The sequence below is a fragment of the Bacillus sp. E214 genome, from assembly GCF_008087365.1.
GTDB lineage: Bacteria > Bacillota > Bacilli > Bacillales > Pradoshiaceae > Pradoshia.
In genome coordinates, this window is the sequence record NZ_VENN01000001.1 from 1 (window position 1) to 115,343 (window position 115,343).

Annotated in this window: 109 protein-coding genes, 1 tRNA gene and 2 pseudogenes (1 of these 112 running past the window's edge); 77 read left to right on the forward strand and 35 right to left on the reverse strand. The window is 36.1% G+C overall.

Going from position 1 to position 115,343, the window contains the following annotated elements; genetic code table 11:
• Together FHY47_RS00020 and FHY47_RS00025 are read left to right on the forward strand one after the other, a co-directional pair.
• The coding region (locus tag FHY47_RS00020; RefSeq protein WP_148629473.1) for a SpaA isopeptide-forming pilin-related protein at positions 1 to 2,294 on the forward strand (2,294 nt) is incomplete at its 5' end.
• A gap of 10 nt (positions 2,295 to 2,304) precedes the next feature.
• Positions 2,305 to 2,895 (forward strand): class D sortase, encoded by a 591-nt coding sequence (locus tag FHY47_RS00025; protein ID WP_148629474.1) that lies wholly within the window; start codon positions 2,305 to 2,307, stop codon positions 2,893 to 2,895.
• Between the two features lie 194 nt (positions 2,896 to 3,089).
• Here the strand turns inward: FHY47_RS00025 and FHY47_RS00030 are convergent, their stop codons facing one another.
• Together FHY47_RS00030 and FHY47_RS00035 are read right to left on the reverse strand one after the other, a co-directional pair.
• A complete protein-coding gene (locus tag FHY47_RS00030; RefSeq protein WP_148629475.1) occupies positions 3,090 to 4,712 on the reverse strand; it encodes an SH3 domain-containing protein in 1,623 nt (540 codons plus the stop codon).
• A 441-nt stretch (positions 4,713 to 5,153) separates the two neighbouring features.
• Complete coding sequence (locus FHY47_RS00035; RefSeq protein ID WP_066101320.1) at positions 5,154 to 6,353, reverse strand: dicarboxylate/amino acid:cation symporter; 1,200 nt, start codon at positions 6,351 to 6,353, stop codon at positions 5,154 to 5,156.
• A 320-nt stretch (positions 6,354 to 6,673) separates the two neighbouring features.
• Between FHY47_RS00035 and FHY47_RS00040 the strand changes: the two genes are divergently transcribed.
• From FHY47_RS00040 to FHY47_RS00065, 6 genes are all read left to right on the forward strand, one after another.
• Positions 6,674 to 7,150 (forward strand): hypothetical protein, encoded by a 477-nt coding sequence (locus FHY47_RS00040; protein ID WP_148629476.1) that lies wholly within the window; start codon positions 6,674 to 6,676, stop codon positions 7,148 to 7,150.
• 755 nt (positions 7,151 to 7,905) lie between these two features.
• Positions 7,906 to 9,378 (forward strand): aminotransferase class I/II-fold pyridoxal phosphate-dependent enzyme, encoded by a 1,473-nt coding sequence (locus FHY47_RS00045; RefSeq protein ID WP_148629477.1) that lies wholly within the window; start codon positions 7,906 to 7,908, stop codon positions 9,376 to 9,378.
• A gap of 4 nt (positions 9,379 to 9,382) precedes the next feature.
• Positions 9,383 to 10,243, forward strand: coding sequence for a polyamine aminopropyltransferase (gene speE, locus FHY47_RS00050; protein WP_139891409.1), 861 nt, complete (start codon positions 9,383 to 9,385; stop codon positions 10,241 to 10,243).
• 73 nt (positions 10,244 to 10,316) lie between these two features.
• Positions 10,317 to 11,516 (forward strand): saccharopine dehydrogenase family protein, encoded by a 1,200-nt coding sequence (locus tag FHY47_RS00055; RefSeq protein WP_139891408.1) that lies wholly within the window; start codon positions 10,317 to 10,319, stop codon positions 11,514 to 11,516.
• Position 11,517: 1 nt separating this feature from the next.
• Positions 11,518 to 12,645 carry a carboxynorspermidine decarboxylase gene (gene nspC, locus FHY47_RS00060; protein WP_066101306.1) on the forward strand — a complete coding sequence of 376 codons (1,128 nt, stop codon included), beginning with the start codon at positions 11,518 to 11,520 and terminating at the stop codon, positions 12,643 to 12,645.
• Positions 12,646 to 12,838: 193 nt separating this feature from the next.
• Positions 12,839 to 13,231, forward strand: a complete 393-nt coding sequence (locus tag FHY47_RS00065) for a hypothetical protein (protein ID WP_066101303.1) — start codon at positions 12,839 to 12,841, stop codon at positions 13,229 to 13,231.
• 42 nt (positions 13,232 to 13,273) lie between these two features.
• Here FHY47_RS00065 and FHY47_RS00070 read toward each other — a convergent pair whose 3' ends face one another.
• A complete protein-coding gene (locus tag FHY47_RS00070; RefSeq protein ID WP_066101300.1) occupies positions 13,274 to 13,627 on the reverse strand; it encodes a hypothetical protein in 354 nt (117 codons plus the stop codon).
• Positions 13,628 to 13,992: 365 nt separating this feature from the next.
• Between FHY47_RS00070 and FHY47_RS00075 the strand changes: the two are divergent.
• Positions 13,993 to 14,578: pseudogene (locus FHY47_RS00075) on the forward strand (YdhK family protein).
• A gap of 100 nt (positions 14,579 to 14,678) precedes the next feature.
• Here FHY47_RS00075 and FHY47_RS00080 read toward each other — a convergent pair.
• Both FHY47_RS00080 and FHY47_RS00085 read right to left on the reverse strand, forming a co-directional pair.
• A complete protein-coding gene (locus FHY47_RS00080; protein WP_066101297.1) occupies positions 14,679 to 16,040 on the reverse strand; it encodes a HAMP domain-containing histidine kinase in 1,362 nt (453 codons plus the stop codon).
• Complete coding sequence (locus FHY47_RS00085; protein WP_066101294.1) at positions 16,037 to 16,711, reverse strand: response regulator transcription factor; 675 nt, start codon at positions 16,709 to 16,711, stop codon at positions 16,037 to 16,039. The genes FHY47_RS00080 and FHY47_RS00085 overlap by 4 nt, the downstream gene beginning before the upstream one ends.
• A gap of 319 nt (positions 16,712 to 17,030) precedes the next feature.
• Between FHY47_RS00085 and FHY47_RS00090 the strand changes: the two genes are divergently transcribed.
• Positions 17,031 to 17,420 (forward strand): PepSY domain-containing protein, encoded by a 390-nt coding sequence (locus FHY47_RS00090; RefSeq protein WP_225983665.1) that lies wholly within the window; start codon positions 17,031 to 17,033, stop codon positions 17,418 to 17,420.
• Between the two features lie 191 nt (positions 17,421 to 17,611).
• The gene (locus FHY47_RS00095) at positions 17,612 to 18,067 is read left to right on the forward strand and encodes a GNAT family N-acetyltransferase (protein ID WP_148629478.1); all 456 of its coding nucleotides are present in this window, start codon (positions 17,612 to 17,614) and stop codon (positions 18,065 to 18,067) included.
• 101 nt (positions 18,068 to 18,168) lie between these two features.
• Here the strand turns inward: FHY47_RS00095 and FHY47_RS00100 are convergent, their stop codons facing one another.
• The gene (locus FHY47_RS00100) at positions 18,169 to 19,560 is read right to left on the reverse strand and encodes a DHA2 family efflux MFS transporter permease subunit (RefSeq protein WP_139891403.1); all 1,392 of its coding nucleotides are present in this window, start codon (positions 19,558 to 19,560) and stop codon (positions 18,169 to 18,171) included.
• Between the two features lie 1,151 nt (positions 19,561 to 20,711).
• On the opposite strand from FHY47_RS00100, the gene FHY47_RS00105 reads away from it, so the two are divergent.
• From FHY47_RS00105 to sdaAA, 6 genes are all read left to right on the forward strand, one after another.
• The gene (locus FHY47_RS00105; protein WP_139891402.1) at positions 20,712 to 20,945 is read left to right on the forward strand and encodes a DUF3953 domain-containing protein; all 234 of its coding nucleotides are present in this window, start codon (positions 20,712 to 20,714) and stop codon (positions 20,943 to 20,945) included.
• A gap of 268 nt (positions 20,946 to 21,213) precedes the next feature.
• Positions 21,214 to 21,741 (forward strand): YceI family protein, encoded by a 528-nt coding sequence (locus tag FHY47_RS00110; RefSeq protein WP_066101287.1) that lies wholly within the window; start codon positions 21,214 to 21,216, stop codon positions 21,739 to 21,741.
• 135 nt (positions 21,742 to 21,876) lie between these two features.
• Positions 21,877 to 22,860, forward strand: a complete 984-nt coding sequence (locus FHY47_RS00115; RefSeq protein WP_140461655.1) for a ring-cleaving dioxygenase — start codon at positions 21,877 to 21,879, stop codon at positions 22,858 to 22,860.
• A 307-nt stretch (positions 22,861 to 23,167) separates the two neighbouring features.
• Positions 23,168 to 23,839, forward strand: coding sequence for a helix-turn-helix transcriptional regulator (locus tag FHY47_RS00120; protein ID WP_066101283.1), 672 nt, complete (start codon positions 23,168 to 23,170; stop codon positions 23,837 to 23,839).
• 143 nt (positions 23,840 to 23,982) lie between these two features.
• Positions 23,983 to 24,642, forward strand: a complete 660-nt coding sequence (sdaAB, locus tag FHY47_RS00125) for an L-serine ammonia-lyase, iron-sulfur-dependent subunit beta (protein WP_066101280.1) — start codon at positions 23,983 to 23,985, stop codon at positions 24,640 to 24,642.
• Positions 24,643 to 24,675: 33 nt separating this feature from the next.
• Entirely contained in the window at positions 24,676 to 25,581 is a 906-nt protein-coding gene (gene sdaAA / locus FHY47_RS00130) for an L-serine ammonia-lyase, iron-sulfur-dependent, subunit alpha (protein ID WP_066101277.1), read from the forward strand.
• 93 nt (positions 25,582 to 25,674) lie between these two features.
• Here the strand turns inward: sdaAA and FHY47_RS00135 are convergent, their stop codons facing one another.
• Positions 25,675 to 27,216: a multicopper oxidase family protein gene (locus tag FHY47_RS00135; protein ID WP_139891400.1), complete on the reverse strand. Its 1,542-nt coding sequence runs from the start codon at positions 27,214 to 27,216 to the stop codon at positions 25,675 to 25,677.
• Between FHY47_RS00135 and FHY47_RS00140 the strand changes: the two genes are divergently transcribed.
• The 3 genes from FHY47_RS00140 to FHY47_RS00150 all read left to right on the forward strand — a co-directional run bounded on the left by FHY47_RS00140 (position 27,207) and on the right by FHY47_RS00150 (position 30,289).
• Complete coding sequence (locus FHY47_RS00140; protein WP_148629479.1) at positions 27,207 to 27,500, forward strand: hypothetical protein; 294 nt, start codon at positions 27,207 to 27,209, stop codon at positions 27,498 to 27,500. The genes FHY47_RS00135 and FHY47_RS00140 overlap by 10 nt on opposite strands.
• Positions 27,501 to 27,541: 41 nt before the next feature.
• Positions 27,542 to 28,081, forward strand: coding sequence for a PadR family transcriptional regulator (locus FHY47_RS00145; RefSeq protein ID WP_066101271.1), 540 nt, complete (start codon positions 27,542 to 27,544; stop codon positions 28,079 to 28,081).
• 558 nt (positions 28,082 to 28,639) lie between these two features.
• Positions 28,640 to 30,289, forward strand: coding sequence for a catalase (locus tag FHY47_RS00150; protein ID WP_066101268.1), 1,650 nt, complete (start codon positions 28,640 to 28,642; stop codon positions 30,287 to 30,289).
• Positions 30,290 to 30,430: 141 nt separating this feature from the next.
• Here FHY47_RS00150 and FHY47_RS00155 read toward each other — a convergent pair whose 3' ends face one another.
• Positions 30,431 to 31,006, reverse strand: a complete 576-nt coding sequence (locus FHY47_RS00155) for a hypothetical protein (protein WP_139891399.1) — start codon at positions 31,004 to 31,006, stop codon at positions 30,431 to 30,433.
• 552 nt (positions 31,007 to 31,558) lie between these two features.
• On the opposite strand from FHY47_RS00155, the gene FHY47_RS00160 reads away from it, so the two are divergent.
• Positions 31,559 to 32,074, forward strand: coding sequence for a CueP family metal-binding protein (locus FHY47_RS00160; RefSeq protein WP_148629480.1), 516 nt, complete (start codon positions 31,559 to 31,561; stop codon positions 32,072 to 32,074).
• A gap of 220 nt (positions 32,075 to 32,294) precedes the next feature.
• On the opposite strand, the gene FHY47_RS00165 is transcribed toward FHY47_RS00160, so the two are convergent.
• On the reverse strand, positions 32,295 to 33,563 hold the full coding sequence (locus FHY47_RS00165) for a hypothetical protein (protein WP_066101257.1): 1,269 nt from the start codon (positions 33,561 to 33,563) through the stop codon (positions 32,295 to 32,297).
• A gap of 240 nt (positions 33,564 to 33,803) precedes the next feature.
• Here FHY47_RS00165 and FHY47_RS00170 point away from each other — a divergent pair, with 240 nt between their 5' ends.
• The 5 genes from FHY47_RS00170 to FHY47_RS00190 are packed head-to-tail and all read left to right on the forward strand — an operon-like array spanning position 33,804 to position 38,371.
• Entirely contained in the window at positions 33,804 to 34,982 is a 1,179-nt protein-coding gene (locus FHY47_RS00170; RefSeq protein WP_140461176.1) for a M20 metallopeptidase family protein, read from the forward strand.
• An 11-nt stretch (positions 34,983 to 34,993) separates the two neighbouring features.
• Positions 34,994 to 35,803: a VOC family protein gene (locus FHY47_RS00175; RefSeq protein ID WP_066101251.1), complete on the forward strand. Its 810-nt coding sequence runs from the start codon at positions 34,994 to 34,996 to the stop codon at positions 35,801 to 35,803.
• Between the two features lie 22 nt (positions 35,804 to 35,825).
• A complete protein-coding gene (locus tag FHY47_RS00180; protein WP_148629481.1) occupies positions 35,826 to 36,800 on the forward strand; it encodes an aliphatic sulfonate ABC transporter substrate-binding protein in 975 nt (324 codons plus the stop codon).
• 15 nt (positions 36,801 to 36,815) lie between these two features.
• A complete protein-coding gene (locus FHY47_RS00185) occupies positions 36,816 to 37,583 on the forward strand; it encodes an ABC transporter permease subunit (RefSeq protein ID WP_066101245.1) in 768 nt (255 codons plus the stop codon).
• A gap of 17 nt (positions 37,584 to 37,600) precedes the next feature.
• A complete protein-coding gene (locus tag FHY47_RS00190) occupies positions 37,601 to 38,371 on the forward strand; it encodes an ATP-binding cassette domain-containing protein (RefSeq protein WP_225983666.1) in 771 nt (256 codons plus the stop codon).
• A 379-nt stretch (positions 38,372 to 38,750) separates the two neighbouring features.
• Here FHY47_RS00190 and FHY47_RS00195 read toward each other — a convergent pair whose 3' ends face one another.
• A complete protein-coding gene (locus tag FHY47_RS00195; protein WP_139891394.1) occupies positions 38,751 to 39,329 on the reverse strand; it encodes a hypothetical protein in 579 nt (192 codons plus the stop codon).
• Positions 39,330 to 39,541: 212 nt separating this feature from the next.
• On the opposite strand from FHY47_RS00195, the gene FHY47_RS00200 reads away from it, so the two are divergent.
• Positions 39,542 to 40,168 carry a TetR/AcrR family transcriptional regulator gene (locus FHY47_RS00200; protein ID WP_066101237.1) on the forward strand — a complete coding sequence of 209 codons (627 nt, stop codon included), beginning with the start codon at positions 39,542 to 39,544 and terminating at the stop codon, positions 40,166 to 40,168.
• Between the two features lie 189 nt (positions 40,169 to 40,357).
• Here FHY47_RS00200 and FHY47_RS00205 read toward each other — a convergent pair whose 3' ends face one another.
• Positions 40,358 to 40,813 (reverse strand): SRPBCC family protein, encoded by a 456-nt coding sequence (locus tag FHY47_RS00205; RefSeq protein WP_066101234.1) that lies wholly within the window; start codon positions 40,811 to 40,813, stop codon positions 40,358 to 40,360.
• Between the two features lie 87 nt (positions 40,814 to 40,900).
• Positions 40,901 to 42,529 carry an FAD-binding protein gene (locus FHY47_RS00210; protein ID WP_175354222.1) on the reverse strand — a complete coding sequence of 543 codons (1,629 nt, stop codon included), beginning with the start codon at positions 42,527 to 42,529 and terminating at the stop codon, positions 40,901 to 40,903.
• Between the two features lie 804 nt (positions 42,530 to 43,333).
• On the opposite strand from FHY47_RS00210, the gene FHY47_RS00215 reads away from it, so the two are divergent.
• The 4 genes from FHY47_RS00215 to FHY47_RS00230 all read left to right on the forward strand — a co-directional run bounded on the left by FHY47_RS00215 (position 43,334) and on the right by FHY47_RS00230 (position 46,060).
• Positions 43,334 to 43,768 (forward strand): nucleoside 2-deoxyribosyltransferase, encoded by a 435-nt coding sequence (locus FHY47_RS00215; RefSeq protein WP_066101231.1) that lies wholly within the window; start codon positions 43,334 to 43,336, stop codon positions 43,766 to 43,768.
• Between the two features lie 300 nt (positions 43,769 to 44,068).
• Complete coding sequence (locus FHY47_RS00220; RefSeq protein ID WP_181161978.1) at positions 44,069 to 44,518, forward strand: PTS sugar transporter subunit IIA; 450 nt, start codon at positions 44,069 to 44,071, stop codon at positions 44,516 to 44,518.
• Positions 44,519 to 44,529: 11 nt separating this feature from the next.
• Positions 44,530 to 44,802 (forward strand): PTS sugar transporter subunit IIB, encoded by a 273-nt coding sequence (locus FHY47_RS00225; protein ID WP_066101225.1) that lies wholly within the window; start codon positions 44,530 to 44,532, stop codon positions 44,800 to 44,802.
• Position 44,803: 1 nt separating this feature from the next.
• Positions 44,804 to 46,060, forward strand: a complete 1,257-nt coding sequence (locus tag FHY47_RS00230; RefSeq protein ID WP_066101224.1) for a PTS ascorbate transporter subunit IIC — start codon at positions 44,804 to 44,806, stop codon at positions 46,058 to 46,060.
• A gap of 104 nt (positions 46,061 to 46,164) precedes the next feature.
• Here FHY47_RS00230 and FHY47_RS00235 read toward each other — a convergent pair whose 3' ends face one another.
• Positions 46,165 to 46,770 (reverse strand): hypothetical protein, encoded by a 606-nt coding sequence (locus FHY47_RS00235; RefSeq protein ID WP_066101221.1) that lies wholly within the window; start codon positions 46,768 to 46,770, stop codon positions 46,165 to 46,167.
• 296 nt (positions 46,771 to 47,066) lie between these two features.
• Between FHY47_RS00235 and FHY47_RS19090 the strand changes: the two genes are divergently transcribed.
• Positions 47,067 to 47,354 (forward strand): hypothetical protein, encoded by a 288-nt coding sequence (locus FHY47_RS19090; protein ID WP_254654680.1) that lies wholly within the window; start codon positions 47,067 to 47,069, stop codon positions 47,352 to 47,354.
• A complete protein-coding gene (locus FHY47_RS19095; RefSeq protein WP_262365950.1) occupies positions 47,329 to 47,523 on the forward strand; it encodes a hypothetical protein in 195 nt (64 codons plus the stop codon). The genes FHY47_RS19090 and FHY47_RS19095 overlap by 26 nt, the downstream gene beginning before the upstream one ends.
• Before the next feature lie 470 nt (positions 47,524 to 47,993).
• On the opposite strand, the gene FHY47_RS00245 is transcribed toward FHY47_RS19095, so the two are convergent.
• On the reverse strand, positions 47,994 to 48,782 hold the full coding sequence (locus FHY47_RS00245; RefSeq protein ID WP_148629482.1) for a hypothetical protein: 789 nt from the start codon (positions 48,780 to 48,782) through the stop codon (positions 47,994 to 47,996).
• Between the two features lie 705 nt (positions 48,783 to 49,487).
• On the opposite strand from FHY47_RS00245, the gene FHY47_RS00250 reads away from it, so the two are divergent.
• The 3 genes from FHY47_RS00250 (at position 49,488) to FHY47_RS00270 (ending at position 53,068) form a co-directional block, all read left to right on the forward strand.
• The gene (locus tag FHY47_RS00250; RefSeq protein WP_148629483.1) at positions 49,488 to 50,204 is read left to right on the forward strand and encodes a CBS domain-containing protein; all 717 of its coding nucleotides are present in this window, start codon (positions 49,488 to 49,490) and stop codon (positions 50,202 to 50,204) included.
• 322 nt (positions 50,205 to 50,526) lie between these two features.
• Positions 50,527 to 52,122, forward strand: coding sequence for an EVE domain-containing protein (locus FHY47_RS18745; RefSeq protein ID WP_187393402.1), 1,596 nt, complete (start codon positions 50,527 to 50,529; stop codon positions 52,120 to 52,122).
• Between the two features lie 424 nt (positions 52,123 to 52,546).
• Positions 52,547 to 53,068, forward strand: coding sequence for a zinc ribbon domain-containing protein (locus FHY47_RS00270; protein WP_148629484.1), 522 nt, complete (start codon positions 52,547 to 52,549; stop codon positions 53,066 to 53,068).
• 342 nt (positions 53,069 to 53,410) lie between these two features.
• On the opposite strand, the gene FHY47_RS00275 is transcribed toward FHY47_RS00270, so the two are convergent.
• Entirely contained in the window at positions 53,411 to 54,334 is a 924-nt protein-coding gene (locus tag FHY47_RS00275; protein WP_148629485.1) for a DUF5655 domain-containing protein, read from the reverse strand.
• A 389-nt stretch (positions 54,335 to 54,723) separates the two neighbouring features.
• On the opposite strand from FHY47_RS00275, the gene FHY47_RS00280 reads away from it, so the two are divergent.
• The 6 genes from FHY47_RS00280 (at position 54,724) to FHY47_RS00305 (ending at position 63,640) form a co-directional block, all read left to right on the forward strand.
• Positions 54,724 to 55,521 carry an SMODS domain-containing nucleotidyltransferase gene (locus tag FHY47_RS00280; protein ID WP_148629486.1) on the forward strand — a complete coding sequence of 266 codons (798 nt, stop codon included), beginning with the start codon at positions 54,724 to 54,726 and terminating at the stop codon, positions 55,519 to 55,521.
• Positions 55,522 to 55,530: 9 nt separating this feature from the next.
• Positions 55,531 to 56,316, forward strand: a complete 786-nt coding sequence (locus FHY47_RS00285) for a hypothetical protein (protein ID WP_187393403.1) — start codon at positions 55,531 to 55,533, stop codon at positions 56,314 to 56,316.
• A 70-nt stretch (positions 56,317 to 56,386) separates the two neighbouring features.
• Positions 56,387 to 57,202, forward strand: a complete 816-nt coding sequence (locus tag FHY47_RS00290; protein ID WP_148629488.1) for a hypothetical protein — start codon at positions 56,387 to 56,389, stop codon at positions 57,200 to 57,202.
• A gap of 209 nt (positions 57,203 to 57,411) precedes the next feature.
• On the forward strand, positions 57,412 to 60,618 hold the full coding sequence (hsdR, locus tag FHY47_RS00295; RefSeq protein ID WP_148629489.1) for a type I restriction-modification system endonuclease: 3,207 nt from the start codon (positions 57,412 to 57,414) through the stop codon (positions 60,616 to 60,618).
• A gap of 104 nt (positions 60,619 to 60,722) precedes the next feature.
• Entirely contained in the window at positions 60,723 to 62,153 is a 1,431-nt protein-coding gene (locus tag FHY47_RS00300; protein WP_148629490.1) for a class I SAM-dependent DNA methyltransferase, read from the forward strand.
• Entirely contained in the window at positions 62,150 to 63,640 is a 1,491-nt protein-coding gene (locus FHY47_RS00305; RefSeq protein WP_148629491.1) for a restriction endonuclease subunit S, read from the forward strand. Before FHY47_RS00300 ends, FHY47_RS00305 begins: the two co-directional genes overlap by 4 nt.
• Positions 63,641 to 64,086: 446 nt before the next feature.
• Here the strand turns inward: FHY47_RS00305 and FHY47_RS18750 are convergent, their stop codons facing one another.
• The 3 genes from FHY47_RS18750 to FHY47_RS18755 form a co-directional block, all read right to left on the reverse strand.
• Positions 64,087 to 64,224: a hypothetical protein gene (locus FHY47_RS18750; protein WP_187393404.1), complete on the reverse strand. Its 138-nt coding sequence runs from the start codon at positions 64,222 to 64,224 to the stop codon at positions 64,087 to 64,089.
• A gap of 453 nt (positions 64,225 to 64,677) precedes the next feature.
• Positions 64,678 to 64,806 carry a hypothetical protein gene (locus FHY47_RS19100; RefSeq protein ID WP_262365951.1) on the reverse strand — a complete coding sequence of 43 codons (129 nt, stop codon included), beginning with the start codon at positions 64,804 to 64,806 and terminating at the stop codon, positions 64,678 to 64,680.
• Positions 64,799 to 64,939: a hypothetical protein gene (locus FHY47_RS18755; protein ID WP_187393405.1), complete on the reverse strand. Its 141-nt coding sequence runs from the start codon at positions 64,937 to 64,939 to the stop codon at positions 64,799 to 64,801. The genes FHY47_RS19100 and FHY47_RS18755 overlap by 8 nt, the downstream gene beginning before the upstream one ends.
• Before the next feature lie 419 nt (positions 64,940 to 65,358).
• Between FHY47_RS18755 and FHY47_RS00310 the strand changes: the two genes are divergently transcribed.
• The 4 genes from FHY47_RS00310 to FHY47_RS00325 all read left to right on the forward strand — a co-directional run bounded on the left by FHY47_RS00310 (position 65,359) and on the right by FHY47_RS00325 (position 68,299).
• A complete protein-coding gene (locus FHY47_RS00310; protein WP_148629492.1) occupies positions 65,359 to 65,550 on the forward strand; it encodes a helix-turn-helix domain-containing protein in 192 nt (63 codons plus the stop codon).
• Positions 65,544 to 65,729, forward strand: coding sequence for a helix-turn-helix domain-containing protein (locus FHY47_RS00315; RefSeq protein WP_148629493.1), 186 nt, complete (start codon positions 65,544 to 65,546; stop codon positions 65,727 to 65,729). Before FHY47_RS00310 ends, FHY47_RS00315 begins: the two co-directional genes overlap by 7 nt.
• Before the next feature lie 64 nt (positions 65,730 to 65,793).
• On the forward strand, positions 65,794 to 66,897 hold the full coding sequence (locus tag FHY47_RS00320; protein ID WP_187393406.1) for a tyrosine-type recombinase/integrase: 1,104 nt from the start codon (positions 65,794 to 65,796) through the stop codon (positions 66,895 to 66,897).
• 214 nt (positions 66,898 to 67,111) lie between these two features.
• The gene (locus FHY47_RS00325; protein ID WP_148629495.1) at positions 67,112 to 68,299 is read left to right on the forward strand and encodes a hypothetical protein; all 1,188 of its coding nucleotides are present in this window, start codon (positions 67,112 to 67,114) and stop codon (positions 68,297 to 68,299) included.
• A gap of 186 nt (positions 68,300 to 68,485) precedes the next feature.
• On the opposite strand, the gene FHY47_RS00330 is transcribed toward FHY47_RS00325, so the two are convergent.
• A tRNA-Val gene (locus FHY47_RS00330) sits at positions 68,486 to 68,558 on the reverse strand.
• Between the two features lie 798 nt (positions 68,559 to 69,356).
• Between FHY47_RS00330 and FHY47_RS19475 the strand changes: the two are divergent.
• The 3 genes and pseudogenes from FHY47_RS19475 (at position 69,357) to FHY47_RS00345 (ending at position 70,598) form a co-directional block, all read left to right on the forward strand.
• Positions 69,357 to 69,594: pseudogene (locus FHY47_RS19475) on the forward strand (lasso peptide biosynthesis PqqD family chaperone).
• 31 nt (positions 69,595 to 69,625) lie between these two features.
• Entirely contained in the window at positions 69,626 to 70,096 is a 471-nt protein-coding gene (locus FHY47_RS00340) for a lasso peptide biosynthesis B2 protein (protein ID WP_148629496.1), read from the forward strand.
• A gap of 163 nt (positions 70,097 to 70,259) precedes the next feature.
• Entirely contained in the window at positions 70,260 to 70,598 is a 339-nt protein-coding gene (locus FHY47_RS00345) for a helix-turn-helix domain-containing protein (RefSeq protein WP_066101217.1), read from the forward strand.
• A 369-nt stretch (positions 70,599 to 70,967) separates the two neighbouring features.
• Here the strand turns inward: FHY47_RS00345 and FHY47_RS00350 are convergent, their stop codons facing one another.
• Complete coding sequence (locus FHY47_RS00350; protein ID WP_066101215.1) at positions 70,968 to 71,738, reverse strand: DUF4931 domain-containing protein; 771 nt, start codon at positions 71,736 to 71,738, stop codon at positions 70,968 to 70,970.
• A gap of 190 nt (positions 71,739 to 71,928) precedes the next feature.
• On the opposite strand from FHY47_RS00350, the gene FHY47_RS00355 reads away from it, so the two are divergent.
• Both FHY47_RS00355 and FHY47_RS00360 read left to right on the forward strand, forming a co-directional pair.
• Positions 71,929 to 72,204 carry a DUF2187 family protein gene (locus FHY47_RS00355; RefSeq protein WP_066101210.1) on the forward strand — a complete coding sequence of 92 codons (276 nt, stop codon included), beginning with the start codon at positions 71,929 to 71,931 and terminating at the stop codon, positions 72,202 to 72,204.
• A 106-nt stretch (positions 72,205 to 72,310) separates the two neighbouring features.
• Entirely contained in the window at positions 72,311 to 72,646 is a 336-nt protein-coding gene (locus tag FHY47_RS00360) for a hypothetical protein (protein ID WP_066101207.1), read from the forward strand.
• 241 nt (positions 72,647 to 72,887) lie between these two features.
• On the opposite strand, the gene FHY47_RS00365 is transcribed toward FHY47_RS00360, so the two are convergent.
• Entirely contained in the window at positions 72,888 to 74,144 is a 1,257-nt protein-coding gene (locus FHY47_RS00365; RefSeq protein WP_140461185.1) for an MDR family MFS transporter, read from the reverse strand.
• A gap of 169 nt (positions 74,145 to 74,313) precedes the next feature.
• Here FHY47_RS00365 and FHY47_RS00370 point away from each other — a divergent pair, with 169 nt between their 5' ends.
• The 6 genes from FHY47_RS00370 to FHY47_RS00395 all read left to right on the forward strand — a co-directional run bounded on the left by FHY47_RS00370 (position 74,314) and on the right by FHY47_RS00395 (position 80,792).
• Positions 74,314 to 75,216: an AEC family transporter gene (locus FHY47_RS00370; RefSeq protein ID WP_140461186.1), complete on the forward strand. Its 903-nt coding sequence runs from the start codon at positions 74,314 to 74,316 to the stop codon at positions 75,214 to 75,216.
• Between the two features lie 517 nt (positions 75,217 to 75,733).
• Positions 75,734 to 76,252: a sigma-70 family RNA polymerase sigma factor gene (locus FHY47_RS00375; RefSeq protein WP_148629497.1), complete on the forward strand. Its 519-nt coding sequence runs from the start codon at positions 75,734 to 75,736 to the stop codon at positions 76,250 to 76,252.
• Positions 76,245 to 77,519, forward strand: a complete 1,275-nt coding sequence (locus tag FHY47_RS00380) for a DUF4179 domain-containing protein (protein ID WP_148629498.1) — start codon at positions 76,245 to 76,247, stop codon at positions 77,517 to 77,519. The genes FHY47_RS00375 and FHY47_RS00380 overlap by 8 nt, the downstream gene beginning before the upstream one ends.
• Before the next feature lie 98 nt (positions 77,520 to 77,617).
• On the forward strand, positions 77,618 to 78,124 hold the full coding sequence (locus FHY47_RS00385; RefSeq protein ID WP_066101187.1) for a DUF1643 domain-containing protein: 507 nt from the start codon (positions 77,618 to 77,620) through the stop codon (positions 78,122 to 78,124).
• Between the two features lie 476 nt (positions 78,125 to 78,600).
• Positions 78,601 to 79,098, forward strand: a complete 498-nt coding sequence (locus FHY47_RS00390) for a response regulator transcription factor (RefSeq protein WP_148629499.1) — start codon at positions 78,601 to 78,603, stop codon at positions 79,096 to 79,098.
• A gap of 383 nt (positions 79,099 to 79,481) precedes the next feature.
• Entirely contained in the window at positions 79,482 to 80,792 is a 1,311-nt protein-coding gene (locus FHY47_RS00395) for a C40 family peptidase (RefSeq protein ID WP_262365952.1), read from the forward strand.
• A gap of 249 nt (positions 80,793 to 81,041) precedes the next feature.
• Here FHY47_RS00395 and FHY47_RS00400 read toward each other — a convergent pair whose 3' ends face one another.
• From FHY47_RS00400 to FHY47_RS00415, 4 genes are all read right to left on the reverse strand, one after another.
• On the reverse strand, positions 81,042 to 82,265 hold the full coding sequence (locus FHY47_RS00400) for a NupC/NupG family nucleoside CNT transporter (RefSeq protein ID WP_148629500.1): 1,224 nt from the start codon (positions 82,263 to 82,265) through the stop codon (positions 81,042 to 81,044).
• A 310-nt stretch (positions 82,266 to 82,575) separates the two neighbouring features.
• Positions 82,576 to 82,959: a DinB family protein gene (locus FHY47_RS00405; RefSeq protein ID WP_148629501.1), complete on the reverse strand. Its 384-nt coding sequence runs from the start codon at positions 82,957 to 82,959 to the stop codon at positions 82,576 to 82,578.
• 242 nt (positions 82,960 to 83,201) lie between these two features.
• Entirely contained in the window at positions 83,202 to 87,947 is a 4,746-nt protein-coding gene (locus tag FHY47_RS00410) for an Ig-like domain-containing protein (protein WP_148629502.1), read from the reverse strand.
• A 365-nt stretch (positions 87,948 to 88,312) separates the two neighbouring features.
• Complete coding sequence (locus FHY47_RS00415) at positions 88,313 to 88,726, reverse strand: GNAT family N-acetyltransferase (RefSeq protein ID WP_066101168.1); 414 nt, start codon at positions 88,724 to 88,726, stop codon at positions 88,313 to 88,315.
• A gap of 493 nt (positions 88,727 to 89,219) precedes the next feature.
• Here FHY47_RS00415 and FHY47_RS00420 point away from each other — a divergent pair, with 493 nt between their 5' ends.
• The 5 genes from FHY47_RS00420 (at position 89,220) to FHY47_RS00440 (ending at position 92,739) form a co-directional block, all read left to right on the forward strand.
• Positions 89,220 to 89,567, forward strand: coding sequence for a lmo0954 family membrane protein (locus FHY47_RS00420; RefSeq protein ID WP_148629503.1), 348 nt, complete (start codon positions 89,220 to 89,222; stop codon positions 89,565 to 89,567).
• Positions 89,568 to 89,583: 16 nt separating this feature from the next.
• Positions 89,584 to 90,231, forward strand: a complete 648-nt coding sequence (locus FHY47_RS00425; protein ID WP_148629504.1) for a PspA/IM30 family protein — start codon at positions 89,584 to 89,586, stop codon at positions 90,229 to 90,231.
• Between the two features lie 107 nt (positions 90,232 to 90,338).
• The gene (gene liaF / locus FHY47_RS00430; protein ID WP_140461193.1) at positions 90,339 to 91,076 is read left to right on the forward strand and encodes a cell wall-active antibiotics response protein LiaF; all 738 of its coding nucleotides are present in this window, start codon (positions 90,339 to 90,341) and stop codon (positions 91,074 to 91,076) included.
• Positions 91,073 to 92,110, forward strand: coding sequence for a sensor histidine kinase (locus tag FHY47_RS00435; RefSeq protein ID WP_139891359.1), 1,038 nt, complete (start codon positions 91,073 to 91,075; stop codon positions 92,108 to 92,110). The genes liaF and FHY47_RS00435 overlap by 4 nt, the downstream gene beginning before the upstream one ends.
• Positions 92,107 to 92,739 carry a response regulator transcription factor gene (locus FHY47_RS00440; protein ID WP_140461195.1) on the forward strand — a complete coding sequence of 211 codons (633 nt, stop codon included), beginning with the start codon at positions 92,107 to 92,109 and terminating at the stop codon, positions 92,737 to 92,739. The genes FHY47_RS00435 and FHY47_RS00440 overlap by 4 nt, the downstream gene beginning before the upstream one ends.
• Positions 92,740 to 92,942: 203 nt before the next feature.
• On the opposite strand, the gene FHY47_RS00445 is transcribed toward FHY47_RS00440, so the two are convergent.
• On the reverse strand, positions 92,943 to 93,245 hold the full coding sequence (locus FHY47_RS00445; RefSeq protein WP_148629505.1) for a DUF3139 domain-containing protein: 303 nt from the start codon (positions 93,243 to 93,245) through the stop codon (positions 92,943 to 92,945).
• A 374-nt stretch (positions 93,246 to 93,619) separates the two neighbouring features.
• Between FHY47_RS00445 and FHY47_RS00450 the strand changes: the two genes are divergently transcribed.
• On the forward strand, positions 93,620 to 94,813 hold the full coding sequence (locus tag FHY47_RS00450; RefSeq protein WP_148629506.1) for an MFS transporter: 1,194 nt from the start codon (positions 93,620 to 93,622) through the stop codon (positions 94,811 to 94,813).
• Between the two features lie 141 nt (positions 94,814 to 94,954).
• On the opposite strand, the gene FHY47_RS00455 is transcribed toward FHY47_RS00450, so the two are convergent.
• Positions 94,955 to 95,587 carry a response regulator gene (locus FHY47_RS00455; protein ID WP_139891357.1) on the reverse strand — a complete coding sequence of 211 codons (633 nt, stop codon included), beginning with the start codon at positions 95,585 to 95,587 and terminating at the stop codon, positions 94,955 to 94,957.
• 12 nt (positions 95,588 to 95,599) lie between these two features.
• The gene (locus tag FHY47_RS00460; RefSeq protein WP_066101145.1) at positions 95,600 to 96,718 is read right to left on the reverse strand and encodes a GAF domain-containing sensor histidine kinase; all 1,119 of its coding nucleotides are present in this window, start codon (positions 96,716 to 96,718) and stop codon (positions 95,600 to 95,602) included.
• 154 nt (positions 96,719 to 96,872) lie between these two features.
• Here FHY47_RS00460 and FHY47_RS00465 point away from each other — a divergent pair, with 154 nt between their 5' ends.
• The 4 genes from FHY47_RS00465 to FHY47_RS00480 all read left to right on the forward strand — a co-directional run bounded on the left by FHY47_RS00465 (position 96,873) and on the right by FHY47_RS00480 (position 99,793).
• Positions 96,873 to 97,595 carry an SDR family NAD(P)-dependent oxidoreductase gene (locus FHY47_RS00465; RefSeq protein WP_139891355.1) on the forward strand — a complete coding sequence of 241 codons (723 nt, stop codon included), beginning with the start codon at positions 96,873 to 96,875 and terminating at the stop codon, positions 97,593 to 97,595.
• On the forward strand, positions 97,595 to 98,629 hold the full coding sequence (locus FHY47_RS00470; protein WP_148629507.1) for an S-adenosylmethionine:tRNA ribosyltransferase-isomerase: 1,035 nt from the start codon (positions 97,595 to 97,597) through the stop codon (positions 98,627 to 98,629). The genes FHY47_RS00465 and FHY47_RS00470 overlap by 1 nt, the downstream gene beginning before the upstream one ends.
• Positions 98,630 to 98,634: 5 nt before the next feature.
• A complete protein-coding gene (locus FHY47_RS00475; RefSeq protein WP_187393407.1) occupies positions 98,635 to 98,979 on the forward strand; it encodes a VOC family protein in 345 nt (114 codons plus the stop codon).
• Between the two features lie 250 nt (positions 98,980 to 99,229).
• Entirely contained in the window at positions 99,230 to 99,793 is a 564-nt protein-coding gene (locus tag FHY47_RS00480) for an NAD(P)/FAD-dependent oxidoreductase (protein WP_148629509.1), read from the forward strand.
• 200 nt (positions 99,794 to 99,993) lie between these two features.
• Here FHY47_RS00480 and FHY47_RS00485 read toward each other — a convergent pair whose 3' ends face one another.
• Both FHY47_RS00485 and FHY47_RS00490 read right to left on the reverse strand, forming a co-directional pair.
• A complete protein-coding gene (locus FHY47_RS00485; RefSeq protein ID WP_140461203.1) occupies positions 99,994 to 100,329 on the reverse strand; it encodes a L,D-transpeptidase in 336 nt (111 codons plus the stop codon).
• Positions 100,330 to 100,520: 191 nt separating this feature from the next.
• Entirely contained in the window at positions 100,521 to 101,249 is a 729-nt protein-coding gene (locus FHY47_RS00490) for an NAD-dependent protein deacylase (RefSeq protein WP_066101123.1), read from the reverse strand.
• A 209-nt stretch (positions 101,250 to 101,458) separates the two neighbouring features.
• Between FHY47_RS00490 and FHY47_RS00495 the strand changes: the two genes are divergently transcribed.
• The 4 genes from FHY47_RS00495 to pnuC all read left to right on the forward strand — a co-directional run bounded on the left by FHY47_RS00495 (position 101,459) and on the right by pnuC (position 104,848).
• Positions 101,459 to 101,995: an RNA 2'-phosphotransferase gene (locus tag FHY47_RS00495; protein ID WP_140461204.1), complete on the forward strand. Its 537-nt coding sequence runs from the start codon at positions 101,459 to 101,461 to the stop codon at positions 101,993 to 101,995.
• A gap of 210 nt (positions 101,996 to 102,205) precedes the next feature.
• On the forward strand, positions 102,206 to 102,736 hold the full coding sequence (locus FHY47_RS00500; protein ID WP_139891349.1) for a tetratricopeptide repeat protein: 531 nt from the start codon (positions 102,206 to 102,208) through the stop codon (positions 102,734 to 102,736).
• 317 nt (positions 102,737 to 103,053) lie between these two features.
• Positions 103,054 to 104,175, forward strand: a complete 1,122-nt coding sequence (locus tag FHY47_RS00505; RefSeq protein ID WP_148629510.1) for an AAA family ATPase — start codon at positions 103,054 to 103,056, stop codon at positions 104,173 to 104,175.
• Positions 104,162 to 104,848 (forward strand): nicotinamide riboside transporter PnuC, encoded by a 687-nt coding sequence (pnuC, locus tag FHY47_RS00510; protein WP_066101108.1) that lies wholly within the window; start codon positions 104,162 to 104,164, stop codon positions 104,846 to 104,848. The genes FHY47_RS00505 and pnuC overlap by 14 nt, the downstream gene beginning before the upstream one ends.
• A gap of 97 nt (positions 104,849 to 104,945) precedes the next feature.
• On the opposite strand, the gene FHY47_RS18760 is transcribed toward pnuC, so the two are convergent.
• The gene (locus FHY47_RS18760; protein WP_175354221.1) at positions 104,946 to 105,122 is read right to left on the reverse strand and encodes a hypothetical protein; all 177 of its coding nucleotides are present in this window, start codon (positions 105,120 to 105,122) and stop codon (positions 104,946 to 104,948) included.
• Positions 105,123 to 105,467: 345 nt separating this feature from the next.
• Here FHY47_RS18760 and FHY47_RS00515 point away from each other — a divergent pair, with 345 nt between their 5' ends.
• The 5 genes from FHY47_RS00515 to FHY47_RS00535 all read left to right on the forward strand — a co-directional run bounded on the left by FHY47_RS00515 (position 105,468) and on the right by FHY47_RS00535 (position 111,399).
• The gene (locus FHY47_RS00515; protein WP_148629511.1) at positions 105,468 to 106,829 is read left to right on the forward strand and encodes an aspartate kinase; all 1,362 of its coding nucleotides are present in this window, start codon (positions 105,468 to 105,470) and stop codon (positions 106,827 to 106,829) included.
• A gap of 118 nt (positions 106,830 to 106,947) precedes the next feature.
• Positions 106,948 to 107,730 carry an HAD family hydrolase gene (locus FHY47_RS00520; RefSeq protein ID WP_148629512.1) on the forward strand — a complete coding sequence of 261 codons (783 nt, stop codon included), beginning with the start codon at positions 106,948 to 106,950 and terminating at the stop codon, positions 107,728 to 107,730.
• Positions 107,731 to 108,056: 326 nt separating this feature from the next.
• Positions 108,057 to 109,745, forward strand: coding sequence for a DUF6044 family protein (locus FHY47_RS00525; protein ID WP_148629513.1), 1,689 nt, complete (start codon positions 108,057 to 108,059; stop codon positions 109,743 to 109,745).
• 14 nt (positions 109,746 to 109,759) lie between these two features.
• Complete coding sequence (locus FHY47_RS00530) at positions 109,760 to 110,758, forward strand: glycosyltransferase family 2 protein (protein WP_148629514.1); 999 nt, start codon at positions 109,760 to 109,762, stop codon at positions 110,756 to 110,758.
• A 44-nt stretch (positions 110,759 to 110,802) separates the two neighbouring features.
• Positions 110,803 to 111,399, forward strand: coding sequence for a DedA family protein (locus FHY47_RS00535; RefSeq protein ID WP_148629515.1), 597 nt, complete (start codon positions 110,803 to 110,805; stop codon positions 111,397 to 111,399).
• An 88-nt stretch (positions 111,400 to 111,487) separates the two neighbouring features.
• Here FHY47_RS00535 and FHY47_RS00540 read toward each other — a convergent pair whose 3' ends face one another.
• From FHY47_RS00540 to FHY47_RS00555, 4 genes are read right to left on the reverse strand one after another with little or no spacing between them, the layout of a single operon-like run.
• The gene (locus FHY47_RS00540; protein WP_148629516.1) at positions 111,488 to 112,258 is read right to left on the reverse strand and encodes an ABC transporter permease subunit; all 771 of its coding nucleotides are present in this window, start codon (positions 112,256 to 112,258) and stop codon (positions 111,488 to 111,490) included.
• Entirely contained in the window at positions 112,255 to 113,157 is a 903-nt protein-coding gene (locus tag FHY47_RS00545; RefSeq protein ID WP_148629517.1) for an ABC transporter ATP-binding protein, read from the reverse strand. The genes FHY47_RS00540 and FHY47_RS00545 overlap by 4 nt, the downstream gene beginning before the upstream one ends.
• Positions 113,157 to 113,360 carry a PLDc N-terminal domain-containing protein gene (locus FHY47_RS00550; RefSeq protein ID WP_148629518.1) on the reverse strand — a complete coding sequence of 68 codons (204 nt, stop codon included), beginning with the start codon at positions 113,358 to 113,360 and terminating at the stop codon, positions 113,157 to 113,159. The genes FHY47_RS00545 and FHY47_RS00550 overlap by 1 nt, the downstream gene beginning before the upstream one ends.
• Positions 113,353 to 114,483 carry a helix-turn-helix domain-containing protein gene (locus tag FHY47_RS00555; protein WP_148629519.1) on the reverse strand — a complete coding sequence of 377 codons (1,131 nt, stop codon included), beginning with the start codon at positions 114,481 to 114,483 and terminating at the stop codon, positions 113,353 to 113,355. Before FHY47_RS00555 ends, FHY47_RS00550 begins: the two co-directional genes overlap by 8 nt.
• Before the next feature lie 600 nt (positions 114,484 to 115,083).
• On the opposite strand from FHY47_RS00555, the gene FHY47_RS00560 reads away from it, so the two are divergent.
• Positions 115,084 to 115,343: the 5' portion of a S66 peptidase family protein gene (locus FHY47_RS00560; RefSeq protein ID WP_139891343.1), read on the forward strand. The gene runs 679 nt beyond the window's last position; only the first 260 of its 939 coding nucleotides appear in the window; the start codon lies at positions 115,084 to 115,086; its stop codon lies off the right edge, out of view.

Sequence of the window (115,343 nt, forward strand, 5' to 3'; positions counted from 1 at the left end):
ATCCAGATGTAGAACTTACCCTTGAAAACATACGGAAAGAGGAACCTAAAGGATCCATCCAAATCACCAAGGTTGAAACAGGAACAGATAAGAAACTAAAAGGAGCCGTCCTGCGCCTGTACGATAATCCAGAAGGTACAGGTCAATCGGTAGGTGAACAAACATCTGATGAAAATGGGTTAGTGAAATTTGAGAACCTCTCCTTTGGTACGTACTATCTGAAGGAAATCCAAGCACCAGAGGGATACGAGCTATTAACAGGTATGAAAGAAATAGTTGTCAATGAGGAACATCCAGATGTAGAACTTACCCTTGAAAACATACGGAAAGAGGAACCTAAAGGATCCATCCAAATCACCAAGGTTGAAACAGGAACAGATAAGAAACTAAAAGGAGCCGTCCTGCGCCTGTACGATAATCCAGAAGGTACAGGTCAATCGGTAGGTGAACAAACATCTGATGAAAATGGGTTAGTGAAATTTGAGAACCTCTCCTTTGGTACGTACTATCTGAAGGAAATCCAAGCACCAGAGGGATACGAGCTATTAACAGGTATGAAAGAAATAATAGTCAATGAGGAAAATCCAGATGCAGAGATTACTCTGGAAAACGTACGGAAAGAGGAACCAAAAGGATCTATCGAATTCACCAAAGTGGATAAAGAGAAAGGTCATGGGTTGGAAGGAGCGGTCTTTGGTCTTTTCGATAACAAAAATTGCGAGGGAGAGCCGAAGGCTAAAGCGACATCTGATACAGAAGGGGTAGTAAAATTCGAGCAACTCACATATGGCACATATTATGTGAAGGAACTCACAGCACCGGAAGACTATCAGCTATCTGGGGAAATCAGAGCTGTTACAGTAGATAAAGAACTTGTAACTACAGGTAAGTTTACCAATGAACGAATCAAGGAATTGGTAGGAACTATTGAGTTTACCAAAGTGGATAAAGAGAAAGGTCATGGGTTGGAAGGAGCGGTCTTTGGTCTTTTCGATAACAAAAATTGCGAGGGAGAGCCGAAGGCTAAAGTGACATCTGATACAGAAGGGGTAGTAAAATTCGAGCAACTCACATATGGCACATATTATGTGAAGGAACTCACAGCACCGGAAGACTATCAGCTATCTGGGGAAATCAGAGCCGTTACAGTAGATAAAGAACTTGTAACTACAGGTAAGTTTACCAATGAACGAATCAAGGAATTGGTAGGAACGATCCAGTTCACCAAAGTGGATAAAGAAACAGGTAAAGGCTTAGAAGGAGCGGTCTTTGCTCTCTACGATAATGCGGAATGTAAGGGAGAGGCAAAGTATAAAGCAACATCTAACAACGATGGGTTGGTAAGATTTGCAGGTGTTCGATATGGAAAATATTATTTAAAGGAAATTAAAGCACCAGAAGGCTATCAAGCTTCCGTTAAAATTTTGCCAATTGAAGTGAATAGCAGCCACCTAAATTTAGATAAAATTGAAGACGAAGCACTAACTGGAACAATCGAATTCACCAAAGTGGATAAAGAAACAGGTAAAGGCTTAGAAGGAGCGGTCTTTGCTCTCTACGATAATGAAGAATGCCAGGGAGAGGCAAAGTATAAAGCAACATCTAACAACGATGGGCTGGTAAGATTTACAGATGTCCGATATGGAACATATTATTTTAAGGAAATTAAAGCGCCAGAAGGCTATCAGTTATCTGATAAAATCACAAAAATTGAAGTGAATAAAAGCCTTCTAAATTTAGGTAAAATCCAAGATGAAGCAATCAAGGATCCAACAGGATCTATCGAACTCAAAAAAATCGATTCCAAAGATAAAAAAGTTCTTGAAGGAGCAGAGTTTGAACTCTATCTAGATGGAAAAGTTATTAAGACAGGAAAAACAGATAAAAATGGTAGTTTGAACTTTGAGAACTTATCATATGGAACCTACGAGATTAAAGAAACGAAAGCGCCAAAAGGATACCAGCTTTCAGATGAAGTGAAAAAAGTTGAAATTAACAGCAGTAAGAAAGTAGTAATTGAATTTGAAAATACTCTCATCAATCAATCTATAATGCCTGGATCACCAAGTGATAGTGATTCATCTAATCAACTAGTTGATTCTGATTCAGATTCCAATGCAATTTCTTCTGATGAAGTTATGACTGGGTCTGACAGTAAACAGCAGACAGGTGAGGGCATGTTCCTTAATGGGCTACCGCAAACAGGTGATGCTCTTACTAGGGCTTTAATTGTACTTGGTCTTATTTTCGTATTCGCGGGAGTTATATTTTTGACTAAACGCGCGAAGAACTGATTGAGTCGATATGAAAAAAATTGGTGGTTTGTTATTACTGATTGGTATTGGTTGCTTGCTGTATTCTTTTTACATTGAAGAAAAGCAAAAAGAAGACATTAATCAATTACAATCTGCATTAGAAACAATCAAAAATACGGATAATTTGGCTGATTCAGAGTTAATCAAAGAAGAAGTGAGCTCATCTTTAAATATCAATGAAGCAGATCTTTCAGATGTTCTCACGCTTACAATCCCATCCATTAATTTGGAGGCACCTGTGTTACCTGAAACAACACAGGAAAGCTTGGATGTTGCCTTAACCCAGATTAAAACGAACCAGGTACCTGGACAAGCAAATTTCACTATTGCTGGCCATAATAGTGCGGTATATGGCAGACATTTTAATCGTTTAGGTGAAGTGGAGAAGGGTGATGTTATCTACTTGATAGATGAAAAGAATGAATTTGTTTATCAAGTTGAATCAAAAATTATTATAGATCCCCAAGAAGTAGAAGTATTAAATGATACCCCGGGAAAAAGGGAGATAACGTTAATTACTTGTACATTAAGTGGAACTAAACGAATTGCGGTAAAAGGCCAATTAATTTCAAGCAAATAAACATAAAATAAAGACTTCTATCTGTCTAAGAGATAGAAGTCTTTGTTTGTATATATTCTTTTAATATCCTTTATAATAAACGGGATATAACGGAGTACGCAGCATGAATCCTCGAAAATTTATCATATCTTATATGGTGAAAATAAACTCCCAATTTTTCAATTAGGAGTTTATTTTATAATTGTATATTCTATTTACTTTGTAATAAAGAGAGCACTGCCAATTTTTCTGGGGCTTTCGCCTAATTTATTAATTAAATTACCATTGATATATAGGGTGCTGGATCCTCCGCCATCTAAATTTACAGCTTCAACTGCCCCTAATTTCATCATAACATCAGCGCTTTGGCTTGCTGTTAAACCACTACTCCCATTAATTCGGCCATCTGTAACTGCCATGATAAACCGTCCATCTTTAGTCTGACCAAACAATGTTCGAGGGTTCCTGCTTTTACTGTGTGAGAAATACTCACTATGCGCTAAATTTATTTTGCCGTTCTGTACTAAAGAATATGAAGTACCAACAGCAAAATAATTATTTTCCTTCATATCTTCTAATTCTTGAAGATTTATTAATGGTGTTGCGATACTACGAATATCTATTTTCCCTGTCTTTTTATATTCCATAATTACGTATTTAGGATTATGGTTACTGGTTACTTGTCCATTTACCATAAATAAACCACCATGTTCCATTTTTGAGTTAAAAAAGCCTAAGTTTATCTTTGCTAGTTCATTTGGTAGCTTAATAGATGACAATGGTTCAAGAACATTAGGTTTTCCTTTGGAAACTGTTAAATTAGCATTAGGATTACTTGTATAGATATGAATATTCGTATTATAATATCTTACATTTTTATAATTAGGTACTGTCTCTTTGATGACAGACTTCTTCATGTATGTCGAGTTGACAAAGCCTGTCTTATTAGCATATTTAACTTTAAACCAACTTCCGGATTTGGAGAGATAGGTCACATTTTTCCCTTTCGGAATGGTTAGGATTACTTTATGTTTATTAGAAGCACCAGTCCTTAAATTGACATTAGCCGTTGTTTGATATGTAACGGTAGCCTGTGAATTAGTCTGGGAATTAGCTGTTGGTTTCTTTAAATAAGAAGAGCTCACAAAGCCTGTCTTATTAGCATATTTAACCTTAAACCAACTTCCAGATTTGGAGAGATAAGTCACATTTTTTCCTTTCGGAATGGTTAGGATTACTTTATGCTTATTAGAAGCACCAGTCCTTAAATTGACATTAGCCGTTGTTTGATATGTAACGGTAGCCTGGGTACTAGCCTGTGAATTAGCAGTTGGTTTCTTTAAATAAGAAGAGCTCACAAAGCCTGTCTTATTAGCATATTTAACCTTAAACCAACTTCCGGATTTGGAGAGATAGGTCACATTTTTCCCTTTCGGAATGGTTAGGATTACTTTATGCTTATTAGAAGCACCAGTCCTTAAATTGACATTAGCCGTTGTTTGATATGTAACGGTAGCCTGGGTACTAGCCTGTGAATTAGCAGTTGGTTTCTTTAAATAAGAAGAGCTCACAAAGCCTGTCTTATTAGCATATTTAACCTTAAACCAACTTCCGGATTTGGAGAGATAGGTCACATTTTTCCCTTTCGGAATGGTTAGGATTACTTTATGCTTATTGGACGAACCGGCTCTTAAATTGACATTAGCTGTCGTTTGATAGAGTGTGGAAGAAGAAACGGTTGCTGCGTCTACTTTTGTGTATAAATCAGTTGTTCCAAATAAAACCAAACCAAATGTAATAAAAATTAATACGATTTTTTGTGTCAATGAGTTTCTCATGCAAGACTTTCTCCTAATATTTGTGATAAATAATTTGTTGTGATAGTTATAATAATATAAAAATATTAATATATTTACTTATAGAAATAAACAAAAAATTAGCTATTTTATTATTTTTATATAATTAATAAGGAATAAATAAAGGATTCTTAATAAGGACAGAAGTAAATTATAAATGAGGATGTATTTGTGTTTTTTAGATAAGGTGAGTTGTTTATTAAAATCATTGAACTAAAGTGAAAAAAGTATGAGGTTTGCAGATATTTTTCTGTGAAAATAACAAGATATGGACTGACACATAGGTCCTTGTTGAACTGGTTATATTTAATCAAAAAAGGGAGATATGTTGAGTTAACAACATGTCTCCCTTTTTGATTTATTGTCTTTTGACTGAAATCTCTATACGGACACCATTTTTGTATATCTATCTTATTTTTGTATTTAAATTAAATTTTCTATTTGTTTATTTTGAATTATTTCTTTGCTGGTTTTAGGAACAAATCGCTCCGTAAGTGCTGAGATAGCGCCATCGCCTGTTACATTGCATGCTGTTCCGAAGCTATCCTGAGCTAGGTATAATGCGATCATGAGGGAAAGCATGTTATCAGAGAAACCGAGCATGGATTCTAATAAACCAAGTGCAGCCATAACAGCTCCTCCTGGAACTCCTGGTGCGGCGATCATTGTGACACCAAGCATTAAAATAAATGGTAGCATTTGTGTGATGCTAGCATCCGTACCCTGTAACAGCATAACTGCCATCGCACAGCTGACGAGGGTAATTGTACTTCCAGATAAATGGATAGTTGCTAATAGTGGAACAGTGAAGTTTGCTACTTTATCTTTCACACCCATTTTTTTAGTCCGATCCACAGTAACAGGAATCGTTGATGCGGAAGACTGAGTGCCTAAAGCTGTAAAATACGCTGGTAACATAGTCTTAAGCATTTTAAATGGATTTTTCTTAGAAGCTGCACCCGCAACTGTATACTGTATGACTAACATAAACAAATGTAAAGCAATGATCATCACAAATACTTTAGCAAATACACTTAAGATAGACGCAATTTGACCGCCCTGAGTCATGTTTGCGAATATACCAAAGATATGAAATGGTAAAAGAGGGATAATAATCGTATTAATTACTTTCACGACAATCTCTTTGAATTCTTCCATTACATTAAGAAGTGCTTCTCCTTTGATAGACGCCATCCCTACACCAATTGTGAAGGCTACAAGCAAAGCCGTCATAACACCCATTACAGCAGGCATCTCAATTGTAAAATATGGAGAGAGTAAAGCTTCCTCAGGATTTGCAAAGCTTTGAGCAGTCTGGTTTTTTAATATAACAGGATACAATGCTTTGGCCACGAAAAAAGCAATCAAGCCAGCTATTATTGTAGAAGCATAGGCTAATCCAGTTGTGATACCGAGCATTTTGCCGGCACCTTTCCCCATCATTCCAATTCCTGAAGCAATAAAACCAATGATAATAAAGGGAATAATAAATTCTAAAAAGCTGCTAAAAAGCCCGTTGAAAGTAGTGAAAATACGAAGCATCCAGGCTGGAGCAATCATTCCTATACCAATACCGAGAAAAATAGCTAATATAATCTTGGGTAATATACCGAATCGTTTCATGGTGTCCTCCTTATAAATACAGTTGTACTCTATATGTGGATTATACAGAAAAATGAATTAAAAAGTAACCTTTATGCTTAAAAAGAATAAAATAATGTTTTTTGATTGGTGATTGGAGTTAAATCTCTTAAATTTGGGATATCCATATTGGTTAAATAATATAAATGAAAAAGCTATAGGGGAGCAGAGAAAACGTTTTAAATTCAATATATTTCCATATAATGATATAATTGATTGGAGATATATAATCATTCTCTATTTATTCTTCTGTTTACTGACTTTAAATAATGAGTGATTGTGTGTATGAATGGAGGAGATATATGCTAGGAATTCTGGAGTTTCAGTTAAGCAAGATTATAGTTAATATCTTCATTATTATTGGGATTTTTTGTTTTGTGGTCCTTTTTACAAAGCAAGCCGAGTATGTTGAAAGCCTAAAAGGAAATGCGATTACCTCTGAAGATATGAAAATTTCTCTTATTAAGAGAATGGCTTATGGCGCAGTTTTAGCTATCATTACTATTTTAATTGAGTATATCTTGGTTTATTATCTGTCGGGTTATTTTAAAGTAGAGATTAACGAATTTAGTTTTATATTCAGTATCTTTGTTTTGTGTTTTTTCTTAATGATAGGAGTGGGCCCAAAGGAATATACTGAACCAACCACTAATAATTATTGGGTTAGACAAGAGTTATACTGGACACTCGACAATAAAGAATTTGATATATTGGGAAAACCATATTTAATAGGGGCTGTAACTTTTTTTCTCATCCATTTAGTTTACTTCATCGTCTAGATCCTCAACAGTTTGATCTAATCATGATATTCCATCCCTCACGATCTCCTCTTATTAAATGATAAATGGTCGTTTTTTGTGTAAAATCATTCCAATGACCCATAGAGAATCATGAATATTTTTGATAAAAATAAATAATTATACATAGATAGAATGGTTTATTTAGGTTTTAAAGGTATAAAAAGTAAATGTATCTATTGCTAATTTTTCCATAAACTGATAATATTAGGACGTTGTTATTTTGGAAAGCAAATATTCAAATAGTTAGAGTCTTTCCAAGCAGATAAAAATTGACCACTTGCCCACGGGAAGTTAAGGCCATACGGACAGCCGGGTCAAATGCCGACAGGCAACATTAGTTGCCCTATTGATTGAGTTAGAAGCTCAAATTTTATAAGTTGGTTACTTTATAACCAGTACGACATAAATCGTGCAAAACTTGTGAAACGGTCAATAAGAGTGGTAAAAGTATTTATTTGCTATATAGACTCTGATCTCCTTTTTAGGTATGTTGAATATTAAAAAGCTTTTCAGACATAAAATTCATTATGCGTGGCAATATGTCTGTATTTGTATATGCTTTTTAATAGGATAATAATATCTACAAGCAAGTGATGTGCAATGAAATGCGCGTACACTTGCTTTTTTGTTGTCTTTTAACTTTATCAATTAATAAAAATCACCCCATAAATTCTTACGATTTAAACCAGATGGAAAGGGAAGTGGGAGAATTTTCAGCGAGAGGAAGTTTTGTGATGAATGAACGAGAAAGATTATTTCGTCTTTCGCAGGGGCGGGCACCTATTTATGAAGCTTTGGAAGAGTTCAAGAAAAAGCGAATTGTTCCTTTTGATGTACCCGGTCATAAACGCGGGAGAGGTAATCCCGAATTGACAGCTTTTTTGGGGGAGCAAGCGGTTAGCGTGGATGTTAACTCGATGAAGCCGCTTGATAATCTCTGTCACCCGGTATCCGTCATTAAAGAAGCAGAAGAATTAGCAGCTGAGGCATTTGGTGCTGCACATGCATTTTTTATGGTGAATGGAACGACATCTGCCGTACAGGGGATGGTCCTAACAGCTTGTAAAGCGGGAGATAAGATTATTCTTCCCCGAAATGTTCATCGCAGTGTCATTAACGCGCTTGTTCTATGTGGTGCCGTGCCGGTATATGTAAATCCGGAAATGGATAAAAATCTAGGAATTGCGCTTGGTATGTCTCTCAACCAGGTGGAAAAAGCGATTAAAGAAAACCCAGAGGCTAAAGCCATTTTGGTCAATAATCCAACCTATTATGGAATCTGCTCGGATTTACGAGGGATTGTGAGGCTTGCTCATCAGCATAACATGCTTGTTCTTGCAGATGAAGCACATGGAGCACATTTATACTTTGGAAAAAACCTTCCCGTGACTGCCATGGCTGCTGGTGCAGATATGGCTTCAGTCAGCATGCATAAATCCGGGGGAAGTTTGACGCAAAGCTCATTTATGTTAATGGGACCCTCTGTGAATGTTGGTTATGCAAGGCAAATTGTTAATCTAACACAAACAACAAGCGGATCATATTTGCTGCTTTCAAGCTTGGATCTTTCACGAAGAAATCTAGCGTTAAATGGAGAACGGATTTTCGATGATGTTATTAATCTTGCAGAATATGTTCGGAACGAAATCAATCAAATTGGTAACTATTATGCCTTTTCAAGAGAATTGGTGAATGGAGACAGCATATTTGATTTTGATGTAACTAAGCTCTCGGTACATACATTAGATATTGGACTAGCGGGAATTGAGGTATATGACTTATTGCGAGATGAGTATGATATCCAAATTGAATTTGGAGATATAGGCAATATTTTGGCCTATGTATCTGTTGGTGATCGGAAAAGAGATGTCGAACGTCTGATTAGTGCCCTATCAGAAATACGTCGCCGTTATTCGACTGATAAATCAGGTCTGATTACACAAGAATATATTGACCCGGAGGTTGTGATTACACCGCAGGAGGCATTCTATGCAGATAAAGAATCATTGAGTCTGCGAGATACAGAGGGTCGGGTGTGCAGTGAGTTTGTGATGTGCTATCCTCCTGGAATTCCAATCCTCGCACCAGGTGAAAGAATTACGAAAGAAATCATTGAGTATATTGACTATGCAAAAGCAAAAGGCTGTTCCATGACAGGACCGGAAGACCTTGCTATTGAACGTCTGAATGTACTAAAGGGAGTGTGACAGCATGGAGTTGTGGTTTCATGAACGTAGCACGGCAGAAGTAAAGCTTTCCATCAAGGTGGACAAGCATTTATACAGTGAACAGAGTGAATTTCAGAGGATTGATATCTTTGATTCGAACGAATTTGGGAGATTTTTGACCCTGGATGGCTATATGATGATGACTGAAAAAGATGAGTTTATTTATCATGAGATGATTACCCATGTACCTATGGCTGTTCATCCAAATCCACGGAAGGTTTTGGTTATTGGTGCAGGGGATGGCGGTGTTGTACGTGAGCTAACCCGTTATCAACAGATTGAACATATTGACATGGTGGAAATTGACGAAAAGGTAGTTGAAGCCTGTAAAAATTATTTGCCTTTAACAGCTTCTAAGCTTGATGACGAACGGGTTCATATTCATTATGAGGATGGGCTGAAATTTGTTCGATCCTGTGAAAATCAATATGATTTAATCATCGTGGATTCAACCGACCCATTCGGACCGGGTGAAGGCTTGTTTACGAAAGAATTTTACGGTAATTGCTACAAGGCCTTACATGAAGATGGAATTATGGTAAATCAGCATGAGAGTCCGTTTTATGCAGAAGACAGGGCAGCGATGCAGAGGGCGCACCAACGGATTATCGACTGTTTCCCAATTAGCAGGGTATATCAGGCACATATTCCATCCTACCCGTCCGGCCACTGGTTGTTTGGATTTGCATCCAAAAAATATCAACCTCTTGCAGATTTAAATCAAGAGGCTTGGAAACAGTTAGGTATTAAAACACGCTATTACAATCCTAATTTACACCGTGGTTCCTTTGCTTTGCCAACGTATGTGGAGGAGCTGCTGAGGGACGTGGAAGATATTCCATGAAAATCTTCTAGTGTTTAAAACAAGCAGAAAGAAGTTTGTTAGATAAATAAATAATGGATTGGAGATATGAAAAATGGGAAAAGCACTGATTATTGGTTGTGGCGGAGTAGCCTCTGTGGCAATAAACAAATGTGTACAAAACAGTGAGGTATTTGAAGAGATTTGTATTGCAAGTCGTACTAAGTCCAAATGTGATGATTTAAAAGCTAAGCTTGACGGCGGTAAGACAAAAATTACAACGGCTCAGGTGGATGCAAACAATGTGGATGAGCTAATTGCTTTAATAGAAGAAGTGAATCCGGATATAGTAATGAACCTTGCCTTACCATATCAGGATTTAACGATTATGGATGCCTGTCTTGCAACTAAAACTCATTATATGGATACAGCTAATTATGAGCCTGAAGATACAGCGAAGTTTGAATATAAATGGCAATGGGATTACCGTGAGCGCTTTGAAGAAGTGGGTATTACTGCATTATTAGGAAGCGGATTTGATCCTGGCGTTACAGGAGTATTCTCAGCCCATGCCTTAAAACATCATTTTGATGAAATTGAATACATTGATATTTTAGACTGTAATGCAGGTGACCATGGTTATCCTTTTGCAACAAACTTTAATCCTGAAATAAATATCCGTGAAGTAACAGCAAATGGCTCCTATTGGGAAAATGGCCAATGGGTAGAAACAGAGCCAATGGAAATTAAACGTACGTACAATTTCCCTGAGATCGGTGACAAAGATATGTATCTATTACATCATGAAGAAATTGAATCACTTGCTTTGAATATTCCTGGCATTAAGCGGATTCGTTTCTTTATGACATTTGGGCAAAGTTATCTCACTCATTTAAAATGTCTAGAAAATGTTGGGATGACATCTATTGAGCCAATCGAATTTGAAGGGAAAGAAATCATACCTCTTCAATTTTTAAAAGCAGTACTTCCAGACCCTTCTTCACTTGGTCCGCGTACAAAAGGAAAAACGAATATTGGCTGTATTTTCCGCGGTAAAAAAGATGGAAAAGATAAAACTTATTATGTATACAATGTTTGTGATCATGAAGCGTGTTACAAAGAAGTGGGATCACAGGCGGTTGCTTATACAACAGGGGTTCCTGCAATGATTGGTGCGATGATGGTTATGAACGGAAATTGGAACAAGCCTGGTGTTTACAATATTGAGGAATTTGATCCAGATCCGTTCATGGAAGCATTGAATAAATGGGGACTTCCTTGGAAAGAAAGCTTTGATCCGGAGTTAGTAGACTAAGATGCGCTTTGATCAATTACCAACACCATCTTATGTGGTAGATGAAGGTCTACTCGAGAAAAACCTAAAAATTTTAAAGGGTGTAATGGGTCGAACCGGATGTAAAATTATCCTGGCACAAAAAGCATTTTCTATGCATGCAATGTATCCGTTAATCGGTCAGTATTTGAGTGGGACTGCTGCGAGCGGATTGTATGAAGCTAAGCTTGGCTATGAGGAGATGGGAAAGGAAAATCATGTGTTTTCCCCAGCCTACCGCGAAGATGAGATAGATGAAATTATCTCTATTTGTGATCATATTATCTTCAATTCTTTTTCACAGCTTGAGAGATTTGGGGATAAAGTACTCCAGGCAGGTAAAAGCATAGGCCTCCGTATTAATCCAGAATGTTCGACTCAAGAGGGCCATGAAATCTATGATCCATGCACTAGAGGATCCAGATTTGGTATAACGGCTGATGAATTTCGTCCAGATTTGCTGGAAGGTGTATCGGGATTACATTTCCATACGCTTTGTGAACAGGATTCGGATGCCTTGGCACAAACCCTCAATGCTGTCGAAGAGAAATTTGGAAAATGGCTGCCGCAAATGAAATGGATTAATTTTGGCGGTGGCCACCATATTACAAGAGATGGGTATAATATAGGCCTGCTGGAGGACTGTATTACCCGTATTCAGAAGACATATGATTTGGAGGTTTATCTTGAGCCGGGTGAAGCAATTGCTCTTAATGCCGGATTTCTTGTGACAACGGTTCTTGATACATTAAAGAATGATGTGGAAATTGCTATCCTCGATACTTCGGCTTCCTGTCATATGCCGGATGTGTTGGAAATGCCATATCGCCCTCCGCTTCTTGGTAGTGGTGAACCCGGTGAAAAGGCCCATACGTACAGATTAGGCGGTCCAACCTGCTTAACAGGGGATATTATTGGAGATTATTCATTCGATCAGCCGTTAAAAAGTAATGACCGATTGGTTTTTGGGGATATGGCGATTTATTCGATGGTTAAAAACAATACATTTAACGGAATGGCCCTGCCGACAATTGCTGTACAGGACAAGAATGGTGAATGCCGCATTTTGCATAAATTTAATTATATGGATTTTAAAAATAGACTATCTTAATGAAAAAGCCAGATTCCAATGTGAATCTGGCTTTCTTCTATAGATAGGTATTATATATAGAAGAAACTCGTATATTAAGTTTTCTACGATTTGATTAAAGACGGATATCTCTGATTGTTAAAGGTGTTTTTAATACTTTTGTAGAATTACTTTGAATGAAGAACAACTGAAAACTAGTAAGGGGTGAGACGAAATGGAAAAAAATGAGGTTATCATGATTGAGGAACGAAGTAATAGTAAAATGAATTTTCCATTTATATTAAAGATTGTTGTGATTATTGCACTATTATTTACCGTTATTACTTTAGGTGCAGGGTTGTATAAATTATATGTGTATGAAAGTCCCTATAGTAAAGAGGAAATGATAGACCAAGGATATGAAGAAATATTCAATGAGGAGAAGGCTGTTAATGCATATAATTTATATGATGTGCAGAATTTATCGGTGAATGCCGGAATGGCTACAGCGTATTTTACATTAGCAATTTTGTTTAGCATCCTTGGAATAGGAGCTTTTGTAATGGCTGAAATACTGAAACGGAATGAGCAAAGGAGCATGTTGAGTATAGACAATCTAAAAGAATGAAAAGCTCAAACCCAGTCAGGAGTTTGAGCAAGGTTGAATAAGTTATATAGTCTCTATTGTCCGACCGCTTAACTTCGCAAAAATGTTACTAATAGATAAGAAAACGGTAAAGAATGCATTCAGCACTATATTAATCAAGCCACTGAATATACTAAGAATGAAGTAGACGATTGCTGATATTAAAATACCTTCCATTAACATTTCAATAGAAAATGAACGTTCATAAATTGCACCAATAATAGTAATGAGCCATATTAATACAATATATATCATGGGGAAATAGGCAATGAATTGACAGATCCATGAAAGGATACGTGTAATTCCTGCAGCAATCCAATAAAACGGGGAAAAAAGAATAAGTCGAAAGATCAGGAAGTAATGTTGTATGGTATTCATGCTGGCTCAACTCCTCCGTATTAGTCTAAGGTGCTTCATTATTTAAATTCCCGTAATAATCTCCTTTAAAAATGAAAAAATTGTGAATGATATAGGGGATGTGACAACCATTATAGTTGGTTAACGTTTTATATAAAAATTCAATTAAGATACGAGAAAAAATAGAGGGTTAATTTGTTTATTTTTAAACAGTCTTCTAAATGTATGAGCAGATTTATGAATCTATTAGTCATTTAAACCATAAAAATTAGCAGATAATATGATAGAAGAGGTAAAGGTAAATATAAAAATATGGTAGACCATATAACAAAAGGGTAATGCAATAAAGAACACAATTGCTGTTTATCATAAAAGGAGGACAAGATATGTTAAAAAGACTTTCTCTCTTATCTCTGCTAACGGTATGTATTCTTGTGCTGGGTGCTTGCTCTCAAACAACTGAGGAAGACCAAACTGAGGATACTAATAATAAAGAATTGCAACATGATACACAATCTCATGATATGAAGGGAATGAATCATTCAGGTTCTGGTGAGGTTCCGGAAGATTTAAAAGTGGCTGAAAATCCCTACTTTTAAAGTTGGAAGCCATGCAATCCTTAAAGATGGACATATGGAAGGTATGAAAAGTGCTGAAGCCACCATCATTGGAGCTTATGACACAACCGCATACCGCATTTCTTACAATCCAGCTACAGGTGGGGAAAGGGTGAAAAATCATAAGTGGATTATTCATGAAGAGATAAAAGATAGTGGAGAGGAATCTTTGCAGCCTGGTGCAGAAGCCATTACGACTGCCTCTCATATGGATGGAATGAAGGGTACCACTGTAAAAATTGAATCAGCACAAGAAACGACTGTTTATATGATTGATTACAAACCAACAACAGGTGGGGAAGAAGTAACTAATCACAAATGGGTGACAGATGACGAATTGATGCCTGTTGAATAATTACTCGCATTGCCGAGCCAATCGTTTTGTTTGTTAAACCTTAAAAGGCACCTATCATACTGGTGTAGGTGCCTAGAATAATATCCTCTAATTAAGCTCTTTAATAGCCTATAGGTAAACGAAACTTAAAGGTACTTCCTTTATCTAATTCACTTGATACATCAATGGTGCCGCCGTGCAGACTGACAATCCATTTTACGATCGACAAGCCAAGACCTGTATTGCCGTTAGCAGTTGAGGTACGAGAAGGATCGACGCGATAAAAACGATCCCATATTTTATTTATATGTTCTGCACTAATGCCAATTCCATTATCCGAAATCTCACCTATCACATGATTACCCTGCTGATATAATTTAATCTTTACATATCCGCCAGGCCTTCCATAGGCAACCGCATTCGTAATCAGGTTCATAAGTAATCTCATGATTAACGTTTGATCTGCTTTTATAAAAAGATTATCCTCTAGGTCTGTAATTATCTCAATATCAGCTTTATAAGCCATATAGGTTAATTCTTCTGCTACCATTTCTGTTAACTCACTAATATTAAGCCTTTCAAATAGAAAATGGTCCATATTCTGCTGATCAACTCTGGCCAGTAAAAGTAATTGCGAAATGAGAGAGGACATTTTTTGGGATTGTTTTAGAATGACCTCAAGGGATTCCTTTACTTCTTTTGAATCATCAATTTGAGATAAGGCGTATTCAGATTGAGAGATGATGACAGAAGTAGGTGTCCTTAATTCATGAGAGGCATCAGAAGTAAATTGTTTTTCATTCTCAAATGAAGATTGTAATCTATCGAACATTCGGTCAAAGGTCTGTGCCAAAGCATGAATTTCATCATTTGATCCCTTAAGGTCAATACGTTTTGATAAATCTTGTCCGTCGTTAATTTCACTGACTGTATCAATCATTTTTTGTACGGGACGAAACGCTCTTTTTGTAATAGAATATCCGCCGGTAGCTGCTACAATAATAAGGAATGGAAAAGCAATTAGCGTCACAAGTAAAATGGTGTTCATGGCTGACGATAATTGATTTAATTGATAAACGCCTCGAATCCATATCTCATCATTAAATTTTTTATATGGATGATCATATAATAGCCATTCCTGTCCATTCTGTTCAATGGTTTGAAGTCCATCCTTATTCATTGGTATGTCCCCGTTAAATCCAGATGGAACATTGCCTTCCAGTAAAGCACCATTTTTATCGTAAATTAAAAGAGTGACCCCATCATCATAATACTCAAAATCATTATCTACCTCTAAATGTCCGTTTTCATAATCTATATCTCTAAAACCTTCTTTTACTGATTCCTCGAGTTGGTCCTGGATATTTAACAGAAGAATTTTATCGGAAGAGGCCAAAATAATACTTAATACCATAGCCATAATAATCACAATTAGGCCCGTATACCAGAGAGTGATCTTCATTTTAATAGATAATTTTTTCATGACTCTATCCTCAATACGTAGCCAGACCCTCTAATAGTATGGATAAGCTTGATCTCAAAATCATTATCTATTTTTTTTCTTAGATAACGAATATAAACATCAATGATATTTGAGCCGCCTTCATAATCATAATTCCAAACATGTTGTTCAATATTATCTCGAGACAATACAATATCTTTATTGCGAATCATATATTCCAAAATTGCAAACTCCTTGCTGGAAAGGTCAATATTTTTACCCTGTCGCGTTACCTTATGGGTATTACAGTCCACTACTAAATCTCCCATTTCATAAACGTTGGATGTGTTACCTGATTGCCGGCGCATTAACACCCGTATCCTGGCCAGTAGTTCATCGAAGGCAAATGGTTTGATTAAATAATCATCTGCGCCTAAATCCAGTCCTTTGACCCGATCTTCAATCGTATCTTTTGCGGTTAACAATAAAACCGGAGTACGATTACCTTCTTCTCTTATATGCTGCAAAACTTCCAGTCCATTTACTTCTGGAATCATTATATCTAACACGATCAAATCATAAGAAGCCATGGAAATATAATCGAGTGCATCAGACCCATTTCCACATGCGTCCACACTGTAATTTTCCACTTTTAAACGGTTTGCAAGAACGTTTTGTAAATCTTGTTCATCTTCGACTATGAGAATCCGCATGTTTAGTCTCCTTTTCTTCTTATTTAATATATTTTACTATAATTCACGTTTATTAAAAAAAGATGAGAAAATCATTTTTATTCATTAATGTTCCTTTAATGTTTACCCATTATGATGAAGTCAAGATCAAGGAAAAGAATAAAAGACAGGAGGAGAGGCGTCAAAATTAATGGAATGATAATTGGTTCCTGTTCTGGTCAAATGGTCTTATGTTCTTCGTAAATTAAAAATTCTAATCAATTTTATTGACCAATTAGACCAGTTTGAAGATTAACTAGAAAAGGAAATTGTATATAAACGATAAAAAGGAGAGATAGCTATGTTAACAAAATACAAAAACATGGTAGTAGAAAATAAAAAGAAAATAATCGGTGGCTTTATTGCCATAATTGTTCTTGGTATCGCCATTGTAGGCGGTTATGTTGGAATGGGTTATTACTATGCAAATAAGAATGACAACTATACAGAAGCACAAATTAAAGAAATAGCTTTGAAGCAAATTGATGGAGAAGTTATCAGTGTTCAAAAAGAATTCAATTTGGAAGATGACCGTATTTCCCGTTCTGAATACGAATACGATGTTGAAATTAAAACTTCAGAAAATCTTTTGAAAACAATCACTGTAAAAGGTAGAACAGGTACTATAGAAATAGATGATGATTTTGACGATGATCATATTTCCCGTTCCGAATTTGATGATAAAAATTAAATTCATGAAAATTTCTTAAGTACAACCAACATAAGAGGAAGAACATGTCTAATTGAATTAAATGGATTTAATAATCAGGAGACTCCGCCAAAAGATTTATCTCTTTTTGGGAGTCTCTTTTTTATGGATATGGATAAGTTAAATTCTGGTATTATGATATAAAAGATATCTGGATACAAGGAGGAGACGATATGTACCAATATTTTAACGGCTTAGTCATCCGGGAAGGGACAGAAGGAGTTCCAGCTGAAAGTGTAGAATCTCTTTTTACAGATGCAGGATGGGCGAGAAACACAACAGATTGGCAGAAAGAAAAGTTTTCATTAATATTTGAAAACTCCACCTGGGCTTATACTGTATGGGATTCTAGCCGAATGATTGGAATGGTTCGGGTTATTTCAGACAAAATAATGGCCGCTACTATAATGGATTTAGTCGTTTTAACCGAATATCGAGGAAAGGGGATCGGTAAAAAATTAGTTGAACTATGTGTACAAAAGCTTCCTCATGGAGATTGGTTCGCGCATACGTCCGCTGTTAATTTCAGTTTCTATGAAAAGTGCGGATTTGAAGTCAAAGACTTGTCCCAAAATGGAACGTGCGTCTATTATGGATATATACAAGCCCGTAAAGAGGGGCATAGATAAATAAAAACAAAGCTAACACCAACTAGAATCGCAGAGGATTTAGGGTGTTAGCTTTATTTATTTCACTCTATTTGGTTTCGTTTTCTCTCAATCTTCCCAGTTTACTGTGTTTTTTTCAAGAAGAATGAAAGAACGACATTTATGATAGCTAAAATTAAACTGATCTTAAATACAAATGCTGAACCAGTAGCTGCAGCTGCAGTTAAATCATTGGCTGCACCGGATAAGTAATCAGCTTGTTTCATAGAGAATAGAGATACCATTACCGCAATACCTATAGCTCCGGCTACTTGCTGAGACGTTTGTGTAATTGCAATACCATCTGGATAATATTGTCTAGGTAATGCATTCAGTGTATTTGTTTGTACGGATGCTAAGACCATACCAACACCTAACATCATCACGATATGTGTCAATACCATAATCCAAAGAGCGGTATCTGTTCCGTATGATGCATAAAGTCCATATCCAATGACAACAAGAATTGTACCTGGAGTAATCACGGCACGTGGTCCATATTTGTCAAATAATTTACCAATTATCGGCGCAAGTACACAGTTGATTAAACTCCCCGGAAGCATCATTAATCCTGTTACAAATGCTGAAACGATAAGGGCCATTTGCATATACATTGGTAAAACAACAAGCATGGAAAGCATGTTGAGGAAGGTAATAATATTCATAGCAAGACCTAAAACGAACATTGGGTATCTAAATGCTTTTAAGTTTAACATTGGGTGTTCCATCTTATTTTGACGGATACAGAAGAATAGTAATGCGATTAAGCCGATAATAATTGTTCCTAATACGGTTGCATTTGTCCAGCCAAGCTCTCCACCGACACTTACACCGTATACAACACCACCAAAACCAATTGTAGATAATACTACAGATAAAATATCAATTGAGACATTACGGATTTCATTAACATTCGGTATATAGATATAGCCAATGATTAGTGAAATTAATAAGAATGGAATGGTGAACCAGAAAATCCAATGCCAAGATAATGTATCTAAAATCATGCCTGCTAATGTTGGTCCAAAAGCTGGTCCAGCTAAAATAACTAATCCCATTGTTCCCATTGCAGCTCCACGTTTATTTGGCGGGAAAATCGTGAAAATAACACTTTGTGTTAAAGGTAAAATGATAGCCAACCCAGCTGCTTGAATAATACGTGCTGTTAAAAGTACGCTAAATGTGGGTGCTAAAGCAGCTAAAACTGTCCCTATAAGAGAGAAAAATAAAGCTGCCATGAACATTTGGCGTGTCGTGAATTTTTGCATTAAAATACCTGTAACTGGTACTAAAATACCAAGTGTTAAAAAGTAGCCTGTTGCCAACCACTGAATGGTTGTTGCATCCACACTAAAAATTTGGCTTAATTGTCCTAATGCTATATTTAAAGCTGTTTCACTAAAAAGCCCGACAAATCCTGCTACCAAGAGGGCAGCCATTATCGGTCCCGTTTTGATTTGTATTTGTTTATTCACTTGTTATAACTCCTCTAAAAATAAATTATTTGTAAATTCGAGATTGCTCTCAGGGAGAAACGCATTTGTAGAGCAAAAATCCATCTTCATTGGAAGTCTAATCACTAAAGAAATAGAAGAATACAGAATCTTCTGAAAAAAGATTCGATAAAACCTTTGATTATAAAATTTTCTCAATTAAAATCAGACTCTTGTAAACATACATACTAAAACTACATTAGGGCGAATTTTCACTCACCTATATTTGCTAACTGTAAAGCAAGTCATTGTCTCTATGTTTTTTTAGTCATTGATTCGTTTTTAATCATTCCACTTGGGCATTAATTATTGATAATTTGAGATAAATCCAGTATTCGCAAGTAGAATCATACTTCTTTCAAATGGTGAGAGAACGAAACTTTGCTATTTTTATGCTTGTTTCGTAGGATCCAACACCTGTATATCCTTTTGGCGGGATAGTCCATTGCATTCGTAAATAATCAGCAATTTTGTATCCCTCCTGTTAGTACACCTCCACCATACTAACCAGTCAGTCTGTTTTTCACTATAACAAAATATTTCTTCTTGTGTAAGTAATTTGTTTTTTTTGTGACAATATTTTTATAATTGATCTTTTTATGTATTAGGAGTTTTATGCATGGGGGTAAAAATGAAACCTTGCTATATCAAGGATGAATCAGTATATAAATCTATTAAAAATGTATCCCCTTACATTTGTAGCAGGGTAAACATGCACTAAATTGGGAAGTGGATTGTATTTTTTAAGTAATTCATATACCGAATTTTATTATTTCAAAATAATATAAAGCGGTGGTTAGATTAACTGGTTATTAGTGATGGTTTCATACAGCGGGGTAGTTTATTCTATCTAAATTCGACTATTGATAAATATTCATTGATAGGTAGTTCCCGATTTATTATCCTCTGAATACCTATTTCACTACTGGCCACCAAGAAAATAGTAAATAAAATCATCCTGTGATACATAATTATTTAAGATGTGAAATATTTGAAAATGAAAAGGTTCTGCTTTCTGATTAAATAAAGTTTTACATCTTTAAGAACTGTATAGAATAAAAAAGGATTAACGGCATTAGGAGTCGAAAAGCTATAGTAATAGGTTGTTACTAGGATATAAGGAGTATGGAATCATGCTGAAAATTTTACGCTATGTTTTTTCAACGGTAGTTTTAATATTTGTATTATACGGATTTATTACTAGAAGCTTTGCGTACCAACCATTTATGATTTTTTTCTTAGGGTTAATGATGTTAATCATTGGATTAGAAGAATATCAAAAAGGACGAAAACTGATTAGTTGGGTGAGTCTAGGTGGATTTTTGTTTGCCATGTATGTAGCAATTGAAGGTTTTATACTGAATTAACAATCTGCAGTAGGATCTTTTTGGCGCTTTCAGATTTATGATCAATATGTGATCACATCTTACATTTCAGATTACATTGTGAGTAATCATATTGTTTAGAGATCTGGCATAAACTGATCCATATCCACATTGGTAAAAAATCCTGAATAAATTGACAAGAAAATGTACTCGTGTTAAATTTATCCTTAATTAAAGAATTTTGAATTCGAGGTATATTGCATTTTACATAAAGTCTCGAATTCGAAATAAAAGTATTGGAGGAATAACAATGGCAAAATGGATAGTTGACCAGTCTCATTCAACAATTGGCTTTGCAGTGAAACATATGATGGTATCAAAGGTAAAAGGAAAATTTGATACGTATACAGCAGATATTGAAGCCGCGGATTTAACAGATTTGACAACAGCTCAAATTGCATTTCAATTTGATCCAGCAAGTATTAACACTTTTTCAGAAGATCGTGATACACACTTGAAATCTGCTGAATTTTTTGATGTGGAAGCATATCCTACAATCGAATTTAAATCTACAAGCATTACAAGATCTGGGGATGACTATAAAGTAACTGGTGATCTGACTATTAAGGATGTAACAAAGTCAGTTACATTCGATGTCGAATTTGGCGGAAAAGGCAAAAATCCTTGGGGAGTTGAAGTATACGGTTTTGAAGGGGACGCGAAGATTAACCGAGAAGATTTTGGTCTTACTTATAATGCAGCACTTGAAACGGGCGGCGTTTTAATTGGTAAAGATATTAAAATAGAAATAGAATTAGAGATTAACCCGGCAGCATAAGTTTAATCGTTCTTCTAAGGGGAAATAAAGAAGGATAATGTCTTCTAAAGAGGGTAATTTATGAGTGATTCCGCTCTTTTTTTATCCAATATCTCGAATTCGAGATAAATAGTTAACGGGGGTATAGATATGATATTGAATGAATTAAAAGGATTGCACCATGTGACTGCGATTACGAGCAGTGCAGAAAAAATTTATGAATTCTTTACAGGGGTTCTTGGTATACGCTTAGTGAAGAAAACCGTCAACCAGGATGATATTAAAACGTATCATTTATTTTTTTCAGATGATGTCGGCTCCCCGGGTACAGATATGACTTTCTTTGATTTCCCTAGTATTTCAAAGGGAATTCACGGGAACAATGAAATTTCGAAAACATCTTTCCGAGTTCCAAGTGACGCAGCTCTAGACTATTGGATTAAACGGTTTGATAAATACGAAGTTAAACATACAGGAATTCAAGAATGGTTCGGCAAAAAAACAGTGTCCTTTACTGATTTTGATGATCAGTCATATCAACTAATTTCTGATCAGAGTAATGAGGGAGTAGCTTCCGGAACGCCTTGGCAAAAGGGGCCTGTCCCATTGGAATATGCTATTACAGGATTGGGTCCAATATTTATTCGTACCTCTAATTTCGATTATTTAAAAAAACTTATGGAAGAGGTTTTGTTGTTTAGAGTGTTAGACAGCCATGAATCTTATCATTTGTTTGAAATGGGCGAAGGAGGCAATGGAGCACAGGTTATTGTAGAACACAATACAACTCTTCCACAGGCACAGCAAGGCTTTGGTACAGTTCACCATGTGGCATTTCGCGTGAATGACCGCTCAGAGCTGAAGGATTGGCAAAAACGTTTGCAGGCATTTAATATACCCAATTCAGGTTATGTAGAACGTTATTATTTTGGTTCACTCTATGCAAGATTGGCACCGCATATTTTATTTGAATTTGCAACGGACGGTCCTGGATTTATGGAGGATGAACCATACGAAACTCTTGGAGAAAAATTATCCTTGCCGCCATTTTTAGAAGAAAAACGAGAACAAATTGAAAGTATAGTTCGATCCATTAATACGGTTCGCAGTACCTTAACGTTTGAAAAAGAATACTTGTAAAGAGTAAGAACAACATAATCGGCAATTCATTATAAGCAACTAAGATGAGATTGAAAACTAAGATACTATTTCAGGGCTAATCGTAAATTTCGATTAGCCCTTTTATCTTTAATAGTGAATCTAGTTTTCTATATAAGGAAGATAGATTATTTGAAAATTGTTACAATATTTTTGTAACTATTACAATTTTATTTAAATTATACCAAATTCATGTTATGATATCTGAGTTAACAAATAAAGCCATTTTTGATTAAATTTTATTTATTTTAGAATGATTTGAAACCGTTTGCGTTTAGGGAGTGAGAGTATGGCGATAGATCCGAATGCACCGATTTTTAATATGGCGATACGCACAGCAGATATGATTGTTAAAATGTTTGGGCCGCGCTGTGAAGTGGCGGTACATGATTTTGCAGATTTAAAAAAATCTCTTGTCTATTTAGCCGGCAATGTTACAGGAAGAGAAATAGGTAGTCCATGTACGGATTTAGTATTAAACGAATTGACTAAACCTGTATCTGACATAGAGGATATTCCAAACTATAAAACCAGATTGATAAATGGAATCACAATGAAATCATCGACCATTTTTCTGCGGGATGTGGAAAATCATGTTATTGGGGCTATTTGCATTAATTATGATATTTCAATGATGATTCAATACGAGGCAGAAATTCAGGATTTCATTTCTTTTACTGAAACAGAAGAGAAGTCTGAAAACTTTTATTCGACCGTACAGGAAGTCATTCAAGATATGGTTGATCAAGTTTTATCCGGTTTTAAGAAACCGCCATCCATGTTGAGTCTAGAAGAGAAAATAGAATGTGTAAGATTATTACAGGAAAAAGGTGCTTTCCTAATTAAAGGTTCAACAGACTATTTAGCATCCGTTTTAGGAGTATCGAAGTTTACAATCTATAATTATTTGCAAAAAATACGCACACAAATAGATTACCAATTAGAATATCAGGTGAAATAAAGGAATCTATTACTTGTCGATTAAGGATTTTTGCACTATTTAGCTAAGCTTCTAATAGAATGAAAGCGATGGGGCTTTGGCTGGAAGTATCTGAAGAAAAGTAAGCTATCTAAAAAGCAGATTGAAAAAAGGAGAAAAACATAATGAAGTATCGATCAGCATTTGATATAATTGGTCCGGTTATGATTGGCCCATCCAGTTCACATACAGCAGGAGCTGCCAAAATAGGAAGAGCAGCCAGAACTATATTTAGCAAACAACCAAAGCGAGCAATCATTTCGTTATACGGTTCTTTTGCAAAAACCTATAAAGGTCATGGAACAGACTTAGCCTTAATTGCTGGTTTACTGGATTTTGATACCTTTGATGAGCGTATTCCAGATGCATATAAATTCGCTGAACAGGCAGGAATGGAAGTTCAATTTCTGGTTGAAGAGGCTGTAGTTGAACATCCTAATACGGTTAAAATAAATTTGTTTGATGATGGAGATAAAAAGTTAGAATTAGTCGGCATTTCCATTGGTGGTGGAACGATTGAGATAACTGAAATAAATTCGTTTAAATTAAAGCTGTCAGGTGGGCAGCCAGCTATATTGGTTATTCACAGGGATCAATTTGGGCTGATATCATCCGTTACAAGTGTATTAGCTAAAAATGAGATTAATATCAGCCATATGGAGGTTTCGCGTAAAGAACGGGGAGACATCGCAATTATGGTAATTGAAATGGATCAAAAGCTCGGAGAAGAAATCATAGAAGAGCTTAGTTCATTGCCAAACGTAAACCATGTAATCCGTATGTAAAATTAAATACTGACAGCAAGAGGAGGAAAGAATATGTTTCGAAATGTGGCCGAGCTTGTAGAGCTGGCACAATCCAATAATGTTAAAATTTCCGAAATTATGATTAGGCAGGAAATGGAAGTGTCCGAGCGATCAAGAGAAGATATTATTGCTCAAATGGATGAGAACCTCGCAGTTATGGAACGGGCGGTAGAGAGAGGTCTTAATGGTGTTAAATCTCATTCGGGATTAACCGGAGGAGATGCGGTGTTATTACAAAACTATATTAATTCAGGTAAATCTCTATCTGGTAAACTTTTATTAGATGCTGTCAGCAAAGCAGTGGCAACCAATGAAGTAAATGCAGCAATGGGAGTTATTTGTGCCACACCAACAGCAGGTTCAGCCGGCGTTGTTCCTGGTACATTATTTGCCGTTAAAGAACAGTTGAATCCGACTAGAATGGAAATGATTGAATTCTTATTTACGACAGCAGCGTTCGGTTTTGTAGTAGCAAATAATGCATCCATCTCTGGTGCAGCTGGGGGTTGCCAGGCAGAAGTTGGATCAGCTAGTGCCATGGCGGCAGCTGCCATAGTGGAGATGGCTGGTGGAACACCGCAGCAATCCGCAGAAGCTTTTGCAATTACTATGAAAAATATGCTTGGGCTTGTATGTGACCCAGTCGCCGGGCTTGTGGAAGTTCCGTGTGTTAAACGAAATGCGATGGGAGCTTCAAATGCAATAACAGCAGCTGACATGGCGTTGGCAGGGGTAACAAGCCGTATCCCATGTGATGAAGTAATCAGTGCGATGTATGAAATCGGAAAGTCCATGCCATCTGCATTACGGGAAACAGCAGAAGGCGGACTTGCAGCCACTCCAACAGGCCGCAGATTGGAAGAAGAAATCTTCGGAAAACCAAAAGCTAAATTAGTAGATTACTTGTTGGCAAAATAATAAGAAGCGTCTGTCCGCATCAAGTTAAGATGCAGGCAGGCGCTTTTTAAATGGTTGTGAGTGTGGTCCTGAAATTAAATGGGAAGGAATCCATTAATCTTCTTTATGTGGATCTATAATCATGTAAGGCCTCATCATGTCATAATCTTCATGTTCCAGAACGTGACAATGCCAAACATACGAGCCGCTATATGGAGAGAAGCGCATGATCAAGCGGGTAATCTCTCCAGGAGGGACAGCAACTGTGTCTTTCCAACCGTATTCATTTGGCTTTGGAGGCTGTGCAGGTCCAGTAAAGATAATGGTTCGATCCTCGTTATAACGATCCAAATCAAATGGCCGGCGATCGAGTATTTGGAATTGGATTAAATGGATATGAATTGGATGAGTAACGTTTGTAAGATTCATTAAGCTCCAAATCTCAGTCGTATCTAATCGTGGTTTTTCTGTCACTGGATCCATCCACATTTTATTATCGAGTAAAAGCAGAGTACGGCTGTATTGGTCGGTTGTACTTACTAATTTGAGGTTGCGAATGGCCGATATATTGTTGTGTTTTAAAGAGGGTACATAGGATAATCTGTTGGGAATATGGCTATTGTCCTGGCTGGAAAGTGGCTGATTTACCCTGAATTGAAGGATATCACCTGTTTGATCAGCTGGGTCTGTATTAGGTCCAAGATTATTTTTTAGCGTGATGGTTTTGCCTTCATATTGGCTAAAATCGACGATGACATCCATTCTTTCTGCAGGTTCAATTAGAATGCTGTCCATCATTACTGTTTTTGGCAATAAACCGCCATCAGATCCAATTTGATAAAAAGATTGTCCGGAATCAAGTTCCATTTGGTAACCGCGTGTATTCGAACCATTCAAAATACGAAAACGATATTTGCGTGGCTCCACTTCTAAAAACGGCCATACCTTCCCATTTACAAGAATAGTATCTCCAAGAAAGAACGGTCTGATGGAAGGGTTTGGTAAACCTTCTGCGGGATTATCCGGCTGGCTTGGATAAAATAAAGAGCCGTCATCGTTGAATGTCCGGTCCTGTATCAATAGGGGAATTTCAAAAGAACCGCTTGGCAGTTTCAGCGATTTTTCCTGTTCATCCCGAATAATATACATTCCGGCAAGACCAGCATATACATTCAGTCTGGTAATGCCCATGGCGTGATCATGATACCAGAGGGTAGCTCCACGCTGATTGTTTGGATATTCATATACTTTTCTTGTGAAAGCTTCGCCAACTTCCTTGAAATTATTTGTAAACCAGGCATCCGGGTATCCATCACTATCGGGACGGGTTTCGCTGCCATGTAAATGTGTAACTGTTCGAACCTCCGGCATATGTTCTAGATGATGGAATGTTTTATCGACAGGGAGAAAATGCTTGTCAGGAAGATTATTCTTCCATTTAACCTTTACAACCTCCCCCTGCTTGGCTTCTATAGTAGGCCCGGGATATTGGCTGTTATAACCCCATAAGCGAGTTGGCGGTAAATCTCGGTGTAGCTTTTGTTGAAACTCCTGCATTCTTACTTCATAATATGTTCCGCCTCGACCATTCTCCTTGGGATTCAGGGTTTTCATAATTTGGAGTGGATCCACGAACTTTTCCAGTTTTGGACTCATGTTGTCGGTCTCCTTTTTCACAATATACATTAGACTATGATGAACAGGATGGTTTGAAGTGGTCATTTGGACTAGTAAAGAGAGATAAATTAGTGAGAATAGCGGAGCGGCGATTGTTTAAAGAAAATGCATTAAAATTTTTAGCAATAAAAAAGGGAACAACAGACTGGCTGAAGTTCCCTGAATCTATTTATTTGAGTACCTTCCACAAATCAGTTCCAGTTGAGAATGATGAAGCAATAAATGAAACCGAAAATGAGAAGACTGCTGAAATGCCTGCTTAATTTTGCTAAAATAAAGATAATTATGCTGAAGGAGCTTAGAAATGGCTATCCAAATCTTTATATTAAGCAAACTAATGGAGGATAATAATTATCCTTATAAATTAAAAAAGCAGCTTTCAGAGCCAATTCCATTGGATCAATTAGGTGGATTAACAGAAAGCAAACTGTACTATCACTTTGAATCGTTGGCTAAACAGGGATTGGTTGAACAAGTTGAAGTTATAAAAGAGGAACATCGTCCAGATAAACAAGTTTTTGCGATTACGGATAAGGGACGTGAAGAGCTTCCTAAGAAAATATACAAACTGTTGGAAAATGCCGAGGATATCAGTGATATGGTAGTAGGTATTGCTAATATCAGGTATGTCGATCGTGATCGGGTTCTAACTATTCTTAACAAGAAATCAGAGCATATCCGTGCTCAATGGATGCATATTAAAGATTTTGAAAAAAAGGTTGAAGTAGACGAGGAAAACAAGAACCTTGTAGAGTTTATAGGGGAGTATGTGACTGCTAGAGTAGATCATACTATTTACTGGTTGGAAGAGTTAATCAAACAGATCAAACAGAGGAAAATATAAATTAACAGGAACTATATTTTTTTGAAAAATTACAAAAGATTTGGAGATTTTAAGGCACCACAAATGTTAGAGTCTACTAACAATTGTGGTGCCTTTTATATGCTGCCTAATAAAGTGTTGGCGATACCTATCTAGAAGGAGAGGTGTTCTATAAAAATGAAATATAGATTGGTCAGCTTCTCACCAATAAACTCCTATATTTTATTTCTACTAGAATTGGACACAAAGATTTTCTCATTTATAAAGGTACATATATTTATGGTTCTTTTATCTACTTCACAGAATTATCATTCACCATACAACATTAGATAACTGCTGTTATTAAAAATTCTGGTAGAAATATAGGATAAATTTCATGTATTTTTTTTGAAAAAAGAGGTTTAAAACTTAGAAATACCATATCATTTGCAATCTTTTTAACCTGTAATTTATAGTAATAATAGAAGTTGTTTATAATTATTATAGATTGAAATTAATTCCAAAGATGGTACTCCTTAATACTGTATATTCATCATACAGGGGTTATAAGGAGAGCTATTAAAAGAGGAGGTTTTCAGTATGGCAGAGAACAAAGATCATAATGGTTCAAAGAAAGAAGAAATGAAACGCGAGACTTTGACAACTCGTCAGGGCCATCCAGTAACGGATAACCAAAATATCCGCACAGTCGGAAATCGTGGACCTGCAACACTTGAGAACTATCACTTTATTGAAAAGATTTCCCACTTTGACCGTGAGGAAGTACCTGAGCGTGTCGTTCATGCTCGTGGTGCAGGAGCATTTGGATATTTCGAAACATATGGAAAAGTTGGCGATGAGCCAGTAGAAAAATATACTCGTGCAAAAGTATTTTCCGGTGCTGGAAAACGTACCCCATTAATGGTTCGTTTCTCTACAGTGGCAGGTGCAAAAGATTCATCTGAAACAGCACGTGATCCACGTGGATTTGCTGTTAAAATGTATACAGAAGACGGTAACTGGGATTTGGTTGGGAACAACCTTAAAATTTTCTTTATCCGTGATGCAATGAAATTCCCTGATATGATTCATGCATTTAAAGTGGATCCAGCTTCAAACGTGGCAGATCCTAGAAGGATGTTTGATTTTGTTTCCCGCACACCTGAAGCAACACATATGATTACATTCCTATTCTCTCCATGGGGTATTCCAGCAACATACCGCCACATGCAGGGATCTGGTGTAAATACGTATAAATGGGTAAATGATAAAGGCGAAGCAGTGTTGGTTAAATATCACTGGGAGCCAAAACAAGGAATTCGTAACTTGACACAAGAAGATGCAGATTCTATCCAGGCTAAAACAACTGCCCATGCAACACAGGATTTATATGAAGCGATTGAACGTGGAGAATACCCTGAATGGGAGTTATATGTACAAATTATGGAGGATGATTATCATCCTGAACTTGATTTTGATCCTCTTGATGATACTAAACTATGGCCAGAGGACAAATTCCCATGGTTGCCAGTTGGTAAAATGGTATTAGATCGTAATCCGGTCGATTATCATGCTGAAATTGAACAAGCTGCCTTCGGTACTGGAGTTCTTGTTGATGGTATGGATTTCTCAGACGATAAAATGCTGCAAGGACGTACATTCTCCTACTCTGATACACAACGTTATCGTGTAGGACCGAACTATCTTAAATTGCCAGTGAATGCACCAAAAGTGCCAGTTCGCACTAATCAGCATCGCGGCCAAATGGATGTTCGCGATCCAAAAGAATCCGGAGATAATCCGCATATTAACTATGAGCCATCTATGGTTGGCGGATTCCAGGAAGCAAGTAAAGAAGAACGTCCGCAACACCGTCCAACATACAATGCTGCAGTCATGAGTGAACCAATTGACCGTCCTAACAACTTTGGTCAAGCAGGTGAAACATATCGCAGCTTTGAGGATTGGGAACGTGATGAGTTAATTAACAACCTATCCAATGCTCTTGCAATTTGTGATAAACGTATTCAAGATGCCATGGTGGAATACTTCACTCAAGCAGATGAAGAATATGGACGCCGTGTAAGAGAAGGCATCGAAATGAAAATGAAAGAATTAGCAGAAATGAAGGAAGAATCTGCAGTACCAGGCCGTGAAGCAGGTAAATCCAGATTCGGTCAAGGTACGGCAGCAGCAATGGAAGCAACAAAAGATGCTGTGAAGAAAAGCCATGAGGCTGATCCATATTAATAGATGGACTAAAAGAAACTGCCAGTCAATTTGACTGGCAGTTTTTTAATGACGATTTGTTATTGAAGCAATAGAAGTAGTTAGAGATAAATGATAGAAAGAGAGGATTCCCTTTATTAAATCGCCTTCCCAATATGATAATTAGGAACTTTGGTTTTCAGAATCTTCATACATGATTTCGTTCATATCTTCAATCAATTGCTTCAAGTCTTCCTGATGTCTCAATGCAGCAAAACGCAAAGAAGATACAAATAGAGGATAAATATAAGTGAGGCTGATAAATTCTAGATAATCATTGAGATTACTGGCCTCTTCGGGATCTATAGCCACCCCTGTTGAAATCATATAATCATAATCTTCTTCTGCAGCATAAGCGATTTCAAACATTTGGTGACCAGCATCATTATTAGCTTGTTCTGCCACTTTTTCCATTTCCTCCATTAAATAATCAATATTGACGCTTAAATAGAGGGCAGCTTGCGGAAGGAAATTATAATCAGCATAGAGTACTAAACAACCGTCTCCTTCACCTTCTTCCCAGATTGGATACAGGGTAGGTGATAATCCTGGAAAGGGAAAATCGGGTACTTCCTCAAAATGAAAATATGTTTGCTTAGCTCTTTTCCCATAGCTTACTAGATCTTCATAACTGATCTCTTCAGCCAGTTTTCCACTAACAGAATTTCCTTGCCCAGTTTTAATCATCGCTCTTTTCATTAGCCTTCCACTCCTTTGTAATTTGTTCGTTTATCCCTTTTTCCAGCGTGCTAATCATAGAAAATATTGAACATGTGTTTGGCAACAAATTAAAACTACTGAGGTGTTTATCTCTAGCTCATCTTTAAAAAGCTAAAAACTAACCTAAATAAACGTCATTTCATGGGATAGGAAGGAATGACTTTTTTAGTGATGTAGTATGTATTTTAAATTGATTGGCAAACTTATGTAAGATCCTCAAGGAGTACAGTCTAGCAGAGCAAGATTGCTAAGATTTGTATTCTTATTTGTTAATATATGTAATATTGTGACATCTGAGAAATCAAAGATAAAGAGAATCTACGAAAATCAATCAATATTTTGGAAAATATTTAACTAAAATAGATAGCATTATAAAATTGTAAAAGAATTGTTGGTATACGCTGGCTTGCAAAACCTTGTGAGGGCTCTTTCATTTTTTAAATGACTATAAATGTTAACAATTACAGAAATATAAATCTATTAGTATGTTAAAATATTCCTGTATAGAATTAGTGTACAGGAGTTGAAAAGATGAAAAAAGCTTTATTTATCATGATCAGTTTATGGTCCATTTTTTTGTTGATGGGATGTAATTCGGAAGAGGAAAGTAAAGAAGAAGGACAGGATATAAGGGAAATGGTTCAAGATTATAGTACGGGGAGTTTTGATAATGTCTCTGCGTCCATTACATCACATAAGTTAATTGTGAAGGATGATAAGGAGAAGTCTTATGATCTTCCTGCGGAAGAGTTTTTTGTTTCCATTGCACCCTATGTTAAAGAGACTCATCCATGTGAAATCCACAGTTTAACAGGCTGCCAGGGGGAACTGGTTAATAAGGATTTCAATGTATATATTCAAGATGAAGATGGCAAGGTCATTGTTGATGAAACCATGACTTCCTTGGAAAATGGGTTTATAGATATATGGTTACCACGGGAGAAAACATATCAGGTAAGAATTAACTATGGAGAAAAAACATCTGAAACGACGATTTCTACCTTTAAGGACGACAATACCTGCATTACTACAATGCAATTAATATAGGTGTCTATTCAGAAATATGTTTGAGATTAACTATCCGCTGATTTTTTTATCTATACAAATATAAAAGTAGAGAGTGAACTAAAGGAAATAAATTGGGAATTACAACAAAAATTCAAAAAAAATCTACAAAGATTCCACCCCATAAGCAAAAGTAAAATCCGCCAATTTAAACGATGGGCGGATTTTTTATATCAATGATTTATCTATTTGGTTACTGTGCTTACAAATCATTTAACGAGATAATATCCCCGCTCGAGGCGCGTACTCCATAATGACAATCTAATAGTCCGCATAATATATATTTATTTTGCTGAGAATCAAAGACATAACGAGGTGTCAGCTCAAAATGATCTTTAATTTTTTGATAAGCTTCGTTTTTATTGACCAAAACTTCTTCTGAGCAAGAAAAATGACCAAATTGATCAATAAAAGGCTGATTATCCATGTAATTAATAGCTTGCAAACTCTTCGCATCAAAAATAATCATAAGCTTTCTATGAAAAACACATTTAGTGTCTTCTTGATTTAATCGTAATATTGCGTGGATGTATCCTTGATCACGGTGTAGAGTTTTCAGTGTCCAATTTCCTGTTTCATTTGAGTATACCTGGCGCAAAAATTCAGTGACCCCTACTATACATTTTTCTTCCTCAGCTTTACTAATTGGGAATGAATCCGGGCTCTGCTCATTGGATATTGCTTGCTCGATTGTTACATCCCAACTCAATTTAAGTTCCTGTCTTTCAAATGGTTTAAGGTTGGGTTCATCCCAATATATAGGTTTATTTATTTCTAAGGGTCTCATATCTTTGTTGAAATCTAATGGGATTACAGATTTCTGTTCATTTGTAACATAAATTTCCTCCACGCCATAAACGGGGATGAGTTGTTCCGATTCAAAGGATGGAAAATTGAGTAACTTTAATTGTTTCCATGCAAGGTGTTCTATTGATTCAAGAGATAGTGTGTATACTTCTTTCTTTATCATTTCATTGGGTGGAAATAGACCATGTTTAGAGTAGAGGGTGAGGTTACCATTATGATCTACAATCACTTTAATATGACCCGAGGGAGAAAAATATATATCTTCAAAGCATGCTTCAAAGTTAAATTCCCCATTTTCTTCTTTATGCAATTTAAAGTGCTTCCCATATGACAAACCAGTTTCTTGTTCAATCCAGTTTACAACGGTGTCTCTATTAACTTCAGTAAATCTAAAGCCGTTTGCATAAGAAATGTCGCCTACAAAAATTACTCTCTCATATCTTAGGCTATTAATATCTAATTCAATAACTGCTGTGCCCTCAGGGTTAAGTTCTTCTTCCTCTTGTTCCTCCACATGATTAGGAAACCACTCCATTTCAAGAAAATATACCGTCTCATTTAAGATATTTAACTTGCGAGATAATGAATGTCGTTTCAAATAATAATTATCCAAACCAAATTTAGCTCTGGTAGAATCAATTAATTCGTTTATTTTTATATTCATATTTTGCACCTACCCCTTTATAATCAGAACGCATATTACCTTAATTATACAGAAGAGTGAGCTTTAGGTTATAAATTATTAATTCTTCGATTATTAGTAATAACAATAATCCATACAAAACATAGCTAATTAGTTGGAATTAACTATTGACGTGATGTTTGGATAAATTGTAAGATTATTCTTAATCATTAATTTGATAGCTCGGATTTAAAAAAATTAAGCAGTATTTGAGGTGTTCAAATGACAGAACGATTTTATGACCAATTAAGTAAAGATTTTGAGGAAATGGTTTCCTGGAGGAGATATTTACATCAAAATCCGGAATTGTCATTTCAAGAGTCAAACACTGCTAAATTCATTGCAGATAAGCTGCGAAGCTTTGGAATCAACGTGAAGGAGCAGGTTGGAGGAAATGGAGTGATCGGTGTTATTGAGGGCAATCATCCGGGAAAAACCATTGCTTTCCGAGCTGATTTTGATGCTTTACCAATCCATGATGAAAAGAACGTTAAGTATAAATCAAGTGTTGACGGAGTCATGCACGCTTGCGGTCACGATGGACATACATCGGCTTTACTTGCGGTAGCGAAAGTATTAAACAATCATCGCAATCAATTAAAGGGGAAAGTAGTTTTATTATTTCAACATGCGGAGGAGAAGCCACCAGGCGGTGCAAAATTTATGATAGAAGAGGGTGCTTTGGACGGTGTGGATTTCATCTTTGGTGGGCATCTTGCGACTGATTTGCCTGTGGGGAAGATTGCAACAAGACCGGGTCCTGTCATGGCATCTGTTGACGCATTTAAAATCACCTTGCAGGGGATAGGAGGACATGGTGCAAGACCGCATCAAACCATTGATACTGTAGCAATTGGGAGCAGGTTGGTTACTCATCTGCAGGAGATAGTCAGCCGCCGTGTTGATCCAGTTGAACCGGCTGTTGTAACGGTTGGAAGCTTCCATGCCGGAAACGCCTTTAATATTATTGCAGATTCGGCCATTTTGGAAGGAACTGTTCGCGCTATGAACTCGAATGTTCGCCAACAAATCGAGTCCGAAATTCGTGCTATTCTGGATGGGATGAAGGTTGCTGATAGAATTGAGTATTCATTAGAGTATATCCACGGATATCCAGTCCTGGTCAATCATAAAGAGGAAGCCTTATTAATTGAAAAATTAGTAAAAGAAACGATTTCTTTGGATGCCTTTGTTGAAAAAGACATCGTCCTTGGAGCTGAGGATTTTGCTTATTATCTGGAAGAGAGACCAGGGGCATACTTCCATGTTGGAGCACATAATGAACAGGCAGAAACACAGTTCCCTCACCATCATCCGCGATTTGATTTTGATGAAAAGGCATTGCTGCAGTTAAGCCGTATTTTTCTACAATTAGCTAATCATTATTTAGTAACAGACTAGGGGGAAGATTTATGTTTCAATTTGACCATCTTGTTCACTTTGTTAATAGCCCAGTAGAGGCAATAGAGCAGTTTCGCGATGTTGGCTTACACGCTGTTGAAGGCGGTAAGCATGAGAGTTTAGGTACATATAATTCTCTTAGTTATTTTGATTTAAGTTACATAGAATTGATCGGTGTTTATGACAAAGAGGCAGTAGTGTCCTCCTCTGGTATGAAATATAGCTTAAGGGAAACATTGAAGAACGATCAATTCGTAGAAGGATTATCAAGGATCGCGCTGCGTTCCAATGATTTAGAAAGTGTTGCGGAGAGGTTTCGTCAACATGGATTGGATGTATATGGGCCGCACCCGATGAGTCGAAAAAGACCCGATGGAAGTGTGGTCAGCTGGAAGCTATTATACGCAGGGAAACAGGGAGCAAAACTAGATTTACCATTCTTTATTGAATGGGATCAAAAAGACGAAGAACGCAAACAGGATTTAAAAGATCGATCTGTCATCGCAAAGCATGAAAAAGGTGACATTCATTTATCATACGTAGGATTTGCTGTTCAAAAGCATGATGAAACAGCGAAAAAATGGGCTGAATATTTAGATTTGCAGGAAGGAGAAACCTTTATCGATTCTTCATTGAATGCTACTGGAAAAAGGCTGCATGTAATGGGTGGAGATATTGTTTTATTTAGCCCGAATGGAGAAGGCCGTGTATCCGACATTTTAAATAAAAGAGGAGAAAAGCCATTTTTAGTCCAATTTAGCGGTGCCGGACAGGATGAAGAGGTCCAAATTTCAAAAGCAATCTATAGATTTTCAAAATAAATGAAGATAAGGGTGGGGACCTATGAAAAAGCGTACATCAAACTACTTAATCGGAATTCTATTACTGGTTGGTGTATTATTCATCACTGGATGCGGAAAAGAAAGTTCAAGTAACGCTTCAAAAAATGGAGATAAAGAGATTACGATTGGCTATCAAAAAGGGAATACACTACATATTTTAAAAGAATCTGGCTATCTGGAAGATACCTTGAAAGAAAAAGGGTACAAAGTGAAATGGGAAATGTTTACACATGGCGGAACATTGTTAGAAGGATTATATGCCGGTGCCATTGACTATGGACACGCTGCTGACGGATCCGGAATCTTTGCTCAAGCCTCCGGTAAACCACTTGTATATGTAGGGGCAGATACACCAAATCCTGAAGGTGTTGGATTGATGGTTTTAAAGGAATCAGGGATTACTTCGATTGAACAGTTAAAAGGAAAAAAGATAGGGGTTTTAAAAGGTGGTAATCATCATTATTTAGCGGTACTGGCAATTGAAAAGGCCGGTCTGTCGGTTGATGATGTGGAGTGGGTATATCCGGAGGATGCTGCGCAGGGAAGATCCATTTTTGAAACGAAAAAAGTGGATGCTTTGGCATCCTATGACCCATTCTTTGCTGCTGCTGAAGTTGAATTAGATACGATCACATTTACAGAAAACGTGGATTATCAATATCCCAATCGTACGTTCTACTATGCAACGCCAGACTTTGCGAAAGAGCATTCAGATTTAGTTGATCTTATTTTAGAAACTACGGATAAATCAGACCAATGGGCAAATGAAAATAAAGATGAAGTAGTCAAGATTATGTCCAAGGCATTGGGGATTGACGAAAAGATCGTGAAAAAGCAGTTGGATCGTCGAACATTCGGAGCAACGAAATTAACTCAGGAGATTGTGGATACACAGCAAAAACAAGCTGATAAATATTTTGAAATTGGTTTGATACCGAAAGAACTCGATGTTTCTAAAGATATGCCAATCAACTAAAAAGGAATGAAGACAATGAATCATAAAATAGTTAGGAATATTGAGCCCTGGATTATTCCAGTTATCATCCTGATTGTCTGGGAAGTCGTCGCCAGATTAGAAATTGTTAATGCTTCCCTTTTTCCTGCCCCTATCAGTGTATTAATTAGTGGTTGGGAGTTACTCGCGAGCGGTGAATTGGTCACTCATATTGGGGCAAGCTTAGGGCGCGCTGTTGTTGGGATGGTGATTGGCGGACTAATCGGTTTTGCACTTGGTATATTTAATGGCCTTTCAGATCGCTCCTATCGTTTAACAGATACGAGCATTCAAATGCTACGCAATATACCGCACTTAGCATTATTGCCGCTCGTCATTGTTTGGTTGGGAATTGACGAAGGTGCAAAAATATTTCTGGTTGTATTAGGTGTGTTGTTCCCTGTCTATGTTAATACATTCCACGGCATTCGTAATGTGGATCCAGGACTAGTTGAAATGGGGAAAATGTATAAATTAAAGGGATGGAGATTATTTAAGGAAATTCTTCTGCCTGGTGCACTTCCTTCCATCTTCGTTGGTTTACGATATGCTCTCGGTGTAATGTGGTTAACCTTAATCGTTGCTGAAACAATTCCAACACAAGTAGGAATTGGCTATTTAGCAACGAATGCAAGGGAATTTATGCAAACGGATATCATTATATTAAGTATTGTAATCTATGCGTTACTGGGTAAACTGGCAGATATCATTGCCCAATTAGGTGAGAAAAAAGCGCTGAAGTGGAACGTAAGCTACAACAAATGAAGGAGGAGGTGGTAAGAGTGAGTAAGCTGGCAGCTGTAAAGTGGGAGAGTCAGAAAGAAATAGTTAATGATCAGGCGATTCAGATTGAAATCAATGATGTTAGCAAGCAATTCGGTGACAAAGAGGTATTAAAAAATATACAGCTAACCATTGAAAAAGGAGAGTTTGTAGCCATCATTGGGAAAAGTGGAAGTGGGAAAAGTACGCTTTTAAGACTTGTCGCAGGACTAGAGACTTTAACAAGCGGAGAACTGCTATTTAATGGAGTAGCATCCAATCAATCAACTGCCAATGTGACGATGATGTACCAGGATTCAAGATTGTTGCCATGGAAAAACGTTGTTGATAATGTAGGGCTCGGTCTTGATGGGAATTGGCAAGCAAAAGCAGAGGAAGTGTTGGACGCAGTTGGCTTATTATCGTTCAAGGATCAATGGCCGTCTACATTATCAGGAGGACAAAAACAACGTGTCGCTTTAGCGCGTGCGCTCATTCATGAACCATCTTTGCTCATGCTGGATGAACCATTAAGCGCTCTTGATGCATTTACAAGGATGGAAATGCAAAATTTAATCGAAACCCTCTGGCAACGAACTGGATTTAATGCTTTACTCGTCACTCATGACGTAAGAGAAGCAATTCGTCTGGCAGACCGGATAATCCTTATACAGGATGGTTATGTATCAATGAATGTAAAAGTCGATGCACCTAGACCGCGACAATTTACAGACAATAAGTTAACGTTATTGGAGGATAAGGTCCTGCAGCGAATTATGCAGGGGGAGTAGAAATAAAGCACGTCATTATTTTGGGGAATAAACTTGAAGAGATAAACGGTATAATCAAACAACTAAAATGTAGAACAATAAAGAATTTATAAAAATGAAATTATATTGCTATTTGATGGATCTCCCCAAAAGTTAAAGTTGGATTCTAACTTTTGGGGGTCATTTTTTTGGAGAGGTCTTCTTCTACTATCTTGTATCATCATGTAAGATCTGTGAAGTAACTTAAACCAGAAGTTATATGTTGCGGTTACTCACGGTAATTCAGTATAAAACGTGGAATATCAGAAAAACAGGTTCTTAACTGGTGTGTATATTCGGTATATCTTCAAGCACTGTATACCAATTACTATGCAGTAATCTGTTGCTATGTCCTAAAGAGTTAAAGGGCTTTATCCTGACTCTTTACATCCTCATTAAGTGCATCGTATTTGATGACTCCGTTCTCTGCCATTAGAATATAATTATCTGGATTTGCAGGGTTGAGCAGGAACACAAGGTATTCTGGTCCCAGTTCACCACTAAGTTTAGCTATTGAGTCAGCCAGATAGTTCCAGTCGTCCTTCGACATTTTACCGGTTAAAATCATTTCCATTTCCACAATAAAGTTCGGATCGGTCGGCAGAATCAGGAAGGCTTTTAATTCTGCGTTGTACTCCACCTTGGCAATTCCTTGGTATGCGTCTTGAAGGATTGACAGAGCGACTTGAGGGTCAATGGACCCCTTTTGTACTGGGGGAGGGGCTTCCTCTTTAGGCTCCACGGCTGGGGGAGCTTCTTCTTTAGGTTCCTCAATTGCAGGTGCCTCTTCTTTAGGCTCTTCTACTGAGGGAGCTTCCTCTTTAGGTTCCACTGCTGCAGGAACTTCTTCTTTAGGTTCTCCCTTCGGCTTAACTACCTCTTCTTCACCACAAGCAACCAACAGACCAACAAGACCAGCAAAAAGAATCAGTTTTTTCAAGCTATATTCCTCCTTCTGAAAATACGTTATTCAGTTAGGGGATGTTTTGCTCATCACTTTCGACTATTTCTGAACTGCTTGTTTCAACATTTAATTAAACATTTCAAGCTAGTTGTTATTACACTTTATGGCATAGTGTTATGGAGTGTATATAACCTACTAACGGCCTTCTTTTAATAAAAGTAGTATAATATTGTTTGGTGGGTGATGAAATGGATAAAAAATTGGAGAGACGCAAGAGGATGGTTAAAGCTGCTAAAGAATTATTTGCAGAGCATGGTTTTGAAAAAACAACCATGCAGAAAATTGCAGATGAATCTGGTGTAGGTGTGGCAACTCTATTTCGTTATTTTCCGAAAAAAGAGCATTTAATTATTGAAGTTATAAAAGAAGTCATAGAACAACAGGTACCAATTTTTGAGAAAATTATAGAATCTAACAAAACGGGTATAGAAAAAATGGATGACGTGCTAACTGCTTATATTATGTATATAAACGAAGAAAATAGCATATCATCAAAACTTTTGGAAGCTTTCGAAGTTTATATTGCATTTATCCAAATTGAAGTTGGATTGCTAGAAGAAATACATAAGGCCTACGGGAAAATTAGCGGCATCATTTTAAAAATTATTAATGAAGGTAAGAAGGATGGAAGCATACAGCTTTCACAAACCAATGAAGTGATTATAAGTACGATCATGAATATGTTCGGAACTGCTGTAAAGAAATATTCATTATATTCTTTAATACCAGAGGATGTTTTTATCTCTGCTCCTAAAAAGGAAAATTTAATTATAGTAAAGGATATAATTCTATCATACTTACAAAAAGGGAAGTAATAAGGGTTCCGTTATTTGAGATGTATGATTTATTAGTTTTTCTTATAAAATACTGCACAATAAATATTGTCATCATGGTTTCAAACTATGAAAGAAGAAAAAAAGACGCGTAATTTACACGTCTTTTTTTCTATCTTTTTATGATAAACAATCCTAAATAGAACTTTATATATGGGTAGATCGCTTCTATTATTTTTTTACTGTATTAATTTCAAGTAATTTATCTACAATTGCATCTGTTAGTTCCTGTGCTGTCTGTGGAACAAATTTGGTTAGTATTTGATTGACCATTGCACCCATCATACCGCCAGCAGTGATATCAAGATGTCCTGACATTTTAGTTGTCTTTTCGTCAATGACTTCGGCACGGAAATAGCCTCCGCCATTAAAGTTATCAGACAAACCTTTTAGATCAAAAATTACTTCGGATGGTTCATTCCATTCTTTAATATCGATTTGGAGCTTAACTGTCTTTTTCATAAACCCTAAGTCACCCTTGAATGCCCAAGTAGATTGGCGTTCACTTAAAATTTCATGGTCGATATATCCTGGAACAAGTGGAGCCCATTTGTTCATGTCATGAACAAATTCCCAAATTGTTTGAATATCTAATGGTACTTCAACTGTATGTGTTCCTTGTGGCATGATCTGCACCTTCCCGTTTCTGTATGGTTGTTTTATATGGTTATTGACGCAAATGAGTCATTATCTAAGAAAGTCTTTGTTTTTTTATTATGAATTGGCTGCGTGCTGTCCAGCTAAGAAGCCAAATACCATAGCAGGCCCGATTGTTCCGCCGGCACTTGGATAAATTGGGCCAAGTGGATTTCCTGAAGCATTTCCGGCAGCGTATAAACCTTTAATTGGTTCACCATTAAAGTTAACAACTTGTCCATTTTCATTGATTTTTGGTCCGCCATTCGTACCGAGTGCACCTAAATAGATAGGTAATGCGTAAAATGGACCTTTTTCAATTTTGCCTAGGTTTTTCTCAGGACTTCCGCCGCCATTTGTTAAGGCTTCAAACTGTATCGTACCGCGGTGGAAATCAGGGTCTTCACCTTGCTCACAATATTCGTTCCATTTTTGAATCTCCATTTCCAAACCGTCTGGATCAACACCAATTTTTTCAGCTAGCTCGCGAATAGTATCAGCTTGATCTACCCATTCAGGTGCAGGATCACCAGGTGCCATAGTAATAATGAGTTCGCTATCTTTTAGCTGTTGGTCAAAAATCATCCAGTTTGGTCCTTTGTTTGGAAACTCTACTTTTACTGGATCATAATTAAAGAAGGCTCTTGGCATATCGTTATAGGTTGTTCCTTCATGGACGAATCGGCGTCCGTATTTATTCACGATGATAGAGTTTGGACCATTACGGCCACCACCTAGCTGCGCCATTACATTATCTTCATATTCAAATGTTGGATCCACCATTGCTGGATACCACCATGCTTCACTCATATTTTCAAGTGCAGCGCCAGCCTTCATAGCCATTAAGAGTGCGTCTCCTTCATTACCAGGAGGGGTAACTGGATGAGTGAACTCAGCTTTTAAGAAGGCTTTGACTAATTGTTTATTCCATTCAAATCCGCCTGATGCTAGAATTACTCCTTTGCGTGCAGCGAAACGTAAAATTTCTCCATCTTTTGTTTCAGCGACAATTCCGACTACTTGTCCATCCTCGTCCATAATTAGCTCTTTACCAGCTGTTTCGATTAAGGTTTCGACGCCGCGATCCAAGCATGCTTTAAATAAAGAAGCGACTAATGAGCGACCCATAGTAACAATATTATTTTGCATACGCTCAGCCACTAACTGGAAGTCAATTCCTCCAACGGCTCCGCCTTCTTCTAATGTCAGAGGAGGGAAAATTGGGTTTTGACGGACTAATGAACCCCATTCTCCAATTTCATTTAAATCAAATGGAGCAGGGTCTAATGAACGTGTCCCATGTTTTAATGCCTCATCCATACGTGCATAATATTCTGGATAAGATTTTGGAGAAACAAATTTGACAGGAGTATGATCATCTAAAAACTTAATGATTTCATGTCCTTTATCTACAAAAGTTTCAATCATAGAATCTTCTGCTCGGCCAAGTGCTAAGCGTTTTATGAAATTAATAGCATCTTCACGATTATCTTCATACCCTTTTTCTTTCATATAATGATTAAGTGGAATCCAAGGAACTCCACCTGAAAAAGCAGTTGTTCCACCGATTTGATGGGTCTTTTCTAACACAAGAACCTTGGAACCGCTTTCAGAAGCGGCCACAGCAGCTGTCAAAGCGGCGCCACCAGTCCCTAAAACGATTACATCTACTTCTTTGTCCCAATTAGTAGGTATTTTACTAGACAAAAAATCATCCCCTTTGCCATTTTTGATAGTGACACTATCAATAAATTGATTATCACCGATAATTCTAATTATTTCAAGTTATTTGTCTAATTTGTGAAAAAAATAATTTATTATGTTTCTAGAATGCAAAACTCCAACCTTATCAATAGTGGGATAAGAACAATAGAACCATCGGAATATGTCTTTTGGACTATGTGGTAGAGAGAATATTACAAGGGTAAGTGGTATAAACATGAACTAAGTTGTTTAAATGGTGAATAGGGGAGTTTTAAATTGAAGGAGAGGGGTAGCTTTTTTATCACATTATTACATATTTTGATATGCTTAATGGTGGTAGGACTCTTAAATTTTACTGTTTCAACCGGATAGAGTGATGTTGGATTGCCAGGAGAAGGATTATTAAAAACTTATATCTCTATAACATTTTGTGCACAGCTGATGATTCAAGTTCTTTTCTATCTTATCTCTCGTTCAGTTAAAAGGAGAGGACATTCAACTTTTATAAATATTTGTTCTATATTCTTAATTACAATTAGTTTTTTATTTTATATTTACTATATTATAGCGAGTTTTATTTACTATTAATAAATAAAAACTCATTGAACAACGGTAATTATTACTCAATTAGCTGATCATATCTTCGACCAAGCCAGTGCCGATTAGAAGTTTTTTCAGGACAATCTATGAATAGTAGAGTGATTTTTCCAATATATATATATGAATTAGTAGTTGATCAATGCTTGTCATTTGATTCATATTCAACTATAATTCCTCTGTTAAAAAATAAGTTTTGCGGAGGACAACATGAATTTAAAAGGCAAGAAGATTTATTTAGCAAGTGGTTGGTTTAACGATAATCAGGCACAGCGACTTTCCAAAGCAGAAGAAGTTCTGCGAAATATGGGCTTTGACGTATTTAGTCCAAGAGAGCATCAATTTAAGGAATATGTGTATAATACACAGCCTTGGCGAGATGTAGTTTTTAAGAATGATGTAGACCATGTAAAAGATGCAGATCTCATTTTCGCGATATATGATGAAACAGATTCTGGGACAATGTTTGAGATTGGGTTAGCTTATTCAATTGGTAAACCCATCTTTGTCTTCCACGAGAAAGAAGAATATTGCAACTTAATGATCACAGAATCATTGCAAGCTTATTTTAAAACGTGGGAAGAAGTGCAGAACTATGATTGGACTACTTGCCCATTGATTCGTTTTGAAGGAGAAGTAGAATAAGCATTTTTGCTAAGTAGTAAACTATTAATAATATGAATATCATTAAATTAAAAGCCGGTCTAAGACTGGCTTTTTTTATTTATGAAGCAAAAATATCATTCTCTATTTTTCCAAGACATTTGAAAGAAAAAGATGAAACTTATGTCTGCATTATCGTTAATTTTCAGGTAGTAGATGATTATATGGAGTATTAACATGATGTCCTAAAAATAAATTTCAAAAAGATAGAGGGAATAAATCTACAAGTAGATTTATATGAATGAATTATAAATGAAGGAAAGTTTAGAGAGAGGGTGGGTCTTGTTAGATCAGATTTTAAATACACAGCTAATCCAGTTCAAGGATCAATTGAATACATGGGAAGAAGCTATTCAATTAGCGGCTGCTCCCTTGATAGAAAATGATTCTATTGAACAGACTTATGTAGATAAAATAATCAGTAATACGAAGGAACTAGGTCCTTATTATGTACTTGGCCCAAACATTGCTTTGCCTCATGCAAGACCGGAATTTGGTGTAAAACAGATGGGATTAAGCTTTCTAGTTATGAAAGAACCTGTATGGTTTTCGGATAAGGACCACCATAAGGTTCAGCTGATTATTGTACTGGCAGCGGTGGATAATCAATCACATCTAGAAGCACTATCTGAATTGGCAGCTGTCTTAGGTGAAGAATTGAATGTGAAACAACTAATCCATTCCAAATCCAAAGATGATTTTTTAGAGCAATTATTTTCATTTATACAATAGGAGGCAGCAAGATGAAAATATTAGTTGTATGTGGGAACGGTTTAGGAAGTAGTTTTATTGCAGAAATGAATGTAAAGAAAGCTTTGCGTGAAATGAATCGGGAGGCAGAAGTAGGGCATACCGATTTAACATCCGCCAAAGCGGAGACAGTAGATTACTATATTGGTTCACCTGAAATCATGGAGCAGTTAGAGGGAGATGGAAGGAAAGTCATTCCGCTCATTAATTTATTCAATGTCGAAGAAATCAAAACTGTTTTAGAAAAACATCTGGAGGATATATAACATGGATTTGATAGTAGACATATTAAGTACTCCGGCGATTTTGGTTGGTTTATTCGCTCTGATTGGTTTATTGCTGCAGAAAAGAGCAGCTACTGAGGTTGTATCTGGAACATTAAAGACAATTATGGGCTTCCTGATTATTGGTGCTGGTGCAACTGTCATTACGGGTTCACTCTATTTCTTTGGAAAAATGTTAGAGAAGGGCTTCGATATAGATGGTGTTATCCCGAACAACGAAGCGATCGTTGCGATGGCTCAAAATGCTTTTGGTACTGAAACAGCTTTAATCATGTTGTTAGGTATGATTATTAATATCCTCTTAGCTCGCTTCACTCCATTTAAATATATATTCTTAACAGGACACCATATTATGTTTATGGCTTGTTTGTTAGCAGTCGTATTATCGACAGGCGGACTAGATGGAGCAGCTTTAATTATAATTGGGTCTATTATTCTAGGATTATTAATGGTTTTAAGTCCAGCCCTGCTACAGCCCTTTGTTAGAAGGATTACAGGTAATGATGACATTGCGATCGGTCACTTTGGTTCATTCGGATATTGGGTTGCTGGATTAGTAGGTAAAGGAGCAGGGAATAGAGCTAAGTCAACAGAAGATATTCGAGTGCCAAGAAGTTTAGGATTCCTTAGAGATACATCCGTAGCAATCTCCTTAACTATGTTAGTTATGTTCTTTATCGTTTCGATTGCTGCTGGTCCAGCTTACATTGAAAATGAGTTGAGCGGCGGTCAAAACTTTATTGTATTTTGCCTTATCCAAGCAATCACGTTCGCTGCAGGTGTTTATATCGTTTTAGCGGGTGTTCGATTATTATTAGCAGAAATCATTCCTGCCTTCAAAGGGGTAGCGGACAAAGTTGTTCCTCATGCTAAACCGGCATTGGATGTACCAGTGGTGTTCCCTTTCGCCCCAAATGCAGTCATTATTGGTTTTATTTTTAGCTTTCTCGGAGGTATTATAAGTATGTTTTTACTTCCGTTATTTGGCTTGAAAGTAATTGTTCCTGGTCTAGTACCACACTTCTTTTGCGGAGCAACAGCTGGTGTATTCGGAAACGCTACCGGCGGCAGAAGAGGAGCTATGTTAGGTGCATTTGTTAACGGTATTCTGATCAGCTTCTTGCCAGCATTATTACTACCGGTCTTAGGAGACTTAGGTTTTGAAGGTACAACATTTGGCGATACCGATTTCGCGATCGTGGGTATTTTCTTAGGATATTTAATGAAACTATTTATGTAGATGCTAGAAAAGCATCGAACAACAGAAGAAGTGATAAATATTTTAGTTTTAAATGAGTTTTAACGCAAAAAAAGCAACTACATCATAATTTGTAGTTGCTTTCTTTAATGTTTTGAATAAAATTTTCTGCGTAGACCCAGGTATTCTGTTGCCGTGATCATCATTTGAGCTTTCTTTGCTTGTTGATGTGCCATTACAATGTTTGAGCATTTCATATAAGCTTGATCTAGTACATTCTTGACCTCTTGCCGTTTATCTTCTGCGATTTCATCTGGGAACCAATCATTTGCGAACCCTGTAATCATATATAATGAAATTACTTTTTCGGGGAATGATGTTGTATCACGATTGTCCAGTTCTTCTATTATCCTTGCTAAATTAGTGTTTGATTTGAGCAGGTTATAATAGCTTGCTGTTGCCTCGTATAAAGCGTCCAGCTCTTGTTTGTGATGTAATGCTTGGAGTGTTGTCACCGCTTCTTCAATCGTATCAAACCAATCATTTATTCCGGAGATTAAAAGGCTGGTTTGCGGGTCTGCTAACCCATATCCATTCATCACTTCGCAATCTGGGTAATGCTTTAACAATTCACTTTTTGTCGTGAAGATATCCCCGTGATAGGTCTCTCCTAAAGTATCATATACTTTATTGGCATAGAGACGAATCAGGTTTCCCTCTTTCATTTCCACTATCACTTCAAGCTTCTCCATCTTGCATTCCTTCTTTCATGTAGGTTTTGGATAGGATAGCAGCTATATTGTAAATTTGTTTTATAAGTATGTATCAAAAAAGAAAGGTTATATATTTACTTTACCTTCTGCTTAATCGTTTTGTATAGAGACAAAATATTACTAATAAACTGATTCTTTGAGAGAATCACCAGTGTATAACAACTAGTTAAGTATCATAGAGAAGTAGTGAAATTTAATGTAAATATGTGTTTAAATAAATGGAAGAAGGGGTTAGGTATATTCTTCTTTTCAAAAAATAGTGAGGGGTAATATCTATGTTCAAAATTACAAAGAATCCGTCTGGAAATACATACCGTGAGCTTATTGAATTGGCCTTTGATATATGTGATGAGTTTCATTTAGTTCTTAGAAAGGATATGGGAGACTTAACTAAGTTTGCCCCCATTCTACGAAAGTTTGATCCATCATTTAAGCTTATGAAAGAGCAATCTGAATGGGCAAGTAACATTTTAAAAGATAATCAAACTGCAAAAGTATACTATTTTTCCACAGATGAACATGCTAAAAACAACAGTTTTGGAACTATCCAATTCTCTATTTAGTTGGGTTTTCCCTAACTTACCTGGAGATTTATCATTTATTAAAGAAGGAGAGGACTGGCTGGCAACTAACTCTCATGAATCAGAGTGCTATATAATGACATCTGATAAAAATGAAATAGCCAAAATCAATGCAATTAAAGGTTTAACTTATGAAATAGAAGAAGATTGATGGCAATGGAAAAATACTCTCTCCTTTAGCAGAGCCTAACAAAGGTACTTGGCTATTTACAAGAGGATGAGACTTCAACTAAAAAACAGAAAAAAGGCTCAAACCCTTGATACATCTAGGTTTAAGCCTTCTTAAAAAGTATGATCCCGACTGGGTTCGAACCAGCGACCCCCACCCTGTCAATTCTATCTTTTATTTTACCTCTAGTGATTGATAATACTTAAAAGTACTGATATATAAGGGTTTATAAAGTTTTCTGGTAATAAATTTTTCCCCTTGTACTTTAGAATTATGAACAGTCCGCCACTATTTCGCCACTAAAATGAACTGGAAAATATTTTAAAAAGATGCACTCTCTAAATATTCGGGAACTTTAATAAAATAACTTATTACAGCTATATAATTGTAATGCCATTTCTGGTGCAAGTGAAAACTTGTTCTTTTAAGAATGAACTGCTTGCCAGTCCTTTTTAAAAAAATTCCTTTGGTTCTATCGGTGTTTCTTTTGCTAGCCGCTCTTGCCTTTTAGTCAACTCATAATCTATTAACTCTTGTATTTTACCCCTATGATGATACTTTAAGTTATTTATTACCAAAGTTTCGAATATATCATCAAACGGGATTCTGTTATGTTCTTGGCGGCTGAATTTTTCTTTTGAAAGGTTTCTGAGTGTTTTTTTGAAATTTATATAATATGCTGAATCCATGGCTTGAAAAACATATGGTGCTACTAAAGGACCATAGCGTAAAAATACTATATAGTAGAGTTCAATAAAGTTCAGTATATTCTTTGTTGTATTTCCACGTATTTTCCCTTTAAATTTTATCTTCTTAGCCATCTTTTTATATTCTTTAAAAAAGTTTTTAGCAAAATCAGTGTTATTACTAATGTCACGATTTATTTGAATGAAATTGTGTGACAATTCTAACGTTTTTGCTTGTTTATTATCTGCTATAAGCTTCGTTATGTTACCCCATAATTCATTAAGTTCTTTTTCAACCTTTTCTACTTCTTTATTTTCTTTTTTTATTTTTGCTTCTGGTTTTTTGCCGTATACAGTCAAATATTTATATACTTCAATACTTAATGGAGAATAAAGTTTTGAAAATGCTTCTTCACGAGATTTTTCTATTTCTCTCTTTTTAGTAAAATAATGTGATAATACTTGTGCAGAAATACCCGCAATAAAAGTAACCGACCCAGTAAGAGTTGCTGCGGCTAGTGCAGGATTACTGCTCATCCAACTGTTCAAATCCATATAAATCAACTCCAAAGATAGTAAATCTTTATATACAATACCATAATTGTATGATAAAGGTAATTAAGTTTTTTTTTCAATATGGTAATTTGTATTTATTTCTGAGGTCACTTTTGAATGGTTATTCTACTTTTTTATAACGAATTAATAAAGAGGAGGATTGATGTACTAAATAAAAGGAGGCTCCATGAATATCTAGGAGCCTCCTCTTATTACTTTTTTTCAATAAAAAAACAACTTCTTTTTTTTAATTTCCTAATCAAATTCAATGCTTCTTGATTATCGCGCCTTCTCTTCAAATCATATGGTAAAGGTTTCATTTCTGGGAGAATAACTCTTGATTTGAAAGTTTTACTCTTTGGCATAGTAAACCATCCATTCAAATGTAAATTTATAAAGTATTATATAAAGAAAAAATAATCATTTAGAAAAGCAATTTTAAATCTATAATGCCCTTTTAAAGACATGTTATTCATGTGGAAGATAATTTTGCCACTTTGCATTCAAAGCTATATTATTTTGCTTGTTGGTCATTTTGATAATATTTCCTGTTTTTAAGTAAATAAAATATTTTGATATTAAATTTTCATAGAAATATGTTACATTTACTTTAATTGTAGTTATTTAACTTTGCTTTATAATAAGTCTTTTCAAATGAAAAATTTCTATTTAAATAATCGCTTTTTATAAGGAGAGATAGTGCTTATGGATAGTAAAGAGAAATCAGAGAGGTTTGAAATTGCTTATAATATTATTGATAAAAAATTAAGAGAACTAAAAGAAGTCAGTTACTCTAGAAGACGCGAGCCATTTACATCTTTGTTAAATAGTATTGATATACCCATTATAAATAATTATAAAGAAGAGTTAATTAGCTTTGCCCAATTAAGGAACACCATTATACATAATAAGTTGGAAAAAGATTATTATATTGCTGAACCTCATAATGAGACTGTAGAAAGAATAGAATTTATTGCGAAACAGATACTTGTACCAAAAAAAGCAATTGAAATAGCTGCGCGTAAACCGGTAACTTTTAATAAAGACGATAATATCGATGAATTACTAGATATGATGAAAACCAATGATTATTCATGTTTTCCAATATACGATTCAAAAGGATTTGTTGGATTAGTTACTTCTAATGGTTTAAGCAGGTGGTTAGCGGACAATGTAGTTAAAGAAGGTATTATATTTAGTGATTATAAAATTCAACACTTGCTGGAATATGAATATGAAAATAATGTCATATTTCTATCAGAAAGAGATGATGTTTTTCAAGTTAAAGAGATGTTTGAAACCCAGCTATCAAAAGTACAGCCACGATTAGAGGCAATTTTAATATCAAATAGTAAGAAAAAACATAAAGATGCTTTATTAGGGATAATAACGCCTTGGGATTTAATTAAAATAGAAAAATAATATTATTAATTAGGACTATCAAATAAAGTTTATTTGTTAGGGCATATACAAGGTGAATGAGCAATGTTAAATCAATCCTCAAGCATATTAGTATATAAGCTTGGAGAGGATTTATTGAAGGATACCATATCATACTAGTATCGGGGCTTAAAGAAAATGAGGTTATTAATTTTCATGTTATATTATTATCCTGTTCTAATTGCCGTAGAATGTTGCATAAGAAACGTCCATACTTAAGTAAAGAAAAGTTAAGGGACATTATAACTCAGTATAATACTTGAGCAAATCTGTCTGTAAAGCATTTATATTAGGAGAGAGTTTCATGAAAAATGACATTAAACAATTAGAACTACAATTTCACAAGGATATGTTGAGTATTTATGAAAATGCAAAAAAAATAGGGTACAATGCTTCGAGGTTTAAACAAATGGTTGCTAGTCAAGGAGGATTAAATGTAGCAAAGAAGTTTATTAATAATAATGTACCTTCTGAAGGATTTACAAGTTTATGGGAACTAGGTAGGTTAGATTTAACTGTAGAAGCATTAATATTAAATCAAAAATATCATGATTTATTTACTAAAGAAGAAAGACAAATTGTTAGAACTAGATTAGAAGAGTATGGGGATGAGATTAAAGATGAATATAGAAAAAATAATGATGAACAGATAGATGAACAAGAGCATACCAATACTTGGATTTTCCAAGGAAATCCTAAAGTATTTGATGTAGATAATTATGTTCAGAATAATAAGTATATCTGGTGGTCATTAAGACAAAAACATTTTAAAGATAATATTAAATTAAATGATATTGTTTTCATATGGAGGTCAGATGGCTACATAAAAGAAAGCGGAGGTATACTAGCTAAAACAAAAGTAGTAGCTTTACCTACAGAAGAAACAGATGATGAGGGAGCCAAAGAGTATTGGCATACTGAAGACTGGAAGAATCCATACCTTTTAGTCAAATTAGAAGTTATTGAATTCCGCTTAGAAAAGGATAAGGGATTTATTAATAGATTATCTCTAAAAGATAATCCCATTCTTAGTGAGTTGTTAATATTAAGACTCCGTCAGCAAACAAATTATTTATTATCAGAGGAACAAGCAGCTGAATTGAATAATTTATGGAATTCTAATAAAGATAAAGCTATACATAGTTTTTCGTGGAAAATCACTCCAACTAATATTGCTATTAAACATCTTGATAAGTCAGCGTTTCTCCATAAAGGTACGGGCATGCCTAAAGAAATAAGAGGCTTTTTTAAGGTGGGTTCCTTAGAAGTCGGTAAAAAGATGGAAATCATTTTAATGTATAAAGAAATGCCTTTTGATGCTCATATAGAAATGGATTCCCACAATAGAACAAGATTGATGTGGAATGCAGATTTTTCAAAAATAATAAGAGGGATGTATAAAGAAGTTTATAACAAGTTTAAACATAATGAAGAAGTACTAGAAGATGAACGGCCTCAATTGTATTTCGAAAAGAGTATAGATAATCAATATAAGCTAACCTTTGTAGAACCCCTGTCTTTAAAACAAGTTCAAGAAGACGTAGAGGCAGATATTCTTGAAGAAGGAAACGATGACAAGTTCCTTAAAGAAGGAAAAGTTATAGAGTACTATGGAAAGAGATATGAGAGAAATCCACAGAACCGCAAAAGAGCTATTGAAATACACGGTTTAAACTGTATTGTATGCGGATTTAATTTTGAAAAAGTCTATGGAGAACGAGGTAAAGATTTTATTGAAGTCCACCATGTTAATCCTATAAGTACTATTAAAAAAGAAATAGAGATAAATCCAGAAACTGATTTAGTTCCGGTATGTTCTAACTGTCATAGAATGATACATAGAAAAAAGAATGAAATACTTTCGATAGAAGAATTGAAAGGTATACTACATCACATTTAAAAGTGATTACATTAATTAGTGAAAAATGTATATGAAGAATGAAGGATATGAGCCAATTATTTATAGTGAATAATGGCTCATTACTTTTTAGTGGATAAGGTTTTTTGTTATCTGTACGATTTAGCAGATAATCAACACTGACTCCATGGAAATCTGTAATTATACACAAACCTAAAAGAGGAATTTCATGTTCTTCTGTTTCATAGGGACTATATGTTCTTTGATTGACAGATAATAATTTCCATATATGTTTGATTTATATCTTCATCTTCTTGCAATGCTCTAATTCGTGAATATTGCATGTTTACACTCCTTCGGATTTATTGTTTTAGTATACGCTAGGCTTTTAATGCCTAGTGTATTTTTAGACAGAAAGAGTCTGAAAATATTATAATAATATAATAATAACTAGGAGGAGTGTATTATGGCTTTAATAAGATGTCCAGAATGTGGTAAGGAGATATCAGATACATCTGAAGTTTGTATTAATTGTGGATATAAGCTACTAAAAAAAGACTCACCACTTGGAATTTTAAAAAAGTTCAATAAAAAAATATTACTTTCCGGTGCAGCAATATTGGTAATAGTCGTATGGATTTTAACCTTCTTTTTTCAAAGCAGTGCTAAAGGAGAGTGGTGGACTGAAGGTAACTCAATTTCGGCAAGCCTTACCTTAAATTCAGATGGTACAGCAGATATATTATATTTACGAGGCGAGGATGAAGATGATGGCATTTCCAAAGGGATTGTGCTTGCAGAATCAGCTACTTGGGAGCAAGATGGCGAAAAGGTGACAATTACATATAAACCTACTTGGGAAAAGGATTATGATAATTTTAATGTTCATCTCATATATGGGAAAGATGCCGATGGTGATGAGTGTCTTATTAGTGGTGAAACAGGGGATAGATATTATCGTACATTTGCTTTAGCTGATACTAAATAAAAACAAAAAAATATTAATAATAAACAGTCTTTTAAGATGACATTGATTCATGTATAATTTCTGTTCAAACGAAAGATTTTTAAACGTGAATAGTTATATCGCATATACCAATTCATTAAAAAGAGAAACAAAATTATAAATGTAAATGTGCCCTTATAAAGCCTTATGCCGTAACTGGCAGTTCAGGAGTGTAATATAGATTTTTAGAATCCCCGCAAGCAGATTGGGGATTTTTTTATTTTTATCGGTATAAAGAGCTGAGAAAATCATAAGAGGACTGAAATTCAAATCTGATTTTCAGTCCTCTCTAAATTACCTTTTCATCGCATATATGTCTATACATCAACTAACATCATAAGCCATTTCAATGAGTCGTTTAGATTTTTCGAAATCTTCTTCTTTAAATATGGAGACCTCTAAATCACCTGTACCATAGTGTCCTATATTTCGAACATCTCGGGTAAAACCTTGCTCCAAGGTAATACTCTCAGGATTTACTTTGAGATAGAGTAATATTTTTTCGGTTTGCGGGTGTATTTCCACACATGCAAAGTTTTTGATTCGCTTAAAAGCAATGTAATGTTTAAGGACTTTCATCTGTACATCGTCACCAAGAGCCATCATAAGAGCTTTTAGTTTTTCAAATCTATCGGTTAGTTCTGTATTAGCTTGTTCTAAATAGTCGGATACGGTTTTACCTTTAGTATTACGATTATATGGAGAAGGTATTGCAGCATGGTCGCTAATTTGTATTGTTTGAGCGGTCGTAGAATTAACTAAATCCAACAATAAAAAACCGTCTGGATAATGTTTATATTGATAAAGCTCTATGTTCCGATTGATTTGTTGAACAGCGTGTTTATCATATTTAGTAAATCCTCCAGCGATACACAGTAAACGAGGGCTACTCCAATCAATAGAGTCTGAATAATCGCTTCCGTATTTGCGCATAACCATTAACTCAAATTCAGCTTTATGGTCAAGTAACCAATCTAAATAAAACAAACCTTGGTTAATAACATTTTCATTAATAGACCGTTTATATTCTATTATAACGGGTGAGTTGTTTTCGTCGATTCCTAATGTATCAATACGTCCTGCATGTCGTTTTCCTGTACTATGCTCTGAAGCTAAAAAACGGACTCCCAGAAAGGTTTCTAAATGTTTTTCAAGTATATGTTGTAATGATTTTTCGATTGTAACGGATTGTCCTTGTAGCTCATCTACTGAATTCTCGCTTAACCTAAATAACTTTATATCCCCCATATTTTTTCACACTCCTTACGATGATTATTATACCATTTTCTAATTTTGAAAATTCATGATGACTAAACTTAATGGATGAAAATATACTTTTTGCTATATACGCTTAAGTGCAAATACTTGAAAGTTATTACACTGACTTGGTGACCTTCTATTATTGGTTTCGTAAGGTGCATTTACTTAATGTAATAAATAATGAAATGTCAGGAATAAAAAGATGGGATGGTTGGCTTTCTAGAAGATAGAGAAAATCCAATGTAACTGAGGGAGATTTTAAGTGAATCGGTAATTAGATTAGAACTTTTAGTCTATAACAAAATAAATACAATTATTCCAAAAAAATACATATTGTTGTATGATTATATGAGAAATGAATTTTAGGGGGGAAAGCATTGTCGGTCAATAATTATTTTTCAACTTTATCGAGTCATCTAGTTCTATCGTCTATGGAGAATGCCAACATTAGAACTTCTATTGCTAATTTGGCTAAAAATCTAAATTACTACTTTAATCAGGGGCAACTACTTAATCATTTCCAATTTGGTTCAAGTACAAGAGGAACAATATTACCTCGCATAGTAGATTTAGATTCTGATATAGATTATATGGTAGTGTTTAAGAACCCAAGAGGATATACCCCAGAAACCTTATTAAAGTATTTAAAAAATTTTATGCACACCTACTACGGTCATTCGGAAATATATAAAGATAACCCAACAATGGTATTGGAATTAAATCATATTAAGTTTGAATTAGTCCCTGCAATTCAAGATGATTGGGGGAATTACTCAATACCTTCAAAACAAAACATTCTTTCAAGATGGATTCCAACCGACCCTATGGGATTTAATGAAAAGATTACTAGAGTTAACGTATATAACAATTCAAGAATTAAGCCGCTGGTTAGACTGATGAAATATTGGAATACAAACAAATTAGAAGGATATTATTATTCCTTTGAGTTAGAAAATACGATTGTTCAAAAATATGAATACAATAGCAAAGGCTCATTGAAAGAGTATGTTTATGACATATTTGAAAGTATGAATCCTAGATACGATGACTCACAAAGATTTAAAGAACGTTTAGCAAGGGCGAAAGACATTATAAATGATGTTAAATGGCATGAACAAAGAGGGAAAGATTTACAAGCAAGAGAAATAATCAAAAATATTTTTCCGGAAGTATAAGTGATATGTATGAGTGACCGTTTTGATTCGTTAGATAGACACTATAAGATTATAGAAAAGCTTAACATGACGAACTCTATATTATTTTGGGTTAATGCTGCTTTATCAATTGCAGTTTTTTTCGTAGATGAATACGAAACTGCTAAAAACATATTGTTATTTATATTTACAATTACCACTTTGGTTTACTTTGTAATTGATAACTATTTAAGCATTCTCAAAATCCCAAAAGTAGAGGATAAAAGAAGGGTTCATTTATTAACGAACTCATTTAATGTTCCTTTAGATAACGAGAGAACTAATAAGTATTACAACAATGATTTGGAACCTTCTTTGTTAAAGTTGGGGGCAAATATTTTCGAAAATTCCTTGTTTGCTGAAAGGATTACTCATGAGATGGCAAAGAGGGAGAGAATAAAGGTTGGAATATTCATTGTGGTATTTGTTATAGCAATAATGTTACGAACTACTGAAATGGAGTTGATTTCGATACTTGCACAAACGTTGTTTGCTAGTACATTAATTCCTGCGTATTTAAGACTTGAAGTTTTACATTATAAGAACAAAGTGATTTTTCATTCCCTATATGACATTTTCTTATTACATAATCAAAGGACAAATGATGGTAACGAAAGGTTATCTGCAAAACTGCTTGATTGTTTTGTTAAGTATGAATCTGCAAAAGCATATTCTGGAGTTAAACAGAACTCGAAGATATTCCATGAAATTAATCCACAAGTTACGCAAGAGTGGGAGGATATTAAACGTCAATTGAATATAGGTCAGAGTGCATGAGGGAATTTGGAGGTCGTGTTTATATAGTTAATGGCTTCCTTTCTATTTGAAATTAGGAGGGAAAGAGTATATGAAAGATTTTCCTAATAAGAGAGATTTTTTCTACATAGTTGGGTTTCTTATAATAGCGATTATTTTTATTATTTCTGAGAATTTTTCTGATAATAAAAATATAGTAGATTATGTGGGATTTTCAGGAACTATTATATCCATTCTTTTAGCAGTAATAGCGATTATTTATTCATTTTATCAAAATAGTACTTATATAAATTCAACGCAAAAGTTGGATATAACAGCGGAGAAGATAGAAGAAATAACAAGGAAGTTATCAGAGGTAGCAGAAGTTAGTGGGAATATCACTTACCTAAAAGACATGGTAGATAAAATAAATAGTATTGTTACAAATATTGAAACTAATTTATATGAAGAAATAGATAAGAAACCATTACCTGGTCGTGTAGATAATGGTGCTAACTTAACTGTAAAAATGGATACTGATGGCACTTTTAAATATGATAAGGTTTATTTTGAAAATGTGGTCGGTAACTTAACGGTTTTATCTGCCATTGTAGTTGTATGGATTCAAAAGTGTCATAAATTGAATTTGAATTTTAACATTAGGCATTGTGCGAGGTTTTTTGTCGAAGACATAATGATGGAAAAAGATAATGCCCGTTTATTAGGAATAGAAAATGCTATTAATGGTATACTTATTGCGTATGAACATTTATATTTCTTTGATATAAAAAAGGTAAGTGAAATCGAGTTTAAAGTTAATATGTATGATGCTAATCTCTCATTAGTGATTGACGAAGGAAAGACTAATATAGGTATACTGAAAGAACATTTTGAAAAGATTGAAAAACTACTGCTTAACAAGATGTAGATAAGTCTCTTTTAGTTACTGAAATAATACTTTAAGACCAGGTCTAGGGAGCAAATTAAAATACTCTCTGTACCTGGTCTTTTATACGATATTCTTAATAAAATATAAATTTTAATAACGTATATAGTTACGTAATGTACTGATAAAACCCATTATTTACTTATTTATAGTATAATGTATACATAAAATATACGAAAACGGTGATAACCATGAGAAGCAACTTTTCTTTCTTTCGAGGCAAATGGGATGTCCTGGCTAATTTAGGAGAAACAGCGGAGAAGAATGTATTTCATGACCCACATACAACTATTATGAAATTAAGGTTGTTTGCGGAGACAGTGGCGAGATATGTGTTAGCATCTGAAAATATTAGAGAACTAAATGGAACTACCCAAGTAGACCGTATTAATACTTTACGTAGGGAAGGTCTTGTAGAACCAGAGTTAATTGAAATCTTCGATACCTTAAGGCGTAAAGGAAATTACGCAATGCATGAAGGTGATTATGGAAAGACGGAAGATGCTAAAACATTACTACAACTAACCTTTCGATTATCCATTTGGTTTATGGAGGTATATGGTGACTGGGAATTTGAATCACCAGAATATATAGACCCTATAGAGCAAACGAATGTTGATACAGAAAGTTTGCAGAGGGAATATGATGAAAAGGTTCAGAGATTAGAGCAACAAATTGAATCTATTCGAGCTAAAGCAGAAGTAGAAAAAGTAGATGCAAAGGACCAACGTAAAAAGAAATCTAAACAGTTTGTACGTAAAAATAAATTAACTGAGGCTGAAACTCGTTTAATTATTGATGAGAAGTTAAGAAAAGCGGGATGGGAAGCTGATAGTACAACTATTAATAATCAAAAACATGGAACTATGCCAGAGAAGAATCGGAATATGGCTATTGCTGAATGGAAAGTTAAAGGTGGTAGAGCCGATTATGCTTTATTTATCGGAATGAAATTAGTCGGTATTATCGAAGCTAAGGCCAAGCATAGAACCATTCCTGGGGCGTTAGAAAGTCAAACAAAGACATATGCAAAGAACATTATTAAATTGGGAGAAGAAAGTTTCTTACCACCAAATAATGAATATAAAGTACCGTTTTTATATGCGACAAATGGGCGCCCTTATTTAAAGCAGCTGCAAGAAGAGTCAGGTATTTGGTTCTGGGATTCACGCAAGCCTACTGAGTATGCACGCCCATTGGAAGGGTGGCACTCCCCTGCAGATTTAGAGCTTTTATTAAGTCAAGATGACCAAGATGCTAATAAAAAGCTAAAAGAAGAAGATATAACAAAGTTTGGCCTTAGACCCTATCAACAGGAAGCTGTTCTTTCGGCAGAAAAGGGTTTAATGGACGGACAAAGAAGAATGCTTATTGCGATGGCTACTGGTACAGGTAAAACGCGAACAGCAATTGCCTTAATGTACCGCTTAATTAAAACAAAAAAATGTAGACGTATTTTGTTTCTCGTAGATAGGAATTCATTAGGAAAACAAACACAGGATGCACTAATAGATACTAAGATTGAAGGACTATCATTTGCAGATATATATGATGTCAAGTCATTGGATGATATTGAACCAGAAGTAGCTACCAAAGTTCATATTGCTACAGTACAAGGAATGGCCCGGAGACTTTTTTATAATAAAGATGATAAAATGCCTACTGTTGGTCAGTATGACTTTATTATTGTAGATGAAGCACATCGTGGGTATACGAGTGACCGAGAGATGACAGAGGAAGAATTGCTATTTAGAGACCAGAATGAATATATTAGCCAGTATCGTCGGGTCATTGACTATTTTGATGCAGCCTGTTTAGGTTTAACTGCTACACCTGCACTTCATACAACTGAAATTTTTGGCATGCCAATTTTTAAATACTCCTATAGTGAGGCAGTGTTAGAGGGATTCTTAGTAGACCATGAGCCTCCTTATTTATTTAAAACCGAACTATCTCAAATAGGTATTACATTTGAAAAGGATGAAGAGGTAGAGGTATATGACGAAGATGAAGGAGAAGTTGTCCTAGAAAAAATGGAGGATACTGTTCATTTTGAAGTCGAGCAATTTAACAAACGAGTAATAACAGAATCTTTTAATCGAGTTGTACTCAATAAATTAGTTGATTATATTGACCCTTCAAGTAAAGAGAAAACGTTAATTTTTGCTGCTACAGATGTACATGCTGATTTGGTTGTTCGCTTACTGAAAGAGGCTTATAAAGAGCGCGGTGATGATATAGAAGACGACGCAATTATGAAAATCACAGGATATATTTATAAGCCTAATGATGCTATTAAACGCTTTAAAAATGAACGATTACCAAATATTGTTGTAACTGTTGATTTATTAACAACAGGGATAGATGTCCCATCTATAACCAATATCGTATTTCTACGACGTGTTCAATCTCGTATTTTATATGACCAAATGCTTGGTCGTGCAACTCGTCTTTGCCCAGATATAGGGAAAACTCATTTTAATATTTATGATGCTGTTGGTATCTATGATAAATTACAAACATATACGGAGATGAAACCTGTTGTAAAGAATCAAAATACTACAATTGGTGAATTGTATGATTCCCTTGTACATGCTAACTCGGAAGAAGAAATAAAATATTATCGTGAACAGTTAGTAGCCAAAATTCAACGAAAGAAACAGAGATTAAATGATGAGGGGAAACAAAAATTCGAGGAGCTATCTAAAGGAAGAACGGTTGATGAATGGGTAAAAGAAGTACAATCCTATACACCTGATAAAGCTAAACAAAGTGATATCCTGTTTGATTATTTTGATGCTTATAGAGTTAAGGGTGGGAAACTTTATATTTCTAACCAAGAAGACACCATTAAGGATGTTATTCGTGGTTACGGGGAAGGGAATAAACGACCAGAAGACTATTTAGATGGGTTCATTCAGTTTATTAAGGAAAATATTAATGAAATTCCTTCGCTCCATATTGTATGCACAAGACCAAGGGATTTAACAAAAAAAGATTTAAGAGAGCTTATAGCGATTTTGGAGACAAAAGGATTTAAACAATCTCATTTACAGTCTGCTTGGAAACAAACAAAAAATGAAGAAATTGCTGCGGATATTATAAGTTTTATTCGGCAGGCAGCTTTAGGAGAAGCATTAGTAGACCATGAAACAAGAATTAAACATGCGATGCAAAAGGTTTACTCCCTTCACGATTGGACACCGAGGCAGAAAAAATGGCTAGAACGTATTGAAAAGCAGCTTATAAAAATACCTGTTTTAGCCCCAACTCCACAAGATGCTTTTGCCGAAGAACCTTTCCGTAGTCAAGGTGGATATAAAGTGTTAAAACGGGAATTTGGTGAAGAGATTGATAAAATCGTAAAAACAATAAACGACAACTTATACATCAGTTAAAATAATGGCCTCTTATTGAGGCTTTTTTGAGTTATAATATAAAGCGTGACTTTAGCTTTTAAGGATGTATTGATAAATAATATTTTACTATTTGGAGGAAGAAAATGAACAACCAAGAAATTGTACAAAGGCTTTGGAACTTGTGTAATGTTCTGCGTGATGACGGGATTACGTATCAACAATATGTTACAGAATTAACTTATATATTATTTCTTAAAATGATGAAAGAACAGGAAACTGAGAGTGTCATTCCTGAGGGATATCGTTGGGATGACCTTACGGTAAAAGAAGGGATAGAATTAAAGAACTTCTACCAACGGCTATTATTAGAATTGGGGAATAGTGAAAATGAGCAACTCCGCTTAATTTATCATGATGCAGCAACCAGTATTGATGAACCTAAGAACTTAGAAAAAATTATAAAATCTATTGATGCCCTTGATTGGTATAATGCAAAAGAAGAGGGATTAGGAAATCTTTATGAAGGTTTACTCGAAAAAAATGCGAGTGAAACAAAATCTGGAGCGGGTCAATACTTCACACCTCGTGTACTAATTGATGTTATGGTTCAACTCATTGACCCTCAAGTTGGAGAACGCTGCAATGACCCAGCAGCAGGAACATTTGGTTTTATGATTGCTGCTGACCAATATTTGAAAAATAAAACTGATGACTACTTTAATATTGACCCACAGGAAGCTGAGTTTCAAAAGAAACAAGCATTTAGCGGAATGGAGCTCGTAAAAGGAACGCATCGTTTAGCTTTAATGAATGCACTTCTTCATGATATAGAAGGCAGAATAGAAAATGGTGATTCTTTATCGGGAAATGGTAAATGGATGAAGAATTTTGATGTGATATTGACAAATCCCCCTTTTGGTACAAAGAAAGGTGGAGAAAGAGTTTCTCGTGACGATTTAACATTTGATACTTCTAATAAACAACTAAATTTTTTACAACTTATCTATAATGCTTTAAAAGATGATGATAAAGCGAGAGCTGCTGTTGTCATTCCTGATAATGTTTTATTTGAAGGTGGAGTAGGAGCGCAAATTCGTCGTGACTTAATGGATAAGTGTAATTTACACACGATTCTTCGTTTGCCTACAGGTATTTTCTATGCACAAGGTGTTAAAACTAATGTTTTATTCTTTACGAAGGGGAAAACAGACCAAGGCAATACAAAAGATGTATGGGTATATGATTTGCGCACCAATATGCCTTCTTTTGGTAAGAGAAGCAGATTAACGATGGCTCATTTTGAAGACTTCATGAAAGCTTATATTGCTGAAGACCGTTCTAAGATAGAGGACGAAAGATGGAATAAATTCACGAGGGAAGAAATTGCTAAGAAGAATGATAGTCTTGATATTGGTCTGATTGCTGATGAATCATTATCGAGCTATGACAACCTTCCTAACCCAATAGATTCTGCAGAAGAGGCTATTATGAAACTTCAACAAGCAATGGATTTGTTAAGTGAGGTAGTTAAAGAGTTACGCGCCTCTGAAGATGATAAGGTGGTCGTAAAATGAGTAAGAAAAAAAAGACTATAGAGGAATTAGTGGAAGAAGTGATACTGCCAGAAGATGAGCAGAGATTTGATATTCCTGAAAATTGGTTATGGACACGAATTGGCGCTCTCACAGATGTGATAGGTGGTGGAACTCCAAAATCCACAAAAGAAGAATATTATGAAAATGGGACTATATCATGGATAACTCCAGCAGACTTATCAGGATATCAAGATATGTATATTCATAAGGGAAAACGTAATATAACAGAACTTGGCCTTAAAGAAAGTTCTGCAAAAGTTTTACCTGCACACACTGTGTTACTATCCTCCAGAGCACCTATAGGTTATGTTGCTATAGCATCCAAAGAATTATGTACTAACCAAGGTTTTAAAAGTTTTGTACCAAGTAATGCTTTTTATCCTAAATATTTATATTGGTATTTGAAATTTTCCAAAGCCTATCTTGAATCAATAGCTAGTGGAAGTACATTTAAGGAACTTTCAGCAGCTAAGTGCAAAGAGATTGTATTGCCTTTACCACCTAAAAATGAACAAAAGCGGATTGCTGATAAAGTGGAGCGGCTTTTAAGTAAAATCGACGAAGCTAAGCAATTGATTGAAGAAGCGCAACAGTCATTTGAACTTCGGCGAGCAGCTATATTGGATAAAGCTTTTCATGGTGAGTTATCGAAAGAGTGGAGAGAAACTAATGGTACTTCAGATAATGTAGAAGTAGAAAAGTATTTAGATAAGTTAAGAACTGATAAAATATCTAGCATAGTCAAATCTAATACTTTAAAAGTCAAAAGTGTGAACAAAGAAGATGAGCCATTTATTCTACCTAAAGGGTGGAAGTGGGCTAGATTAGGAGAGTTATCATATTATGTAACAAGTGGTTCAAGAGATTGGTCAAAGTATTATTCTAATGAAGGCTCGTATTTCATTAGAACGCAAGATATTAATAAAAATAAGTTGAATCTAGAACAAGTTGCCTATGTATCACTTCCAGAAAAGATAGAAGGAAAACGAAGTTTAGTAGAACAATTAGATTTACTAACAACTATTACAGGAGCAAATGTTGGGAAATGTGCGTTAGTTGAGGAACAGATTTCCGAAGCTTACGTTAGTCAGTCTGTTGCACTTACAAAATTAATAGATAAGAGCATGGCTAAATATGTACATTTAAGCTTGCTATCACCGAGCGGAGGTGGGGCAGAATTAGAAAATAGAGCCTACGGTATTGGTAGACCCGTCTTAAGCCTAGAAGATATAAAAAATATTAAACTGCCGATTGCTCCATATAAAGAAAGACAATTTATTGTTAATTTAGTTGAGAAATTGCTAAACATAGAAGAAGAAACAAAAGGAATTCTTGCTCTGAAGGAAAAGTTAAATCAATTAAAACAATCAATTTTATCTAAAGCGTTCAAAGGTGAACTAGGCACTAATGACCCGTCAGAAGAAAATGCTATTGAACTTTTAAAAGAAATCTTACAGAGCAAGTGAAATAATTTTAAATAGGCACTCTAAAATATTGGGTGCCTATTTTGTCGTCTAAAAAGTATCTATCGTGTTTTTATTGCTTTCCTAACTATCACTACTTATACTAAAGGTAGTAAATCGGCCTAAGTTCGAAAAGTTACTGTTATACATGAACGTGAATAAATAGCGATATATAAGGTAGCTCAGCTGGATAGAGCAACGGCCTTCTAAGCCATCGGTCGGGAGTTCGTATTATCTATCCTGATATGTACCAAGCAAACAGCCTAAATCCTTACGTATTAAGTTTAGGCTGTTTTAATTTTTTATGGACAGGACAAACTATTTTATATTGGAAATACTCAGTTCATATCACACTAATCATCCCCATCCTGCATACATATTCAACAGAAAAGAAGCGTTTACCATACTTTTTACCTTTATATTTATAATTAAAACCACGTTTCAATATTTTATGTAGATTTAATGCCTCTTTTGTTTAATTCATCAGCTACTTTTGAAACACTACCTAAATAAGCATATTCTTTTAAGATTAGCTTTTCGATTGTATCAGCCTGGTAATTCTCAACCAAATCAATATAATTCGTCAACTATTGGATTACTTCTTGGGCTATTTCTACTGTGATTAATGTGCGCATTGTCACTTCTCCTTGATATTAAGGTTCGACAAAATCTGACGATATTGTGTATTTTTAAAGGTTCCTTATACAAAGTGAGGGGGATAAAGATAATTTAGGATTACTAAAATCAGCGATATTTACCGAAACAAAAGGTTATCATACAATACAGAAAAGAGACTCCTGTAAGTAAAGAAAACATAACTGATTAAATGCAATCTTCTTCTAAGCTGTCACTCAGGAGTTCATATCATTACTGACGTATAATTAAAAAGCATTAAAAATATGTTGAGAAAATAGATAGCAAAATGATGAATAATCCTCCAATCACTGAGGAGTTTTTATTTGTTATTAGTGTATAGAAGTTCGATTTTACGTCCAAACTGATATTAAAAGTTCGATAAAATATCCAATATACTATACTTTTTATGTTTCAATCTCAAAATTAAACTCAAGCTGTTCGTTAAATTCCTTAGGATTACAATCAATACGGTTTACACTGATTGTGTATGTATCGCTACCAGGCAACTTGAGATTTTCTAAGCCATTAAACATTAGGATTTTCTCCTCGGTGGTTATCATATATTTCTAAAAACCTGTTAAAAATTTCTTCAGATACATCATGTTTCATGCATGATTTCAGCAAAGTTGATTTACATGCTTCAAAATCAAAAGATGGTTTATTCATTATCAAGTTTCCTCCTACTATTCTCCAAAGGAGAGGAGATTTTTGAGGGAGTGATATATCTAATGCGTAATGATGGTCGGTTATTTTTTATGTACATATTAAAATGAACTCCTTTTGAAGTAGAATTTTAGTTTGGTAGTTGACTGCAAATTCATCATACACAATTCGAATTTTAAAAAAAGCGAAATTCGAGAAAACTTTTTTAAAATTAAAGAAAATTTTTTTTAAAAAAACTATTCTTAAAAAACACCCAAATGATTTTTTCTATATGATATAATTCGCAATTTACATCCTATAGTGTTAATAGATTAAGCTTTTGAAAAAATATTTTAATTTTAAAAAATAAATCGAAAAAATCCCCAAAAGGGATTTTTATTTTGCTAATATCACATTGTACAACACAGAGGGGTGGCAAAATCATGAGGTTAAATGACTGTCCATCATTATTGAAGGTCAAAGATATACAACGAATCTTAGGAATAGGGCAAAGACAAACATATGAATTGGTTAAGACTGAACCATTTATGTCAATGCGCTTTGGGGATACTCGCTTCTATTCAAAAGAACGATTAATTATGTGGCTTGAAAGAAAGGACGATATAGTATGTTGAAAAATCAAACTTTGGATAACTATCCAGATGTATTGTCAGTTGCTGATGTTCAGGAAATTTTGGGAATTGGAAGAGAACAGGCTTATATACTGGTTAATAATCAACAATTTCCCGTGAAAAAAGTCGGAAAAAGGTTGTTAATATACAAACCTACGTTTATCGACTGGTTAAAGGCATAACATAATTGAATAAAAATTGAAAAATGGATACATACTGGAATCTAAAAAAGAAAGGATGTTTAACATGGCTAGAGGAAGTGTTAAAAAGCTGGTCTCAAAAACAGGGAAAGTTTCCTATTGTTATACAGTAGATGTAGGTAAGAAGCAAGATGGCAGATGTGATAAAAGGAAACGTACCTTTAAGAAAAGAAGTGAAGCAGAAGGAGCTTTGAATGAATTGCTGAACGACCTCAAAAAGGGAAAGTTTATAAATAATGTTAAATACACCTTTACCGAGTTCATGGATATATGGCTAAAGAACATTCGTTATACAGTAGAAGATTCAACATATGAGGTTTACGAACAGGTGGTTAGGTTGTATTTGAAACAGAAACTTGGTTCTTATTATCTATCTGACTTGAATATTCGTTTATTAACTAATTTCAAAACTGAATTACATGAAAAAGGGTTATCAAACAACTATATTATCAAAATCATAGCTGTTTTAAAAAACAGTTTAAACTATGCTGTAGAACAAGATTATCTTGCAGTAAATCCTGCTGCAAAGTTAAAAAAACCTACAGAGATTTTGATTACAGAGATTAAATGGAACGATGCTCATATAGAAAATTTCCTTTCTTATGCTAAGGAATCTGTTTACTATCCTGCATATTTGCTAGCTATTTTCTGTGGAATGAGGCGTGGTGAAGTTTTAGGATTACGATGGTCAGATATTGATATGAAGAGGAAAAAAATGGTTGTGGTAAGGGTCTTGAGTTCAGATGGAAAAACTTTCAAAGACAGTCTGAAAACTAAAGGGTCTCGAAGAAGTATCGATATTCCGTCTAACTTACTAAAAGAGCTAGAAATGATAAAGGAAAAACAGCTTGAACTAAAGTTAGAATCTCCTGACCAGGACCTTGTTGTTCCAAATTTAATGGGTGGTCCAGTACACCCTAGAAATTTACTTAGAAATTTAGCTATGATAGTAAAAGAGAGTGATGTTCCTAAAGTGACATTTCATGAACTTAGACATCTTCATGCATCGTTGCTCCTTCAACAAAACATTCATATAAAAGTTGTGTCCGAAAGATTGGGACATACTAAAATATCTACAACAGATAGATATTCACACCTTATTCCATCTTTGCAAACAGAAGCAGCGGAATCTTTGAATTATTTAATTTGAATTAAACAACTACATTGGCTATGAGCATTGTCATAAGCCATATTATGAAGAAAAGAGACAGTTCTCACAGACTGTCTTTTTTTGTTAAATACACTATTGCTGAGTATAAGGATGTGATATCCTATATTAAAATCCATTTTATTCCTTTTGTCATGCGTTGTTTGAAATATAGCTTTGGGATTGTGAAACAAAAATTATAAATGGAGATGAAAAAATGGAAACAGACCTCCTGACTCTAAATATTAATGAATTAATGCCACTGTTTACCTCTTCATATACCATTCCTATCGAATATAGAAATGCTGTAAGGTTAGCAATAAATAAGTATACTAATCGACCAACAGGATACTCAGATGAAAAATTAAAAGAATTGGTAGATAAAGAGATGTCTCCTTTAGACACGTTCAAATATTTATCGGAAGATAAACCGCACCGTATAAACCAATGGAAAGGTCATTTAGCTGAATGGATTGTTTGTTATGAATATAATTCAATTCGAAATAGCAACAGTAATGTTGTTTTCACAATTGTTAATCCTGATACCACTTCAAAAGCCGATATTCTTCATATTGTTAATACTGGACATGGATATATGTGTGTTGCGGGTCCAGATGTTAAAACTGGTAATGCTAATTACCTAATTAATCAATTGGAAAAAGTATGGGGTCATGAAGAGAATATTCCTTTTTTTGATTACAACTGCATATTGCAAACCCGTCGCAAATTAAGCCCTGGACAAAATAAAAGACTATCTAATCTAGAAGAGAAATATCCAAACAAAAAAATACTCACTCCCTCTATTAGCCGGCAAGATATAAATAAGTTCAGCGGAAAGTTCTTTCGCTGCGTAGCAGGTCAAGAAAGAGGGCCAAATGCAGCAGCTATTAAAAAGGCAAAGATTAATGCTAAGTTTATGTCAACTAAGCGTAGAAGCTGGCATGAGTTTAACATGGAAACGTTAGTCAATGAATTGAAGATAGAGCAAATGAAAAAAGAGATTGCTGATAAAGTAGCTATGCTAGAAGAAAGTCAATCAATTACAATCAACGAAACTGAAAAAAAGGAAAAGAAATTAGAAACGCAGGGGTTTAAGGAAAAACTTGCAAGCGGAGTTACTTCATTGAAGAAATGGAGTAAACGAAGCTCTATCCTTTCATATATTAGGGAGCATCAAGCCGAAATTTTAAGCGATGTTGCCATTACCCTAGTTAAGGAAAGTATTAGAGGAAGGTCAGGTAAATCCAGTACTGATAGTAAAATGAAGGATATTGTTGAAAAAGGTATTGTAAGTACAGAAACAACAATAGAATATCCGAATCGGGAATCACCCATAACACACGATGTAAAAGGACATTATCGTAATGGGACATATGTAAAGCCTTATAAAAGAGGTGGGAAATAGCTTCTTTATTTTATTATAGGGTAGGTAGTGAATTTAGATTAAGCTAATGAATGCGTTGTTTTATTACCTTTAATACTTTTGCGTTATTTAATGTACGCCACCAATCCGCCACTATTATGGCTATTATAGAAAACTTTTATATAGGAGTAAAAAGAAAAACCCTTGATATATCAAGGGTTTTTGGTATGATTCCGACTGGGTTCGAACCAGCGACCCCCACCCTGTCAAGGTGGTGCTCTCCCAGCTGAGCTACGGAATCAGAATACTAATTAATTTACAATAATTAATATAAAGGGTAAGTCAGTTAAAGTCAAGATGAATTTTTGTTGTAGGATCTTTCTTCTATATAAATACACAAAGCGATCCTTTAAATTAGAGAAGGAACATAGCCTTTTTAGTCCTCATGAATCTGTCTGACATTCTTCAGAGTAAAGTCTGTAATAATCATCACCAAGATCTGTCTAATAATTGGCGATTTTGAAAGCAAATTTATCATTCAGTTGATCTTTTTGCGCATACTAAAAATTATAAAATCTTTAGTAAATTTGTTTGACATAATTTACTAAAAATGATATTTTTAGTATACATCAGTTCTTTATAGAGAACTAGTGACTATTGATCTATGAATTATATCTATAAGTTTGAGAGAACTGATTGTAGTTTAGGATTATATCTATAAAAGATAGATAAACTCAATACAATAATAGGATGAAAAGGGCCTGCTTTGCTCCATGTGTTCTAAATAAAGAACGATACATCAGGGGTGAAGGAGAAAAAAGTATGTCAAAAACGAATCTTGAGTTGAGGTTCTTCATGTGAAAATAACTTTTGATGGTGGGCAAGTTAACGGTGGTCACAGAGGAAGTTGATTGTGTAGAGAAGGAAAAAGCCCTTATACAAATTTATCGTATAGGGCTTTTTTTAAAATTGGAGTGATGAAGTTGATTCAGGTATTGAAGCAGATGGTGTACCAGGCGTTTGGATTTGCAATCAAAAGTGAAGTTGCCAGAGTTAATTTAGCTTGAAGGATAGAAATCTTAATATATCAACTTTTATTATGTCCAAAAGGAATGTAGTCAGTGATATGGATGGGGAGAAAGTGATGTTAAGCGTCCATAATGTTAAATATTATAATCTCGGTGAAGTCGGAGGCTTAACCTGGGAACTAATGAATGAACCTAAGTATCGATGAGCTTGTGGATCGATTAACAGAAGAGTATGACGGAAGCCCTGAAGAATGTGAAAGTCAGGTTCGTTCATTTCCTGGATATGTTGAAAAAAGAAGAATTAATTGACTAAACCATTACTTCCTAAGGAGTTATGTTTATGAACCTCATTCAGAAAGCTCGAACCTTGCTGTCCATAGATAGTAAAACCTTCATGATGTATGCAGAAGCTTATTGTTCCTTGGGAGTGGCCCGGATACAAAAGAGTCTGCCCTTTACTAAAATTGCGCCTAAATTGGGCAGAAAGATGGAAGAGACCTCATTAACTTATGTGCCAGCCCATACTGAAATCCTGGAGTTAGTGTCCAAAAGTTTGGAGACGATGAGTAGATATACGTTTTGGGAAAGTAAATGTCTTGTTATGGCGATTGCAGGAATGAGAATGCTCGAGCGGCGTGGCATTGAAAGTACTCTTTATATGGCAACAGCAAGAGATAAGGAAGGAAAGATGAAGGCTCATGCCTGGCTGCGGAGTGGATTATATTTTGTAACTGGAGCCAATGGGAAGGAAGGATACACAGTGGTGGGAACCTTTGCTAAAAGAATGGGGGATCAGAAGGAGAAAAAATGATGGATAGACAACCTTTGCACGTGACCGGTTTTTCCAAAGAGCTGAACCTAATGTTCGCCTTGAGCAAGGTACTAACATGGCAGAAGAGGATATGGAAAAAGTAATTAACTGTTTGCAGATGGTCTTAATGAAGTAAATAATCTGAGCTAAAGAGGTAGAGAAAATGATAGGAAGAAATATACAGGAAATACGTAAACGTAAAGGAATGACACTGACCCAGCTAGCTGCAAATGCCGGAATATCTAAATCCTATTTAAGCAATATTGAAAGGGGAGTGAATCAAAATCCTTCAATTGAAGTATTGAAAAGGCTAGCGTTTGTTTTAAATGCAGATTTAAAAACTTTATTGCGCGTACAAGAAGGTGTTGAAACCAATCAAAATATGAATCAGGAATTAATCAACCTAATCGAGGAATTAAAGACAACCGTAATTGATAAAGAACAAATGGATGAGTATCGGGCATTAATTGAGTATATTATGTGGAAAAGCAAAGTAAAATAATTGCCCAACCCTACCAAAATATCGAAATCATCCTAGCCAATGATGGATCAGAATTTATGGTTATACGCAGGATGGAATGCATAGTATAGATCAGTTAAAAATCGGTGATAATCAGTGGCCGGTCGCTGTTGATGGCCATAGGCTTGAGACTCGACCTTATTTGCTGTGGAAATTGGATTACATGCATTATAAATACGGGAGTTGGCTCTGGAAGAGTGCTTTTACGTTTGTCGTCATCTAACTCATTCTGTGGGAGGTTTAGGATTGAAAAAGCCAAATTTCCAGGTCGTATTTTGGTTGCTATATCAGTAATGAATGATGGAATTCAAAAAGCCTCCCGGTTATGACGGGAGGGAGCCTTGCGATAGCCTAAGTCTGGGTGAGTAATCTGGATAAATCTTTCCTAATGATATCAAGCCGATCTTCCATAAGTACCTGTGGAATTTTATAGCCGACAAACAAGGGAGATACAACAAAGCGTGGGATGGCCTTGCAAATAATCAAGTCATGAAAATGGTAAAAGAAAAGGTTATAGCTGGTGCATCCCTTATGGAAACCATCCAAAATATAACGGACCAGGATTTGAAGTTTATCAGCAAAATCATCAATCTCATCTAATGTGTTCAATATTAAATTGAATTCAGTAAAACCGATAACTGGATACTTTGATACATTTAACTCAATACCGGATTTCTTGTATACCTCTGTGCCTTCAAAATCAATCATTGCCATATTCTTATGGTAATCTACATGTTTCATTCCAATCACTTGCATATGGGCATGCTGAATGCTGCCGCCTGAAAAGGGACCATGATTCTTAAATAAGATAACGGACTCATACTCACCAGTCTTCTCCACTTCAAGCCATTTAGCAATACTGAAGCGAATTAATTCACGCATATGCTTCTGTTCATATCCCCTTATATCTTCGTGACATTGATTGGTTTCAATAATGACCGTTTGATAGGTATCCAGAAGAGTGGGATATTTATTCATCAACCAAATAATATCTCCCTTTGTCTCAAGAATATCGGTAAGCTCATCTCTTTGGCAAAAGGGGCAGGCTGCTGTTTTATTACGGATAGTTTCAGGCTTTTGACTGCCAATTGTACTTGAAAAATATAATTGTTGCTGATCCATACTTGCACCTACCTTGTTAACTGTTAAAACTCGATATGTTTATTATAAATTAAAGATATGTACGATTGTATATTTTTAGCCATATTATAGAAATAAAAAAAGTGTAAAAATACATAATAAAATGTCGATAGTAACAATGACATATATCTTTAATTGATTGATTATAAAAACATGGACGGTGAGTAGTGAAATGGATTTCGAGTATAGGGATCAATATGTACAGGGAGAAATAGGTGATGTGATTTATTTTAAAAGAGGAAATTTATTTATCTTTGGAGAAATTATAATACTGAGGGAAGCTTCGTGTATTGTGGAAATTTCTAAAGAATATGCAGACGAATTGAAACTCAACACAACGAGAACAGTTGTCAGACATGGTAATTATAAAATTATTGAGACCTCAAAAGTTCGCGCAAGAGTAAGTGAGCAACAAATCGATCCATTCAGTACACAAGTTTATCATTAAATTTACAATTCGTAGGGAGTGATTGTAAAAGTACCAATCGTGCAATGAAATCACCATTGAATATGCCTTTAAAGTTTTTTAAACCAAATTTGGAAGGAGAGAAGAAATGAAAATTAAATTATACGTCTTTTTAACATCTACCAAGGATAAAGAAAATAGTAGAAGCGAAATGATGATGAAAACAGTTGAGTCATCTTTCCGTCCGGTAATAGGAGACATTATTGAAGATCCTGGATTTGATCAGGGATTTCACAACGGATATGAGGTTGTGAAGGTGACGGTTAATTATGAGAAGAATGAATGCTATGTATCTCTTAGTCCGATGGCAATTGAATTAGAGGAAATTAGATTCGATGATTATATAAATAAGCTTACAGCCAATGGATGGGAAATCGTTTCAAAAGAGGATATATCAATGGCTAAATCTCAATCTCAACTATGATCTTTATACATATTATGACATCTTGAATCAAAGGACCGCGATTGGTCCTTTAATCATTTATAATCTAATTTTTATCTCAGGGCCTGTTGGTTTTCTTTTGAAAGGAGTTTGATGGTCTGTAAAATTAAACGTCAGTTCAGGAAGAGAATCCGGTAATGGGGGAGAAACTATTATTCATTTAAGGGGGCAATCACATCATGAAAAGAGAATGTGATTGCCCCCTCTCTGTTATTAGATTAGATTAAGCACCAACCTTCACATGGTCGGTGTCAGGCTGATTGGTTAAATCTTTCTTCTGAAGCAGCCACATGAGTCCTGCTGAAATGAATCCGAGGGATCCAATTACCATCCAGGCAGATGTAATCGAGTATGCTGCAATAAAGCTTCCCATAATCATTGGGCTTGTTGCATATCCGGCGCCAATTATCAGTGGGAGAATACTGCTGACTCTGCCTCTGTGCGAAGCTGGTGTTTGATTAGCTATAAAGGTCGAAGCATTGATTGCAATCATGATTTCTCCAATGGTCATGATGAAAATAGATACATAGAAGAAGGGAAGTATCGTGGTGAAGGCGAGCATACCAAAGGCAAAAGCATAGCACAAGGCTCCGGTGGCTATCACTTTTATAGGCCTTATCTTATTTGTCAGTTTCGTAATAATCGGCGTAAACGAGATAACCAATATACCGTTAAATGCGGCAAGTGTTCCGTAATAGGCTGCGCCAGAATCATTAAACAACTCCTCTAAATGCAGCGGTATGGTAAATGCCCATTGAGCGTATTCAAATTCGATACATAATAGAATAAAAGCGAACATAATTAATATTGGTCTTGCCCTCAGCACTTTAAAAACAGATCCTTCTACATGCTCCTCAAGCTTTCTTTCCGTTTTCTCTGTTACTGAAATATGTTTGGTTTTTGTCTCTTTTATAAAAATGAAAATTAATGTTGTTGCTAAGAGCGTAGCAATTCCATCAATGATGAAAACAAGATCTAAATGATTTTTATATAGTAGACCGGCCATGATTGGACCAACCGCAAAACCTAAATTAAAACCCATATAGGTTAATGAATAAGCACCTTTCCGATTCTCGGGGGTAGTTAAATCCGCCAATAGTGCATCGTAGGCAGGTGAGCACAAAGCAAAGAAGAGTGATGATAGCATGAGCAAATAGGCCATGGTCATCGAAGGCTCTATTAAACCTATGGATATAACGGTTATGCCTCCTAGACCTTGCGAAACAACAATAATAAATTTTCTTCCCAAGGTATCAGCCAGCTTTCCGCCTAAAATCATACTTGGTGCAGAAATAACACTGACTAAAGTTACATATAGTCCTGCTTGGGCACTATCCATGCCAATCTTCTGAGTGAGGATTAAAACAAGCAGCGGATGTACAAACCCTCCCAGACTATTAATAATTCGAGCAAAAAATATAATATAAATTTCTTTGGGTAAGCCTCGATATGGACTAAACAAATTTTTAAAAGACTGCATAATGCCTCCTGATTCCTTTAATTAAGTTCCAATAATTTCTATTTTAATAGATAAATAGGTAAAAGAGAATATTGTTTAAAAAATTTAAAATATTTTGAAGTTTTAAAGGAAGGAATTGGTATAATGGTGTGTGAAAGATGATAGTTTCAACCAGAGAGAAGGTAAGCAGATGGAGTTTTTTAATGTATTGATTCCGGTATTTGTTATATTTGCTTTAGGATATATAGGCGAGAAGAAGATAGGATTTGATCCAAAAACGATCTCAACGATGTCCCTTTATTTAATGACACCATTACTGGTGTTTCAAACGTTTTATACTAATGAACTGACCTTAGATTATCTTTATATTGTTATTTACGCGTTTGGGCTTTGTTTAGCACTTATGATCTTTGTATGTTTTATCGCTTTTATAAATAAATACAACATAAAGGAAACCTGTGGGCTCATTCTTGGTTCGGTTTTTATGAACAATGGTAATTATGGAACACCTGTTGCGTTATTATTGTTTGGCGCTGCCGGATTTGATTACGCCATCATCTTAATGGTCACCCAAAGTATCGTGATGGCTACAATTGGGGTATATGTAGCGGCGCGAGGAAGTGATATAGGCGGAGGGATTAGAGATACACTTGCAATTGTATTACGTATGCCTGTTGCATATGGAGCGATTTTTGGACTGTTATTTCAGTACACGGGTATTACCATCAGCCATTCCTTAATGACTACCATTGATTTAGTTGGAAGCGCGGCTATTCCGACAATCATGCTTGTTTTAGGTATGCAATTAGCCAAAATCAGTCTTAAGAATATTGAATATAAAAAGGTTACGTATGCACTAATCATTAAATTGGCAGTGGCGCCCCTTGTAGCGTGGGGAATTTCAGCCCTTTTGCCAATCGATACCTTGCTTAAACAATTAATGATTATCATGGCCGGAATGCCTGCTGCTGCAAATACGACGATGTATGCCATTCAGTTTAATACAAAGCCGGAATTTGTTTCGGTTTGTACATTTATAAGTACAGTACTTAGCTTAATCACTTTACCAATCATTTTTTATTTTGTTTTATAGTGAGAAGGATTTATTAGAAAGTGAAGTACATAAAATGGGATTAAACGAATCAATTTATATGAAATATTAGTTGTTCCGCAGAAAGGATGGTATTGGGAATGAAAAGAAACAAAGTATGGATTCCAGCGCTTTTAATGGGGGTAAGCTTGGTGGTATGTATAATGGCCCTTATCCAATCGATCAACTCAACTCCTCAAAGATATCCATTATTAGGCTTGATCCCCTGTGTTATAGGTGCAGCTTCTTTTCTATATATCAATAAAACCGCCCAAAAAAAGACTTTGTTTCTATGGTTCACTCAGATATTAAATATACTATTTATGATATTTCCATTGATAACACTTCTATACTTTATGTCCTCTAATTAGATTCTTAATTATTGACCTCTTGATTTTGAGGTCTTTTATTTATGCTATAAATCTTAAAACTATAAAATTATGGTATTTTTTATAATATATTGAAACTTTTTTCTAGGATAAACAGTCTAATAAGTAGAGAGAAAACAGGGGGGAGCCGCATGCATGAAGATGCTTCTTTAGTACAAAGGGCTATAAAAGGGGATGATACAGCATTTTTAACTTTATTAGATCTTCATAAGGAACAGCTGTATCGAATGGCCATTGTCTATTTAAAAAATGAAGGAGAAGCTCTGGAAGCTATCCAGGAAACGACTTTTCGAGCATACCGTTCAATTAAAAAGCTGCGAGAGCCATCCTATTTCTCTACATGGCTTGTAAGAATTTTATTAAACGTTTGTTCAAATGAATTGAAGGCCAAAAAAATACACCATCATTTCATTGGACAGGAAATGGTCCATACGGATGATTATGGTCAGCTTGAAATAGAAGAGGCGCTCATGTTCCTGGATGAACCATCACGTGAAATCATCGTATTAAAGTATTTACGGGACCTATCCATAAGTGAGATTGCGGATATATGTGAATGCCCACAAAGTACGGTTAAAACAAGACTTTACAAAGGCCTTCGGAAGCTCAAGGAACTAATGAAGGAATCGGGAGGTACCCGCCATGTATGAAAAAGAGAGACAAGAATTATTGGATTTAAAAAAACAAATGGAATATGTGCCTGTACCAAACGAAAACGTTTCCGCAGCCATTCAGTCAGGCTTTAGTAAAGCCAAACACAAGAAGAGAAAAAGACTTATAAAATATACAGGATTAGCAGCGGCTGCTATTGTACTCCTGTTTTGCATTAGCCTGGTACGAGTGTCACCGTCCTTTGCAAATGCCCTTTCTTCTATACCGGGCGCAGAAAAAATTATCAATCTAATCCGAAACGATAAAGGCTATATGTCTGCAGTGGAGAATGATTTTTTACAGTCAGTTGGACAGACGCAAGAGAAGGATGGGTATAAGGTAACGATTGAATCCTTAATTGTTGATAGGCATAGGATGGTTGTTTTTTATCATATAGAGGGAGCAGGGGATGAAATACAAATAGAATTTCCCGATCTATTGATTGACGGAGACGGTGTCGAGCAATCCATATCCTATTCAGCTCATGAAAATGGGTTCGGCTCCTTAGATTTTAATCTAGTGCATCAGCTTGAAGATAGAGAAGAAATAGAACTAAAAGTCCATCTGAAAAATGACACTAGCTTAATAGGTCCATTTAAGTTCCCTTTGAAAATAGATCATTCCTTGTATAAAGGTCAGCATAAACAGATGGCCATTGATGAAACAGTGACCATAGACAATCAGCGGATTACGTTTGGAAAAGTAGAAATTGATCCACTAAGTGTCAGGGTTGACGTAAAATATGATCCGAATAATACAAAAAAAATATTTCATTTGAATCATGTTAGGCTAATGGATGATAAAGGTGAGATATGGGGATCTACTGGCAGTCATTTTAATGAGGAAGAAAGTGAAATCTATATAGAAAGTAATTATTTTCGGAAACCCGAGAAGCTGTACCTACTATTCGATGGTATTCATGCTCTAGATAAGGATGAGTTAATCATTGAAGTTGATGAAAAAACAGGCAGGCTATTGAAATATCCATCGGATGGATTAGTGAAATCTTCTAAGATAGAAGAAAATAAGGTGTCTATTTTCATGGAAATCCCCAAGAGTAAAGATACTGTTTCTGGCGGTGGAATGATAACTGATGGAACAGGTAAAGAAATTTCAACAGGGGAAGCGGAGTACTGGGAAATAGACGGTTTAGACGCTATAAGCTTCTACTATAAACCAGAAGAAATCATTAAGGGTCCTCTTAATATTGAATTAGACACCTACCCACTTACCCACAAAAAGCAAGTCAAGCTCCAAATAAAATAATGGAACAAAATTGTTCTCAATGATTGTTGGCCGGTTTTATCATAAAAGTCACCTGAGGAGCTTATACATAATAATAGGAACGGAAAGGGGGAAATCGATTGAAAAGGAGTGCCATTATAAAAGGAAATTATCGATATTCCCTAAAGAGGGAATGGGATGATTACAATTTAAGAAAAGCTGTCTTTGTTCTTTTACACCCAAGCGAGGCTGATGACAGAGTGGATGACCGGACGACCATGCGTTGTGTTTCGTTTGCTAAGAAATTAGATTGCGGTTCTGTGGAATTGGTGAATGTATTTGCCTATCGGAGCAGGGAATGGAGAGATCTCAGGAATCTGTCCTTGGAGGAGGCTACAGGTCCTGAAAACCGCTTCTATTTAGAAAATGCCTTACACAGCGGTTCTGAAATTATCGTTGGCTGGGGAGAAAACTGTACCATCCATCACAAAGATTATCAGTTATTATCGGACTGGTTTAAGGGATATGATCCTAACTGCCTGGGTACAACAAGAGAGGGGCATCCCCTGCATCCGTTGTTTGTAAGAAGTGATACGACCGTTCAACCCTATCTCTTTCCAAATGTAAGTTCGTTTAAACCGTCATGAAAAAGGAGCTGTCGATTCATTTCGACAGCTCCTTTTTAGATAGATAAGTAGTTTATGAAGCAGGTGGCGGAGTTGGTATTTCAGTTTCGTCTGTGCCATCGTCCACAGGAGGATCAGGTTCTTCTACACCATCATCCGGATTTTCACTGTCTTCTTCCTCTTCTGGTTCAGTTGGTACATAGGATCTGGGGCAGGTTCGATAGCCGGTGTCTCAGCTTCCGGTGTTTCAGGTTCAGCTGCAGGCTGATCGCCCGAAGGTTTGTCCGATTCTTCCTCTTTAGTGGTTTCTTCTTTATCTTGCTCCTCTGACTTGTTTGTTTCTTCTTAGTCCCCTCTTGTAAACTCTTAATAATATCCTTTATTTCCTCTTCACTGCTATCTTCCATCTGACCACCTACACCTGAGCAATAGGAGTATACGCCCACCATATAGATAATCAGGAACAAATCATAAACACTCCTGCACTGACACATTATTTGAATAAATTAAAACCAGCAGGAAATGAGCTGCGTAATTTTCAGCCTATTTTTATAGAGGATGCCACATACGGTTTTCCTGAAAAATTTATTAAGCAATTTAATCTCGTATCCATGTTAATTGTCCCTATTTATGTTCCGGAAGAAGGTAAGATGATTGGCGGCATTTTACTAGATAAAGGGCCAGGGCGGAAATTTGAGCGAGATAGGAGCTTGTATCCCGCATTAATGAAATTTGGGCAAAGTGCAGGAGAGCTGTTGCTTAGGTTTACGAACCCTGAAAATTCTGTAACACAGAATGATTTAAATCGTAAACTATCATTTTCTCCTTGTGAGGTTGATATTATTAAGTTATTGGCTGCAGGAGCGTCTACAACAGAGGCAGCTGTTCAGCTTTATTTAAGTGAGTATACAGTCAGAGACTATATTTCAACCATTATGAGAAGGCTGGATGCCAAAAATCGAACAGAAGTAGCTGTAAAGGCTATTAGAGATTAGAAATCTGAAAATAAGAGGATTAATAGAAAATACTTAGATAGTTTAGATGTTTTATTAAAATAATAAGTTAGATTTGATTCGCCAATAATCACGGGATTTTTAAGTGGATTTTAGCTTAATTTTCTTCTTCTGTTAAAAGTAATTTACATTTATTTTACTAAATAAATTACTTTTTGTAAGTTTTTTTATAGAATCGAAGTTATTTATACCCTATTATTACAAAATAAAAACTTGTAACATGTTTTTGAAACATAATTGTAATATTACTATAACTTATTTGTTAAATTAGCATGATATACTTATCCATGTTAGATAAATAGATAAATAGAAATGGTATGAAAGACCCGATAAATTAAAAAAACTAGGAAGCAGGTAATATCTTAATGATGAATAAAAGAATTATTGCGCTAAGTACGGCTTTATTGCTTGGGTTCAGCAGTTACATAGGCATTCCATCAGCAAGTGCTGCAAAAGACCCGGCCAGGCAAGCTGAGGTTGATAAAGCTCAAGCTGCTTTAAATGAGGTACAAGCTGAAATTTCTACTCTGAATACTCGTATTAATCAAATCAACCAGGCTGTTAAAGATAATCAGAACATGATTAATAAAACAGAAGATGATATCGTCAAAACGGAAAAACAAGTAGAGACTTTAGATAATGAAATTACCGAACTGGAAGAAAAAAATGAAAAACGCCAAGAAATTTTAAAGAAGCGTGCTGTTACATACCAACAAACAAATGGTAACGTCAGCTATTTAGAAGTCATTTTTGGATCTACTAGTTTTGGAGATTTTATTGAACGAATCGGAGCCGTTTCAACAATTGTTAAAGCGGACCGTCAATTGATCGATGAAATTCAAGAGGATCAGACTAAACTTGAGGATAAACAAGCAACAGTAGAAGAAAAGCTTACTGGTTTAAAGGATATGAAAACTGAGCTTGTTGGTATGCAGCAGGATATTAAGCAACAACAAGATCAAACAAACTCTTTGAAGAAAGAGCTTAAAGTTAAGGAAGAAGAAAGTCAACGTCAATTAGCAGATGCTAAAGCAAGAAATATCGATATTGTGGTAGAGCCAGTTGTTGTAAAAGAAACTTCCAATGTAAAAGAGAAAGTTGAGAAGATTGCTGATACTCAAAAAGAAGAAACAAACTCTTCAACTAAGAATGAAACAACAAATAAAGTGAATTCCAGCTCAAAAGAAGAAGCTGTAAGCACTTCGAAGAACGAACAAACTAGCTCTAAACCAGCTAATTCAAACTCTTCTAATAAGAAGCCAAGTTCTACTAATAGTTCTACCCAAAATAAAAATATTCAAACCGTTATTACTGCAGGCAATAAATATATTGGGAACTCTGTTTATGTATTCGGCGGTGGAAGAACTCAAGCTGATATTGCAGCAGGACGCTTTGATTGCTCCGGTTTTGTTAGCTGGGCATTTAAACAAGGTGGATACTCTGTACCAGCGAGCACAGATGCTCTGAAACATGCTGGAAGACAGATTCCAACAAGCCAAATGCAACCTGGAGATATGGTTTTCTTCGATACGTATAAAAAAGATGGCCATGTTGGCATTTATGTTGGCGGTGGAAAATTCATCGGTTCCCAAAGCTCTACTGGTGTAGCAATTGCCAGCCTTAAAAGCGGATACTGGGGTAAAAAATTCAACGGACGTGTAGTACGCGTTCATTAATCGATAAAAAGCTTGATAGGAAAGAGACGTCATGATTAAAGTGACGTCTCTTTTTCCTTTATAATCAATTAATTTGCGATTATGGGCTTAAGAGTAGGAAACAATAGAAATAAATACTCTAGCTTTAATAGCCGATGAAAGGACTAAATTATTCAACAGAAAAAAGAGAGGCGCCAGTAAGCCAATTAATTGCTTACGAGGCAGCCTCATTTTTTGCTTTATAACTTAATTCTTATAGGAGTATGGTTATTATCCAATTATCATACCTGCAATAGCGGCGCTTAAACAAGATGCCAATGCACCTGCAATAATCGCCTTTATGCCTAAACGGGCAATTTCTGGTCTGCGATTTGGTGCTAGTTTGCCAAGTCCTCCGAGTAAGATTCCAAGAGAAGAAAGATTAGCAAACCCGCATAATGCAAAGCTGATAATGACAACGGCTTTATCTGACATTGTATCAATCATTGGTGCAAAATTACTGTAGGCAACAAATTCATTAATTACGAGTTTTTGACCAATGAAGTTTCCAGCCTGCAGAGCTTCATTCCACGGAACGCCAATTACAAAAGCTAATGGTGCGAATATGTAGCTTAAAATTAGCTCGATAGATAATTGATCAAAACCAAACCAACCGCCAATATATCCCAATATACCATTTAACAATGCGATCAATGCGATAAAAGCAAGCAGCATAGCTCCAACATTCAAAGCTAATTGAAGACCTGTTGAGGCTCCGCTTGCAGCTGCATCGATTACGTTTGTTGACTCATCATCTTTTGTCATCTCAAAGCCTTCCGCATCTTCCTGGCTTTCTTCCGTTTCCGGAATCATGATTTTAGAAAGTAATAGTCCCGCAGGTGCTGACATAATACTGGCAGCAAGTAAATAATCCAATGGAACACCTAGTAAAGAATATCCTACTAATACACTTCCAGAGACAGAGGCTAACCCACATACCATGACAGAAAACAATTCTGATTTCGTCAATTTCTCAATGAACGGTTTTATTACGAGAGGGGCTTCCGTACAACCTACGAATATATTGGCGGTTGCATTAAATGTTTCTGCATTTTTAGTACCCAATAGTTTTGAAAGAGCACCACCAACATATTTGATTACGAATTGCATAATTCCTAAGTAATATAAAACAGAGATTAAAGCAGAGAAGAATATGATGATTCCTAAAACATTAAATAAGAAAACATGTGTAATTCCGGATTCTGGTGTATAAAGCCCACCAACCAGGAAGCTGATTCCTTCATTAGCATAACCAATCGTATTGTTCACAACATCGGTTACTTTTTGAAAGGCTGCCCGTCCAAGTGGCCATTTTAAAACAATGAATGCAAAAGAAATTTGGATAATTAGTGCCACGACAACTGTACGGATGTTAATATTTCGTTTGTTAGTGGAGAGAAGAAAGGCAATGCCTAAAATACAGATAATTCCTAACAAACCCCAAAGATAATTCATTATGTCACCCCATGATTGTATTTTTTACATAAAAAAAGAAAATTGTTACTATTATACAAATTGTTAATATAACAATCTAATGTTTATATTGCAAGCAGAGTATACTGAAATAGTAGTATTTCGGAATCAATAACAGAAAACTATATGGAGTGTCTCTGTTTTATGTCAGGCGGTGTATGGAATTTTTGTGAGGAGAGAAAAAAATATCACCTCCTAAATAAGGTGCCCTGAACTTTAATAGTACATTCAGATACACTTGAAGGGAACGAGAAACCAAGTTCGGAGTTCCCTTCTTAATAGAAGAGGGGGATTAGTCTCTGAATAGTAAATCTGAAGATACAGGCTTTATATCTAATTCTCTTGACCAAACAGATAGTTGTCCAACATGGTGGATTTCATGAGTGATGATGTGGCGGAGGATTTTCCCGTACGTAAAGGAAAATGTATGCCCATTCCTATTCGTTATATTCAGTATCTTATTGTCCAATTGTGGATTCCAGGGGCTTATAAATTCTGTAGTAAGTTTTTTAATTTCATTAGAAAAGTCTATGACATCTGTCAAGTTAGTAATAGTGGAGAGATCTCTAACCATAACTTCTGATCCTTTCATTTGATTAATCCATATTTGTTCACAATCAATGACATGATATAAATTATGTAATATACTGCCCATTCCACCGATATGTTTTTTCATCAATTCCTCACTAGAAACGTTTTGACATCATTTAAACCAGTCTTCTCTAACTTGCCAATTGTATAAGAACATTTGAAGCATACTATCAGTCCTCCTCATCCGAAAACGTTTTTCTGTTATAAGTCTAATATTCAACACATAACTCCAAAGTGAGAATACTAAAGTTACTCTTGTACAGTAATTATCTATCTCTGTAAAGAAGAAGTGTCCTGGATTTCCTGCCAGGACACCTTTTTGGGTAATTATTTTTTCACTTTGATTGTTTTTGCTTTGCTTGTGTTTCCTGCTTTATCCTTAGCCGTTACAGATAGGGAAGTGCCGGCTTTTTGTTTTTTGATTTTGACCGTGTAGTTCCCTTTGCTGTTGGCTGTCGCAGTACCAAGAGTTTTTGATCCTACTTTCACAGTTACTTTCGCACTTGATTCTGTTTTACCGGTAACCTTTGTAGAACTTGACTTTACCGTATTAACAGAAGGAGCAGAAGGAGCTGTTTTATCTGCGACTTTAACGTTTTTAGCTTTGCTTGTATTGCCAGCCTTATCTGTCGCAGTTACGGATAGGGAAGTACCAGCTTTTTGTTTTTTGATTTTAACGGTGTAGTTTCCTTTGCTGTTGGCAGTAGCTGTGCCAAGAGTTTTGGAACCAGATTTCACCGTCACCTTCGCACCTGCTTCTGTCTTCCCTGCTACGGTTGTTGACTTGTCAGATACCGTATTGACAGAAGGAGCAGAAGGAGCTGTTTTATCTGCCACTTTAACCGTTTTCGCCTTGCTTGCATTGCCAGCCTTATCTGTCGCACTTACGGATAGGGAAGTACCAGCTTTTTGTTTTTTGATTTTAACGGCATAGTTTCCTTTGCTATTGGCAGTAGCTGTACCAAGAGTTTTGGAACCGGCTTTCACCGTAACTTTCGCTCCTGTTTCTGTTTTACCTGTTACAGATGTTGATTTATCTGAAACAGCATTGACAGAAGGGGTAGAAGGAGCGGTCTTGTCTGTTACTGTGATTGCTGTTGCTTCGCTCACTAATCCAGTTTTCGGATCTGTAACAGTGGCGTATAATTTAGTACCAGCTTTTAGTTTAGTTTTTAAATCTACTGAGAACTTACCATTTTTAGCTGTTGTAGAAAGTGTTAGGTTCTTTTTGTCTGTAATGGTTACTTTTGAATCAGTTGGTGCAGTACCTGTGATTTTAGTGCTGGCATCTGATACTTGATTAATAGATGGTTTAACAGGTATAGGAACCTTATTAATCTCAATTCGTTTCGTTACCTGATGTCCAGCGAGGTCCTCGAGGACAAATTCATATTCATTTATACCATCCACTAATTGTAGTTCTAGATCTTGAGATATTGAGTAAGGTGCATATACAGGTAAATCTCCTAAATCATTAAATGTGTTTATTTCTTCATTGCCATTAACGACTAAGCGTAATGCATTATAGTTGTCGCCAACCTTGACTTTAACCTTTTGGCTATCACCTGCTGAGAAAACTTTATAATCAACATCAATGGTTGGTTTTTTCGTATCTATAAATATTTCTCTGTTAAAATCGATTTTGTTACCAGCGACATCAGCTCCGTAGAAACGGATATCTTTCTTACCTTCTTTAGAGAAATCGAGAACATCCCAGAAGTAATATTGTTTAGTTTCTTCATCCCATTCAAGCTCAAGATTTTGACGTTTACCTTCATACTCTACTAAAACATAATCCATGTTGGAATCGTCCGTTACATAGCCTTCGACCTCAATATCTAAATAGTCATAGACTCCAAGTGGTGCTGGTGATTCAGAGACAATGTAAGGGACCTTCTTATCCAATAATGATTTAGCTCCGCGATTACCGGCATAATCATGTGCAATAACATTGATATTATCTCCGTTTTTCACTTCGACAGGAGTATCATCACTATACTTTTGATCTGTTAAATTAACACTGTAAGTATTGTTGGTATTTGGTGCAACATAATTCTTGAGTGTTTTGCCATTGATGGATAACTCAATGTATTTAAGACCAGCACCTGTTTTTGTATCCTCTGCCTTAAATGTGACAGTTTTGGTTGCATCGTCATATTTAAGATCAGATACAGCTGGCTCTGTGTTATCAACCAAGATAGGCATCTTAAATACTTGTGCTTCTTTATTTTCATAATCAATTGTTGCTTTAATTTCGTAATAGTATAATCCTTCTTGAACCTGCTTGTTATTTACTTTGCCATCCCATTCCGTAGTATATGGATCAAATGTGACGTCAGAGTCTGCTGCATAATTCTTTCTTTGATACTTATCCGTCGTTATTTTACGTATCGTGTTACCATCTGTGTCAGTAATACTGTATTCTACCGTCTTACTATTTCGTAAAAATGATAGAGCTGGTGCTATTGAATCATTATGACTATCTTCATTTGGTGAAAAGGCTATTTTACCTGGATCGACAATTTGATTTTTATCAAATGGACTGATTCCGTAGAATTCCCCGGTATATGGATCGACAAGTCCTGTCATTCCATAGAAGGAGTTCGCATCATTATTCATTGGGTCGATAATGTTTGGTTTATTCCAATCACCTTTAAAACCAACAAATGGCACGGATAAGGTAGGTAGTGAATCTTCTACATTTTTGGCTTTTAAGAAAACAAATCCTTCGATAAAGTATCCGTTTTTCATTGCTTTTTCTAGATCAGCTTTGGCATTTTTCAAATCGATTGTGATTGTGAAATCTTTTGATTTTCCAGCTCCAACGGTAATTTCACTGTCGGATGTAACAATCGCTTTTTTAATTTCTTGAGGAGTCAAATTATTAAAAGTATGTCCATTTGACTCATAGAGTGCATCGGACAGCACAGTGGTATCTATTGTATAAGTTGCATCTTTCTTACTGAAGTTGGTAGCTGTCAATGCAAAAGAGAACTTATCCTTAGAAATTTCTTTTAATGTGACTTTTCCTTCATTAGTTCCTTTAGCTACAACATAAACGGATGAAGTGACTGCTGAATTTAAATTCATTACTCCTGCGCCCTGACGGCGTGGTGAGTAATATGTTGTACCAAGTGGGTCTTTAATAGTTTCAGATGTATTCATCAATAATGTTTTGGCACGTTCGACTTTATCCTTGCCTGTTAGACTTGGGAAAGTCTTTTCAACGTATTCCAATACAAGGGCGGACCCGCCGGATACATGAGGTGCAGCCATAGATGTACCACTCATAACCCCATACTTATTATCATTTAAAGTTGAATAGATTTTTCCGCCGGGTGCCGTAATTTCTGGTTTGAAATCTAAGTTTGGTGTTACTCCCCAAGAAGTAAAGGTGGACAATTGACCGGCCGTACCATTTTCAAGTTGGATCATGTCTCCTGTGAATTTAACTTTTCCTACTTCCCCAGCAGCTTTGAGTTTCTCTTCAAACATCGTTCCATCACTTATTCTCAATGATACAAGAGGAATGGTAGGATTGTTCAAGGCCATGCTCACAAAATCCCCATGTGCTGGAGTTCCTCTAACAATAACACCGATTGCACCTGCAGTTTCTGCTTGCTTTTGGATTTCTCCATAGTTTGGAGCAGCGCCAGTTCTGACAGCAAAGACAATTTTACCCTTTACATCCTTGTCCTTATATCGATCTGGGTGTCCATCTCCTACATAAACGACATCCTGTTCATTTGTGCCAAAAACATCTAGTGGCAGAGGAGAGGACTGTGTTTTATATCCAGCCGGATAAGTCGTTCCGCCTATTGTTAATTCGAATTTGTCTACAAATACATGCGTGTTTTCTAGAGATGCGACAGAAATTGAATCTTTGGAAACGCTTGGTGAACCGACAAGTCCGATATCAGGATTGATTGCAAGAGGATCTGCATATCCATCAGAGATTTGTGCAGAATTCCCTGCTGAGATTGACATCAGCACACCATTATTTACTGCTCTTTCCACAGCTTTTTGTTCTGGATCTTCCGGACTTTGGAATCCTGCGGTTGATCCAAGACTCATATTAAGCACATCTGCACCAAGCAGGATGGCATCATCAATTGCTTTAATATAAATATCGCCCCAAGTAGAAGGCATAGCAGCATCATTACCAAAAACTTTTAAAGCCAATAACTGAGTTTCAGGAGCAATTCCTTTTATACCACCAGCATCTTTAGAGCCATTGGACCCAACTGTCCCGCCTACGTGCATTCCATGCATGGATGCATCAGGCCCTAAATCTAAAATTTCCTGGTTTTTATCGTAATAGTTATATCCATATGGAACTTTTGTAGTGTGATACTTTCCTGGGAGATTATTCTTAGATACAACTGAGTCTACATCAGACTTTTTTAATTTAGCTTTACTTTCATCGGTCAAAATCATATCTTTATGGCTAGGATCAATTCCAGTATCGATAATACCAACAACTGTACCCGTACCATTGTATCCTCTGACCCATGTTTCTTCGGCCTTAACAATATCCCCACTGGATACCATTTCAGGTTTTACTTCCGGTCGCTTATATTCATTAGCGATATATACAGATGAAACAGTAGAGATACTTTCAATTTTTGAAATGTCTGAAGCCTTTACTTCACCACTGACCCCATTTGCGACTACTGTAAAGGAGTTTTCAACGTCGAATTTTACACGTTTTTTATTAATAGATGATAGGAAATCGGATTGTTGGTCTTTAACGTTTGCTTGTAATTCCGATTGTTTTGATTTGGAGAGTTCTTTAAACATAACACCTTGTTTAGTGGCGTAATCAATTGCAGGGGTACCTTCTAGTTCTACAATAACACGTACCTTTTCATCTGGGTCATATTTACTTACATCCAGTTTCTTTTTTACTGAGTTACTAAAGGGCTTTAGTTTAGTGTTTTCATATGTATTAGCGCTCGCTGTACCTATACCGATTAATAAGTTAGATAAGAGTAATACCAGTGATAGTAAAACAAAAACTGCATTCTTAGTATTTTTGAAATGCAAAGCTCCAACCTCCCCTTCATTTGTCAAAAACGATAAATCTACAAAATCCCTCCCCTTTGTTATCAATAATGGAATATAAGGTAAATAACCTACTATCTACCACACTATTAATTTACCACCATGATTATAAATAGTCTTTTGAATTTTTAGATTTTTCCAAAAATAGTTAAAATGTCTTAGCTTATTATAGGGTATATACACGAAAAAAAGAGAAGAGTGGGTAGATACACACAGGAGGAAGATAGGTAGAAAAGTACGGTTTTTTTAAGTGTACAAGGCCAGTTTAACTGCTGAAAGGCAAATTAGAGAATATATCGACATATATTTAAAAAAACTGAATGGCAACTAAAAAACTCAGAGTTTTATGGGCTCTGAGTAAGTATCCTTTAAAACTATATTATTTTTCGATACATCCCGACAGAATGGGGAGCAGTATATTCAAAACCAAATTTCTGATAAAGCTTGTCGGCTGGAATATCCGCTATTAAACTGATGTATGCTCCAGCGGGCACATGATTATTTAGATAGTCTGTCAGATTTTCCATTATTACTTTACCTAATCCCCTTCCTTGCCTATCGGGGCTGACTGCTACATCGACAACCTGGTAGAAACACCCTCCATCTCCTATAATTCTGCCCATCCCAATTAGCCTTCCGCTTTCTCTAAGAGATACGGCGAAGATTGAATTCTTCAGTGCGATATCAGCGGCCTGTTTTTCTTTCGGACTTAATCCCGCAGCTATTCGCAAATCTATATATTCCTGAGGGCTGGGTGGGTTATGTATAATTTCAATTCCGGTCTCCATAATATCCTCCTTTGTTTGCATACTACTAATAGCTTATTATACTTCTTTGCCAGATAATCAGATACATTTTGACTGGCTTATGCTGGGGTCTTTTAACGGTTCTTACGTGTGTGATCCGGCTTCATTTTTCCAGTACCTCGAGGTCATAGTCATAGCCACTAAGGGGAAGAGAAATCGTCTTCCTATCGCCTCTCTTTATGCTTGTCGGAGGCCTACAGGATGTAGGTCACAAAGATGTTGCCACATGAAGTGCGTTCTTAGCCGTTGTTCCTTGAAAAAGTCACCTCAGCACTAGCTGGATAGGATTTTCTTCTCCTAGTGCAATACTCGATTCTCTAATTATTTTTTGCGCTATTTTTTTGGAAGCAGTACTGCAGAGCTTTTTAATAGTCTTAGTTTAGCTACGCCTCAAGACCTAGGTGGAAATCAAGCTCAGGGTCGTTATAAAGAATATTCTTCCAAGTTAAACTAAAGACATAAGGAGGGAATATCAATGAAAAATCTCGGATTGATCTTGATTGTGCTGGTGGCTGGTCTAATCGTTATCGGTAATATTGGTTCCATTATTACATTGGCCATTACATTAGCTATTTTGTATTTTGCCGTGAAAGGATTCATGAAGTCGGATATAAATTTGTCGAAAGTGGTTTGGGGAGCAATTGCGGTTATTACATTATTGGCTTCAGTTGGTAATATACCTGCGTTAATTGGCTTGGTGGCTATGTATGTTCTTTATTATCTATATAAGGAGCATAAGAAGGAAAAGGACTATGTGAGTCATGATGATCCATTTACAAACTTTGAAAAAGAATGGGAACAATTAAATGAAAATTTTAAATGAGGAGTGTGCAGGAAACATGGCAAATTTATTTACTCGTATGAAAAATTCGGTAGAAGCAGATCTTCATGATTTAATCGATAAGCAGGAGGAGAGGAATCCAATTTCAAAATTGAATCAATATTTGAGACAATCCGAAAGAGAAGTTGAACAGGTTCAACAATTAATACAACGTCAATATCGATTGAAAGAGGAAATAAAGCGTGAATTAGCGGTTACTAAGGAAATGGCCGATAAACGTAAACATCAGGCTTATATTGCTAAAGAAGCAGGCGATGTGAGTGAATTATACGAATTTGCCATTAAGGAACAGGCGGTTTATGAGGACCGTTCAGCCAAAATTGAACATCTGCTTGTGCAAATTGGTCTTGATTTAAAACAGCTTGAAGAGAAGTTTACTTTAATGAAGCAAAAGCTGAAAGATATGCATATAAAGAGACTTGAGCTGATGGGGCGGGAAAATATTGCAAAGGTTCATCATAAAATGGATAAGTTAATGGAGTCCGGTAAAGACGCTGTAGAGGGTGAAGGGCAACAATCCTTAGAAATTGATGATTATATGATGCAAATAGAAAATCGAGTGAAAGCTAATTATTATGAAGCAACGATTGATACCCGCATTGCAGAAATTGAAAAAGATTTAAAAAGGAAGGAAACAGTGAATTAAAAAAATGGTATTCTAGTATGTAGGACGCAGTATTTTGCTGCGTCTGTTTTAGATTAGTAATCAGCAGGTGATCATCTATGATGAATTACGGATAGGGGGGTAGGAATATGCAGAGATATAAAGAAGGGCATTGGGCAGAAAAAATATTAATTGCTATTTTAATTGTTGCTTTAATTGAAATTATCTTTTTTCGCTTTCATGAAATTCTTTATACCGTATTGTTTTCGGGAATTTGTATTTATTACGGCTATTCCCGTTATTCTAAACTATTTGGGAAAATGATATTTTGGATTGGTATAATATCAGGTCTTATAGGCTTAATTAATCTATTCATTGTCAGGCTCCTACTCTTTATTATTCTTCTCTATTATATTTCACAACATCTTCAAAAGAGACGTGAACCTATTCAAATCAAACCTAAAGAATCGTTTGAACAGCAGGAAAAACAGAATGGGAATGGTGAAATATCCAAGCCTGTAATTACGAATAGAATTTTTGGAAGTCAGCAAACTCCTGAGTATGTATACGAATGGAATGATCTGAATGTGATAAGCGTATACGGAGATACTCATATCAATTTGAGCAATACAGTCTTACCGAAGGAAATATCAGTCATTTCGATTCGGAATGGTATTGGGGACATTGAAATATTTGTTCCGTACGATGTGGGTGTACAAATATCCCATACCTGTTTATATGGAAAAGTACGTTTATTTGAAGAAAAGGAAAATGAGCTTAGGAATCAGCAAATTATGTATAGATCAGAAGGATATAACGAGGCTAGCTATAAAATAAAGGTCGTTACCTCGATCGGTGCTGGCAATTTGGTGGTGAAGTGGATATGAGTATACTAAAACGCCAATTACTGATCTGTATATCAATCTCTCTACTGCTATTTTTAACTATATTCTTATGTTATTATGTAATCTTTTTCTCCTCTGATTGGACTCCTCTATATGAGAAGAAGATCTTTAATGTGCCATTTCTGTTATTTGCGCTAAGTATTTCCCTGTTGTTTGGTGTTTTGTTCGGAATTGCAAGCGGGTTATTCTATAAATCTGAAATTAATCAGTTGAATGATACTTTGCGAAGTGTAAACCTCGGGGAAAATCTTTCGGAAAAAGAGATTAAGACAAGGGAGTTATCTGAATCTGTCGAGAAAGTAAAACAAATCCAAACGGTCCTTCTTGATCAGGCAAAACGTTCTCAGGCACTGGCTACTGAAAATTCAGTGGAACAGGAAAAACGAGTTCAGGCAATGGTTAAAGAGGAGAGAAACAGATTGGCCCGAGAACTCCATGATTCTGTCAGCCAACAGCTTTTTGCTGCTTCTATGCTTATGTCAGCCATCAATGAATCAGGTGGGGATGAAGAGACAAGTGAGAAAAAACAGCTTAGGATGGTTGAAAGTATGATTCAACAGTCCCAATTAGAAATGCGAGCCTTACTTTTACATCTCCGTCCTGTACATTTAAAGGATAAAAGTTTGAAGGAAGGCGTAGATAATCTTTTGAGCGAACTCAAACAAAAAATCCCTTTTACGGTAAAATGGAAGGTAGAAGATCTGGAATTGGAGAAAGGGATTGAGGATCATTTATTTAGAATCCTCCAGGAATCCGTTTCGAATACATTACGGCACGCTAAAGCACAATTATTGGAAGTGTATATTATTCAGCATGAACGTTCTTTAATTATGAGAGTGATTGATGATGGTGTTGGATTTACCGCAGATGAAGCGAAGGCTGGCTCTTACGGGTTACAAAATATGAAAGAGCGGGCGATAGAAATTGGCGGCATTCTAAAGGTGGTTTCGGTACCAAAGCAAGGCACGCGAATCGAAGTAAGAGTACCATTAGTGAATGTAGGTGAGAAAGTATGATAAGAGTATTGTTTGTAGATGACCATGAAATGGTTCGTATAGGTGTTTCTGCTTATTTATCTTCTTTATCCGACATTGAAGTGGTAGGGGAAGCGGAAAATGGACTTAAGGGTGTCGAAATGGCATTGAGCCTAAAGCCTGATGTAATATTGATGGATTTGGTAATGCCTGAAATGGATGGGATTGAGGCAACCAAGCAGATTCTAGCGGAGTGGCCGGAGGCAAAAATAATCATTGTGACGAGTTTTGTTGATGATGAAAAAGTGTACCCGGCTCTTGAAGCAGGTGCAATCAGCTATATGTTAAAAACCTCGAAAGCAAGTGAAATAGCAGATTCGATACGCGAAACCTATAAAGGGCAATCCGTTCTGGTACCGGAAGTGACAGATAAACTCATGTCTAAATTTAGGAACGCAAATAAAAGAGATTTGCACGAAGATTTAACATCACGAGAAATGGAAATTTTATTATTAATGGCGGAAGGAAAGACGAACCAAGAGATAGCAGATCAATTATTTATTGCACTTAAAACGGTTAAAACACATGTGAGCAATATTTTAGGTAAACTTCAAGTTCAGGATCGTACCCAAGCAGTAATTTATGCTTTCCATCATAAATTAACAAAATAGATTACCGATTGAATGAGTATGGTAATCACTTTTGTTAAGATAATTATCATTATAATTTTAATAATAAAGTGAAGCTCAACTCCGACTGTTCTAATTCAAATGGATTTGAGCTCTTTTATTTATGGATATGTTAAACTTAAGTGTTAATTATATCCAATTAATTTAGAAAATCCTATTTATGAAGGATTTTCCCCTACTACCTTTTATTGAACGTGTTCTACTCCGTTTTCTACATACGATTCTAAAATTACTTCATTTTTATTTTTGTAATAATAGTAGGTTTTATTATCATCTTTTAGTCGAATACTAACCATCCAATTCTTATCTCCTCGTAAATTTGCAATAAATGGTTCACTGGAAATAATGTCATTCTTTGAAATGTTCTCTTCAGTTGTCAGATACTCAATTATACGTTGTTCAACAGTTGACTTTTTATATTGAATATAGCCTAATCCAATTCCGATAAAAGTTAACAAAATTAATACAGTCGCTCCTATTTTTCTCATTTACAACCTCCTAATAAAAATTTATTAATAAATTTAATAGAATAAAGACTACACACTGGACTTTTACAAGCATGAGCTATCATAAGTATCTGTCATTTCAAATAAAAATGATATTATAAAAATTGTTTGATAGTATGCTGGTAGATTCAGATGTGGAACCTTTCAACATTATAGGAAGTTAATTTATAAATACATTTTAAGCAAGTAGTCTTTAATACAGAAAGGTGTAGGATACTATCAAATGGGAATAACAATATATTACTCCCTTGCCTACAAAAGAAGGGATTTTTTGTGTATTTTTTAAATTTCCATAGAAAGATAGTTTCGTATTCGGGTAATATAAATAATGTAAAGGAGCAGAAAGAAGGTATAAAATGATTGATCAAGCACAACAAGGAGTTAAACAAAAAATAAAGAAGGAAAAAATATGGACAAGAGATTTTGTCTTCATTTGTATTACAAACTTCCTGATCTTTTTAGGTTTTCAAATGACCTTGCCGACAATTTCGTTGTACGTTAAACATCTCGGTGGAAGTGACCAGCTAATAGGAGCAGTTGTGGGGATATTTACATTTTCAGCTTTGCTGATTAGGCCCTTTGCCGGCAAGGCATTGGAAACGAAGGGAAGACGAATTGTCTATTTCGGAGGTTTAATTGTTGTTATCCTTACCCTCGGGTCATTTGGTTTTATGGCAAGTATTGCTTTGCTGTTCATGATGCGGATTATTCAAGGATTGGGTTGGGGAGCATTAACTACAGCTACTGGTACGGTTGCTTCAGACTTGGTTCCGGCATCAAGACGGGGTGAAGGAATGGGTTACTTTGGGCTGTCCGGAAATATTGCGATGGCTATTGGGCCATCTTTTGGTCTTGCTTTGGTTGTTATGATACCATTTAATCAGTTTTTCTTAATTTGTGCTATTCTAGGAATTATTGCTCTTCTGGTAGCAACGCAGATTAAGTTCAAGAAAGCTGAGAAAGTGACTGTGCAGCCAACTGGTAAGAAGATACTGGATCTATATGAAAAAAGCTCGTTAAAACCATCCATACTGGCATTTTTCATCACATTTACTTTTGGGGGAATAGCTACTTTTCTTCCTTTATATACAGCACAAAAGGGAATCGATGGAATCCAGTGGTATTTTGTTATCTATGCATTATCTGTTATGTTGACAAGAACGTTTGCCGGACAATTATATGACCGTAAAGGGCACAAGGCTGTATTTATACCGGGAACATTGTTGGTGTTTATTGCGATGCTATTACTATCCTGGCTGCCTAGCACCAGCATGATGTTATTTGCGGCTTTCCTTTATGGATTTGGATTTGGAAGCGTTCAGCCAGCCTTACAGGCATGGGCAATTGATCAGGCACCCCAAAATCGTAAAGGAATGGCTAATGCTACATTTTACTCGTTCTTTGACTTAGGTATAGGGATAGGAGCTATGATTTTCGGACAGATTGGACATTCATTTGGCTACAGCAGTATTTATATGACAGCGGCTGTGTCCGTATTCATGTCGATGGTTATTTACGTACTTATAACCCGTGAGAAAGCAGTTCGCTAATTGCTTAATTACGTATAAAAAACCAGGTGAGTCATGACTCACCTGGTTTTTTATATAGATTTTCTATTCTCTTTTTTTACCGGATGAATTGAATGGAAGAGTACATAAATCCCCAATAAAATAACAGCGAATCCAAATCAATTAAAAACCATTTCGTATCGCAAAAAGAGCAGCCTGAGTACGGTCCTGCAGCTCTAGCTTAGACAGGATATTGGATACATGAGTTTTTACCGTTTTTTCGGTTATGTAAAGTGCTGAAGCAATCTCTTTATTGCTTTTGCCGTTGGTGATTTCCTTGAGAACTTCCTTTTCTCTTTGAGTCAATGATTCTAACGAATTCTGCTTGGATTTATTCGTTTGCAGAACTGTCATTAATTCTGCGGTAATTTTGGAATGAATATAGATTTCTCCGTTTACTGCCTTTTTAATAGCTAGGATTAGTTCCTCTGGGTCGCTTTCCTTTAATAGATAGCCACTGGCTCCCGCATCCAAGGCAGGAATGGCATGGTCTTGATCTGACATGCTGGTGAGGATTAAAACTTTCACATTCGGTATGGTTTCCACAATGTGTTTTGTTGCATCGATTCCGTCCATTACAGGCATTAGTAAGTCCATTATCATAATCTCGGGAGTCAGTTTTTTGGCCAGTTCAATTGCTTCCTTACCGTTTGTTCCTTCTCCAATTACGCTCATATCAGGATGGCTATTTAATAATAATGCCAGTCCTTTCCTAACGACATGGTGATCATCCACTAAAACAATTTTTATCGTCATTAAAATTCTCCTTTAGTATGGCAATTCAACCGTTAAACTGGTGCCAGAGTTCTTTTTGCTAATTATGCTTAATTTCCCTTGCAGGGCTGTTACGCGTTCTTCTATACTCTTAAGCCCAAGACTCGGCAATCCCTTTACTGATGAAATATCGAATCCTACTCCGCCATCTTCAACCGACATGATAATATGATTTTGTTTGTATTCAAGAGAAAGTAAGACTTCTTTTTGACCGGAATATTTAATGGCATTATTGAAGGCTTCCTGCCCAATCCTCCATAAATTTCCTTCGATTTTTGAAGGGAGAGATCCTGTCCCTTTCACCTGAACAATAACTTGTAAACCGAGTATTTCAGCATATGATTTGAGGGCACAAACGAGTCCGTTCTTTAGTCCATCTGGCCGTAATTGCCAGATCAATGCCTTCATTTCAGCCTGTGCATACTGTGACATCCTCCCAATATCAGCAAAAATCTGTTTGATTGAATCCTCTTTTGATAGATTGATTCCGGCCTTTGATGTCACATTAATAGAGTAAAGTAATTGATTTACAGAATCATGCAGGTCCCGTGCCAAGCGATTTCGTTCCTCTGCAACTTTCAGTTCCTGCTCCCGTTTTGTTAAATGGATTCGTCTCAGGGCATTGCCGATTTGATAGGCAACGGATTCTAAGAGACCCAACTCTTCTGCTTCGAATCTTTCTTTATTCGTTACGGCTACGTTTAATACGCCGAATTTTTCATCCCCAGCTGATAAGGGAACAGTAGCATGGTAAACAAGGCCATACGTATCGCCCCATTGATTCAATCTTGCATTTTCCAACCGCTTGCATTCCATAATGTTCGAAGCTTTATGTAGATTATCTTTTAAAAATTTATTCACACACCAACAGTCACCTGTACACATGGGTTCATAGTCTGAAATTTTTAAAGCGGGCGGCAGTCCCTCAGAAGCGGCTAATTTGTAATTGCCCCGTTCGTCAATAAGGAAGATCCAGCCGGTTTCCAAAGAGGTTATTTTTAAAAGCTTCTTTAATACCTGAGCCAAAACTTCTGTTAAATCAGTGCCTTCGTTTAATGTTTCAGCGATTTCTTTCAATATATGAATCTCTGAGAGAAAAATTTTACGGACCACCTTTAGTCTCCTTAATAGATGTTTTGTTATTATTATACATTTTTTATGGTGGAGTACTACTAAAGATGTAGCTGAAACTCCATCCATCCTCCGAGGGCATGGCTGTTTTTTTGCAATACGCTATAAGTATAAGTTTCTATAGGAGGTATAAATCATGAAAACAGTTGTGATTACAGGAGCATCTAAAGGATTAGGGAAAGCATTAGCCCTTGCTTTTGCAAAACAAGGATACAATCTCGCAATTTGTGCGCGGGGAGAAGAGCGGTTACAGGAAGTGAAAAGAATGACTGAGGAATTGGGTAGTACAGTTCTGGCAGTAAAAGCGGATGTTACAAATCAGCGTGATGTGGAAGCCTTTATTTCCATGACAGAAAGCAGATTTGGTCAAATTGATGTTTTAATTAATAATGCTGCTGTATTGGGGCCTAGCCCGATGCCACTCTTACTGGATTATTCAGAGGTTGATTTCATGAATGTTATAAAGGCAAACAGCCTAAGTCCATTTATGGTCACAAAACGTGTTCTGCCTGGAATGCTTCAGCGTAATGAAGGCTCTATTATCAATGTGACATCAGAAGCAGGGCAAAAAGGATATGCGGGATGGGGAGCCTATGGAATTTCGAAGTTTGCACTGGAAGGACTGACCGAAACATGGGCAGATGAGCTCTCGGAAACGAATATACGAATCAATATGATTGACCCCGGCAGTATGGATACGGACATGTATGCATTGGCAGACCCTAATCATAATGAGGAGCTGGCTAAACCGGAGGAGGTACTGGGTGCCTTTGTTTATTTAGCCTCGAATCATTCACGGCATATTAACGGTAAACGGTTTGAAGCACAGAAGTTCGAGCTTGAACAGGAGGGATTATAATGGCATTGCCTCTCAGGAAAAAATTTTTTCTGCCTCAAGAATTAAATGCGTCCGAACCTCCCGAGTTCAGAGGTATGAGAAGGGACCAAGTCAAGCTAATGGTGACAGATAAAGGGATTGGAACAATGGAACACACTCAATTTTCCCATCTAGATCGGTATCTGAAGAAAGGTGATATTCTGGTTTTAAATAATAGCAGGACAATTCCTGCCTCAGCAAGGGCAACAATTACTAGAAAAGGGATCGTTAAAGCCGAAGCTGTAGAAATAAGGTTTGCAAAAAAGATTGAGAATAACGCCTGGGAAGTGCTGGCCCTGCATGAAGATATAGAAGTTGGAGATGTGCTCATTTTTTCTGAAGGACAATTGAAAGGAGAGATAAGTGGCAGGGTAGAAGCTACCCCTTTGTGGAGTGTTTGTTTTTCTCAATCAGAGGATCGTATTTTACATTATTTATATCAGAAAGGAGAACCCATTCGGTATGAATATGCGAAACAGGCACTTGATTTAAACTTCTATCAAACGGTCTATGCTTCAGTCCCTGGCTCCGTTGAAATGCCATCTGCTGGCCGAGCCTTTACCTGGAAAATGCTTTTCAATCTTCAAAGAAAGGGAGTTAAGCTTCAGTTTATTCAGCTTCACACAGGCTTGAGCTATTTACTAGATGACTACTGGCCAGTAAAACCGGAAACCAATCCTGAACTCTATGAAATCCCCAGTGAGACAATGGATATGATTCGGCATGCGAAAAAAGAGGGGAGAAGAGTGATTGCTGTCGGAACCACGGTTGTTCGTGCTTTGGAGACGGCTCTGCTAACTGAAGAGCTCAAGGGTAGCACCAATTTGTATATCGGACCTGATTACCATATGAAAGCAGTAGATGGTATCCTCACTGGTTTCCATGAACCTGAGGCGAGCCATTTGGATATGCTCACTGCTTTTATTGATTCGGATTTCCTTTTTAAAACGTATGAGGAAGCCGTACTAAAGGGGTATTTATGGCATGAGTTTGGAGATGTGAACTTAATTATATGAAAACGTTGAATATTCATCACGTTGGTTTTGAGGTGAAAAGCCAGGAGCTTACAAGGTTCATTTATGAAAAATATCTGGGATTTCGTACTGAACAATACATGGAGTTGGAAGGAGAAAAGATTGTATTCTTAGTGAATGACCGATTAAGGATTGAATTGATTGAAAATGGAAGAATTGATGAAAAAGGTTTATACGAGGCACATATATGTTTTGAAACAGATTGTTTACAAATTTTAAATGAAAAGGATGTATCTATTTTAGAGGGGCCAATAAGGATGGGAAATGGCTGGACAATTGTTTTTGTTGAGGGGAATAATGGTGAAAGAATTGAGTTATTAAAGAGGATTTAGACTTTTCTGCAAGCGAACATCTTACGTATAAATAAAGTACAGATGTGGATTTCAATATAACGCTGAACGGAATATAAGGTATGGTCTTTTAAATCAAGACGGTTGATGTATCCAAGCAGATTATTAACCCGCCATTGGCTAATACGCTAGAACGATTGGTCAGGTATCCAAAATCACTTCAATAGAAATTGGTAATTATTTCCGTTATAATAAAGGTGGAATTCATAACAGGCTGGGGAGGTTTGAGGAAATGTATGATGTTATAGTTATTGGAGCAGGTCCAAGTGGTGCGAGTGCTGCATTATTCACTGCAAAAGCAGGTAAAAAAACGTTGGTTTTGGATAATGATAAAAGTGTCACTAAACGTGCCTGGATTGAAAATCATTATGGTGTAGAAGAAATCAGCGGACCTGACCTTATTGCAGTCGGTAAAAAACAGGCGGAGAAATTTGGCGCTGAATTCAAGGTTGCAACCGCTGAAAAAATCGAAGTGGAAAATGATGGAGTGATGATTCAAACAGAAGAATCCAACTATATGGCAAGTGAAGTGATCTTGGCTTCCGGTATGTTAGTTGACCTCGCTGAAGCTTCAGGCATCAAAACAAAGGACGGTACTGAACCACGTATTAAAAAAGTAATTGATGTCGATGATTCCGGTAAAACCTATCTTGATCATGTCTGGGCAGCCGGCACAGTTGCTGGTGTGAGCATGCATACAATTATAACAGCAGGGGACGGAGCAAGAGTCGCGATAAATGTAATCAGTTCTCTGAATGGGGAACGTTATGTTGACCATGATATTCTAAAATCTTAAATTAAATGAATAATAGTTGAATGATATCGTTACGGCTCATGAGTGGGTCGTTTTTTTGTTTGACTCTGTTTGTAGATAATGTTCGTTTTTGAATTCCCGTTCTTATTCAACTAAGGCGAAGATTAGTTGAATAAGAGAAGCGATGCTTTTATGTCGTATTTGACCAAAATTATGCAGTAAGAGGAGCTAGATTAACAGAGTCATTTATGAATAACAACCCTAGTACCAATTGGTACTCTAGATGATAATTCTAGAACATCATGATTAAACATCCTAATACAACCATGTGAGACATTCTTACCGATTGAAGCTGGGGTATTTGTTCCATGTATACCGTAATGAGGCTTTGACAAACCCATCCAAAGAACTCCGAATTGTCTTCCAGGATTACGTTGTTTATTGATTATCTTGTATGTCCCAGTAGGTGTTGGTGATAATATTTTCCCAACTGCAATTGGGTAAGCTTTTATCAGCCTATTTCCATCAAAAAGTTTTAATTGATGTTTCGATGTTGATATGTCAATCCATCTCGCCACAAATAACAACTCCATTTTTTAATATATTGTATGAAGTAACATAGGGATTTGTTAATTAATAGACATTATCAGCAATATATACGAACAGAGCCTTTTGTTTAGTTGCAATTTGTACAGCTTTCAGGTACTGAGATGGAAGATAACTGCATATAAAAAAGCCAATCTCCTTCTCAAAGATTGGCCTGAATCTATTAATAATTTTCAATTAACTCGGCATCTATTTCAGCTAAAAGTTCGCCGGCTTTACGGTCATTAATCACGAGGTCTGCATAAAAATCAAAATTAGTAGGCTCTAAATTAATAATAACCAGTTTCGCACCATTTTGCTTAGCAATTAAAGGGAACTGATTAGCAGGTGTCACTGATAACGATGATCCGAGAACAATAAACAGGTCTGCTTTTTCACTTTCAGCCTCAGCCATCATGAATGGTTTTTCAGGCAACATTTCACCAAATAAAATGACGGATGGACGAAGCTTGCCGCCACACTCACATTGATAGGATTCATTTAAATACATTTCACTGCCATATTCCTTACCGCATGTTTGGCAATGTACCTTTTGTAAGGTTCCGTGCAACTCTGCTACCCGACTGCTGCCGGCTTCCTGGTGGAAACCATCTACATTTTGTGTAATAATACTTTGAATAATACCTTCACGTTCCCATTTAGCGAGAATAGAATGGCCTTTATGTGGGCCGTGTTCCTTCACTCCTACCACACGCTGGCGATAAAATTCAAAAAACTCTTTGACATTTTGATTAAGTGCATCTGTACTGGCAATAGTGCCTGGATCTTGCTTCTTCCACAATCCGTTATTAGTTGAGCGGAAATCAGGTAACCCGCTTTCAGTCGAAAAACCTGCACCAGTGAAGATAACGGTGTAGTTAGATTCTTTTAATAAAGTTACTAGTTTGGACAAAATACCTGCCTCCTGTTTTAGGGTCCTCTGTACATAATTATTCATCATTATATCACGAGCCGATTAGCTATTCTAAATCATTGGTTTCGCGAAAATCGATGTATTATATGAGAAAATAGAAGAAACTATTCGAATAATCGAGAATCAGCTTCGAACATGGAGCTTCTATTCTCTTTTCATTTTTATGTTATAAAGGAGGATCCCAAAAAATGAGTTTAATTAAAGCGAGCAGGTTTATGAGTTTGATTCTTCGTCACAAACCGGAATCCATTGGAATTACCCTGGATGAGCATGGATGGGCGAATGTCGAGGAATTGATTAAGGGTATTTCTAAAAAATATCCTTTTGATATGAACATCCTAGAGGAAATTGTGCGAACCGATGATAAGCAGAGATACTCTTTTAATGAGGACAAGTCACTTATTCGAGCTAATCAAGGACATTCCATTTCGGTTGATGTAGAACTGGAAATCGTGGATCCACCAGAGTTTTTATGGCATGGTACGGGAGAAAAGTATACAGAATCCATTGAACGTATTGGACTAATTCCAAAGAGTCGTTTATATGTTCATCTATCATCTGATGAAGAAACAGCAATCAATGTAGGGAAACGGCATGGGAGACCGGTTGTGTATCGTGTACGAAGTGGTGAAATGATGAAACAAGGATATGTATTTTATCGTTCAAAAAATCATGTTTGGTTAACAAAAACAGTACCCGTTAAGTTTTTGGAGGCGCAACCGTAAAAATAAAAGAGGGATGTAATTTAGTAAACATGTTAGCTAGAACTCTTAACAAAATCTCATCAAAATATTTCTTGCCTTTTTGTTCTGCGTGACTCTAAATCTGGGTCTAATAGTACTTTTCTAAAAAGGGGTTTTATTCGATATTGTCGAATGTAGGGAACAAGGAATGCGACTGATTGTAAATTACAAGAAACAATGAGGTGGGAATAAATGAATAAAAATCCACGTGAACTTCTGGATAATGCTATTGCGCTGCGTGAAGATGGTCGTGAGAAACAGGATTCGACTATTTTAAATCATGCACTTAATCTTCTGTTAAATCTATCAGAAAATGATCCGGAAAATGCAGAAATAAATTATCAGATTGGGATTGCCTATGATAATTCTGGGTTATGTAACAAAGCAATTCCTTACTATGTTAAAGCAATTGAACTAGGTCTATCCGGTTCTGATTTACAAAGATGTTTCCTTGGTTTAGGAAGCAGTTACCGCATTTTGGGGCATTATAAAGAGTCTGTTGACGTCCTTCGCCGCGGTGTGACTGAATTTCCTGAACATCGAGCCCTACAAGTCTTTTATTCTATGGCTTTATATAATACAGGGGAATATAAAAGGGCTATGGAAATTGTCTTAATGAATTTAATGGAAACTACAAATGATGAAATACTTCAGTACTTTAAGCGTGGTATTTCTTATTATGCCCAGCACCTTGATGAAACTTTAGATTTAGACAATCCTTAAATCGTAATTACCTCATCCTATAGGTTGAATAAGCTAACTGTATATAACCTTTTTACTTAGAAGAAACATTCTATATGAAAGCATTGAAAAAAGGAGGATTCACTCAAAATGTGTATCTTACTTTTTTGGTGTTTCTTTTTCTCTGATATAACTGTACGCCTTCAGTAAATCTTACCTCTTTCATAATATTATTTTAGTATAATAAAATAAAGAGCCATCTAATTTACATGTAGTACTATGAGAGAAATAGAGGTTCAGTCGAGAGCGTAGTTTCTTTTCATTTTATATTTAAAGGATAAAAAGAAGGGAGAAGAAAAGTGTTAAACTCCTACCAAAAACCCCTTAAAGGGAAAAAAGTTGGTATTGTATTTGGATCATTCGCTCCGCTTCATCGAGGGCATTTGGATTTAATTATGCAAGCAAAAAAAGAAAACGACGGCGGTTGCATTGTCATTGTATGTGGATATGACGGGGATAAAGGTGAACCACTTATGCCTCATAAAATGCGATATCGTTACGTGAGAGAGTTTTTTTCGGATGATGATTTGGTTGCTGTATATGCAATCAATGAAAATGAAATTGGTATTGAAAACTATCCCAATGGTTGGAATGGTTGGCTTAAAGAGTTTGAAACTATTTATCGCAAGGCGGTAGAAACACCTACAGATACCGATAGAATTTGGTATGTCGGGGATAGGAATTATCATGAGGACTTAAACGGAAAGTTTAATGAAACCGCAATCTTGGTTGACCGACTTGCATTAACTCCAATATCAGCAACGATGATAAGGGAAAACCCCATAAAGCATTGGGATAAAATAACGTATCCATTCCGTAGAGTTTTTAGTACAAACATTCTTATATGCGGTACTGCTTCGGAAGGAAAATCAGTATTAACCGCCGACCTGGGCAAATATTTCAATGCGCCATACAGTTATGAGTTCGCAAGAGGCTACATGCAAGAAAGTAATATAGCCGAATGGGAATTAAACGGGACGGACTATATGGCTTTTCTTGAAGGGCAGTATAATCTCAATAAAAAATTAATTAACTCACCCTCCAATCAAGGAATCTTTTTTGCGGACTCCGACTCGATGGTAACAAGAATGTACGCAGAGGGGTATTCCAGAGACAGCCAATGTGACTTAACAGAGGAAGAATTTGAAAAAGTTGCTATAGTGGCCGATGAAATCACAAAAAAATGTCGGTGGGATAAAATTTATTTACTATGTCCTTGTGGCGAGTTTGTGGATGACCACGAGCGATTTATGGCTCATTCTGGAATGGAGGAACGCAATGAGTTATTCAACATACTTTGCAACAATATTAAAAGTTCAGGAAATTGGGACAAGGTAACGGTTCTAAATGGGGGCTATTGGAACAACTTCAAAACTATTGTAAGTGATGTGAAAAGAATCATTGAAAATGGAAGGAATTAAAAATTATCTTAAAAACGAATTTTGGAACGGTTATAATCTCTTTGAAAAAATATTTATGATAAGTATGGTACTGCTTCAAATCATCGTATATTACTTTGTTCCTGATTCTCCTATCGGTATGATTTGCGGAGTATCAGGTGTAATCTGTGTTGTTTTGACAGCGAAAGGCAAACTGTCGTCTTATATCTTCAACTTTATACAGATTGTAACCTATATGTATATCGTATGGGGGTTGGGGCTGTATCTTGAGTTCTTCGAAAATATTTTCTACTTCGTAACTTGTATTCTCGGTGTATTTATTTGGAAGAAGAATATGACCGAGGAAACAATGCAAGTAAAAGCAAAAAGTCTTAAGTCAGTGCAGATGATCATTACAGCTTTGTTAATTGTTATATGTACTATCGCACTGGGTTATATCGGACAAAATTATCTCGGTAATACTCTGCCTTACTATGATGCATTTACTAATGTAATGGCAATAGTAGCTCAAATCCTCATGGTATTACGATATAGAGAACAATGGCTCGTATGGATTGTAATTGACCTTGTTTGCTTGGTTATGTTCATTATGCTTGGACAGTGGTCTATGGTTGCCATGTATGTTTCGTGGACAATCAATGCGATTTACGGTTGGTACAATTGGAGTAAATTAAATAAAGAAGAAGTAAAATAATAGTTCCTAATCAAGAATTTAAAGAAGGGTCAGTCATAGTGACGGCCCTTCTATAGTTATTGGTACAAGTTATAAAGAATCAAACACTGTTTTAAGATTATGGATTTAACTGATTGATGCTATTACTTTTCTTGATTTCGTCACGAATATCCTTTAGATATTCATTTTTTTGTTTCATTAACTTTAAGATAGTAAGTGCTACATAAATAATAAAAACGATAATACCTAAGTATACCAATATAGAAATTAATCCAAATAAGGATGCTGCCATCATAAGTAAACCCTCCAAACTATATTTTATAATTATTTTACCGTATTTTTCCTCATGATCTTTTGTTTTTTTAAAATATACTTTCGACTAGTGTCTAAAAATGACAAGTTTAAAATGTACCATTTATTCATTTCCGTGGTATCAAAAATTAATCGATAACTAGAATATTTACGCCTTCATGAGTCATCCTGCCATTCTAATTCTTTGATGAATGAGACTTACTTTCAAAGAATGGAAACCCTGATGGATATTATTTGAAATTTTCTTATATTTTCTCTTGAAACTTTAGTGCTGAGAAGTGATAATAGTTAATATTATCTGAAAAATTAAACATAGGGGATATGCAGAATGAAAGTAGTTAAATTTGGGGGAACTTCTCTTGCATCCGGTGAGCAGTTGAGTAAAGTTTTTGAGATTGTTGTATCAGATTCACAACGTAAAATAGTGGTAGTATCGGCACCAGGTAAACGATTTTCATCCGATACTAAAGTGACAGATTTGCTCATTGCCTGTGGAGAAAGCTGGTTAAATGGGGCTTGTGATCAATATTTATTTGATATGGTTATTGATCGATACCGATTAATAGCAGAGGATTTATCCGTTTCAGGCTCTGTCGTCGAAAGAATTAGAGCTGATTTAATGGAAATTCTTAATGGAGACCTGAGCGATAAGGGTCAGTTTATGGATGCCGTTAAAGCCAGTGGAGAAGACAATAATGCCAAATTGGTAGCTGCTTTTTTCCAAGCCAGAGGTGTAGAGGCTGAATACATGAATCCTCGTGAGGCAGGACTAATAGTCAGTGATGAGCCGGGGAATGCTCAGGTTTTAGCAGAATCGTATGCCAATCTATATCATTTAAGAAATAAAAAAGGAATTGTCATATTTCCAGGATTCTTTGGTTATACAACGGATGGAAAGGTGATGACGTTCCCTCGGAGCGGCTCGGATATTACCGGTTCGATTCTGGCTAATGCAGTTAAAGCTGATTTATACGAAAATTATACAGATGTTGATGCCGTATTTTCTGTTAATCCAACGATTATTAATAAACCAAAGGAAATCAGTGTATTGACGTATCGAGAAATGCGTGAACTTTCCTATGCAGGCTTTAGTGTTTTGCATGATGAAGCATTAATTCCCGCCTTTAAAGCAGGGATTCCAGTAAATATTAAAAATACGAATAATCCGTTATCACCTGGTACCATGATTGTGAATAAAAAAGAGCTAACCAATGGTCCGGTTGTCGGTATTGCAAGTGACAATGATTTTTGCAGCATTTATGTTAGCAAATATTTAATGAACAGAGAAATAGGTTTTGGACGTAAACTTCTTCAAATCCTTGAAGATTTAAAGTTGTCCTATGAACATGTTCCTTCGGGAATTGATGATTTGACTGTCATTTTAAGACAGAATCAAATGGACTCTGAGCTTGAAGAGATTATTAGGAACCGGATTATAAATGAATTAGAGGCTGACGAAGTGAAAATTGAACACAATTTATCCTTGATTATGATTGTGGGAGAGGGAATGCGTTCGAATGTTGGTACAGTTGCCAGGGCATCCAAGGCTTTGGCAAATGCCGGCATTAATATCGAAATGATCAATCAAGGGTCTTCTGAAGTCAGTATGATGTTTGGTGTGAAAGAACTTCAGGAAAACCGAGCAGTGGCTGCTCTTTACAATGAATTTTTTACCAGTGTAAGCGTATAAGGAAAAGTGGTAAATCCAATTATAGAAATGTTTCATAATGCCATCATCCAAAGAACAAAACTTTTCTATATTAATAGGATCAAACCGGAGTGGTTAATGCAGGGACGGAGGAACCGATATGGTAAAGGCAATCATGTTTGACCTCGATGATACATTGTTATGGGATCAAAAAAGTGTTCAGGAAGCTTTCAGGGTAACCTGCAGGCTGGCTATGAATAAATATCAGATTGACCCAGTGCAGCTAGAAGAATCAGTTAGAAAGGAAGCCACAAAACTGTACAGCTCCTATGAAACATTCGCTTTCACACAAATGATTGGGATAAATCCATTTGAGGGATTATGGGGGGATTTTCAGGATAACCATGAGCAATTTCAAAAGATGGCTCAAATCATGCCGCTCTATCGCAAGGATGCGTGGACGAATGGGTTGAAAGCATTGGGAATAGAGGATGCAGATCTAGGACAGGAATTAGCAGAAAAGTTTCCTGAAGAAAGAAGAAAACATCCCTTTATTTATGAGGATACCTTTGAAGTGCTGGACCAATTAAAGGGATGTGTTAAACTTCTTTTACTGACAAATGGCTCCCCGCAATTGCAAACAACAAAGCTGGAAATAACACCTGAAATAGCTCCTTATTTCGATCATATTGTCATTTCTGGGGATTTTGGACAAGGTAAGCCGGCTCATGAACTCTTTGAACATGCTGTAGAGTTATTAGAGGTTGAAAAAAAAGAAGTCCTGATGGTTGGAGATAATCTGATGACGGATATTCTCGGTGCCAATCGTGCAGGAATAAAATCTGTTTGGGTAAACCGCCATCATAAAGTAACGGATCAAGTGAAGCCTACCTATGAGATTAAGAAACTGGCAGATTTACTACCATTGCTGAAGGAAATATAACTATGAACATCTTGTGAGAGAATTTCACGAAGTGTCGCGGAGACCAATTCATCCTTAAGGGGTTAAAAACCCCAGGTTGAATTGGTTTTTTATTTTTGGCTGTTTTCGTAATGATGATTTGCTTTTACTTACAACAATGAGCCTATATTTGAAAACTACCTAGTTTACATTACATAAAAAAAGATTGAGAGTGAAGATTTATAATATCCATATTGACCCAATAGCTCCTTGACATGGGATATATAAATAGCTACCATGAGTACATTGTAATTTTACAATTATTGGTGGGTTGATTTAAATATATCTTGAAAAGTCGGTGTATAGCAGTGGGGGAATTAAGAAATAAATGGACTGAGGAAACTAAGTTATTGATAGCTGCGCTGGTGTTGTTGATCATTTATTTGGCTCCGATGTTTATACTTGGTGAAGATTCTCATATACGGGTGCATGATAACTTAGATTCCAATATCGCTTGGTACAAGGTTCTGAAGGATAATCAAATGCTGTTTGGACCGATAAATGAGACTATTCCACAAATCATTAATGGTTTGCCGAGGAACTCAATTGGAACTGAATTCAGCGGAATTGAATGGCTCCATTATTTATTACCATCCATGACGGCATATTCAATCAGTCAGGGGATTACTAGAATCTTTGCGTTTATAGGAATGTATCTCTTACTTAAAAAGCATTTTGTTAGAAAAGAGGAACATGGCTTTATACGTGTATTCGTTGCATTGGCCTTTGCTTTGACTCCTTTTTGGCCATCCGGAATGCTTGCCACATTGGGGCATCCATTAGCCTTGTATGCATTTTTAAATATTAGAGGCAGAGATAGTAAATGGACGGATTGGCTCATTCTAATCCTTTTACCTTTTTATTCAAGCTTTGTACTAGGGTTCTTTTTCTTCCTGGTGGCTATGGGATTGCTTTGGCTTTATGACTGGATCAAGAAAAAAGACCCTAATTGGAAATTCTTCGGAAGTATTGCTTTAATGACTTTTATTTACCTGTTGATCGAATATCGCTTGGTTTATTCTTTGGTATTTCCTGAAGAGCCAAACAGCCGGGATGAATATTTCAGCTCTGCATTAGGATTTGCGCGATCTGTCCGTCTGATATTTAAAAATTACATAATTGGACATAATCATGTATTAACGCTTCATCAATATATTATTTTGCCTGTGTCATTTATAGCTTTATGGTTTATTTATCGGAATAAGCTTTGGAAAAGTGAGAAACGCTATGTTCAGCTGTTTATCTTGAATTTTATTTTGTCTGCATGGTATGCGTTTTGGTTTTATGAGGGATGGGCATCCTTGAAAGAACAAATTTCACTTTTAAATAATTTTAACTTTGCCCGTTTTCATTTCCTGAGACCATTAGTTTTGTACTTATTGTTTGCCCTGTCCTGCCGTATTCTTTGGAAAAATGGAGGGGGATGGAGGCTATTTTCAAAAGGAGTCATTATCGCTCAGCTGCTTGTCTTATTTATGTACAATCCGGAAGTGTATTATGGAAGGCTAGATGCACCGACTTTTAAGGAGTTTTATGCTGTTGACCAATTTACTGAGATTAAAGATTATATTGGAAAACCTCAAGATACGTACAGAGTGGTAAGTATAGGATTACATCCTGCTATTGCTCAATATAATGGCTTTTATACTTTGGATACGTATAACAATTACTATCCATTGGCGTACAAGCATCAGTTCCGAGAAATTATTGAGAAGGAGCTGGATAAGAACGCTCAGCTTAAAAAATATTTTGATAAATGGGGCGGGCGTTGTTATATTTTCGTGGATGAGCTTGGTAAGAAATATGATTACGAAAAGTATTCATCCAAAACAATAAAAAATTTAGAGTTGAATACGAAGGTACTGAAAGAAATGGGTGGTCAATATATAATCTCAGCTGTACCTATTGTGAATGCAGATGAGAATAACCTTGAATTGATGGATGTTTTTGATCATGAAGATTCAGCGTGGAAGATCTATCTATATCATGTCATGTAAAGGAGTTACTCATAATGAATCTGCCTGTATTAACAATCGTTGTGCCTTGTTACAATGAACAGGAAGTATTATCTAAAACATCTGAAGAGCTTTCATCCATTCTAAAAGAGTTATTGGACTCCGGTGTAATCTCAGAAAGAAGTGCTATTTTATTTGTGGATGATGGCAGTGTTGATGATACTTGGGATTTAATACAAATGGAGAGTGTACAGAATAGGTTAGTCAAGGGTCTGAAATTAGCGGGCAATGTGGGTCATCAAAATGCATTGCTCGCTGGTCTGGCAACGGCCCAAAAGCATTCTGATTGTGTTATCTCCATCGATGCTGATTTACAGGATGACATTCAGGTCATAAAAGAGATGGTTGAAAAATACAATCAGGGATATGATATTGTCTATGGAGTTCGAGATCAGCGAAAGAAGGATACTTTATTCAAACGGACCACAGCGCTTAGCTTTTATCGTATGATGGGTAAATTGGGAATCAAGTTAATTCCTAATCATGCAGATTTTAGATTAATGAGCAAGCGTGCATTGGGAGAACTCTTAAAATATAAGGAACGGAATTTATTCTTAAGAGGTATGATTCCAATGATTGGCTTTTCCTCCGCTGAAGTCTTTTATGATCGGAAGGAAAGAGAAGCGGGAGAGTCTAAATATCCGTTAAAGAAAATGATTTCTTTTGCGCTTGATGGCATTACCTCCTTTAGTGTTGCGCCGATACGCTGTGTTACCTACATTGGCTTTTTGACGCTATTTATCAGTGTGGTCGCAGGCAGCTATGCTCTGATTCAAAAAACACTGGGGAATACACAATCTGGCTGGACTTCCATCATGATTTCTCTGTGGATCATTGGTGGCTTGCAGTTGATTGGTATTGGAATAGTGGGTGAATACATTGGCAAGATTTTTAAAGAGGTTAAACAAAGGCCGATTTATGCCATTGATGTGGACAACTATACTGAAGATCAAAAAGACCAGGCGAACCAGAAAAATCAATATAAATCTCGCTAACAGGAATATATGTATCATTGGTTTGAAAACAGGAAGGAAACTACATGACGCTTGATGCTATTACATATTATATACAGCTGTATGGATACTGGGTGATTATCTTAGTTTTATTTTGCGGGATTGTAGGAATTCCTGCACCTGAAGAAACATTTGTTATTTTTATCGGTGCTGTCATTGCTGAACAAAACCTTAATTTTCTATGGGCCATCTGCGCTGCACTATTGGGTGCTAATGTGGGTATGTTTTTTACCTATATGATTGGAAGGAAGCTTGGGACATCCATCATCCAGAAGTATGGAAATCTAGTGAAAATCACACCGAAACGCTGGCAGAGTATGCATACTAGGTTTGATCAATTTGAAAATAAAATGGTTGTTATAGGATATTTTTTACCGGGACTTAGACAGCTAACTCCCTATATGTCAGGAACACGTGAATTACCATATGCAAAATTTTTCTCACTCGCATTTTTAGCAAGCTTACTATGGACAACCCTTTATATGACGATTGGATTTTATTTCGGAAATATGATTGGTCTCAAGTATTTAAGCTTCATTGCGGTCATTTTTTTCTTGATTTTCATCGTAGTACTTGCATGGAAAAATTGGTTCTCTCCTGCGAGAAGTAAAGTTAGCTCTTAAAAAATATTTTACATATTGTTCATTATAATGTAGAGAAACAGAAGCCGCTGTTAGGATGAACTGACAGCGGCTTCTGTTTTAACATATCTTATATCTTTTTTGTTTTGAAAATCGTAACCGCAACAGCTAGGCATATTCCGACCATGCCGACAGATATTGCAATCGGCGTGACATACTCTCCCGGTGCTTTGAGCCCTGTCAGGAGACTCATGGCTTCGGTTAGCTTCATCGGTGTGAGAGATTCTAGCTTTGGGAAAAGTCCGATGAGATAAACCGCCAGTACAGTACCCCCAGTTCCGAGTAAAACAGTGGTATTACTAGAGGATAGTGTAGAAAACAGCACCATAAATGATAACACCCAAAGCCCGAAAAGCCAGTAACACATTGCTGCAAAGCTAGTGTACACGGCGATGCTATTATCCCAATAAAAAGCATTATAAGCATAAGTAATACCAAAGCAAATCCAATAGCAAGCTGTCCACGATATAAATATCATCATGCTCTTTGCGATAACGAATTTCCAGCGCGAGAGACCCTTTGTCAGAACAGGGATGAGTGTTCCTTTTTGATATTCTGAAGTAAAGGATCCACTGCACATCAGTATAAAAATAATCAGTGCTATTGGAATATTTTTATAAAATTGTATCCAGGAGGTCAAGGCATCTACAGTAACCTCTGTAACGACAAGGCCTGTTCCCTCCAAAGAGTCTGCCATCATCTCCATCATCCATGGAGTTATCTTTGCTATAGCTGGATTCATAATCCCGAAAAGTACAAATACTAGCAGTAGAATGAGCACTCGTCCTGTTCGACTCCATTCCATCCACTCTTTTTTGAAAAAAGCTAGAAAAGATTTCATTTACTGACGACCTCCATAAACAGAGATTCCAGCGATAGCTCCTGCTTTTCGAAACGGCGGAAAGGAATATGATGCTCCAAGATAAAACGTAAGACAGCTTCTGTCTGTACCTGATCAGCTCGCTCCAGCAATAGATGATTTTCATTGCTTTTTTTGATGCTTGGAAAAGCTAAAAGCAGTTTTGCCGTATCTTCTGGATACTCCAACTCAATTTCATACCCGATGCTTGCATGTTCTCTTTTTAACTTCTCCATTGATTCCTGCAATACGATTTGTCCTTCGTGAAGGAATGCGACCTCATCACATATACGCTCAACATCGGAAAGAATATGCGTGGAAAAGAGAATAGTTGTATGTTCCTTTGCTGCGGTAAGAATATCTAGAATTTCCCTTCTTCCAACAGGATCGAGAGAGGAGGTCGGTTCATCGCAAATCAACAGTCTAGGTCGGTTGAAAAGCGCTTGTGCAATTCCGAGCCGTTGCTTCATGCCGCGTGAAAAACCTTTGATTCGCCGTTTCTCATTGGAGAGTCCCACAAGCTCCAGAAGCTCCTTGGTACGAGCCTTGATACTCGAAGATGACATCCCTGTGAGCTCACCGCAAAAATGCAAATATTCCTTAGGAGTCATAAAAGAATAAAACTCAGGTACATCAGGTAAATATCCAATAAGCCGATTTGTGGGAGTATCGCCGTAGCGAACCTTTTCTCCGCCAACAGTAATCTCCCCGCTGTTTGCCTCCAGCAAGCCAAGAATGATTTTCATAGTCGTAGTTTTCCCAGCACCATTCTGACCCACAAAACCAAAAACAGTATGCTCCGCTACAGAAAAAGTGACATCCTCTAATACTGTTTTATCTCCAAATCGCTTTTTTACATGAGATAAAGTTAACATATTCATCATGCATCCTCTTTTCCAAGCAGAAAATACAGAATAGGTCCTATAAATTGCATGCCGATTATCACGATAACTAGCCACATGGTACGACTGCCGCGCTTATAGTTCTTATGAGTCAAAATATGATGTATGGTAAAACCCAGCAATGTAAATTCTGCAATAACCAAAGGAATAATAAAGGGTAAGAATTCTTTGACTTCATTCATAATATTTCACTCCTTCCGTAAGTTCTCTTTGTATTCTCTTAAATTCTAGATCGTCTTGAAGTGCTGTCAATAATGGATGCTTAAAAGACTCCAGTACACTTTTTGCCACAAGGCGCATATTTCGTGGCGGTGATGCTCCTAGGTCAAGTTTGCTAATCCATTCATCCAGCCTGTCAAAATAAGCATCGCCGTGGAGCAACGCGTGCTCATGGGTAAAAAGCACTCGAACTACCTGAACATATTGATTTAGCATTCCCAGCGCCTTTTCTTTTTCTCCATGTGTGATATAGACAAGTGCTGCCTGATAGAAAAATTGTGCTGCGCTATTGGGATGCAGGTTGTTTAAATCATATAGCCGAATCAATCCCTCTGTTTTTTTAATCGTTTTTTCACATACTGCAGGGTCATCCATATGAATGGCTAGGTATTGGACCGCAGTTGTAATCAGCGATATCACATGTAGATACATATTGATTTGTGTATAGCTTTTGGCTTTGTCTAAATCCCCGACGGTCAGATAGGCCTGTGCCAAAATTGAATCACTTTGGTGATAGATGCGAGTTGGATCTGCTATCATCTCCAATGCTTCAATGACTTCTTCAGCTTTACCGAGTTGGAGGTTGAATACAGCTTTCACAGTGATAGCATCATTACAAATATCTATTACTTTACAATTTTCCTCTATATGCTCACAAAGTGTTACAGCTTCGTGCAAAATTCTTTGTTGCTCATCATGGTCCTTTGCAAGAGGAAAATGGTTCAGCCAAAGGATGCAGATCTGGAGTAAAAAGGAATAACAGGAATAATAGCGGCGAACCAGTTCTCGTGATTTATTCATCACTTCATTAAAGGGCAGTCTTGTATAGTCAGAAGCAAGCTCCACATATAGCTTTTGGATTTGTTCCCGACTCAACTGTGCTTCATAGCCCAGCAATTCATCTATACTTACATCTAGAAAAGATGCGAGCTGGGGTAATAGTAAGATGTCCGGCAAGCTCTGTTTATTTTCCCATTTAGATACGGATGCCTTCGTAACACCGATAAAATCCGCTAATTCCTTTTGGGTGAGTTTCTTTTTACGGCGCAGGTTAGCAAGGTTATGTGAAAAATTTAATGAGTACATACAACTACCTCCTATAACTATTGTAACCATAGATGCTGTAAAGCTAAATGGAGCAATACGATATTTTTCGATACAAAATCAACTAACGGGAAACTTTACGTTAAACAGTCAATAATAAATAAGCCTCAGGATCTTGTTATGGTGATCCAATGAATGTCAGTTCACGGCAACTCCAATCATAAATCCAATCTCCAAGTGGCTTACCTATGATATTTTTTTGCCTGTTGATATTAAAAAATCGTTCCTCTAAATCGTTGTTTACTTATGTAAATTAAGGGGGTTATTGTTATTATGAATAAGGGATAGTAAAAGTACTTTTTGTATTCTTTTGAAGAAATGGGTTTTCTAAGATTTCTTATAGCATTAATTGATTAATAATTCAGAAAATAGGAAAGGGCATGTGGATATGTTTTTAGTAATAGAACTGAATAGGACTGATTTATTTTACATACATTTATTTTAGTTGGCTCTTTATTAAGTAGGAATCGCAAAGAAGTTATTAATATTAAAGATTCCTATAAAGAAATGAACCTATAGTTCTCAGCTAATTTATGGATGTTCAATAGAGCATCCTTTATTACATAATCAGGGAGTGAGAAGATGTTAGAACAACTTAAACCAAAACGGATCAAAAAGGGAGATACAGTGGGCGTCATTGCTCCTGCCAGTCCTCCAAAGAAGGAGGCCCTTCAAAAAGCACTGTCTTTTCTGGAACAGGATTTAGGTCTTACCGTAAAAATGGGCAGTCATATCTATAAGGAATATGGCTATCTTGCAGGCGAAGACGCAGAACGGGTGGAAGATCTTGAAGCGATGTTTAAGGACGAAGACGTAAAAGCCATTATCTGTGCTTGTGGGGG

Coding starts and splice junctions, on each gene's coding strand:
- FHY47_RS00025 (WP_148629474.1), top strand. CDS start 2,305: ATGAAAAAAATTGGTGGTTTGTTATTACTGATTGGTATTGGTTGCTTG.
- FHY47_RS00030 (WP_148629475.1), bottom strand. CDS start 4,712: ATGAGAAACTCATTGACACAAAAAATCGTATTAATTTTTATTACATTT.
- FHY47_RS00035 (WP_066101320.1), bottom strand. CDS start 6,353: ATGAAACGATTCGGTATATTACCCAAGATTATATTAGCTATTTTTCTC.
- FHY47_RS00040 (WP_148629476.1), top strand. CDS start 6,674: ATGCTAGGAATTCTGGAGTTTCAGTTAAGCAAGATTATAGTTAATATC.
- FHY47_RS00045 (WP_148629477.1), top strand. CDS start 7,906: ATGAATGAACGAGAAAGATTATTTCGTCTTTCGCAGGGGCGGGCACCT.
- speE (WP_139891409.1), top strand. CDS start 9,383: ATGGAGTTGTGGTTTCATGAACGTAGCACGGCAGAAGTAAAGCTTTCC.
- FHY47_RS00055 (WP_139891408.1), top strand. CDS start 10,317: ATGGGAAAAGCACTGATTATTGGTTGTGGCGGAGTAGCCTCTGTGGCA.
- nspC (WP_066101306.1), top strand. CDS start 11,518: ATGCGCTTTGATCAATTACCAACACCATCTTATGTGGTAGATGAAGGT.
- FHY47_RS00065 (WP_066101303.1), top strand. CDS start 12,839: ATGGAAAAAAATGAGGTTATCATGATTGAGGAACGAAGTAATAGTAAA.
- FHY47_RS00070 (WP_066101300.1), bottom strand. CDS start 13,627: ATGAATACCATACAACATTACTTCCTGATCTTTCGACTTATTCTTTTT.
- FHY47_RS00080 (WP_066101297.1), bottom strand. CDS start 16,040: ATGAAAAAATTATCTATTAAAATGAAGATCACTCTCTGGTATACGGGC.
- FHY47_RS00085 (WP_066101294.1), bottom strand. CDS start 16,711: ATGCGGATTCTCATAGTCGAAGATGAACAAGATTTACAAAACGTTCTT.
- FHY47_RS00090 (WP_225983665.1), top strand. CDS start 17,031: ATGTTAACAAAATACAAAAACATGGTAGTAGAAAATAAAAAGAAAATA.
- FHY47_RS00095 (WP_148629478.1), top strand. CDS start 17,612: ATGTACCAATATTTTAACGGCTTAGTCATCCGGGAAGGGACAGAAGGA.
- FHY47_RS00105 (WP_139891402.1), top strand. CDS start 20,712: ATGCTGAAAATTTTACGCTATGTTTTTTCAACGGTAGTTTTAATATTT.
- FHY47_RS00110 (WP_066101287.1), top strand. CDS start 21,214: ATGGCAAAATGGATAGTTGACCAGTCTCATTCAACAATTGGCTTTGCA.
- FHY47_RS00120 (WP_066101283.1), top strand. CDS start 23,168: ATGGCGATAGATCCGAATGCACCGATTTTTAATATGGCGATACGCACA.
- sdaAB (WP_066101280.1), top strand. CDS start 23,983: ATGAAGTATCGATCAGCATTTGATATAATTGGTCCGGTTATGATTGGC.
- sdaAA (WP_066101277.1), top strand. CDS start 24,676: ATGTTTCGAAATGTGGCCGAGCTTGTAGAGCTGGCACAATCCAATAAT.
- FHY47_RS00135 (WP_139891400.1), bottom strand. CDS start 27,216: ATGAGTCCAAAACTGGAAAAGTTCGTGGATCCACTCCAAATTATGAAA.
- FHY47_RS00145 (WP_066101271.1), top strand. CDS start 27,542: ATGGCTATCCAAATCTTTATATTAAGCAAACTAATGGAGGATAATAAT.
- FHY47_RS00150 (WP_066101268.1), top strand. CDS start 28,640: ATGGCAGAGAACAAAGATCATAATGGTTCAAAGAAAGAAGAAATGAAA.
- FHY47_RS00155 (WP_139891399.1), bottom strand. CDS start 31,006: ATGAAAAGAGCGATGATTAAAACTGGGCAAGGAAATTCTGTTAGTGGA.
- FHY47_RS00160 (WP_148629480.1), top strand. CDS start 31,559: ATGAAAAAAGCTTTATTTATCATGATCAGTTTATGGTCCATTTTTTTG.
- FHY47_RS00165 (WP_066101257.1), bottom strand. CDS start 33,563: ATGAATATAAAAATAAACGAATTAATTGATTCTACCAGAGCTAAATTT.
- FHY47_RS00170 (WP_140461176.1), top strand. CDS start 33,804: ATGACAGAACGATTTTATGACCAATTAAGTAAAGATTTTGAGGAAATG.
- FHY47_RS00175 (WP_066101251.1), top strand. CDS start 34,994: ATGTTTCAATTTGACCATCTTGTTCACTTTGTTAATAGCCCAGTAGAG.
- FHY47_RS00180 (WP_148629481.1), top strand. CDS start 35,826: ATGAAAAAGCGTACATCAAACTACTTAATCGGAATTCTATTACTGGTT.
- FHY47_RS00185 (WP_066101245.1), top strand. CDS start 36,816: ATGAATCATAAAATAGTTAGGAATATTGAGCCCTGGATTATTCCAGTT.
- FHY47_RS00200 (WP_066101237.1), top strand. CDS start 39,542: ATGGATAAAAAATTGGAGAGACGCAAGAGGATGGTTAAAGCTGCTAAA.
- FHY47_RS00205 (WP_066101234.1), bottom strand. CDS start 40,813: ATGCCACAAGGAACACATACAGTTGAAGTACCATTAGATATTCAAACA.
- FHY47_RS00215 (WP_066101231.1), top strand. CDS start 43,334: ATGAATTTAAAAGGCAAGAAGATTTATTTAGCAAGTGGTTGGTTTAAC.
- FHY47_RS00225 (WP_066101225.1), top strand. CDS start 44,530: ATGAAAATATTAGTTGTATGTGGGAACGGTTTAGGAAGTAGTTTTATT.
- FHY47_RS00230 (WP_066101224.1), top strand. CDS start 44,804: ATGGATTTGATAGTAGACATATTAAGTACTCCGGCGATTTTGGTTGGT.
- FHY47_RS00235 (WP_066101221.1), bottom strand. CDS start 46,770: ATGGAGAAGCTTGAAGTGATAGTGGAAATGAAAGAGGGAAACCTGATT.
- FHY47_RS19090 (WP_254654680.1), top strand. CDS start 47,067: ATGTTCAAAATTACAAAGAATCCGTCTGGAAATACATACCGTGAGCTT.
- FHY47_RS00245 (WP_148629482.1), bottom strand. CDS start 48,782: ATGGATTTGAACAGTTGGATGAGCAGTAATCCTGCACTAGCCGCAGCA.
- FHY47_RS00250 (WP_148629483.1), top strand. CDS start 49,488: ATGGATAGTAAAGAGAAATCAGAGAGGTTTGAAATTGCTTATAATATT.
- FHY47_RS18745 (WP_187393402.1), top strand. CDS start 50,527: ATGAAAAATGACATTAAACAATTAGAACTACAATTTCACAAGGATATG.
- FHY47_RS00270 (WP_148629484.1), top strand. CDS start 52,547: ATGGCTTTAATAAGATGTCCAGAATGTGGTAAGGAGATATCAGATACA.
- FHY47_RS00275 (WP_148629485.1), bottom strand. CDS start 54,334: ATGGGGGATATAAAGTTATTTAGGTTAAGCGAGAATTCAGTAGATGAG.
- FHY47_RS00285 (WP_187393403.1), top strand. CDS start 55,531: ATGAGTGACCGTTTTGATTCGTTAGATAGACACTATAAGATTATAGAA.
- FHY47_RS00290 (WP_148629488.1), top strand. CDS start 56,387: ATGAAAGATTTTCCTAATAAGAGAGATTTTTTCTACATAGTTGGGTTT.
- hsdR (WP_148629489.1), top strand. CDS start 57,412: ATGAGAAGCAACTTTTCTTTCTTTCGAGGCAAATGGGATGTCCTGGCT.
- FHY47_RS00300 (WP_148629490.1), top strand. CDS start 60,723: ATGAACAACCAAGAAATTGTACAAAGGCTTTGGAACTTGTGTAATGTT.
- FHY47_RS00305 (WP_148629491.1), top strand. CDS start 62,150: ATGAGTAAGAAAAAAAAGACTATAGAGGAATTAGTGGAAGAAGTGATA.
- FHY47_RS19100 (WP_262365951.1), bottom strand. CDS start 64,806: ATGTTTAATGGCTTAGAAAATCTCAAGTTGCCTGGTAGCGATACATAC.
- FHY47_RS18755 (WP_187393405.1), bottom strand. CDS start 64,939: ATGAATAAACCATCTTTTGATTTTGAAGCATGTAAATCAACTTTGCTG.
- FHY47_RS00310 (WP_148629492.1), top strand. CDS start 65,359: ATGAGGTTAAATGACTGTCCATCATTATTGAAGGTCAAAGATATACAA.
- FHY47_RS00315 (WP_148629493.1), top strand. CDS start 65,544: ATGTTGAAAAATCAAACTTTGGATAACTATCCAGATGTATTGTCAGTT.
- FHY47_RS00320 (WP_187393406.1), top strand. CDS start 65,794: ATGGCTAGAGGAAGTGTTAAAAAGCTGGTCTCAAAAACAGGGAAAGTT.
- FHY47_RS00325 (WP_148629495.1), top strand. CDS start 67,112: ATGGAAACAGACCTCCTGACTCTAAATATTAATGAATTAATGCCACTG.
- FHY47_RS00340 (WP_148629496.1), top strand. CDS start 69,626: ATGAACCTCATTCAGAAAGCTCGAACCTTGCTGTCCATAGATAGTAAA.
- FHY47_RS00345 (WP_066101217.1), top strand. CDS start 70,260: ATGATAGGAAGAAATATACAGGAAATACGTAAACGTAAAGGAATGACA.
- FHY47_RS00350 (WP_066101215.1), bottom strand. CDS start 71,738: ATGGATCAGCAACAATTATATTTTTCAAGTACAATTGGCAGTCAAAAG.
- FHY47_RS00355 (WP_066101210.1), top strand. CDS start 71,929: ATGGATTTCGAGTATAGGGATCAATATGTACAGGGAGAAATAGGTGAT.
- FHY47_RS00360 (WP_066101207.1), top strand. CDS start 72,311: ATGAAAATTAAATTATACGTCTTTTTAACATCTACCAAGGATAAAGAA.
- FHY47_RS00365 (WP_140461185.1), bottom strand. CDS start 74,144: ATGCAGTCTTTTAAAAATTTGTTTAGTCCATATCGAGGCTTACCCAAA.
- FHY47_RS00370 (WP_140461186.1), top strand. CDS start 74,314: ATGGAGTTTTTTAATGTATTGATTCCGGTATTTGTTATATTTGCTTTA.
- FHY47_RS00375 (WP_148629497.1), top strand. CDS start 75,734: ATGCATGAAGATGCTTCTTTAGTACAAAGGGCTATAAAAGGGGATGAT.
- FHY47_RS00380 (WP_148629498.1), top strand. CDS start 76,245: ATGTATGAAAAAGAGAGACAAGAATTATTGGATTTAAAAAAACAAATG.
- FHY47_RS00395 (WP_262365952.1), top strand. CDS start 79,482: ATGATGAATAAAAGAATTATTGCGCTAAGTACGGCTTTATTGCTTGGG.
- FHY47_RS00400 (WP_148629500.1), bottom strand. CDS start 82,265: ATGAATTATCTTTGGGGTTTGTTAGGAATTATCTGTATTTTAGGCATT.
- FHY47_RS00405 (WP_148629501.1), bottom strand. CDS start 82,959: ATGAAAAAACATATCGGTGGAATGGGCAGTATATTACATAATTTATAT.
- FHY47_RS00415 (WP_066101168.1), bottom strand. CDS start 88,726: ATGGAGACCGGAATTGAAATTATACATAACCCACCCAGCCCTCAGGAA.
- FHY47_RS00420 (WP_148629503.1), top strand. CDS start 89,220: ATGAAAAATCTCGGATTGATCTTGATTGTGCTGGTGGCTGGTCTAATC.
- FHY47_RS00425 (WP_148629504.1), top strand. CDS start 89,584: ATGGCAAATTTATTTACTCGTATGAAAAATTCGGTAGAAGCAGATCTT.
- liaF (WP_140461193.1), top strand. CDS start 90,339: ATGCAGAGATATAAAGAAGGGCATTGGGCAGAAAAAATATTAATTGCT.
- FHY47_RS00435 (WP_139891359.1), top strand. CDS start 91,073: ATGAGTATACTAAAACGCCAATTACTGATCTGTATATCAATCTCTCTA.
- FHY47_RS00440 (WP_140461195.1), top strand. CDS start 92,107: ATGATAAGAGTATTGTTTGTAGATGACCATGAAATGGTTCGTATAGGT.
- FHY47_RS00445 (WP_148629505.1), bottom strand. CDS start 93,245: ATGAGAAAAATAGGAGCGACTGTATTAATTTTGTTAACTTTTATCGGA.
- FHY47_RS00450 (WP_148629506.1), top strand. CDS start 93,620: ATGATTGATCAAGCACAACAAGGAGTTAAACAAAAAATAAAGAAGGAA.
- FHY47_RS00455 (WP_139891357.1), bottom strand. CDS start 95,587: ATGACGATAAAAATTGTTTTAGTGGATGATCACCATGTCGTTAGGAAA.
- FHY47_RS00465 (WP_139891355.1), top strand. CDS start 96,873: ATGAAAACAGTTGTGATTACAGGAGCATCTAAAGGATTAGGGAAAGCA.
- FHY47_RS00470 (WP_148629507.1), top strand. CDS start 97,595: ATGGCATTGCCTCTCAGGAAAAAATTTTTTCTGCCTCAAGAATTAAAT.
- FHY47_RS00480 (WP_148629509.1), top strand. CDS start 99,230: ATGTATGATGTTATAGTTATTGGAGCAGGTCCAAGTGGTGCGAGTGCT.
- FHY47_RS00495 (WP_140461204.1), top strand. CDS start 101,459: ATGAGTTTAATTAAAGCGAGCAGGTTTATGAGTTTGATTCTTCGTCAC.
- FHY47_RS00500 (WP_139891349.1), top strand. CDS start 102,206: ATGAATAAAAATCCACGTGAACTTCTGGATAATGCTATTGCGCTGCGT.
- pnuC (WP_066101108.1), top strand. CDS start 104,162: ATGGAAGGAATTAAAAATTATCTTAAAAACGAATTTTGGAACGGTTAT.
- FHY47_RS18760 (WP_175354221.1), bottom strand. CDS start 105,122: ATGATGGCAGCATCCTTATTTGGATTAATTTCTATATTGGTATACTTA.
- FHY47_RS00515 (WP_148629511.1), top strand. CDS start 105,468: ATGAAAGTAGTTAAATTTGGGGGAACTTCTCTTGCATCCGGTGAGCAG.
- FHY47_RS00520 (WP_148629512.1), top strand. CDS start 106,948: ATGGTAAAGGCAATCATGTTTGACCTCGATGATACATTGTTATGGGAT.
- FHY47_RS00530 (WP_148629514.1), top strand. CDS start 109,760: ATGAATCTGCCTGTATTAACAATCGTTGTGCCTTGTTACAATGAACAG.
- FHY47_RS00535 (WP_148629515.1), top strand. CDS start 110,803: ATGACGCTTGATGCTATTACATATTATATACAGCTGTATGGATACTGG.
- FHY47_RS00540 (WP_148629516.1), bottom strand. CDS start 112,258: ATGAAATCTTTTCTAGCTTTTTTCAAAAAAGAGTGGATGGAATGGAGT.
- FHY47_RS00545 (WP_148629517.1), bottom strand. CDS start 113,157: ATGAATATGTTAACTTTATCTCATGTAAAAAAGCGATTTGGAGATAAA.
- FHY47_RS00550 (WP_148629518.1), bottom strand. CDS start 113,360: ATGAATGAAGTCAAAGAATTCTTACCCTTTATTATTCCTTTGGTTATT.
- FHY47_RS00555 (WP_148629519.1), bottom strand. CDS start 114,483: ATGTACTCATTAAATTTTTCACATAACCTTGCTAACCTGCGCCGTAAA.